The organism is Chryseobacterium sp. 22532, assembly GCF_052044665.1.
In the GTDB taxonomy this organism is placed as follows: Bacteria; Bacteroidota; Bacteroidia; order Flavobacteriales; family Weeksellaceae; genus Chryseobacterium; species Chryseobacterium lathyri.
Genome location: NZ_JBQENJ010000005.1, coordinates 115,343 through 230,685 on the forward strand (window position 1 = coordinate 115,343; position 115,343 = coordinate 230,685).

Genomic DNA, 115,343 nt, shown 5'->3' on the forward strand with positions numbered 1-115,343 from the left:
AGGTCCAAATGCAAAACCTGTTGAAATTTCTTTACCAACACTGAATGGCAAAATTGAAAAATTTGCAGTATACAGCTCCCCGGTTGTTGTACAATCACTAGCTGATAAATATCAACTGGGATCTTATGTGGGAGTTGGAATTAATGATCCTTCTAAATACCTGAGATTCTCTTTATCAAACAATGACTTCCAGTCGATGATTATAAAAGACGGAAATTATGAGTTTATAGAGCCGCAAAATGCAGATAAAACTGTATATGGGGTTCATCCTAAGACAAAACCAACAGCAGGAAAGAGCTTTGTTTGTAGTACTGAAGAGGGCCCAGCTGCTGTAAATCAAATCAACCAGATGTATGAAAATGGTAAAACATTTACCAATCAGCCAACTGATTTCTCAAAAATGTCTGATAAGAAGTACAGAACTATGAGGCTGGTAATGTCAGTGACCGGTGAGTATACTGCTTTTCACGGAGGAACTGTTGCTGGTGCACTTACAGCTATTAATGCAACATTAACGAGAGTGAATGGTGTGTTTGAAAAAGATTTTGCACTACATCTGATTTTACAGGAATTTCCGAATGTAATTTATACTGATGCGGCTACGGACCCTTATTCGGCAGCATCAACTGGAGCCGGTGGGGCCTGGAATTTGGAATTACAGCAAACATTAACAGCAAACGTAGGAAATGCTGCCTATGATATCGGACACTTATTCGGAGCTTCCGGTGGTGGTGGTAATGCAGGTTGTATTGGTTGCGTTTGTGTAAACCCTGCAACAAATACTACTAAAGCTAAAGGTTCAGGATATACGTCACCTGCAGATGGTATTCCTCAAGGTGATAATTTCGATATTGATTATGTAGCTCACGAGATGGGTCATCAATTAGGAGCTAACCATACATTCTCTCATGCTCTTGAAGGGTCTGGGGTAAATGTTGAGCCAGGGTCAGGATCCACCATTATGGGATATGCAGGTATTACAGGGGCAAATACTGATGTTCAGCTACACTCTGATGCCTATTTCCATATTGCAAGTATCAAGCAGGTTCAGGCAAATCTGATCAGTAAAACTTGTGATATAGAAACATCTATTGCGAACAATGCACCGGTAATTGCTGCCCTACCTACATACAACATTCCTAAAGGAACTGCATTCGTATTAACAGCTTCAGCTACAGATGCAGAAAACAATCCTATGACTTATACATGGGAACAAGTTGATAATGCAACTACTACAATTAATAAAACTAATTTGGGAACTACCACTGCTGGGGCTTCATTCAGGTCTTTAGCACCAACAACAAACCCAACAAGATATTTCCCTAAATTATCTTCCGTATTAGCAGGAGTTTTAAATAACTCAAATAATGGATGGGAGTCGGTTTCTATGGTTCCTAGAAATAGTAAATATGCTGTAACGGTAAGAGATAATAATCCTGATCCTGCTCAACAGCAAACTCAGTTTGCTGAACAAACTATTGTTGTAGGTAATGACGGACCGTTTAAAATCAATACTCAATATGCCGCATCTAATGCAGTTACTACAGTTGAATGGGATGTAGCAAATACTACAGCTGCGCCGTACAGTGTAGCAAATGTGAAAATTGATTACACTACAGATCCTAATGGTGCAACGTGGACAACATTATTGGCTACTACTGCTAATGATGGCTCCGAAAGTATAACTTTCCCTTCTTCATTGAACGGACAGACAATTAAATTAAGAATCTCTTCTATCGGGAATGTATTCTATGCCATTAAATCTGTTTTGGTTACTACTTTTGCTGCATGTGACGGCTCTGCTCCAACTGGAGTCGCTGTTAGTAATGTGACGACAAGTAGTGCAAGTGTAAGCTGGGCTCCTATTACTGGAGCAACCTATATTGTCCGTTATAAAAAAGTATCAGAAGCTACTTGGCAACAAATTACTACGCCAAGCAGCAATATAACATTACCGAATCTTACTGATGGTACGGCTTATGAAGTTCAGGTAGCTGCTGTTTGTTCAGGAACTCCTGGAGCTTATTCTGCTTCTTCAAACTTTACAACACCTGGGCTTACTTATTGTACAGTATCTTCTGATGATGACTCTGACGATCATATTGCAAACGTTACCCTGGCAAACTTAAATAATACTTCTTCTGCTAGTTTATACACAGATTATTCTACCAATCCGGCATTACAGGTAAACTTAGTAGCAGGTACTCAATATACTCTGTCAGTTGGAAAAGGATGGTTAAGCGGAACCGGACCATATTCTGGGGCAACTTCAGCCTGGATTGACTTTAACAGAAATGGAAATTTTGAAGATTCAGAAAGAATTCTGACTTCTACAACCACTACTGCAAGTCCTGTTACGGCTACATTTACGGTGCCTGCAACCGCAGTTACAGGTTTAGGCCTTAGAATGCGTGTGGGAATGTTGTATACCACCACTGCTAATCAATATATTGGAAATGCTTGTGGCGCATATGGCACCTATGGAGAGTTTGAAGATTATAATGTTGTAGTTACAGCTGCTTTAGGAACAAAAGACATTGCTAATCCTCAGGACGGAATTCAATTATATCCTAACCCTGCAAGCGACATTCTGAATGTAACTAAAGTTTCAGATAAAGCGGCCTATAAAATTTACAATACTGCCGGTCAGCTGGTAGGAAATGGAAATATTAATGACGGAAAGATCAATGTTTCATCTCTTGTGAAAGGCGGATACATCATCACGATTGATGAAAAAGGAAAAGATCAGTTCAGATCCAAATTTATCAAGAAATAACAGTAATTAATAATAATATAAAATCCTCAGGCTCTCCTGAGGATTTTGTGTTTTAATGTATAGAATGTGTTATTATTGTGAAATTTTTACAAAAAAATATTTGAATGAATACATTAATAGTGAAAAAATTATTAGATTTGTGTAATTATTAAAATATGAGCGTATGAATTAAAAAACTATTTTTTTCAATACAGATTATCTGTAGAATGGATGTTCAAGAATCCATTTGAACACCAACAAATACGAAATACTATACTTATTACTATTGTTATTATAACTAAATTTAAAAAATATGAGTGGATTTTTACTCTGTAAAATGAGCAGGCCCTTTAGGGTGCTCATAACATTGCTTTGTATGGTCTTCGGACTGTTTTCACAGGCACAAACAATTACTATTGGTGCAGGAACAGCTACTCAGAGATATCCTTTGGGAGTTTACTATGGATATCAAAGAGATGCGTCACTTTATACTGCAGCAGAAATCAATCTGCCTGCTGGCGGAAGTGTAATGTCAGTGGCATGGAATGCAACAACAGCTACAAGTGCAGCTACTCCGGTAAAGGTTTATTTGAAATCTGTTCCAGCTGCAACAACTACTCTTACATCACAAGACTGGCCTACAGCAACCGCCGGAGCCAGCTTAGTGTATACCGGAACGATCAATAATATAACTACAGGATGGAATACAATCACCCTGCAAAGCCCTTTTTATTATAACGGGACAGAAAATCTAGTGGTGTTAGTCGAGGTAAGCTATGGTGGTACCGGGACAGGAAGTACAAGTGGAAGTGCTTTTACTTACTCTAATGCTGCATCGAGACATATGTATATCGAAGAAGATAATTCAGCTTCAGCAACAGCTACTGGAACAATTACCTCCAACAGACCCAATGTTCAGTTGACTTTTGGAGCTGCTCCTTCGTGTTTGCCTCCTTCCGGATTAACGTTAGGAACGGTAACACCAACGAGTGCGGCAATCAGCTGGACTGCTCCTTCATCTGTGCCTGCAGGAGGCTATGATGTATATTACAGTACATCTGCTACAGCACCAACATCTGCAACCGTACCTTCACAGACAGTTACTACAGGAACAAGTGTAACACTTTCTCCATTGACGGCCAATACTGCTTATTATGTTTGGGTAAGATCAAAATGCAGTGGAACGAATCAGAGTACATGGATAGGACCTGTGAATGTGTTTACAGGATATTGTACACCTACGGGAGGTTCCAGCTCAACTTCGTATTATCTGAAAACGATAACTACAACAGGAGGAATTACCAATTTAAATTATTCAGCTAATTCCTATACGGCATATGTTAATAATTCAGCCACAGTTTTTTCAGGGTTACCAACCAATACGATAACCATGAATTTGAACAGTGGAACCAGCACTTATAATTATTATGTTTGGGTTGACTGGAATAATAACATGAGTTTTAATGATCCGGGTGAAACCATTCTGGCAACTCCTGGTTATGTTACAAACGGAACAGCAACAATTGTCATCCCTGGAACACAGGCACCTGGTAATTACAGAGTAAGAACATCGACATCCTTTATTGGAGCCAATACTTCATGTGGACCTGCAGCATGGGGTAATTTTGTTGACTTTACATTAAATGTTATCGCTTTACAACCATGTACTACTTCGCCTCCAAGTAATATTGCAGTGTCCAATATTACACCGACTACAGCTCTTGTGAGCTGGATGCCTTCAATAGGTGCTACTTATGTACTGAGATATAAAGCTGTAACTGCACCAACGTGGAATACAGTAAGTATTACCACTCCTCTTGCGAGCAGTTATCCAATAAACAACCTTACGGAGCAAACGCAGTATGAAGTTCAGATTGCTACAATCTGTGGCGGAACACAAGGACCGTTCTCTACAAGCACTACCTTTACGACTCCTGCTATTTCTTATTGTAGTTCCAATTCTACAAGTACCACTATTGATGGTTATATCAGTAAAGTTGTTGTAACTCCGAATGCTGCAATACCAATGACCAGTACTTCAGATTTCAGTAATTATACAGATTATACTACAGATCCTGCAAGACTTATTACTTTAGTAAGAGGTTTAGGAGCTAATACTGTTACTATTGAAAAAACCTGGCCAGGAACACAATGGTCATTCGGAACAGGAGTATGGATTGACTTTAACAGAAACGGGGTTTTTGAAACTTTTGAACAGGTATTGAATTCACCAAGTAATACTACAACTCCTGTTACTGCAACTTTCAGCGTACCGAACGTTACTGGGGGAGTGTATACGGGAAATCTGAATACACGTATGCGTGTAGCATTAAGAGAAAGCGCTACAGCAGCTCCTTGTGGAACTTTCACTTGGGGGGAAGTAGAAGATTATGCAGTGAAACTTATTGATCAGCCTGCTTGTACTACTGCGCCGCCTACAAATATCACCGTTACAAACCTTACAGCTTCTACAGCTACGGTTTATTGGATGGGTGCTGCGAATGCTACTTACACCATTAGATGGAAGTTAGCTACTGCTGGAACATTTACAATCCCACCTGTGACTTTGGCACCGGGAGTAAATAATTATACTATTCCTGGGCTTGCTGAGCAGACTAAATACGATGTACAGGTTTCTACTACATGTGGAGGTTCTACAGGACCATATTCTACAACAGTACAGTTTACAACACCGCCGCTTTCATACTGTCCGATGACAGGTACAGGAACTAACGACCACATTTCAAATGTAACCGTTACATCTTCCAACCCTGGAGTTCCGGTGATGAGCAATACTACTGTACAGAATAACTATACAAGCTATACAACACCTGCAACATTAATCACTCTTGATGCAGGATCTGCAAATAATAAAATCTCTATAGCAAAGGGATGGACAGGTTCAACGAGTAATGATGCAGTATCTGTTTGGATAGACTACAACAGAAACGGAGTTTTTGAAACTTCAGAACAGATCTTAAATACAGCAGCGAATACTGCAACTCCTGTTACTGCAACCTTTGCTGTTCCGGGAGCAGCTTATACAGGTCCGCTTACAACCACAATGAGAGTCGTGCTTAAACGTACCAGTGCTCCAGTATTGTGTCAGAATGCAGTCAATGGAGAGGTTGAAGATTATGCGGTAAGAATCAGACCATGTAGTAATGGTATACCTAACCAGCCTGGAATTACAGCGACTCATAATTCTGCTACACTTACTTTCTCAGGAGTACCGAATACCGTTACTTATCTTGTAAGATATAGAACTCAGGGACCTCCTCCAGGAGCGTGGACAGAAGTATATGCTTCAACATTGCTAAATAATATTCCACTTGTATTGAACGGTTTAACTCCGGCTACAATCTATGAAGTGCAGGTAGCTGCTGTTTGTGGAGATGTTGCAGGTACATTTACACCGATCAAAACATTCGTAACAAGATGTGATCCTACGCCTCCGAATGTTACAGTAAGCAATATTACAACTAACTCCGCACTGATTACTTGGGCACCGCTTGCAGCGAGCTCTACGTATACATTGGAATGGAGAAAAGTAGGAGCTCCTACCTGGAATCAGGTTCCTAACATTGCTCCTCCTACCAATACTTATTTATTAGGAGGTTTAGATCCTTATACAAAATATGAAGTAAGAGTTGCAAATAAATGTGTTGGAGAAAATACTCTTAACCCGTACTCAAATCCGAAAGTATTTACTACGGAAAGAACATGTGAGCTTCCTCCTCCAGGATTAACTATAACTCAGCTTACTCCTACATCGGCTGAAGTTACATGGGAAGGTTTCCCTGGGGCAACTTATGTTCTGAGATATAGAAAAGTAGGTATTCCGAGCTGGACAAATGTTCCTTTAACAACGAATACTTATACTATAACAGGATTACTGGAAGAAACGAAATATGAAATGCAGGTTGTAAACATTTGTAGCGGTACGCCGGGTACATACACACCTCCATACTATTTCACAACACCTACAGTGACGTACTGCCAGATGAGTTCTCAAAATGCTGTTAATGAACATATTTCCAAAGTTACGGTAGTTCCAAATGGAAGACCTAAAATGGAAAATGCTTCAGGACCTTCTAGCTATACAAATTATACAGGAGTACCTGATACATTCATAGAAATGGTTCAGGGATCTACAGGAAATCAGATCACGATTGAGAAAAAATGGAACGGAACAAACCATGATGAAGGAATCGCAGTATGGATAGATTTCAACAGAAACGGATACTTTGATCTTGATGAGAGAGTATTTACATCACCTCCGAACACTACAAGTCCTGTTACAGGAACATTCAACGTGCCTGTAGATGCTTATATAAGCATGACGAATTATAAGTATGTAGTAATGAGAGTGGCAATGATGAGAGACGGAATTCCTGTAAACTGTACTAATTTTGCAAATGGTGAGGTAGAGGATTACTCAGTAAGAATCTCTAAACCGGGAGTGCCAAACTCTCTTAACCAGACCGAGATCATGATTTACCCTAACCCGGTAAGCTCAGTATTGTATGTGAAGAATATCAGCAAAAAAGCTAAATATAAGATCTACAATTCTGCAGGACAGGTTATCGCTGACGGTATTCTGCTTAACAACCAGATCAACGTTGGTAAATTGATCAATGGTATTTATGTAATAGATATCGATGACAATGGCGTAACGGTTCAAAAGAAATTTATTAAAGAATAATATTTAAATTTCAAATACAAATAAGCCCTCAAAAATGAGGGCTTATTTATTGTTGAAGATTTTTTGTTTAGAAAATCTACATTAAAAAACCTCGTTAGAATTTTCTAACGAGGTTTTTTTTATTCAATAGCAAAGATGATCTGTTCGGTCTGTTCCTTAAGATCTTCTAGGTTGGTATTATTATAGATAATGCAGTCTGCAAGTTTTATCTTATCCTTTTCAGGCATTTGCTTTTCCATGACAGATTCTACTTCTCGGTAGGTTTTTCCATCCCTGTCCATTACTCTTTTGGCTCTGATATTATCTTCAGCAGTAACCAGAAGAGATTTATAACATTGTCGGTTCAGCTTTAATTCGAATAATAAGGCCGTCTCTTTAAAGACCAAATACTTTGTCTGTTTTTTAAGCCATTCTTCAAAATCAATACGTACCGCAGGATGAATAATCTCATTTAACTCGTGAAGCAGTTCCTTATTACTGAAAACCTTTTCTGCAACAAATTTTCTGTCATACAGTCCGTTCGCATCATAAGCTTCATTGCCTAGTAAATCTATTATTTTTACCTTTAAATCCTCACTTTCATTCACAATGGCTTTCGCCCTGTCATCGGAATAATAAACAGGAAATCCAAAGTCTTCTATAAAATGAGCTACAGTAGTCTTTCCTGAACCTATACCACCGGTAAGTCCGATCACCTTGGGTGCCGGTTCCGGTTCTGCTTTCTGTGTTTCTGAATGTAAATCTTCCATAATCAAAAATTAATATCCAAAAACATCATTAAAACTGTGAATCTCGTCTAATCTTACCCCTTTTTCAGTCATTTTAAGACTTGCCAGTTCATTGTGGGCATCATGTTCAAAGAACAGAAGATATTCATTGTCTACACACTGTTTCAGGAATTTTCCTTTCTCTTCCAATGTCAGAAGAGGTCTTGTATCATATCCCATTACATAAACCTGGTTAATATGTCCTGCAGTAGGAATAAGATCCGCAGCAAAAACAATCGTCTTTTCCTGATATTGAATCACCGGAAGCATCTGTTTTTCCGTATGCCCGTCTACAAATATCACATCCATTTTCAAGTCTGGAGCAAAACCGTAATTTCCCGTAGTAGGAAGAGGCAAAAAGTTAAGCTGTCCGCTTTCCTGCATTGGAAGGATATTCTCTTTCAGAAAGCTGGCTTTTTCTCTTGCATTAGGTTCTGTAGCCCATTGCCAGTGGTTTTCGTTCGTCCAGAACTGAGCGTTTTTAAAAGCAGGTCTGTATCCCGTTCGGTCATCATTCCATTCAATAGCACCTCCGCAATGATCAAAGTGAAGGTGAGTAAGGAATACATCCGTAATATCCTCTTTTACAAAACCGAATTTCTTTAAATTCTTATCAAGATTATCATCTCCCCAAAGCGAATAATGCCCGAAGAATTTATCATCTTGTTTATTGCCAAGACCGCAGTCTACAAGAATCAGTTTCTTGCCGTCTTCTATAAGCAGGGAACGCGTTCCCAGTTCAATCAGGTTTCTTTCGTCTGCAGGATTGGTTTTTTCCCACAGACTCTTTGGGACGACTCCAAACATGGCACCGCCGTCCAGTTTAAATTTTCCACATTGTATTGGATATAGCTTCATATATATTTTGATTATTATTTCTTTATTAATTTCATTTTCTCAGCAATTTTTCTTCCATTCTCATCCGAATTTTCAAGCTCAGAGATAATGTTCTGATAATCATGATCTTTTCTGTTCTGAGAAAGCTTTTGCTTGATGAATATTTCTGTTGGGATTATTTTCAGCCCGAAAGCACCTTTCATTTCTTTTTCCACAAATTCCCTTCCCATATCTTTTACCATGACAGGACACTTCTGGAAACTTTCATATTTTGAAGTTAATTTATCAAGATGCTGATAAAGTTCGTCATGATTCATAAGCTGTACTTTCCCATACACCTGAACAGCTTCATAATTCCAGGTCGAAACATTAATATGATCATACCAGCTGCTCGAAATATAAGTATGGGCTCCCAGAAAATCGCAAAGGACTTCATCCCCGTCCTTTAATGTTTTTGCCTGAGGATTGGCTCTGGAAATATGAGTTTCCACATAGACATTCTCAGGATCATTATCATTAAGCATCATCATAGAATGCGTAGCTCTTATTTTTTCAACGGAGGAAATAAGCAGGGCAAATGCATTGTCTCTGATGATTTCTTTCATCAGATCAAGATCTTCACTTCTGTATAATTTTGGAATAAACATAGACTGTTAAAATAATTCTCCCGGATTTTTTGGACGGGATATTTTTAAATGCTGGTAAGCTTTGTCGGTAACTTCTCTTCCCCTGGGTGTTCTGATGATAAATCCTTCCTGAATCAGAAAAGGCTCATACACCTCTTCCAGGGTCTCAGGATTTTCAGCAATTGAGGTAGCAAGGGCGGAAATCCCTACCGGTTTTCCTTTGAAGTTTTCAATCATGACCCGCATGATCTTATTATCCATTTCATCCAGGCCAAACTCATCAACATTAAGAGAATTCAATGCATACTTTGTGATATTGATCTCAATTTCTCCGTTTCCTTTGATCTCTGCAAAATCACGTACTCTTCTTAGCAAAGCATTGGCAATCCTTGGTGTTCCGCGGCTTCTTCTGGCAATTTCTATCGCTGCATCTTCATAAATCTTACTTCCCAAAACCCTTGAGCTTCGCTGAATGATCATCGATAAAAGCTCAACCGAATAATATTCAAGCCTGCTTTGAATCCCGAACCTTGCCAGCATTGGCTTTGTAAGCATTCCGCTTCTTGTGGTTGCTCCTACCAGCGTGAAAGGATTCAGACTGATCTGGACACTTCTCGCATTAGGACCGCTTTCCAGCATAATATCTATCTTATAATCCTCCATGGCAGAATACAGATATTCTTCCACAACAGGCGACAGCCGGTGGATCTCATCAATAAAAAGAACATCGTTTTCTTCCAGATTCGTCAGCAGGCCGGCTAAACTTCCCGGCTTATCCAAAACAGGACCAGAAGTAATCTTACAGTTAACACCAAGCTCATTGGCAATAATATTGGCTAAAGTTGTTTTACCCAGACCCGGCGGACCATGCAGAAGAACATGATCAAGAGCACCACCACGTCTTTTGGCAGCACTGACAAAAACTTCCAGGTTTTCCAAAGTTTTTCTCTGTCCGGCAAAATCCTTAAAACTCTGCGGACGGATCTGCTCCTCCTGCATAAGTTCTTCATGTGAGTAGTTTTCCTTATCTGGATGTAAAAAGTCTGGCATTAATTCATTTCATTTACTTCAAAGATAGGAAATTTAGACTAAGGTTGAGGTTTAGATTGAGAAAATTCAGGGATTCAAAAAGGAGAGTTGTAAGGCTGAGGTAAAGGCAAAGATAACTACAATAGCTGAGGTTAAAGCCAATTTGAATTTAGTATATTGAGATATTTTAAGTATTTTTGAGAAGAAAATTTAATTGCAAACAAGCTGTAGCTTTAATCTTAAACAAATGAAATTAATAGGACCTTTCAAGCAGATCATTACGTTGGCAGATCTTCCGTTAAGAGGAAAAATATCTGATGAGCAAATTGATATTATTACAGACGGAGGAATTTTGGTTGATAATGGCTTGATTAAGAAAGTTGGGAACTTTAAGATGCTAAAGACTGAAAATCCGGATACAGAAACGGAATCTATTGAAGGAGAGCAGATTGCTCTTCCCGGATTTGTAGATTCCCATACCCACATCTGTTTCGGTGGAAACCGCGCCAATGACTTTGCCATGCGTAATGCAGGAAAAACCTATCTTGAAATAGCAGAAAGCGGCGGGGGAATCTGGAGTTCCGTACAGCACACGAGAAATGCTTCAGAAGAAGAATTATTAAAAACATTGATAGAAAGGATCAGTTTTTTAGTTTCATTAGGAATTACGACCCTTGAAATAAAAAGTGGCTATGGATTAGATGTGGAAAATGAACTGAAAATGCTCAGAATCATTAAAAAAGCACAGGGACAGACAAAAGCCAGACTGGTTCCTACATGTCTTTCTGCTCATTTGAAGCCCAGAGATTTTGACGGAACCAATCAGGAATATTTAGAATATATTCTTACAGAGATTTTGCCAAAAGTAAAAGAAGAAGAACTAGCACAGCGTGTAGATATATTTATAGAAAAATCCGCATTTCAGCCTGAAGAAAGTAAAGATTTCCTTCTTAAAACTAAAAATTTAGGTTTTGATATAACGGTTCATGCAGACCAGTTTACACCAGGAAGTTCAAGGATCGCAGTGGAAGTAGGAGCAAAATCTGCAGATCACCTGGAAGCCACCATTGACGAAGATATTGAGTTTTTAGCACAGTCGAATACTGTTGCTACTGCATTGCCGGGAGCAAGCTTAGGATTAGGTGAAAAATTTACTCCGGCCAGAAAATTACTGGATGCCGGAGCTATTGTAGCCATTGCCAGCGACTGGAATCCGGGATCTGCACCGATGGGAAACTTAATTACCCAAGCTTCTATTTTGGCTACATTTGAAAAATTAACAACTGCTGAAGTGTTAGCGGGAATAACATTCCGTGCTGCTTATGCATTAGGTCTTGAAGATATAGGAAAACTGGAAACGGGTAAAAAAGCAGATTTTGTAACGTTTAAAACCGATAATTTTCAGAACGTTCTTTACAATCAGGGAAGCCTGAATGCAGAACATGTGTATATCAGCGGAACTCAAATTCAATAGAAAATGGGTATTTTTGATAAGATCTTAGGCAAAAAACAGCCGGAGAAAGAAACCAAAACCTATAAGGACTTTTGGGACTGGTTTTTAATAAAAGAGAAAACTTTTTTTGAAGTTGTAAAAGGCAGAGAACATATTGAAGAACAGTTTTTTGATATTATATCTCCTGAAATTACTAAGATAAATGACGGTTACTATTTCCTCTCAGGAATGTGTGATGAAGATACGGCCGAACTTATCATTACGGTAGAAGGTGATGTAAAAAAAATAATTTTTGCAGAAGAACTTATTGCCGCTGCTCCTAAGATTGATCACTGGAAATTTACAGCCCTCAAACCCGAAACGAATATTGAAAATATTGGATTGAGAATGGGGGACTTAGAATTTACAAAAAACAATATCTATTTTTACTCCAATGAAATACAAGGTTATCCGGATGAGATTGATCTGGCGTTTGTTTATGAAAACTTAAACGAAGAAAACAGAGAATCGGCCACGACGGGAATCTGTATTTTTCTGGATAATTTCCTGGGCGAGTTGAATTTTGCCACCCAAATTGATACTTTCAGCATTATAGGTAAAAGTGAAGCGGAGCAGGAACTTATTCCCATAGAAAAACTAAAAGAATTTCTTCTGTGGAGAGAAAGAGAATTTACAGAAAAGTATAAAGACCGGCAGGTTTTGGAAAGTGAAGATCAGTTTTCTCTTCTTGAAGCCACTCTGGAAAACGGAATGCCGCTTATGGCCACAGTCAATGCTTCTCTGTTAAAATATGATGCAAAAGCCTCTTATCCGTGGATTTCTGCCCTGAAAATTTCTTACGATGGAAAGAACAATAATGGTTTTCCGGAAGAAACGGATTACAATACAATGAATGTCATTGAAGACTATGCAATAGAACTTCTTGGCCAAAAAGATGGTCATTTGTATATCGGCAGGGAAACCGCAGACAATTCCAAAAGCATTTACTTTGCAAGCAAGGACTTCAGGCAGCCTTCTAAAGTTTTTGATCGGATCATAAAAGACAATCCTCAGTATAAAATTTCACTTGAAATTTATAAAGATAAGTACTGGCAGAGCTTTGAACACTACAATGTAAATTAAAGAAAATACATTTTTTTTACAAGGCAAATTAGGCGGAATACAGCCTCAGACTTTTATTTTTTATTTAAGTTTTCTTATATTGTGACCCCATTACTGTTGATTCATTGTATAAAACAGTAATTTTCTATAGTTCTTAAGTACACTCCTTGATAAGGAAAATAACGCAGTCATATTATTCTTTGAGTACTTCTGCCAGGGCTATGCCAGGTGTCTGTCAATATTAATACGAAAAAATAAACTTGATGAAATTTGAAAATCTAAAGTCTACTTTCAACAAAGGTGTTACTATTCCAAGTCTCATTTTTATTATCGGAACATGTTTTCTTTCGGCTCTTTATCCTAAGCCGACGGAAAATATTTTAAACGAGATTAAACAATTTATATTTATTAATCTGAACTGGGTGTATGTATGGGCGGTCACTCTGTTTGTGATTTTTTTAGTTTACCTGCTGTTCAGTAAATATGCGAATATAAAGCTGGGAGCTAACGATAGCAAACCTGAATACTCCTTTTTCTCATGGATCTCAATGCTGTTTGCAGCAGGAATGGGAATCGGGCTGATTTATTTTAGTGTGGCAGAACCTATGCAGCATTATTCTTCCGAAGTTTTTGCCGATAATCATTACGTTAGCAGAGCCAAGCAGGCACAATTGTATACCTTTTTTCACTGGGGAGTTCATGCCTGGGCTATTTACGGAGTGGTAGGACTTTCTTTATCGTACTTTGCTTACCGGTACAGGCTGCCGCTTTCATTACGAAGCTGTTTTTATCCATTGCTGAAAGATAAGATTAATGGTAAATGGGGGAATGCAATTGATGTATTTGCATTATGCTGTACTTTCTTCGGATTGACCACTACTTTAGGATTTGGGGTGGTACAGATCAGTTCAGGATTAAATATACTTCATATCACCGCGGAAAACAGTTTTACCAATCAGGTGATTATTGTGATCAGCCTTATTGCTCTTTCTGTATTTTCAGCGATTAGCGGAGTGGATAAAGGGGTAAAGATTTTAAGCAATATCAATGTAATGGGCGTCATCGTACTCTTACTTTTTGTACTGATATTGGGCCCGACGGTCTATCTGATAGGAAGCTTTACAGATGGATTGGGAAACTATATCAATAATTTTTTCAATCTTACTTTCAATACCCATGTCTACGAAAAAAATGCATTGTCATGGTTCTATGACTGGACTATTTTATACTGGGCGTGGTGGATTTCATGGTCGCCTTATGTAGGATTATTTATCGCCCGGATTTCCAAGGGAAGAACCATCAGAGAATTTACTCTGGCAGTTCTAGTACTTCCTACATTATTCAATTTTATCTGGATGTCCGTGTTTGGAAACAGTGCTATCTGGTTTGATTTAAATATTGCAAATGGAAAATTGAGTCAACTGGCGTCCGATCCTGATGCATTGATGTTCCGGTTTTTAGAATATATGCCCTTATCAACACTGACCGGGTTTTTCGTTATTGCCATCATTATTATTTTCTTTGTGACCTCCGCTGATTCGGGAATATTTGTGATGAACAGTATCGCTACCAAAAATGCTAAAAAATCTCCCAAATGGCAGATTGTATTCTGGGGTATTTTGCTCGCTGTGCTTTCCCTTTTGCTATTAAACGCCGGGGGATTAAAAGCGCTTCAAAGTATGACTTTAATTACAGCATTACCCTTTTCAGTCATCATACTTTTATTTATAGTAAGCTTGATGAAGGGACTTATCATTGATCAGAAATATTATGATACCAATTTTTCTGCTTCAACCGTTCCCTGGTCAGGCGAGTTTTGGAAAGAGCGTTTAAAAAATATTGTTTCCTTTAAAGATAACTCTTCGGTAGATCATTTTATTCAGATCAAAACAAAAGAAGCCTTTACAGATCTACAGCAGGAATTTGCAGCGAACGGAATTGAAGCCAAAATAAATCATTATGAAAATCCTGCCAGAATAGAAATAGAGATTCACCAGGGAATCGTCAATAATTTTATTTATGGAATTGAAAATAGAGTGAAAACTGTTTCGGAATACATGATCAATGAAGAAAACCTTCCCGATCTCGAAGACAAGAAAACCCATTATCCGAGATCCTATTTCGGAGACGGAAGAGAAGGATATGATGTGCAATACTTTACAAAGAATGAACTGATTTCTGATGTACTCAAGCATTATGAACGATTCCTGGAAATTGTTTCAGAAGAACGAAATGAAATGTTCATAAGCAGTAACGCCAATCAGAAAAAAAAATAATTTAAGATCAGCATATTACAGGAATGACGGAAGTCATGGAGCATTTTTGAAATTGAACACAGGAGCGTTTTAATATCTAAACAATATTATTTAGATTTACTGGATAAAACGCAGTAATTAAAATTTAATTTAGATCTATGTTTCAGGACACTTGGCAAGGCAGATTAGACGGAGAAGAACCTCTTTTCCACAGAATATTTCAAAGGGTTAAGGAAGAACATAATTACGACAATATTAAAGCAGATGATTTTGTTCTGCATGGCTTTGCCGTAGATGAAGGAGTCAGAAGAAATAAAGGACGGCAGGGTGCCAAAGATGCTCCTGATGTAATCCGAAAAAATATGTCTAATTTCCCTGTGATCCGTCCGGATTTCTCCCTTCTTGATTTTGGAAATATAACCTGTGAAGACGGCGATCTTGAAAGTGCCCAGAACAGCCTTGCGAAAAATGTTTCAAAAGTTTTGCTGAAAGGAGGAAAGTCACTTGTTTTAGGAGGAGGCCATGAAGTAACCTATGCGCATTATTTAGGCGTGAAAACGGCTTTTCCGGAACAGAAAATTGGGATCATCAATATAGACGCCCATTTTGACAACAGGCAGCCGGAAAAAGGAGTAGGGGCAAGCTCCGGAACAGGGTTCTGGCAAATTGCACAGGAAGGGCAGATCAACTCACTTCATATCGGAATCCAGAGAAACTCAAATACTCTGAAGCTTTTTGATACAGCCCATCAGTACGGGATGAAATATATCCTTGCTGATGAACTCTTTTTTGAAAATCTTCCTTCCATCTACCAGCGTATCGATGAGCTGATGGAAACTGTAGATTTTGCTTATCTTACCATCTGCATGGACGTTTTCAATGCATCCATCGCCCCCGGAGTTTCCGCTTCCGCCTATAATGGGATCTTTGCAGATACCCCTTTTATGCATTTTTACAGACATATTTTAAAAAGTAAAAAACTGATAGCACTTGATGTTGCAGAAGTCAATCCTTCCCTTGATATTCAGGACAGAACAGCCAGGCTGGCCGCATGTCTTGTGAATGAATGGTTTATGGTCTGAGAATAAATTATATTATTTCTATAGAGAAAAATCATTACTTTATTTAGCCTTAAGGAATAGAATTTGTTACTTTCACACTGCTTTTAGAATAAAGGCATTAATAAATTCATTTTGTGAATTTAAAACAGAAATTATATTATGGAACAGTTAATTGAAAATAAGCTTATTCAAGCAGATAAGACATTTTCAGAATGGAGAAAAGTACCGTTTGAAGAAAAGCAGAAGCTGATCGCAAAAGCGGCAGGAATTTTAAAGAACAATTCAGAAAACTTCGGAAGAATCATTACTGCTGAAATGAATAAACCGATTTCAGAGTCGATTGCTGAGGTTGAAAAGTGCGCTTTAATGATGAATTACTATGCAGTTGCTGAAAATATTTTAAAACCTGAAAAAGTTGAATCTGAATTTGCTTATTCTGAAGTTCATTATGTTCCGAAAGGGGTAATTTTAGGAGTAATGCCCTGGAATTTTCCCTTCTGGCAGGTATTGAGGTTTGCTGTTCCAGCCATTTTAGCCGGAAATACAGTAGTTCTGAAACACGCTTCAATTTGTTTTGGAAGTGGAAATGCAATTGTAGAGGTCCTTTTAGAGGCAGGTTTTCCGGAAGGTGTATTTCAGAATCTGGAAGTGGGACATAAAGCCGTAAAAGAAATTCTTGAGCATGATGCTGTAAAAGGAGTAAGTCTTACAGGCAGTGGAAAAGCTGGTGGAGAAGTAGCTTCAATTGCTGGTTTGAATATCAAAAAATCTTTATTGGAATTAGGTGGAAGTGATGCTTTCATTATTTTCGATGATGCAGATTTAGATGATGCAGCAAAAGCAGGAGTAAAATCCAGACTTCAAAATTGCGGACAGACCTGTACTGCCGCTAAAAGATTTATTATTGATGAAAAAATTGAAGATGAATTTTTGCCGAAGTTCATTGAAGAATATAAAACTTATGAAGTTGGAGATCCTTTAAATAAGGAAACTAAATTAGCGGGAATGGCAAGACCGGACCTGGCCGATGAGCTGGAAGCTCAATTCAACAGAGCATTGGAAAATGGGGCTGAAATTATTATTCCTTTGGAAAGAATTTCTGAAAATGAATTTAAACCCGGTTTAATTCGTGTTCAGGAAGGAAACCCTATTTTAAAAGAAGAACTTTTCGGACCTCTTGGGATGATCATGATCGCTAAAAGTGATGAAGAGGCTTTACAAATGGCCAATGATATTCCTTTTGGGCTTTCAAACTCTGTTTGGACTGCAAATAAAGAACGTCAGCTGTTTTTCATCGAAAACCTGGAATCAGGAACGGTAAATATCAACAGAATGACAAGCTCTGACCCGCGTTTTCCATTCGGTGGAAGCAAGGCTTCAGGATATGGAACGGAGTTATCATTATTGGCTTTAAAAGAGTTTGTAACAGCAAGAACAATTGTAGGAAATTGATTTGTATGATGTACAAAGTATAAAGTATAAAGTATAAAGTATAAAGTATAATGTATTTGTGTAAACCTACGTTAACAATATAAAAAATAAAATCCCAGAAACATCTATTTCCGGGATTTTTTATATAGTAGCTAAAGTAATTTTGCTTATTGCTTATTATCTAAACTGTTGTCAGTCTTAATGTATTTGTCTTTCCGCCTTCATAAGATGGCGTAGCATTGATGTTGATCACAAAGTCTCCGCTTTCAATATAACCATGGTTGTGTGTCAGCATATTTACCTGGATAATTGTTTCATCGGTAGATTTTTTCATGTCATAATAAAAGGCATGAACTCCCCAAAGAAGGTTCAGCATTGTGATCACTCTTCGGTTTCCGCTGTATACAATGATATGGGAATTCGGTCTGTGTGCTGCCAGCTGAAATGCTGTATATCCTGAATGCGTCAGGGTAACAATAGCAGAAACATTGGTAGTTTTAGCAATCCTTACTGCTGCAAGACATACCCTGTTGGTAATGAATCTTTCATCAATACAGTTATAGTCTTTTTCGATAGGTTCATTTTTATGCTGATAAAAATGTGTCTTCTCGATGTTCTGTACAATTTTTGACATGTTTTCAACTACCTGAACCGGATATCTTCCTACAGAAGTTTCTCCGGAAAGCATTACTGCATCTGCACCGTCCAATACAGAGTTGGCAACGTCATTTACCTCTGCTCTTGTCGGCGTAAGGCTGTTGATCATTGTTTCCATCATCTGTGTAGCAATAATTACCGGTTTTGAGTAAAATCTTGCTTTCTCTACCAGGTTTTTCTGGATAGCTGGAACTTCTTCCATCGGAACTTCCACCCCAAGGTCACCACGGGCAACCATCAGTCCGTCACATTCCAATAAAATTTCGTCAATATTTTTAACACCTTCAGGCTTTTCGATCTTAGCAATAATCGGAGTTTTGAATTTTCCGTTTGGATGGCTGTCGATCAGTTTTTTCAGGTCAATAATGTCCTGTGCGTGTCGTACGAAAGAAAGGGCAATCCAGTCAACCTCCATGTCAAGCATGAAATTGGCATCCTGAACGTCTTTTTCCGTAAGAGCAGGAAGAGATACATTGGTATTCGGCAGGTTTACTCCCTTTTTAGAGCTCAGAGGTCCCCCTTGAATAGTCTTTGCTTTTACCGTATCTATTTCGTTGGTCTCAATAACCTCCAACATCAGCTTTCCGTCATCAATAAGGATTCTCTCCCCAACTTTTACATCCTGAGGAAACTGCTGATACGTCATGTAAACCTTAGTGGAATCACCTTCTATTTTCTCATTCGTAAAAGTAAGAATATCGCCGGGGTTCAGGTAAGAACCTTCTTTTACGACACCTACTCTCAGTTTCGGTCCCTGAAGGTCTCCAAGGATACCCACAGAAAAACCGTATTCCTGATTAAGCTCTCTGATAATTTCAATATTATTTCGAACTAATTCGTAATCTGCATGTGAAAAATTTATTCTGAAAATATCAACACCTGCTTTCATGAGTCCTAACATTACCTCCTTCGACGATGAAGCAGGCCCTAGTGTTGCAATAATTTTTGTCTTCTTTAAATACTTATTCATAATACTGGATAATTTGATAAAGTTCTTCTTCAGAACCTAGTGTATAGTCTTGTATCGGAAATACAAGATTTTCCGGGAGCAAAATTACGGAAAAATCAGGAATTTGTTCCGAAGTATGCAGAATATATTCTACATCTACCTGATTATTTAATAAAAATTTAATGTTTTCTTCTCCTGTAAAGAGCTCGGTCTGCAGTTTTTTTTGCGTACTTTCCGAGGATTGGTTCGAAATAAATGTAAAACATGTCTTTGTAAACTTATGATAAGCCTCAAATCTCGGGAAATAATAATCATAATAAGCCCCGTGAATAATCACATCTTTCTTTCTGGAAAAGGTAAGGCCGTTGATTTGATTTATTTTGTAGAAAAACTCATGAGCAGGTATATCTTTTGCTAATCTTACCAATCCTATGGCAATATCTTCAAATTCTATATCATCCAGATCATAAAGTTTTTGAATTTCCAAGTATGTTTTCTTTTTTGTTTAAAATATAAAATGCTCTTTGTGCTGCCTTTTCTTCCGCTTTCTTTTTGGAAGTTTCCGTCGCATTGGCGATCTTTTCTTCTCCCAGCCAGACGTGGCACCTGAATACCACCGCTTTATTGGCCTGGACCTCTTCACAGGTCTCGTATTTTATATTTACTTTTTTCTTCTGGCTCCATTCAAGCAGAAGACCTTTATAGCTTACAATTTTATTCTCAAGCTTGTTAATTTCACTAGGAGTCAATAATCTTTCCAAGATGATCCTCTTACAGGCATCATAATGAAAGTCCAGATAAACAGCACCAATAAGTGCCTCAAATAAATTTCCGGAAATGTTTTCTCCCAATGCTGCGGATCCCTGCTTCTGCAAAAGATCGATAAGCTTCAGGTCTTCTCCTAATTTATTAAGATTCTTCCTATTAACAATTTTAGATTTCATCTGTGTCAGATATCCTTCATTAGCCTGAGGATAGGTCTGGAACAGATGACAGGAAATAATTGTACCCAAAACAGAATCTCCCAAAAATTCAAGCCTCTCGTAATTGCAGTCTTGATTTTTAGAAGAACTTTTTAAAGAAAAAGCTTCACGGTAAAGAGCAATATTCTGAACCTCTGCACCCAGCATTTTTTTCAGCTCGGTACTAAGGAAATAGTCTCTCTCCGTTAATTTTCTTTTTCTTTGTTTGAGAAGGAATTTAGAAAAGTATTTCTGTAACTCCATTCATTGAATTTAGATTTTCTTAAATAGAACGCAAGCGTTATGCCCGCCAAATCCAAAAGTATTGCTCATGGCTACTTTCACATCTTTCTTAACAGCGTTGTTGAATGTGAAATTCAGTCTGCTGTCAATATTTTCATCATCAGTAAAATGGTTGATGGTAGGCGGAACAATACCATGAATAATAGTTCCTAATGCAGCGATAGCTTCAATTACTCCGGCAGCTCCCAGAAGGTGTCCGGTCATTGATTTTGTAGAATTAATCTGAATATCAAAAGCGTGCTCGCCCAGTAATTTTGAAATTGCGTTGGATTCTGCAATATCTCCTAATGGAGTAGAGGTACCATGCATGTTGATATGGTCTACTTCATCAGCAGTTAAGCCTGCGTCTTCCAAACAGTTTTTCATTACCAGATAAGCTCCCAGTCCTTCAGGATGCGGGGCAGTCATGTGATGTGCATCTGCACTCATACCACCACCTTGTAATTCTGCATAAATTGTAGCACCACGTTTTACTGCGTGCTCATATTCCTCAAGGATGATACATCCTGCTCCTTCGCCCAACACAAAGCCATCTCTGTCTTTGTCAAAAGGTCTTGAAGCTGTTTTAGGATCGTCATTTCTTGTAGAAAGTGCCATCATCGCATTAAATCCACCGACACCACTTGCTGTTACGGCTGCTTCAGAGCCTCCGCATACAATAACATCTGCTTTTCCAAGCTGGATAATCATCTTGGAATCAATTAAAGCGTTGGCTGAAGATGCACAGGCAGATACCGTAGTATAATTCGGCCCGTGAAAGCCATACTCTATTGAAATATGTCCAGGAGTGATATCCGCGATCATCTTAGGAATAAAGAATGGGTTGAATCTTGGAATTTCCGTGTTCGCCCATCCTAAAACCTCAGTTTCAAAAGTTTCTAAACCTCCGATTCCTGACCCCCAGATTACACCGACTCTGTTTTTATCTACATTGTCTTCCATAATCCTGGAGTGTGCTACCGCTTCTCTTGCAGCTACCAGTCCAAGCTGGGTATTCCGGTCCATTTTTTTAGCTTCCTTCTTATCGAAATGCTGTAATGGATCGAAGCCTTTCACCTCGCAAGCGAATTTAGTTTTAAAGTTTTTGGCATCAAAAAGAGTAATCGGAGCAGCACCGCTCTCACCTTTAAGAAGATTTTCCCAGTATTCTTTTGCATTATTTCCAATCGGTGTTATTGCGCCAAAACCGGTTACAACTACTCTTTTTAATTCCATAAACTTTTAAAATTTTCTTTTTTGTTGAAGAATATTATTTATTTACTACTTCTTCGATGTAAGCGATAGCGTGCCCTACAGTAGTAATTTTTTCAGCCTGGTCATCAGGGATTTGAATATTGAATTCTTTTTCAAATTCCATGATTAACTCAACTGTATCCAATGAGTCAGCTCCTAAATCGTTAGTGAAGCTAGCTTCAGGAGTTACTTCTGTTTCTTCAACGTCAAGCTTATCAGCGATGATAGCTTTTACTCTTGATGCAATGTCTGACATAGTAAATTATTTTTTTAATTGTTAGATGGTGCAAATATATAAAATTCTTCACGATAAAACATTTTTTTAGTCTTTTTTGTGGGTAGACTATACTTATTTTATAGTGAGAAGTTTTAGTGTTTTCGTTTTCAGGTATTTATATCGAAGTTGTTATTTTTGAACTTTATATTTTTTTAGATGAAAAATTAGCTCAGACTTTTTTCAGATGGTTCAGATGGGATTTATCCGGAGCCAAGAACACTAGGAGGTGGTCCGGATGGAGAAGACGGCAAAAAAGGAAATGTATTTAAAGTTACACTTAGTCACTTCTAATTTATATAATAGCTGAGGCTTTTAGTATAATTTGAGATTTATCAAACTAACGCTACTTTTATATTGATTAATATGTGATAAAATAAATAAAATTTAAAAAGTGCTTGTTTTCAATAAATTAAGTGTACATTTGTAAAATAATCAGGCTCCTGCCGACGCTTCTTCTGAAACTTTTGAGTTTACTCTTTCTTCTCAGTCTTCGCTTTTACAGCCGCTAATTTTTGTCATCAATATAACAGATGCAGTACATTTTTTAAACTTGAATTTTTCAGGCTTCTAAAAAAAATAGCAACATCACTTTTTTTGTTCACAAATCGATTTATTATTGCTTTGATAATTATCAATGCAGTAATGGCAAAAGCCAAATAATATAATAATACAATAATTTTTAATACATTACAATGCAACAAGGAACAGTAAAATTCTTTAACGATGCTAAAGGATTTGGTTTTATTACACCATCAAATGGTGGTCAGGATGTTTTCGTACATACATCAGGTTTAATTAATGATATTCGTGAAAACGATGTCGTAACATTCGATTTAGAAAACGGAAAAAAAGGCGTTAACGCAGTTAACGTGCGAGTAGCATAATTTAAAAAAAGGTTAAACTCTTTCTTTAATAAAAAGTAGCAGATAGCATTTATGTTATCTGCTTTTTTCGTTTGAATAATTATTATCATCTGCTAAATTGTATATAAAGCATTTAATATTCATTACAGTTCTAATTTGACTATTTATTCAACTCAAAAAGAAAAAACCGCCTAATATAGACGGTTTTTAGTGGAGTTGGAGGGATTCGAACCCTCGTCCAAACAAGCAATACATAAGATTTCTACATGCTTATTCTACCATTGGTTTTCGACTGGAGGCAGAGGGTAGACACCCAACTTCCAGCTTATCTTCTGAAGTTTTCGAGTTTCAGCCAAAGCATCTGAAACCTTATTCCTGCATTCCTATATCCCAGAATCAAACGCCGCAGAACAGAGCATTTGTGAGATATCTTGCTTCCTTACTATCTTCAGGAAAACGCTTGATCTACTATACTTCGATATTAAGCTGCAAGAGCGAACTCTTCGTTGCCAGTTAAAGTTGTGTAGCAAGGGATTAAAGAGATCGCGCTACGGTTCTCTGCATGCTTACTTACCCATTGATCTTGCTGTCGAAACCAGTCAACCCCATGAATAAAGTAGCTACAAAGATAGGAATTTTTGTTTACATATAGTTCATAATATGACATACTTTTCAGATAATCCCCAGTATGTTTATATTGCTGTTATTAGTAATATAACGGATAATAGAGAGGACTCAAAATTTTAAAAATAGCATACTTGTCCACATTGTTGTATCTGATTGTGGATAACTTATAATGTGTTTTTTAAAGAAAGTGGAGCTAAATTTTGCAGTTTAATAAAAAATGTCTAGTTTTGCAATCCAAAATGAGATGTAAAATATGTTAATAATTCCAGTAAAAGATGGGGAATCCATCGACAGAGCTTTAAAAAAATATAAAAGAAAATTTGATAAAACGGGTACAGTTCGTCAATTGAGATCTAGACAAGCGTTTATTAAGCCTTCTGTAACTTTAAGACAAGCTAGACTAAAGGCCGCTTACAAACAAAGAGGACTTAGCAAGGAAGAGCAGGCTTAAGATTTTTCTTAACCACATACTAAATTCACTTCTTAAATACGTATATTTGAGAGGTGAATTTTTGTTTTTATACCTTATGTAATGTTAGATAAGTATTTAGAATATTTACAGTTCGAAAAGAGGTATTCACCTCACACTATTACAAGTTACCGAAAAGATCTTGAAGACTTTTCCCATTTCTACCTTAAAACAGAAGCTTCTGAAGATATTTCCAAGGCTGATAAAAAAGTAATCAGGAATTTTATCGTCGAATTGAGCGAAAATAATATTTCAAAAAGAAGCATCAATAGAAAATTATCATCCCTCAGAAGTTTTTATTTATTCCTTTTAAAGGTCGGTGAAATTAAAGTCTCTCCCACGGAAAGTATATCTTCCCTTAAGTTTTACGCTGAAAAACAGATTCCTATCTCACAGGAAGAAATGCAGGCGCTCAGTGACAGTGTTCTGATAGATCAACCTGATATTCTGGAAAAATGTATTATAGAGGTATTATACCAGACCGGAATGCGTAAAGCTGAGCTTTGTGGCCTGATGTTTGAACACGTTAACCTAGAAGGAAATGAGCTCAAGGTAATAGGAAAAGGAAATAAAGAACGTTTTATTCCCATTTCCGCAGACCTCTCAAATCTGCTTAGAAGTTACCTGGAAATAAGGAAACCTGATACCGAATATAAAACCTATTTTTTCATTAATAAAAAGGGTAAAAAACTCAATGAAAAATTTGTTTATGTGGTAGTTAATAAGTACCTTAGTCTTGTAACAACGAAAGAAAAAAGAAGTCCTCACATCCTTCGGCATAGCTTTGCTACACACGTTTTGGATAATGGGGCGGAGATCTCCAAAGTAAAAAAAATATTAGGGCATTCCAGTCTTGCAAGTACTCAAGTCTATACGAATGCTAATATTGAACAATTGAAAAAAGTGTTTAATCAGGCTCATCCTCGAGCATCTAAAAAAGAAGAATTATGAAGATCACAGTTCAATCAATTGGTTTAACTCCACACGAACCATTAGAATCACACATTGACAAAAAAGTAAGCAAATTGGAAACCTTTTATGATAAAATTCATGAGTGTAAGGTGTTCTTAAAAGTTGAAAATAACTCTGATAGAAACAACAAAACTGCCGAACTTATTTTAGCCGTCCCAGGCGACGATATCGTTGTAAAAAAGACGTCTGAGACTTTTGAAGAAAGTTTAGACCTATGTGTTGATACTGCTAAAAAGCTATTAATCAAGAAAAAAGAAATGGCGTAGTAAAAAAAGTTTAAAAAAGTTATAGAAAAGTTTGAGAATTCAAAAAATCCGTTCTATATTTGCACTCGCAAAAAGGGAACAGCGATCTTTTGAATTCTTTTTTATATGCCTCCATAGCTCAGTTGGCCAGAGCACGTGATTTGTAATCTCGGGGTCGTGGGTTCGAATCCCTCTGGAGGCTCTTTTTAATATAAACATGAGGGGAGATTCCAGAGTGGCTAAATGGGACTGACTGTAACTCAGTTGCTTCGGCTTCGTAGGTTCGAATCCTGCTCTCCCCACATTTATATTAATAAAAAAAGTTTTGTAGATTTAAAAGGATTTTCCTAGATTTGCACAGCGTTACCAATAGTTTTGGAAACAAAATTGCGGAAGTAGCTCAGTTGGTAGAGCGTCAGCCTTCCAAGCTGAATGTCGCGGGTTCGACCCCCGTCTTCCGCTCAAAATAGATCACTCTGCTAGAGGGTGATTTTTTTTTAACTGCTGAAAAGCATAGAGTAGATTTTCTCTAAAGCCTTCAGTTTACATTTTAAAATTGCCTCCATAGCTCAGTTGGCCAGAGCACGTGATTTGTAATCTCGGGGTCGTGGGTTCGAATCCCTCTGGAGGCTCAATTTTAATATAACATGAGGGGAGATTCCAGAGTGGCTAAATGGGACTGACTGTAACTCAGTTGCTTCGGCTTCGTAGGTTCGAATCCTGCTCTCCCCACATTTATATTAATAAAAAAAGTTTTGTAGATTTAAAAGGATTTTCCTAGATTTGCACAGCGTTACCAATAGTTTTGGAAACAAAATTGCGGAAGTAGCTCAGTTGGTAGAGCGTCAGCCTTCCAAGCTGAATGTCGCGGGTTCGACCCCCGTCTTCCGCTCAAAGAAAATCACGCTAATTAGTGTGATTTTTTTGCTTCAATGCCGACTTAGCTCAGCGGTAGAGTGCTTCCTTGGTAAGGAAGAGGTCACGGGTTCAAGTCCCGTAGTTGGCTCTCTATATTTCCCGAATCTTTTCGGGATTTTTTTTTACCCTAAAATCTAGTTTTAAGTCTGGTTTATAGTATGCCTCCCAGAAATCTTCAGCAACAAAAAAAACAATAATTACTCCTTTTTTTGTAAAAATTTACCTTAAAATTTAATTAAATCTGTCCATCAGCCTTCAATGGATAATACAGGAACATAAAAATTTCGTTAAATTCGTATAAAATAAGATTTTGATGAATATTCTTTTATTGGAAGACGACCTCATTCTTTCGGCGGAGCTTTGCCGGTTTTTAGAATCGAACAGCTTCACCTGTGATAAGATCTATGATGGTGAAACCTTTCTCCGGCAAATCAAGAACAATACGTATGACCTGTATCTGCTCGACATCAATGTTCCCAAGATAAATGGGCTTGACGTTTGCCAGACCATCCGTTCTTTCGATAAAAATACTCCCATCATCATTATCTCGGCTTACGGAGACATTTCTGATAAAAAAGATGCGTTTACCAGACTTGCAGATGATTACCTGGTGAAGCCTTTCCAGTTTGAAGAGCTGCTGCTGAGAATCAATTCGCTGCTAAGGAGAAAGTCCCCGTCCGATGCTGCAGACCAGGATATCATCAGGGTAGACGACCTTATCATCAATAAAACTGAACAGAAAGTCTATAGAGCAGGCAATGAAATAGCTCTTACTCTTAAGGAATTTCAGCTTCTGGTCTATCTTGCAGAGGCGCAAGGAAGAACCGTTTCCAAGCAGCAGATCACGGAACATGTGTGGGAACATAATTTTAATACGAATACTAATACGGTAGAAGTCTACATCAATTTTTTGAGAAAAAAGATCGATAAGGATTTTAAACTTAAACTTATCCACACCCGTTCTGGTTTCGGATATTACCTAAGCCCATTATAAATGTCTTTAAAAAGAAAGATAGCATTAACATTAAGTATCGCTTTTTCCCTGCTTTTTGCAATGGTGATGGCGGTGATCTATCTATCTTTTAATGATTTTAGAAGAGATGAGTTCAAAGAAAGATTCAGACAGCGCCTTGAATTTACTTCACACTTCATTTCAAAGTCCAGGAATTTTGAAGAAGAAGCACCTATTTTTTTTAACGAAAATTCAGACAATATCCTTCTCAATGAAACAATCTTAATTTTCAATGCAGACAAAGAACTGGTCTACAGTACAATCAAAGACCGGAATGTAATCTGGGATAATGCGCTTCTCAAAGAGCTGGATGAAAAGAAGATAATATACAGTGAAAAAACTGTTCCGGAGATCTATGCAGCACTTCGAAACATCAATGGGGAGAATTACTACATTCTTACCAGTGCTTTTGATACCAACGGTAAATCAAAACTCGAATACCTTAAATATCTTCTGATCACGGCTTATGTAATGAGTACCCTTCTCATCGGTTTTTTCAGTTATTATTTCATGGGGCAGTTCCTGCGTCCGTTGGAAGATCTGAATACCGAAATTTCCGAAGTTACTGCTCATAAACTTACCACACAGATCCCGGTCCAGGAGTCTGATGATGAGATTAATGTTTTAGCCAAATCCTTTAATACCATGATTGCAAGGTTGGATGATGTCTTTCAGTCACAGAAAGATTTTACGGCAAGTGCATCACATGAAATCAGGACTCCTATTACAAGAATGGCATTTCAGCTGGAAAACCTGATCAAATTTGAAAAGCACTCTCCTGAAACCCTTGCTTCTTTAAAACAGATTCAACGGGATGTGTATCAGTTGTCGGATCTTACCAATTCCCTTTTATTGCTTACAAAATTCGACAAAGAGAATATTCAGAGCATTTATGAAGAAGTAAGGATTGATGAAGTTATTTTTGAAGCCTTCGAAGCAGTAGAAAAAAGTTATCCCACTTTGAAGCTGGATTTTCTGATCTCTGAAGATACTTCGGAAAACGGACTGCTTACGATTAGTGGCATCCATTCTCTTTTAGTCATTGTCTTTATCAATCTTTTTAAAAACGCAGCCGTATATTCTGATGATGCAGAAGTGGATGTTTTGATAACAGAAACCAATGATCAGCTTACGGTTGATGTTATTTCTCATGGAGATACCATACCTGAAGAAGAGCAGGCAAAACTGTTTGAAGCTTTTATGAGAGGTAATAATTCTCAAAATATTTCCGGTTCGGGTCTTGGTCTTCGAATTGTTAAACGAATCCTGGAGTATCACAACGCAAGAATCAAATATTCTTCTCCGGCTGAAAGTACTAATAAATTCAGCATCATATTTAATAAACAGTCTTAGTTGCGCTTTTTATAATCTATAGTTGTAAACATATACTTATTTCTATTCCCGACCTTAATATGGTTTAAAAGGGTAAATTTTTAAATAAATTTCGTATTCCTAAACCAAATTTAATTTTTTTTTAAGGCTTCTTTAAGGCCCTTTTAATCATGTAAAGGCAATTTTGTATCATAAATAAAGATAGAATGAACAAAATTGCAGGGCTGTTTATTGCCATCTCCTCATTCATGGCAGGACAGCAGCAGATGTCACTTTTGGACTGTGAAGAGGCTTTTCAGAAAAATAATCTTCAGCTTCTTGCAGAACAATATAACATCAATATGGCCGATGCAGATATTCTGCAGGCTAAGATTTGGGAACTGCCACAGCTGAGCGGTCAGATCAATGCCTACAATCCTGAAGGTAAAAAAGCTTTTGATATAGGCCATGCCAAAGGAGCGGAGATCACCCAGCTGATCTATATGGGAGGAAAAAAGAAAAATGAAATTGCTTTTGCAAAATCGAACAAAGAACTTGCCCAGCTTCAGTTTTCGCAGCTTTTAGTGGACCTGAGAGCTCAGCTTCGTGCTGCTTATTTCAATTTATATTATGAGAAACAGAAGCTTGGCAATACCAATAAGCAGCTGGAGTATATGAATGACCTGTTAAATGCTTACCGCCTACAGTCTGCCAAAGGTAACGTTTCCCTTAAAGACGAAGTAAGGCTGCAGAGTCTCGTGATCCAGCTTAATAATGATAAACTGGGAATTAATAAAAACATCCTTGAATTCGAACAAAATTTAAAAGTGCTGACCGGAATTTCCGATGAAATAGAGCCGCAGCTTTCTGACGCTGATGCAAAAGAAATTCTTGCAGCCCAGCCCTTCGGAGACGAAGATGAGCTAAAGAGAAAAGCACTGGAACATAATTCTGATTATCAATATTTCCTGAAATTAATTGACAACAGCAAATTATATGCACAGTGGCAGAAATCTCTGAATGTTCCGGACCTTAATGTAGGAGCAGGATGGGACCAGAATGGAGGGACCTTTAAAAATGAGGTTAATCTTATGATCGGGATTCCACTGCCACTATGGAAATCTAATCAGGGAAATGTGGAAAAAGCCAATTATGCCATTCAACAGAACCAGAAAAATGCAGATTATCAGAAACTGAACCTTGAAACTAAAGTTCAGGCTGCCTACAAAACATGGAAAAATCAGTACGACCAGCTTGCAGAAATTAAAACCACAGACCTTAGCAATATGGAAATTGTGTATGATGGAATGCTGAAAAACTTCAGAAAAGGAAACATCAGCCTTATAGAATTTACAGATTTCATGGACAGTTACAGAGAGACGGCTCTCCAGATCTTCGATATGAAGAATGAAATTATACAATCGGCAGAACAGCTTAATCAACTAGTACAAACGAAAATCTTCTATTAAACATGAAAAAATATATAACCCTAACAATGGTGGTTTTGTCAGTCCTGTCTTGCTCAAAAAAAGAGGAAGAAGCTAAACCACAGGCAAAAAAAGGCTTTGAACTGAGCAACACAATGCTGAAGTCGATTTCTTTAGCAAAAGTTGAGAAAAAAAACATAGAAGACGATTACAGTTTTTACGGGAAAATATCCGCAGATAAAAACAGCTATATCGATGTTTATCCGCTGGTTGGAGGAAATGTTTTAAGTGTAAATGTAGAGTTGGGAGATCATGTGACGAAAGGACAGATTTTGGCGACCATCAGAAGTACGGAGTTGGCGGAAGTTCAGAAAGATGTAAGCGATGCAAAAACGGATTTGGTTGTTGCTCAAAACAATCTTCGTGTTGCCAAGGAAATGTACGAGGGAAAACTGAATACTGAAAGAGATGTACTGGAAGCCAAGAGCCAATTGCAGAAGGCTCAGGACCAAATGCAGAGAGCAAGTGCGGTGAGTACGGTTTATAATGTAAAGAAAGGAAATATTTACAGTGTTGTGGCTCCGATCAGCGGTTATATCGTTCAGAAGAATATCAATAAAGATATGCAGTTGAGAAGTGACAGAAGTGATAATATTTTTGATGTGGCGAATACGACCAATGTTTGGGCGATCATGAATGTTAACGAATCAGACATCGAAAAAATAAGTCTCGGAATGAAAGCCCAGGTTTCCACATTGTCTTATCCGGACAAAGTTTTTGATGGAAAAATTGATAAAATATTTAAAATTATTGATCCGCAAACCAATGCAATGCAGGCAAGAGTTGTTTTAGACAATGCAAACGGATTATTAATTCCTGAAAGTAAGGCAACCATAAAAGTGACAAGCTCAGAAAATAATACGGCCCTCACAGTTCCTTCCAAAGCTGTGATTTTTGATGATAACAGAAGTTTTGTAGTGATTTTTAAATCAAGAACAGATGTTAAGGTTAAAGAAATAAAGATTTTAAAGCAGACCGGAGATATCACTTATGTTTCCGAAGGTTTGTCTGAAGGAGAAGAAGTAATCACTAATAATCAACTTTTAATTTACCGCTCTCTGAATAATTAAAATTGATTTTGAGCCATTAAGAATTATTGATCATGTTGAAGGAAGAAGTTAAGCTGAATTAAGAAAAACATCTGAAGATACTCTTAAGCATTCCTCTTACCCAAATTCGGCTGCGACTGCTTCATAATCTTAAATCCTAAAATAAAAACTTAATGGTTCAAAAGCCTTCAATTTTTTTAATTAACATCTTTAAAATTGTCCCAACAATTAAACATTTAGTTATTAGTCTAATATCTAAAGTCTAACATCTAATTTCTACTATGAATAAATTCATTAAAAATATAATTGCTTTCTCGCTAAAAAATAAAGCCTTTACCTTTATCTGGGTTGCTATTTTGGCCATTGCGGGTTTTATCAGTTTCAAAAATATGCCCATTGAAGCTTTCCCGGATGTTACCAATACCCAGATTGTTATTATAACCCAATGGAATGGGCGGAGCGCAGAAGAAGTGGAACGTTTTGTGACTACGCCCATTGAATTGGCCATGAGCCCGGTGCAGAAGAAAACGAGTGTGAGAAGTACCACGATGTTTGGTCTCTCTATCGTTAAAATTCTTTTCGACGATGGGGTGGATGATACTTTCGCCAGAAATCAGGTGAATAACCAATTAAGAACCGTAAGCCTTCCTGATGAGGTGGATCCGGAAGTTCAGCCACCCTACGGGCCTACCGGGGAAATTTTCAGATATACCCTGGAAAGTAAAACGAAAGATTCCAGAGAACTGCTGACTTTACAGAACTGGGTAGTCGACCGCGCACTGAGAGGCGTTCCGGGAGTTGCAGACATCAATGTTTTCGGAGGCCAGGACAAGGTTTTTGAATTAAGTATTGATCCGAGAGCTTTGGATAAATACAATCTGACGCCGCTTCAGGTGTATGATGCTGTTACCAAAAGTAATTTAAATGTCGGAGGTGATGTTATTGAGAAAAATGGTCAGGCTTATGTGGTAAGAGGAATCGGTTTGGTTAAATCCATTAATGATATAGGGAATATTACCATCCAGAATGACAACGGAAATCCTGTTTTGGTTAAAAATGTTGCCGAAGTTCACGAAAGTTCAATGCCGAGAGTCGGACAAGCCGGATTGAATAATCATGAAGACACCGTTGAAGGAATTGTTGTAATGAGAAAAGGGGAGAACCCAAGGGAAGTTCTGGTTGGAGTGAAAGCCAAAATCAAAGAGCTTAATGAAAAGATTCTTCCGAAAGATGTCAAAATGGTAACCTTCTACGACCGTGACAACCTGATGGACTTCACGACACACACCGTGATGCACAACCTGATCGAGGGAATCATACTGGTTACCGTGATCGTCCTGATCTTTATGGCAGACTGGAGAACCACGCTCATTGTTTCCATTATTATTCCACTGTCCCTGTTGTTCGCATTTTTATGCTTAAAGCTTGCCGGGATGAGTGCCAACCTGCTTTCGCTGGGTGCGGTAGATTTCGGGATTATTATTGACGGAGCTGTCGTCATGGTGGAAGGGCTTTTTGTCATGCTCGATCATAAAGCGCTTAAATATGGAACAGAAAAATTCAATAAACTGTCAAAAGGAGGCTGGATCAAGCAGACTGGAACAGGTTTAGGAAAAGCCATCTTCTTTTCAAAATTAATCATCATTACATCGTTAATCCCTATTTTCTCTTTCCAGAAAGTGGAAGGGAAGATGTTTTCACCATTAGCATTTACCTTAGGATTTGCTTTGATAGGGGCATTGGTATTCACTCTGACATTGGTTCCCGTTCTTTCCCATATCTTATTAAATAAGAATGTAAAAGAAAAAAATAACCCGTTTGTTAATTTCTGGGATAGAATTGTACTCAAAGGATTCAACTATACTTTTCAACATAAAAGAATGAGTTTAATTGTTGCCATATCCTTCATGGTAGTGACGTTATTCTCAGGAAAATTTTTAGGAACAGAATTCCTGCCCCAGCTGAATGAGGGTTCACTTTGGATTACTGCAGAAATGCCGATGAGTTCATCATTAAAAGAATCTCTGAAAACCGCAGACCTTTTAAAGAAAGATATTATGAGCTTTCCTGAAGTTACCGATGTCTTGGCTCAAACCGGACGGAGTAATGACGGAACAGACCCGAACGGATTTGGATTTGTGCAGTTTGCCGTCAATCTTCAGCCTAGAGATGAATGGAAACGCAAGATCAGCTACGAAGAACTGATCGAGGAAATAGATAAAAAGCTCAGAAGCTACCAGGGAATTACCTTTAATTATTCCCAACCCATCTCAGATAATGTGGCAGAAGCCGTAGCTGGTTTCAAAGCGGAGAACGGAATCAAAATTTATGGTGATAATCTGGAAACCCTGGACAAATTGGCGGATGAGGTTTTAAAACAGATCAAAGACGTAGACGGAGTAAAAGATCCCGGGATCATTAAAAATATCGGTCAGCCGGAAGTAAGTGTCGTGCTGGACCGGGATAAAATGGCGGCTTACGGAGTAATGCCCGACGACGCACAGTCTGTACTGGAAATGGCTTTTGGAGGAAAAACGGCATCGGAAATGTTTGACGGCGAAAGAAAATTCCCGATTCGTCTCAGGTATTCCCAGGAATACAGAAAAGATGAAAATGATATTGCTTCCTTAATGGTTCCTACACAGGACGGGGCGAAGATTCCGCTGAAGGAGATCAGTACTATTGTAAAAGATAACGGAGCTGCATTTATTTACAGAGATGATATTAAAAGATACATCGGGGTGAAATTCTCGATTCGTGACCGTGATTTAGGAAGTACCATTGCGGATGCACAGAAAAGAGTGGCCAATATTGATCTTCCGGACGGTTATTCCATTGGCTGGACAGGTCAGTTTGAAAACCAGCAGAGAGCTTCACACAGACTGGCGCAGGTGGTTCCGATCAGCATTCTGGGGATTTTCTTCTTACTGTTCATCCTTTTTGGAAATATGAAAGACTCATTGCTGGTATTGGCGAACGTACCTTTTGCACTGATCGGAGGGATTATTGCCCTGCATCTTACCAGAATGAATTTCGGAATTTCAGCCGGAGTGGGAATGATTGCTTTGCTCGGTATCTGTATCCAAAATGGAGTTATCCTTATTACTGAGTTTCATCAGAATGTCAAGAACGGATTGAGCTTAGACAATGCCATATTAAACGGGGTAAAATCCAGAACCCGCCCTGTTATCATGACAGCTCTGATGGCTTCGATAGGATTGATGCCTGCCGCATTGTCCACAGGTATCGGTTCGGAATCTCAGAAACCTTTAGCCATCGTGATTATCGGAGGGTTGATTACAGCGACTATATTAACATTGTTGATCTTCCCGATTATTTTCTGGATCTTCAACAGGACGAAAAAGTCCCAACAGATTTAATATTTCTTCTATCTATATTATGTGAAGCGCGGAAAACATAGTTTTCCGCGCTTCTTGCATCAAAATAATCATGTGTTTTCTTAAGCCACAATCCTGTTAAAAGTTCCTGGACCATATTTTCGGGTATTATATTATCTTCAAAAATTGTTAGCCCTGAAAAATATTAGAATAATTAACATCTAAAAGAAGGATAAAGATTCTCGTAATATTATTGTATTCTATTATATATACGAGGAAATATTAATGGCGGTTTTTATAGTGTAATTTTATTTGCAAATATTTTTTTACTTCCTATATTATTCAGAATTAGTCACATACTTTATGCTTTCAAATAAAAACGTTTATAATGATTTTTTTCAATCCGGAAATTTGTGTAAATTTGCAGTCTCAATACATTGAAATATAAGGTTTGTGCTTCTTTGATTGAATATTGAAACTTTTTTAAATAAAAAAGATTTTAGTATTTAAAAAATCATTATATTTGCACACCGAAAAATTGAAAAATAATAAAATAAATAATTTTAAATCATGGCAAAGGAAACGTTTAATCGTAACAAACCACACTTGAACATTGGTACTATTGGTCACGTTGACCATGGTAAAACTACTCTTACAGCTGCAATTTCTGCTGTACTAGCTAGCAAAGGTCTTGCTGAGAAAAAAGACTTCTCTGCAATTGACTCTGCTCCAGAAGAAAAAGAAAGAGGTATTACTATCAATACTGCTCACATCGAATACGAAACTGAAAAAAGACACTATGCTCACGTTGACTGTCCAGGTCACGCGGATTACGTAAAGAACATGGTAACTGGTGCTGCTCAAATGGACGGAGCTATCGTAGTATGTGCTGCAACTGACGGTCCAATGCCTCAGACTAGAGAACATATCCTACTTTGCCGTCAGGTAAATGTACCTAGAATCGTTGTTTTCATGAACAAAGTTGACATGGTGGATGATGCTGAGTTGTTAGAGCTTGTTGAAATGGAGCTTAGAGACTTATTATCTACTTACGATTTTGACGGAGATAACTCTCCAGTAATTCAAGGTTCTGCATTAGGTGCTCTTACAGCAGCTACAGCAGCTACTCCTGATACTGAAGATAAGTGGTTCAAGAGCGTTGAAGAATTAATGGATGCTGTTGATAACTGGATCGAGCAGCCACCAAGAGATACTGATAAGCCATTCTTGATGCCAATCGAAGACGTATTCTCTATTACAGGTAGAGGTACTGTTGCAACTGGTAGAATCGAAGCTGGTATTATCAATACAGGTGATCCTGTTGATATCATCGGTATGGGTGAAGAAAAATTAACTTCTACTATTACAGGAGTTGAGATGTTCAGAAAAATCCTTGACAGAGGTGAAGCTGGTGATAACGTAGGTCTATTGTTGAGAGGTATTGAAAAAACTGACATCAAGAGAGGTATGGTAATCGCTAAGAAAGATTCTGTTAAGCCACACAAAAAATTCAAAGCATCAGTTTATATCCTTTCTAAAGAAGAAGGTGGACGTCACACTCCATTCCACAACAAGTACCGTCCTCAGTTCTACGTAAGAACTACTGACGTTACAGGTGAGATCTTCTTACCAGAAGGTGTAGAAATGGTAATGCCTGGTGATAACTTAGAGATCACTGTAGAATTGTTACAGCCAATCGCTCTTAACGTAGGTCTTAGATTTGCGATCAGAGAAGGAGGTAGAACAGTTGGTTCAGGTCAGGTAACTGAAATCTTAGACTAATTATCTTAAAATAAATAAAGCTTCCGAAAGGAAACTCTCGGAAGCTTTTTATCTACGGGCATCGTCCAATGGTAGGATACCGGTCTCCAAAACCGTTGATCAGGGTTCGAATCCTTGTGCCCGTGCAAATATTAATTATGAGTTCATTTGTCGATTTTTTAAAAGGTTCTTATAACGAATTCAGACATAAAGTTGAATGGCCAAAGTGGGCTGATCTTCAGTCTTCTACTATTGTGGTAACTATTGCTACAGTGATTTTGGCATTGTTTACCTTTGGAGTTGATGAATTGTTTTCAAAAGCAATCAGCAACATAATTGGAATGCTAATTAACGTGTTCAACTAAAAAAGTATTTTCCCATAATGAGCGAATTGAAATGGTATGTGCTGAAAGCAATCAGCGGACAGGAAAATAAAGTGAAAAACTATATTGAGACAGAAATCAAACGTTTAGGGTTTGAGCAGTACGTTACTCAAGTGGTTATTCCTATGGAAAAGGTTATTCAGATCAGAAACGGAAAAAAAGTTCCTAAAGAGAAACCTTACTATCCTGGATACTTAATGATCGAAGCTGATCTGATGGGAGAAATTCCTCACGCAATTAAAAACATTCCGGGAGTAATATCTTTCTTAAGCTTAACAAAAGGAGGTGATCCTGTTCCGATGAGAAAATCTGAGGTCAACAGAATGCTGGGAAGAATGGATGAGCTTTCAGAATTTGCAACCGATGTTGAGATTCCGTTTATTGTAGGTGAAAACGTTAAAGTAATTGACGGACCTTTCAATGGATTCAACGGAACTGTTGAAAAAATTCTTGAAGACAAGAAGAAAATTGAAGTTTCTGTACTGATCTTCGGTAGAAAAACTCCAATGGAGCTTAGCTATATGCAAGTAGAAAAGGTATAATTCATACTTTTAAAATATATAAAGACTGCTGTTTCGGCAGTCTTTTTTTTGTGATTATGTTTTTTTTGTTCTTTTATTTTTGTTAAAAGGGCAGTTATGAAAAAGATTGGTGAAACACAGGGGCTTTAAAAGAATTTGATTGGATATGCTTAATATTGGAAGTGAGTTCGTATTGCTTGGTTTCCATATTGTAATAAACTCATTTTAGATTTTAATAAGACAATAAAACACTAAAAATATACCCAAGACTAAAAAAATTCAGTCCCATGGAGCTTTGTCTTTTATAAATGTAAATAAAAAAATATTCATATTCTTTTCTAAAAATCAGCACTTTCCATTTGCTAATTCAAAAATATTTCATAATTTTGCAGTCCGAAAAGTAGATTTACTGTATGTGAGTCGGTAATCTGCTGAATAATAAATGCTTCCAAACTCATTAATTATTCAAACTAAAAAAATTAAAAATGGCTAAGAAAGTCTTTAAAATGGTAAAGCTTCAGGTGAAAGGTGGCGCGGCTAACCCTTCTCCACCAGTAGGTCCAGCATTGGGTTCTGCAGGTGTGAACATCATGGAGTTTTGTAAGCAATTTAACGGGAGAACCCAAGATAAGCCAGGGCAAGTTTTACCTGTAGTAATTACAGTATACGAAGACAAATCTTTTGAATTCGTTATTAAAACTCCACCTGCAGCAATTCAGTTAATGGATGCGGCTAAGATCAAAGGAGGTTCCGGAGAACCAAACAGAAACAAAGTAGGTTCTGTATCTTGGGATCAGGTAAAGAAAATCGCTGAGGATAAAATGACTGACCTTAACTGCTTTACAATGGATTCTGCAGTTTCTATGGTTGCAGGTACTGCTAGATCTATGGGATTAAGAGTAACAGGAACTAAACCAACTTTTAACGCTTAAAACTAATAGAAATGGCAAAATTGACTAAAAAGCAAAAGGAAGCTTTAAGCAAAGTAGAAAAAGGAAGAATCTATAACCTTGAAGAAGGTTCTGCTCTTGTAAAAGAAGTAAACACTACAAAGTTTGATGCTTCTGTAGATATCGCTGTAAGATTGGGTGTAGATCCAAGAAAAGCAAACCAAATGGTAAGAGGTGTTGTATCTCTTCCTCACGGTACTGGTAAAGATGTTAAAGTTTTGGCATTGGTTACACCAGATAAAGAAGCTGAAGCAAAAGAAGCTGGAGCTGATTATGTAGGTCTTGACGAATATTTACAAAAAATAAAAGAAGGTTGGACAGATGTTGACGTTATCGTTACTATGCCAGCTGTTATGGGTAAATTAGGTCCATTAGGTAGAGTATTAGGTCCAAGAGGTCTTATGCCTAACCCTAAATCAGGAACTGTAACTATGGAAATTGGTAAAGCAGTAACTGAAGTAAAAGCAGGTAAAATTGATTTCAAAGTAGACAAGTATGGTATCATCCATGCTGGTATTGGTAAAGTATCTTTCGATGCTGTTAAAATCAAAGAAAATGCTCAGGAATTAATTTCTACATTGATCAAAATGAAACCAACTGCTGCTAAAGGTACTTATGTGAAGAGCATTTATTTGTCTTCTACAATGAGCCCGGGTATTGCAATTGATAGTAAATCTGTTAACTAATAATAATCCTTAAGACAATGACAAAAGACCAAAAAGTTGTAGCAATACAAGAGATCAAAGATTTGCTTCAGGATGCGAAAGTAGTTTATGTAGCAGATTTAGACGGTTTGAACGCTGCTAAATCTTCTGATTTCAGAAGACAGGCTTTCAAGCAGAATATTAAAGTAAAAGTAGTAAAAAATACACTTTTACAGAAAGCAATGGAGCAGATTGACGGAGTAGATTTCTCTGAAATGTTCCAAACATTCAAAGGTAACTCTGCATTAATGGTTGCTGATACAGCTAACGCTCCAGCAAAATTAATTAAAGACTTCAGAAAAAAAGAAGAGAAGCCGGCATTAAAGTCTGCTTTTGTACAGGAAACTTTCTATGTTGGTGACAACAATCTTGATGCCTTAGTAAGCATTAAGTCTAGAGAAGAAATGATCGGTGAAATCATCGGATTGCTTCAGTCTCCAATTCAAAGAGTTGTTTCTGCTCTTCAAAACAAATCTGAAACAGTAGAAACTGCCGCTGAAGAAGCTGCACCTGCTGTAGAAGAAACTCCTGCTGCTGAGGCTCCGGAAGCTCCTGCTGCAGAAAGCACTGACGAAACGCCAGCTGCTGAATAATTACACTCAAAAAATTAAATAAATAATCAACAAAAACATTACAACAATGTCAGATTTAAAAAATTTAGCTGAAACGCTAGTAAACCTAACAGTAAAAGACGTAAACGAATTAGCTACTATCCTTAAGGATGAGTACGGAATTGAGCCAGCTGCTGCTGCTGTAGTAGTTGCTGCAGGTGGTGCAGGTGAAGCTGCTGAAGAAAAAACAGAATTCGATGTAATTCTTAAGTCTGCAGGTGCTTCTAAATTGGCTATCGTTAAATTGGTAAAAGATTTAACTGGTGCTGGTCTTAAAGAAGCTAAAGATATCGTAGACGGAGCTCCTGCTGCTATCAAGCAAGGAATCTCTAAAGACGAAGCTGAAGCTCTTAAGAAGCAATTAGAAGAAGCTGGTGCTGAAGTAGAATTGAAATAATTCAATTTACTATAAAATAAGAAGCCCGGACAGCAATGTCCGGGCTTTTTTTGTTTTTATAACATTCTAAAAATCAATGTATTTTGTTAAAATAATCAGGTATTATTGATATGTATGTTTTGATAATTGATTATTGTTGTGTATATCGTAAAAATTAACATAATTAAATGTTTATTATTTGCTTAAATGTTTGTTTTTTGTTAAAATTTAATATTAAAAAGTTGTTTTAATTGAAAATTTACTATATTTGTACCGAAAAAAACACATACATCATTGAAAATAAATTACTTTATCTTCTATAGCTGTGCTATAGCATATTGTATCAATATGTTGTTTGCATGGCAGATAGAAAATCTCAGCACCACATCTTTAGCAGTACAGAATTCTACTGTATCATGCTCTCTTTATAAAACTGGTGAGTTTACAAAATATTCACAAAAAGATAAGATTCCCGTTCTTAGTAAGGCTTCTATAGAAATGAGTAAGCGGTCATCTGAGCTTCATATGCAGAGACGCAGGAATTGTACAACAGTATAAATGCACTATACATTCTGTTGAAGATCCTAAAATTGAGGCAGGTTTTGACTTTGTCATTAAGTTTCCGGATAAATTATCTTAATCGTACATCTTCCAATTGCTTTAACGAAAACAAATATTAGTAGTAATAGCTTTATCCTTTATGAGTGTCACCCCATAAACGCACAGGTTGGAATTAATACATGTTAAGCTATACAGTATTTGAGTTCAATAGTATAAAAAAAACATAAAACATAAAAAAACAACAAATATCAATTTAATGAAAAACAAATTATTAACACTTGCTGTTTTATCCTTTACAGGATATCTTATAAACGCACAAGTTGGAATTAATACTGGTCTTCCCCAGGCTACATTGGATGTAGTCGGGTTTCCAACAAATATCAATAAGCCTGATGGAATTATTGCGCCAAGGCTTTCATTGAGCCAATTGGCTGCTAAAACGTACGCTGCAGCTCAGACGGGGGCTTTGGTATATGTTACATCTATTAACGCTACTCCTGCTGGTTCGACGATTAATGTAACAACTCCGGGATATTATTATTTTGATGGAACAGTATGGATATTTACTACGTCTTCAGACTGGCGTACTACTGGGAACTCAGGGACAACCGCCGCCGCCGGTGTAGTGGGAAGTACAATTTCTTCCGGAAATTTTTTAGGAACAAAAGATTCTCAGAATTTGGTAATTGCTACGGCTGGTGCAATAAAAGGAATTTTATATACTGATGGTACTTTACGTGGTGGAAATACTACAGCTGCCGGTCCATATGCTTCTCTTGTATGGGGATCAAACAATACAATATCAGATACAACATTATCTTCTAGTGTTGTTCTGGGCAAAGATAATACGGTTTCCGCACAGGGACCTAATTTTCCAGGTGTTGCTATAGGTTCGGGTAATACAACTACTAACGGAGCAAAAGCAATTGGTAATAATAATAATCTGAATGGATCCAATCAATTCGCAATGGGTAATCTCAATGCGGGTGTTGCGGGTAGTACTTCTGGTATTGCCTTGGGGAATAATAATACTTTCGCGGGCTTTGTTTTGGGGTCATCAAATAATGTAACGAGTAGTAATTATGCTTTTGGAAATAGTAATACAGTGACTGCTTCAGGAGGTGCGGCTATGGCGATAGGTATTGGAGCGCAGGCAACAACAGCTAACCAGACTATATATGCTAATACTCAGCATGCTTTTTTCGGGCAATCAACAGCTACTAACACGGTTGTAGGAATAAATATGGCTCCTACAGCGGCATCTTCAACCGGAGCGGCTATTCAGATGAAAGGAATTGCTGCTGCTGCGGGTACATCTTGTACTTCGGCCGAAGAAGGAGCAATTCGATATAATATTACTATACATGCTCATGAAGGCTGCAATGGCACAATTTGGAAGGCATTCTAATTTAAAATAAACACAAAACTTAATAAAAACAAAAACAAAAAAAATGGCAAAAAAATTATTCGAGAAATTTGTAGTCATGCTGATGATATTTATGATGTCAGCGGCAGTATCTGCTCAAAAAGGCTATGAGCCTATCCGAGGGATGGGGGTAGAAGCTAAACCTGTAAATAATTCAGGTATTTGCTTGGCGTGTTATAACGGGAGTATGAATCCTGTAATAGATGCGAATCTGGATAATAGTGTAAGTATGGGGAACTTTGCTTCTTTAGTAAGTGGAAACGGTATATCTGTGAAAAACACAAATACTACTTATTCTGCAGGATACATTACAGGTTTTAATGTGGATTTGGGGACAAGTTTTATCACAGTAGACCTGTTAAGTTCATTAAGAATCAGTACCTACAAAAATGGAGTGCTTCAGGAATCTACTACAAGCAGTACCTTATTGTCTGTTCCTGCGTTCGGAGGAAGCAAAAACAGAATTTTCCTGCATATGAAAACGACAAGAGAATTTGACGAAGTAAGACTATACCAAACCAATGTACTGTCTATATTCAGTGCACTGAATGTATATTATGCCTTTGCATTTGATCCTACTAAAGTTCCTGTTGATAACAATGGAATCTGTGATGATATTATTGCGGGAAGCGGTGTAGATGGAAACGTATCAGGAAGCAGCAGCTTCATTGCTCCGCTTTCTTTTGTTCAAAACAGAGAAAGAATAGGGGACGGAGATAAGAATTCTTACGGATCAATTGTATTGCCGGCTGGACTTCTTGGATCTTACTCAGTAGGAGTATTGGATAAAAATCAGGTTTATCCGGCAGGAAACAAAGCAGGTTTTGTGATCTCTCCTGACGATGAAGGAAAACTTTTAAGTGCAGAGTTCTTAAAAAATATTACAGTAGAAACTTATTTATATGGCCAGCTTCAGGATTCTAGAACATTATCTGATGGTGGTGGTTTAATTAACATTAAAGTTCTGGGCTTTGGTACCGGAAAACAAAAAGTTTCAGTGACAACAACTAAGCCTTTTAACGAAGTGCGTTTGAAAGTTACACAGACCTTAGGTGTTAATCTGGGATCTTTAAAAGTATATTATGCATTTGAGGAGCCTGCATCTTGTGAATGTAATGATAAAATCCAGACAAGTGGTTCTGCAATTCAGGGAAATCTTGTATCAGGAACTAACTGGACTTCCGGTCCTGGACTTTTTGGTCTTATTTTAGCAAAAATGGTAAACCCAGCGGCTATTGTAGATACCAATACATCTAATTATGCTACAGCAACTATTCCCGCTGCTTCATTGTTAAGTATTTTCTCAGCATATGCAACTGTAAGTACCAATAGCTTACTTCCTGCTAATACGTATGCTGGATTTACATTGGAAAAAGCTGCGAATCTAATCGGGGTGAGTGTTCTTGAAAATATTACGGTAACCCTTTACAATAATAATACTCAGACAGACATTTTCACAAGTACAGGAAGCTTAATTAGTGGAAATTTCTTCACTACAGATTCCAATAAATTTTATGTAGGAGGTAAGGCGACCAAACCTTTCAACCGTATTAAAGTGACGTTCTATAGTGGTACGGGGGTACGTATTCCTCAAAACTACTATATCTATAATGCATTTGCAAGCAGAGACGATGATAATGATGGAGTGCCAAACTGCTTCGATCAGTGTCCTAACGGTAATGACAGTATTGATAATAACGGTAACGGTATTCCGGATTGTGCAGAAGGATGTACAGCGGTCAATGACAAATCTCCTACTATTGATACAGATGGTGACGGAATTGTGGATGCATGTGACCTTGATTCTGATAATGATGGAATTCTGGATGCTGTTGAAGATTTGAATCATGATGGCTTATTTGAGAATGATGACGTAGAAGGAGATCTTTTTGTTATTCCTACTTTAGGTGATGGTATTGCTGACTATTTGGATTTAGATTCTGATAATGATGGTATTCTTGATTTATTTGAATCAGGTGTTCCAACATCAGTAATTGATCAGATTGATGCAGATCATAATGGTGTTATAGATTTAGGTGTGGCTGTAGGTGCTAATGGTATTGCTGATATTTTGGAAACTTCTCCGGATTCGGGTGTATTGAAATATGCTACTAAAAATACTGATGGAGATGCTGATCTTGATTTTGTAGATCTTACCTCAAACGGTGCAAGCTTCGATTTATATGCTATTGGTAAAGGTAACCTGGATGACCTTGGTTCAGGATTTATTTCCAGAATCAATGATGTGGATAAAGATGGTATCCAGGCTGTTGTGGATACAGATCTTGTAAAGAGAGGAGCCCCTGATTCTCCATTATCTCCTTACGCTGCTCAGTTAAAGAGTGCTTTGGCGAAGTCAGGTAAAGGAATAGCTGATTCAGATGTTACTTCAACTGCAAGTGATATTAGTGTGTATCCTAACCCGGTTAAATCAGGTGAAAACTTAAACGTTAAATCTGGCGAAGCAGGAACTTATACACTATTCTCTGCTCAAGGGCAATTAATCAAATCAGATAAATTCTCTGGTAATGCTGAAATTAATACAGCTTCACTACCGGCAGGTGTTTATATTGTAAAAATAGAAACTAAATCAACAATGAAATCTTATAAGATCATTGTAAAATAATTTTCACATTTTATAAAATGAAAGGCTGTCCTTCGGGACGGCCTTTTTTATTTGAAAACTTTTAATGCTCTCAAAATGAAGAGGTTTTATTTGTCTATATGAATGTAATTTCGTACCTTTGTCCCTCTTTTGGCGCGAATAATTGTTTGTAAATCTATAAAATATTGAAAATCAACTCTTTCATGGAAAATAATGAAAGGGATTTCTCGTATATAGATACTGCGGCTAGTTCTGCCTCAAAAGTAAATAAAAATATTTTGCATTACGCTGTGAAAAGATATACCAGCGTTGCAGTTAGGATTAGATTGTAAGAATAAAGAACAAAGAATAAAGACGATTTCTAATAGCGCCAAACATTATGAAGTCTTTTATCTTTTCTCTCTTTTTCTTTTTCTTTCCTGATATTTTTTAATGAATCAAAATATTTTTTAACCCTTTCTTAAAAGTTTTATGAGTAAAACAACAGCAACTACAAGGGGGAATCAGAGAATTAACTTCTCATCAGCTAAAGGAAAAATTATCACTCCTGACTTCCTGGACATCCAGTTAGAGTCTTTCAGAGATTTTTTCCAGCTTGATACCCTTCCAGAAGACAGAACAGACGAAGGTTTATACAGAACCTTCCAGGAAAACTTCCCGATCACCGATTCTAGAAATCAGTTCGTATTGGAATTCCTTGATTATCTGGTAGATTCTCCACGTTATTCAATTAACGAGTGTGTGGAAAGAGGATTGACGTATTCAGTTCCTCTTAAAGCAAGACTTAAATTGTATTGTACAGACCCTGAGCACGAGGATTTCCAGACTGTGGTTCAGGATGTGTATTTAGGCCCGGTTCCTTATATGACGCCTAGTGGATCTTTCATCATCAATGGTGCTGAAAGAGTTATTGTTACGCAGCTTCACCGTTCACCTGGTGTATTCTTCGGACAGACTTACCACGCAAACGGAACTAAACTGTACTATTCAAGAATTATCCCTTTCAAAGGATCTTGGATGGAATTTACGACCGATATCAACAGCGTTATGTACGCATATATCGACCGTAAGAAAAAGTTACCATTAACTACCCTGTTAAGAGCGATCGGTTACGAATCTGATAAGGATATCCTTCAGATCTTCGACCTTGCTGAAGAAGTGAAAGTTTCTAAAGCGGCCCTTAAGAAAGTAGAAGGAAGAACATTGGCTGCGAGAGTATTGAACACTTGGTTCGAGGATTTCGTAGACGAAGATACAGGTGAAGTAGTTTCTATTGAAAGAAACGAAATCATCCTGGACAGAGAAACTATTCTTGAAAAAGAACATTTAGATCTTATTCTTGATGCTGGTGTGAAATCTATCCTGATTCACAAAGAAAACAGCAATGAATTCTCTATCATCCAGAATACATTACAGAAAGACCCTACCAACTCTGAAAAAGAAGCGGTAGAGTATATTTACCGTCAGTTAAGAAATGCAGATCCGCCAGATGAGGAAACAGCAAGAGGAATCATTGAAAAATTATTCTTCTCCGAGCAAAGATATTCACTTGGTGAAGTAGGACGTTACAGACTAAACAAAAAGTTAGGTCTTAATATTCCAACTACCACTGAAGTTCTTACAAAAGAAGATATCATTGCTATTGTAAGACACTTGATCGAGCTTGTTAACTCTAAAGCTGAGGTTGATGATATTGACCACTTATCAAACAGAAGAATTAAAACTGTTGGTGAGCAATTGGCAGGACAGTTCGGTGTAGGTCTTTCAAGAATTGCAAGAACGATCAAAGAAAGAATGAACGTTAGAGATAACGAAATCTTTACTCCACTTGATCTTGTAAATGCAAAAACATTAACATCAGTAATTAACTCGTTCTTTGGTACCAACCAGCTTTCTCAGTTCATGGACCAGACCAACCCGCTTTCAGAGATCACGCACAAGCGTAGACTTTCTGCACTAGGGCCTGGTGGTTTATCAAGAGAAAGAGCAGGTTTCGAGGTTCGTGACGTTCACCATACCCACTACGGAAGAATTTGCCCGATTGAAACTCCGGAAGGACCAAACATCGGTTTGATTTCATCTCTAGGAATCTATGCTAAAATCAATACCTTAGGTTTCATCGAAACTCCATACAGAAAAGTAGAGAATAGTAAAGTAGACCTTACTGCAGATCCTATTTATCTGAATGCAGAAGACGAAGAAGATAAAGTAATTGCTCAGGCGAACGTAGAATTGACTGATAACGGTGATTTCTTAACAGACAGGATTATTGCAAGACTAGATGGTGACTACCCGGTAGTTGAGCCATCTCAGGTTAACCTTATCGATGTAGCTCCAAACCAGATCTCTGGTATTTCAGCTTCATTGATTCCGTTCCTGGAGCATGATGATGCGAACCGTGCATTGATGGGATCCAACATGATGCGTCAGGCAGTTCCTCTATTGAAGCCACAAGCTCCAATCGTGGGTACAGGTCTGGAACAGCAGGTTGCCAAAGATTCTAGAATCTTGATCAATGCTGAAGGTACAGGTCTTGTAGAATATGTAGATGCTGATAAGATCACCATCAAATATGAAAGAAGCGCTGACGAAGATTTAGTACAGTTTGAATCTGCTACTAAAACTTACCATCTTACTAAGTTCAGAAAAACCAACCAGAGTACAACAATTACACTGAGACCAAACGTAAGAGTAGGTGAAACAGTGCATAAAGGACAGGTACTTTGCGACGGTTATGCTACTGAAAACGGAGAATTAGCTCTTGGTAGAAACTTAGTGGTAGCCTTCATGCCTTGGAAAGGATATAACTTTGAGGATGCCATCGTAATCAACGAAAAAGTAGTACGTGAAGACTGGTTTACTTCAATCCACGTTGATGAGTATTCACTTGAAGTTCGTGATACCAAATTAGGTATGGAAGAACTGACAGCAGATATTCCTAACGTTTCTGAAGAAGCAACTAAAGATCTTGACGAGAACGGTATGATCAGAATTGGAGCTGAAGTGAAGCCTGGTGATATTATGATCGGTAAGATTACGCCAAAAGGTGAATCTGACCCAACTCCGGAAGAGAAACTTCTTAGAGCCATCTTTGGTGACAAAGCCGGTGATGTAAAAGATGCTTCATTGAAAGCAGATTCTTCATTAAGAGGTGTTGTGATCAATAAAAAATTGTTCTCCAGAAATATTAAAGATAAAAAGAAAAGAACTGAAGAAAAACTTAAGCTTGAAGAAATTGAAAACACTTACAAGGCTAAGTTTGATGAGTTGAGAAACACTTTAATTGAAAAATTAAACACACTGGTAGGCGGTAAAACTTCTCAGGGAGTTACCAATGACCTTGATGAAGAAATCATCGGTAAAGGTGTGAAGTTCACTCATAAATTATTGACTTCAGTTGAAGATTACGTAAACGTAAGCGGTGCAGACTGGACTGTAGATAACGATAAGAATGAATTGGTAAAACAGTTAATTCACAACTATAAAATCAAGTTCAATGATATCCAAGGAGTTAAAAACCGTGAGAAGTTCGCTATTTCTATCGGAGATGAGCTTCCTGCAGGAATCATGAAATTGGCAAAAGTGTATATCGCTAAAAAACGTAAGTTGAATGTAGGGGATAAAATGGCAGGACGTCACGGTAACAAAGGTATCGTTTCAAGAATCGTTCGTGAAGAAGATATGCCATTCCTTGAAGACGGAACACCGGTAGATATCGTATTGAATCCACTTGGGGTACCTTCCCGTATGAACATCGGACAGATTTATGAAACAGTTCTTGGATGGGCTGGTCAGAAACTGGGTCTGAAGTTCGCTACACCAATTTTCGATGGAGCAAGCCTTGATCAGATCACTGAATATACAGAAAAAGCTGGTCTTCCGAAATTCGGTAACACTCACCTTTATGATGGTGGTACAGGAGAAAGATTTACTCAGCCGGCTACAGTAGGTATTATTTATATGCTGAAACTAGGACACATGGTTGATGATAAGATGCACGCACGTTCTATTGGTCCTTACTCATTGATTACTCAGCAGCCGTTAGGAGGTAAAGCTCAATTCGGAGGTCAGAGATTCGGAGAGATGGAGGTTTGGGCTCTTGAAGCATTTGGAGCATCAAATATCCTGAGAGAGATTCTGACTGTGAAGTCGGATGACGTGATTGGTAGAGCAAAAACTTATGAAGCAATTGCAAAAGGTGAATCGATGCCTGAACCAGGTATTCCGGAATCATTCAATGTATTACTTCACGAATTACAAGGACTTGGACTTGATGTAAGACTTGAGGAATAATTTTAAATTTTGAGTGTTGAATTTTGAATCAATTCAGAATTTATAATCCAAAATTTATAATCCAAAATCTAAAATCTAAAAAATGTCAAATAAAAATAAATCAAGTAGATTTAATAAAATAACCATCGGTTTAGCTTCACCGGAATCGATTCTTCAGGAATCAAGAGGGGAAGTTTTAAAACCGGAAACTATTAACTACAGAACACATAAACCTGAAAGAGACGGTTTGTTCTGTGAAAAAATCTTTGGTCCGGTAAAGGATTACGAATGTGCTTGTGGTAAATACAAGAGAATTCGTTACAAAGGGATCGTTTGTGACCGTTGTGGAGTAGAAGTTACTGAGAAAAAAGTAAGAAGAGAGAGAATCGGACACATCAACCTTGTAGTGCCTATTGCGCACATCTGGTATTTCCGTTCATTACCGAACAAAATCGGTTACCTTTTAGGAATTCCTTCTAAGAAATTAGACATGATCATCTACTACGAAAGATATGTAGTGATTCAGCAGGGTATTGCTAAAAAATTAGACGGTTCCGACTTCGATAATATGGAGTTCCTTACAGAAGAAGAGTACCTTGATATCATGGACACTCTTCCTGTGGAAAACCAGTATCTTGATGATTCCGATCCAAACAAATTCATCGCCAGAATGGGTGCTGAAGCTGTTGAAGATCTGTTAAAAAGAATCGATCTTGATGCATTGTCTTTCGATTTAAGACACAAAGCTCACAATGAAGGTTCCAAGCAAAGAAGAACTGAAGCTCTTAAAAGATTGAACGTTGTAGAAGCATTAAGAGGTGCCAATACAAGAATGATCAACAGACCGGAGTGGATGATTATGCGTGTGCTTCCAGTAATACCACCAGAACTAAGACCATTGGTTCCATTGGATGGAGGACGTTTCGCAACTTCTGACTTAAATGACCTTTACAGAAGAGTTATTATCAGAAACAACCGTCTGAAAAGACTATTAGAGATCAAAGCTCCGGAAGTAATCTTGAGAAACGAGAAGCGTATGCTTCAGGAATCAGTAGATTCATTATTCGATAATACAAGAAAATCTTCTGCCGTAAAATCTGAATCAAACAGACCATTGAAATCACTTTCTGATTCATTGAAAGGTAAACAAGGTCGTTTCCGTCAGAACTTACTAGGAAAAAGGGTAGACTACTCTGCGCGTTCCGTAATTGTTGTAGGTCCAAACTTACAGCTTCACGAATGTGGTATTCCTAAAGATATGGCAGCAGAACTTTACAAACCGTTCATCATTAGAAAACTGATCGAGAGAGGTATTGTAAAAACGGTGAAATCTGCAAAGAGAATCATCGACAGAAAAGAGCCTGTAGTATATGATATCCTTGAAAACGTGATGAAAGGTCACCCTGTTCTACTGAACAGAGCACCTACTCTTCACAGACTGGGTATCCAGGCATTCCAGCCTAAGATGATCGAAGGTAAGGCAATTCAGCTTCACCCGTTGGTAACAACAGCATTCAACGCCGATTTCGATGGTGACCAGATGGCGGTACACTTACCGTTAGGTCCTGAAGCGATCCTTGAAGCTCAGTTATTGATGCTGGGTTCTCAGAACATCTTGAACCCTGCAAACGGTTCTCCTATTACTGTACCTTCTCAGGACATGGTTCTTGGTCTTTATTTCATGACCAAAGAATTGAGCTCTACAGAAGATATGAAAGTAAAAGGTGAAGGTCTTGCATTCTATTCTCCGGAAGAAGCGGAAATCGCTTATGCTGAAGGAAGAGTATCATTAAACGCTAAAGTAAGATGTAGACTGCCTGTTAAAGAAAACGGAGAATTAGTAACAAGATTGATCGAAACTTCCGTAGGTAGAATCTTATTCAACCAGATTGTTCCTAAACAATCAGGATATATCAATGAACTTCTGACTAAGAAATCATTAAGAAATGTGATCGGTAAGATCCTTGCTGATACCGACTTCCCTACAACGGTGAAGTTCCTGGATGCAATGAAAGATTTAGGATATTCAAATGCATTTAAAGGAGGTCTTTCCTTCTCACTTGGAGATATTGTAGTTCCTGTTGAGAAGAAAAAAATGATTGCTCAGTCCATTGAAGCAGTAGACGAAATTAGAGCCAACTATAACATGGGTCTGATTACAGATACAGAACGTTATAACCAGGTAATCGACGTTTGGACTAATACCAACGCCGGATTAACTGAAATGATCATGGGTAGAATGAAAACCGATCAAGGTGGATTCAACTCTGTATATATGATGCTTGATTCCGGGGCGAGGGGTTCCAAAGAACAGATCCGTCAGTTATCCGGAATGAGAGGTTTGATGGCAAAACCGCAAAAAGCTGGTTCTACCGGTGCGGAAATTATTGAAAACCCGATCTTGGCAAACTTTAAAGAAGGTCTTTCCATCCTTGAGTACTTTATCTCTACTCACGGTGCCCGTAAAGGTCTTGCAGATACCGCTCTTAAGACAGCCGATGCTGGTTACTTAACAAGAAGATTGGTAGACGTTGCTCAGGACGTTATCGTTACAGAAGACGACTGTGGTACTTTAAGAGGTACTGAAGTGACTGCACTTAAGAAAAATGATGAGATCGTTGAAAAGATCTCCGAAAGAATCTTAGGTAGAGTTTCTCTTCACAACATCTATGATCCTGAAACAGATGAGTTAATCACTGAAGCAGACCAGGTAATTAATGAAGCATTAGCGAAGAGAATTGAAGCAGCAGGTTTAGAATTTGTTGAAGTTCGTTCTCCGCTTACTTGTGAAACTAAGAAAGGTATCTGTGCGAAGTGTTACGGTAGAAACTTAGCAACAGGTAAAATGATCCACATGGGTGAAGCGGTAGGTGTAATTGCAGCTCAATCAATTGGGGAACCAGGTACTCAGCTTACGTTGAGAACCTTCCACCAAGGGGGTGTATCCACGAACGTTTCAGAAAACCCATCTATTGTTGCAAGAAGAGACGGTATCGTAGAATTGGATGAAGTAAGAACAATTACTTCTGAAGATGAAAACGGTAATACTGCGGAAGTAGTAGTTTCCCGTACAACAGAATTCAGATTGGTTACCGATAATGAGCAGAGAACACCATTAATGATTACTAACGTACCTTACGGTTCTCAGTTAGTCGTTAAATCTGGTGATAAAGTGAAGAAAGGTGATCTTATTGCGAAATGGGATCCATATAACGCGGTAATCATTGCTGAAACTGCTGGTAAAGTAGAATACGAGGATATCATCCAGGGTATTTCATTCCAGCTTGAAATTGACGAACAGACAGGATTCGAAGAGAAAGTAATCTCTGAATCCAGAAATAAGAAAGCCGTACCTACTCTGAAAGTGGTAGATTCTAAAGGAGTTGAGCAAAAAGGTTACAACTTACCGGTAGGAGCCCACTTAATGGTAAACGATGGTGAAAAAATTAAGGCTGGTAAAGTCTTGATCAAGATCCCAAGAAAATCTGCAAAAGCAGGGGATATCACCGGAGGTCTTCCGAGAGTTACCGAATTATTCGAAGCAAGAAACCCTTCAAACCCGGCGGTTGTTACTGAAATCGATGGGGTAGTTTCTTACGGAAAAATCAAGAGAGGTAACCGTGAACTTATTGTTGAGGCTAAAACTGGAGAAAGAAAGATTTACCTTGTAAAACTTTCCAACCAGATCCTTGTTCAGGAGAATGACTTCGTAAGAGCTGGTTCGCCACTTTCTGACGGTTCAATTACTCCGGATGACATCTTAAGAATTAAAGGCCCAACTGCAGTTCAGGAATATTTAGTAAACGAAATTCAGGAAGTTTACCGTCTTCAGGGGGTAAAAATTGATGATAAGCACTTCGAAATTATCGTAAGACAGATGATGACGAAAGTATCTATCGTAGACGGAGGTGATACTCAGTTCCTTGAAGGTGCATTAGAGCATAAATTTGATTTCTTGGAAGAAAACAACAGAGTGTTTGGTCTTAAAGTGGTAGTTGAAGCTGGTGATTCTAAAGAATTCAAACCAGGTCAGATGATTACTGCAAGAGAATTAAGAGATGAGAACTCTAAGTTGAAGCGTGAAGATCAAGCTTTAGTTGAAGTTAGAGAAGCACTTCCTGCTACAGCAACGCCTGTATTGCAAGGTATTACAAGAGCAGCTCTTCAGACTAAGTCATTCATGTCTGCAGCATCATTCCAGGAAACCACTAAAGTTCTGAACGAAGCAGCTGTTGCTGGTAAAGTAGACTTCTTAAGTGGTCTTAAAGAAAATGTAATTGTAGGACACAGAATCCCTGCAGGTACAGGTCTTAAAGAATACCAGAATGTAATTGTAGGTTCTAAAAAAGAATTTGAAGACCTTAACTAAAATTAATGATTTGAAATTTGAGGTTTGGATTTATTTTTATATTTTCACAATCTCAAATTTCGAATTTAAAAAACATAATTTATAACAATGGACAACAATCAAAATCCTCAAGATGGAAACATCAACATCGAATTAAACGAAATGGTAGCTGCTGGAGTATATGCTAACTTAGCATTGGTAAACCACTCTCCATCTGAATTCGTTGTAGATTTCATCCAATTAATGCCAGGTGTACAACAGGCTAAAGTAAGATCAAGAATTATTCTTGCTCCGCTTCACGCTAAAAGAGTACTTTCTGCTCTTCAACAAAACATCACTAACTACGAGCAGCAATTTGGAGAAATCAAAGAAGTTGAGCCTTTCGTATTAGGAGGTAACAACGTACAAGCTTAAGATTTTTTTTCAAAATAAATCAGAATGCCTCAAATTTATTTGAGGCATTTTTTTTATGTCTTCATTTAATATAATAATGAATTTTTTATACTTTAAAAGCTGTTATTTTGTGTAATTTGTAATTTTTTATACAAATTAATAAAATCGTTGTTGTATTTGAGTATATTTGTAGGAAATATATAAAAAATGAAAAGATATATTATTTTTGGTGTTATGTTGTGCATATCCGGAGGTCTTTATGCGCAAGATAATACACTTCATGCTAATCAAAAACACCTTCAGGAATTATATTCTAAATATGATAAAAGTGTAAAAAAACAGCATAAATATTCAAAAACAGCAGGAATTCCTCCCGATCTTTATAATGAGGAAGATTATAAAAGAACAATGGATCCGGTTACAGGAGGAACTAATTTTTATAAGCTTGCCAAACTGAATCAGGAGATTGCTCAAGGAAGATATGCTCCTACAAAACCGCTGTCTTTTATCACTACAGATGGATCCGGATCTTCTACAGCAAAAATAGTAAATGAACCATGGGTAGAAAGAGGACCCTACAGTGTAGGAGGGAGAACCCGGACTATAATGTTTGATCCCAATGATCCAACAGGTAAAAGGGTCTTTGCAGGCGGTGTTTCAGGTGGTCTTTGGGTAAACCAGGACCCTTCTGTAAGTACCAATGAATGGACGCCGTTAAGTACATTTTGGGCAAATACTTCCATTGCCTGTATGGCTTCTGATCCAAATGATCCACAAACCTTCTATGTTGGAACTGGAGAATCTTCAACTACTGATGCGGTAGGCTCAGGAATATGGAAATCGACTAATGGAGGAACGACATGGACGCAGATCTTCACCATTCCGGTTACCTATTCCTCTTCAGGAGTAAGAAATGGTAATTTCTATATTAATGATATTAAAGTAAGAAATAATAATGGTGTTTCGGAAGTATATGCCGGAGTAAGTGGTGCTTATGTAGGGATTTCTTTTAATGACGGATGGCAGGGACTAAGCCAGGCCGGATTATACAAGTCTACAGATGGTGGTACAACATTTACCAAAAACAGCAACTTGCTTGCCCTTAATACAACTACCGGTACAACCAGTACAACAGGATACTCTATCCAGCAAATAGAAATAGGAGCGGATAATTCAGTGTGGATTTCTACCAGATCTTCCCGATTCTCAAATATAGATTCAGGAGGGCGAATTTTCAAATCTACAGACGGAAATACTTTTAGCGAAATTTATAATGTGGGAAATACGGGTTCAAGAGTAAATTTCACACTTTCCAGAACCGATGCAAATAAGATTTATGCATTCATGCAGGGAGTAAACAATACTTCGGAGCCAATTCGTATTGCAAGATCTATGGATGGTGGTACAACTTGGCAGGCTACTAACGATGCAGCACCGGTTATTACACTTCCTACAGCCGCAGACACAAGTATTGCTGCAAACGATTTTACAAGAGGACAGTCATTCTATGACCTTGTGATTGCTGCTGATCCTTTAGATGACAATACCGTTTATATCGGAGGAATTGATCTGTTTAAATCTACAAACGGAGGCGTGAGCTGGACACAGATTTCAAAATGGTCGAATAATAACAATATGGCGGCCCTGCAGGTTTCTCAGGTACATGCAGACCAGCATGAAATAGTTTTTAATCCTTTTAATAACTATTCTACCAACCAGATGTTGTTTGGAAATGACGGCGGAATTTATTTTGCTGGTAATAAAAATACAATTGGAACAATAGGAGGTTTTTCTGCTAGAAATACAAGATACAATGTTACACAGTTTTATAGTGCAACGTTGAATCCTATTAAAACTCCTTCTAATGAAGAAATTTTGGCTGGTGCTCAGGATAATGGTTCTTGGTGGTTGTATGGCGTTCCGCAGGCGAACAATTTCTTAACGAGCCAACTTGCAACTTCCGGAGACGGAATGTACACAGAATATGACGATCAGGATAATTATGAAATCGCAAGTTATGTTTATAATAATCATTATTTATTGACAAACAATGCCTATTATCTTATCTCAAGTGCTAACAGGAATGCTTACGGGCACTTTGTAAATGAGATTGCTTTAGACAGGATAAACAATGTTTTCTATTCTTACCGTTCAGGATTAACTTTATTCAGAACAAGTGGATTATCTGCTACAGCAACAACATTTACCAATAACACTGTTACAGTAGGAACGGCACAAACAAACGAGCAAATTTCCTGGCTGAAGGTTTCTCCTTACACAACTGCTTCTACAACCTTGTTTGTTGGGACTAACCTGGGAAGAATCTTTAAAATAACAAATGCTAATACAACTTCATATGTTACAACAGCAATAGCAACACCAGCGGTAGGAACGATTTCTGATATCGAATTTGGAGCCAATGAAAACGAAATTATTGTAACATTATCCAACTATAATCTTACCAGTATCTTCTATTCTGCAGACGGCGGAGTAACATGGCAGAATAAAGAAGGAAATCTTCCTGATATGCCGGTAAGAACGGTTTTAAGAAATCCTGACGATGCCAATGAAATAATCGTAGGAACAGAAATGGGAGTATGGGGAACAACCAATTTCCTTTCTGCATCACCGACTTGGGCTTCCATTAGCGGAAATATTGGGAATATAAGAATTACCAATTTAGATTACCGGCCTGCAACAAGAACAGTTTTGGTTTCTACTTACGGAAGAGGGGCTTGGACTACTCAAAACACAATAGTTGCACTAGCAACAGGAGAGGTAAAATCTAAAAAAGACGAAACAAAAGTATATCCGAATCCTTCAAAAGGAATTTCGCATTTACGATTTGATTCTGCTAAATACAGTTTTGTAGACATCAGTATTTTTGATGCATCGGGAAGAGTGATTTACAGTAAGAAAAATGTAAAATCTGATGAAGAATTTGGTCAAAGATTAACTCCTGGAAATTACGTACTGAAAGCTGAATCCAAAGGTGAAGTTATTTACAGTGGAAACTATTTGGTTTTAGGCAAAGTAACTGATGATGGAGAAGACGATTAAAAATGAATAACCAATTATTTATAATCATATTTTGGATACTGGCGTTTTCCTGTAAAGCGCCGGTTTCCTCATTATATCAGGATCGTGTAATTTTAGTTTCTGCAGAAAAAAAAGACTGGTTTGGAGGAAGACCAGGAGTGAGAGGAACGGTTTATACAGTTATATTAAAATCAAAAAATAACAAAGATAATATCCGTGTTAAATCTTTGAAAGCGGAAGGAAATACCATCAATTTTACTCAAACCAATTCTGGCAATTTAATTACTATAAAAGGTAATTTGCAAAGTACAGATCAGGCAGATAATTTTGAAAATAAACCTTCCGGAACACCTGTAGAAAGTCCTAAAAAATCTCTTATTCCAGATTCAAAAGATAATTGGATAGAGTACACGGCAAACAATTCCAAAAAAATTCACAGAATATATATTTCAGGATTTGTTTCGGCAGAACCTGAGGGAGAATTAATTCCTCAAAGACAATAATTTTCTTCATTTGCATAAAAAACTATTCTTTATATTTTTATTTATTCCTTTAGTAATCGTATTTTTTAATATGATTCATCCTGTCATTTCTTATATTAAAACTGAAGTATACAAAAAAACACAATCTCATATTTTAGAACGTAAATTTAATACGTCTGAAACGATCTGTTTTTCTGAAAAAGATTTAGTAAAAGCCGAATGGAAAGAGGAAAAAGAATTTATCCTCAATGGTTTTTCTTATGATGTGATCAACATTAATTTTATAAACGGGACTAAATATTTTTATTGTTATCTGGATAAAAAAGACATCATTCTTAATTCTATATTGAATTTCTCTGCCTTTTTCGTTACCAAGAAAATAGTTGCATGGCGACATTTCGGTGTGCCTTTACAAGGAAAAAAGATAGTAAAAATTTCCAATTCTTTTATTTTTTTTGAGGGTGGAGAATTGCGGGTTTTCAACATATTTCATTTAAAACAAAGATCAGAATATTTAAAAAGATTAAAAAGTACATCTTGTTTGTCAATTATAATTCCGCCTCCGGAAGATGTTTTTAACCTGTTATATTTAAACGACAAATAATTAATTTTTAATCAATGAAAAAATATATATGCATTGCAGCTTTGCTTAGCTGTGTAATTGCAAATGCCCAACAATCATCAGGAAGTAATATAGAAGAAGTTGCTATCCAGGGAAGAAAAAAAATAAAGCAGGAACGTGCAGAATTTAAAAGACATGCACAATCTGTAGAAACACTTTCGGAAGAAGAATTAAACAGGAACAATCCTGCCGCAATTGAACAGACATTATCTACAATGTCCGGATTACAAGTTGATAAACGGACTAATTTTGGAGGTCAGAGATTAGTTGTTCGTGGGTATGGAAACGATCAGAAGTTTAACAACTGGGGGGTTAAAGCTTATTGGAATAATATGCCATTGACAAATGCTGAAGGAATCACCATTTTGGATGATTTGGATTTTGCGTACGTCAATAATGTTGAGGTTATCAAAGGTCCTGCAGCAACAATGTATGGTGGCGGAGTAGGCGGAGTGGTTCGGTTTTATACACGTCCTGATTTTACAAAAGGCATTACAGTTTCCGAAAATGTTTTGGTAGGTGCTTTTAAAACATTTCAGTCCCGTACTCAGCTGAATGTTGCTGATGAAAACTATTCGGTTAATGCAGCTTACGGTCATCTTGAAACTGATGGTTACAGACCGAACGGAAGTGGGTTAAAAAACTTTTTTAACGTAAACGGAACAGTAAAGCTTGGAAAAAATGATCAGTTAAGTTTCTTTGGAAGCCAGGCCTATTCTTATGAGCACACGTCGGGACAGATTTCTTATGACGATTATTATGCAGGAATCGATAACGGAAACCCTGCCTATATTCGTAAAAATTCAGGAACAAAAATAAAATCTACCAGAGTGGGGCTTAGCAACTCTGTTAATATTCTTCCAAACCTTAGAAATTACACGACGATATTTTACTATAATGGAAATACAGAAAGTATTTCTGCAGGAGCTTACGGAGTATCAAGCGCACCAAATGTAGGATTGCGTTCCACATTTACCCTAAAAAATGAATTCAAAGACTTCGAGAACAGGCTGGATTTTGGGGCAGAAATTCAGAATTCAATGTCTACTGCATCAAGCTACCGTTTTACAGGCTCGATTACAAATCCGCTGGAAACTACGGGAATATCCGGAGCCACTTATTTTAAATACAATAATAATCAGGCCACTTATTTTGCAATAGATTATTTAACATACAAACCTTGGGGCTTAACATTACTTGCAGGAGTAAGTGCGAATAAAACTAATTATGACAGAAAAGATTTGTCTGCGCTTCCCGGATTAATTGCGGGACGAAAAGATCAGTCATTTGGAAAGCAGTATGAGACGGCTTATACTCCGCATTTTGCTTTACAAAAAGAATGGAAACATCAGATTTTTAACCTAAGCTATAGTGAAGGATACAATGCCCCTACTGCAAGTTCATCTTTTATAAATTATACGAATACCGCTAATAATGATCTGCAGGCAGAACGTGCTAAAATGGTAGATTTCAGTGTACACGGACTTTTATTAGACACTAAGCTGGATTATCAGGTTTCTTTGTTCAGAATAGATTATTCTAATAAATTAACTCAGCTGACGATACCTAATTCTAATAACCAGACCTATTGGGCAAACACAGGAAGTCAGAAAAATAGTGGTCTGGAAGTAAGTGTTGGTTACCTGTATAAAAATGATAACTCGTTCCTTAACAGAATCGCTCCCTTTGTAAATCTTTCTTATTACGATGCAAAATATAAAGATTTTAAAACAAGGTTATTGGGCGGTGAACAAACTTACGATCATAAAACTGTTGTCGGGGTTCCTAGAAATAAATATGCTGTCGGTTTGGATTTATATACAAAACCTGGCTTTTATCTCGTAAATACTTATAATTACCTGGGCAATGTATACACAGATTTTGCAAATACCAATCTCGTAAAAGGTTTTGGCTTACTTAATTCTAAATTAGGTTATAAAAAAACTTTTGGAAAATTTGATGTGGATGCTTATATAATGGGAAATAACTTAACCAATCAAATCAATTATACATTCCTGTTCTTAGGAAACAGTATTAATGATTCGGATACAGGTAATGGTTACCCAAAAGGACTCGCCACGGATCTTAATCCTGGTCCAAACAAATCGTATTTCTTTTATGGCTTGAATTTAAAATACAGATTATAGTGACTAGTTCTGAAAAATCCCGATGCAGATCAAATACTTTTTACTTTTTATAGGTGTAATGATTTCTGATGGTCTGTGCATCTGAAGCTAAATAATGATTGTATTGCTATTTCAAAACTCAATATAAATTTTACAAAAGACTGCTTCACTTTTGTGAAGCAGTCTTTTGTAAAATAATCAATTGTTAAAATAATTTTATTCATTCTTATATTTATATTTTTCTAAATTTGTTTTTAGATATGATATAACAGATATGATAAATAATCAATTTATTCTCAATAAATTTGGATTTTTAGGAGATGATTTTTTAAATGAAATGCATGCAAATGCGATTATTACTGAAATAAAATCAAAAACAGAAGTTATCAGGGAAGGGCAAAAAAATAAATATGTTCCTTTTCTCATTAAAGGTTCTATAAAAGTCTTTACCCTCAATGATGGCAGAGAACTGATCTATTACTATATAAGACCCAATGATAGCTGCCTGATGACTTTTTCGTCCATTTTTACAGATTATACCAGCAGGGTATATGCTGTTGCAGAAGAAGAATCTGAAGTTATTCTCATTCCTGTATCTGTTATACACAGTTGGCTGATCCGTTTTCCGGAAATCAACAAGGTATTTTATCATGAATATGATAAACGTTTCTCAGACGTCATGAATATGGTAAATGATGCTGTATTTCACAGACTTGATAAAAGAGTTCTGAACTATATTCGCCAGCAGATTTCAGCCACAGGAAACAGTCCTTTAAAAATTACACACCGTGAAATAGCCAACAATTTAGGTACCTCCAGAGAAGTTATAAGCAGGGTTCTTAAAAAGATTGAAAACGAAGGTGAAATTCTTCAGACTAAGGAAGGAATCAAAATCCTTGTTAATGAAAATGTTAGACCTGTCTAATATATGATATTTTAATTAAATTGTTTTTATTATTGATAAAAACAATTTTTATGGTGACTTTTATCACACACTTTTAGATCGATAACTCAATAAGTTTGTCATATCATAATTTAATTCAAATTGTATATGACAAAAACTCTCTTATTTTTGTCGGTATTGGCCTCAGGTCTTGTCTCAGCACAGGAAGATCTGCTAAAAGATATTGACACTCTCAAAACAACCACATCAACTTCACAGCCAGCTTTTAAAGCCCTGCAGATCGTCACAGGACAATCCACAAAACTCTCTGCCAAAAATGAATGGTACATTGTGGTGGCTCACCGTTTCGGAGACATCAGTACAGGATTTAAAAATTTTTTTGGTCTGGACGATGCTTCCACTAAACTAGGGGTTATTTACGGTGTTACAGACGGTATTTCAGTCAGTCTTTCCAGAGAGACAAACATGAAAACATTCGAAGGCGCTGTAAAATACAAGCTTGTAAAGCAGACTGAAAGTTTTCCGGCAGAGATCGTAGGCTATAATGTAATGGCTTTAAATACAGACCTGGATAAAGACAATTATCCCCATCTCAGATTCAGCGACAGGCTTTCCTATCTTACACAGGCTTTGATCTCAAGAAGATTTAATGATAAATTTTCTTTGCAACTGACTCCGTCATATATTCATAAAAATCTTTATGATCCTGCTATTGAAGATAAAAATCAGTTTCTGGCCGGATTAGGCGGCCGCTATAAAATTTCTAAAAGAATTTCTATTAACGCAGAATATTTTGTGAATTTCGATGATCACAGCTTTTATAAAAATCCTCTCTCATTGGGGATGGACATAGAAACCGGGGGACATGTGTTCCAGCTTTTATTTACCAATTCCCAAATCAATTCAGATATAGGATATCTTTCCAATGCAGTAGGAAAGTGGGGGAAAGGACAGATATTCTTTGGGTTTAACCTTTACAGAGTTTTTTAAGATGAAAAAGATACTATACCTATTATCATCAGCTGCCCTGTTTATTGCTTGTGACAGCAGGACCTATGAGGAGATTTCGGATAATACCCCAATTACAGTGACTGTAAAATATAACTCTGACGTAAAATCAATTGTCGATAATAACTGCATCGGATGCCATTCTGCAGGAAGCTTTAAGCCTTTTACAACCTATACAGACGTAAAAAATAATATTGATGGCATTCTAGACAGGATACAAAGACCCAACGGAGATCCGGGAAAAATGCCGCAGGGCGGATCTTTATCTCAGACTCAGATTAACACCTTTATAAAATGGAAAGCCGACGGGCTTGCTGAAAATTAAAATATCCGATATGAAAAGATTAATAGTAATAACTAGTGTCCTGTTTTTTACAGGTTTTGCTTCAGCCCAGAAGTACAGTTCCAAAACAGGCAGTGTAACCTTTGAGGCATCCGTGCCGCTGTTCGAAGACGTATATGCTAAAGATGATAACAATATTGTTGTCATCAATACAGATAACGGGGAAATAGCTTCAGTTTCTGCCGTGAAAAACTTTCATTTTAAAACCAAACTAATGGAAGAGCATTTTAATGAAAATTATGCTGAAACAGCAAAATATCCTAAGGCAACTTTCAAAGGAAAGATCGTGAATTTTGATAAAACAAAACTTACAGCCTCGCCACAAAAGTATACCGTTCAGGGAACCCTGAATTTTCATGGTGTAGATAAGGCTGTTTCTTCCGCTGCTTCCATTTACAGCAAAGACGGGAAGATCTATATGCAGGGAAGCTTTGTGGCAAAACCTGCTGATCACAAGGTGACTATCCCAAAAGTAGTAACTAAAAAGATCGCTGAAAATGTCAATGTAGAATACAATTATATAATGACAAAATAATGAAAAATATTATCTTCATCATAAGTATTTTCCTGAGCTTTTCTGCACTGTCTGCCCAGGAAAAAGTAAAATCAATATTTGATATTGCCAGAAGCGGAACAGTAGCTGAAGTGAAGGAGCTTATTAAACAGGATCCGGATATCATCAACAAGACCAATGAAAATGGTTTTTCGCCTCTTATCCTCGCCTGCTACAGAGGCAATGCCGAAGTGGCTGATTTTTTGATGGATAAAGTAAAAGATATCAATTATAACTCTTCAATGGGAACTGCACTGATGGCAGTAGTATTTAAAGGTGATTTAAAATTAGCACAGGAACTATTAGATCATAAATCGGATATCAATACAACAGATTCACAAGGAACGACACCGCTTATTTTTGCTTCAAAATTGGGAAATACAGAAATGGTGAAACTTCTTGTTAAATATAAAGCAAATAAAACAGTAAAAGATAAACAGGGAAATACAGCCTTTGAATATGCCGTTTTATCAAAAAATCCAGAACTTATCAACCAGCTAAAAAATTAAAATATGAAAAACATTGTACTTTTTTCTTTCTTATTAATCAGTTTTTTGGGCATTTCGCAGCAAAAAACTACAGGTGATGTACCTTTGTCCCCTAATAATGGGATAACTGCAAATTTTACTCTTGACAATACAACATCTACAGTAACCTTAGTTTTAAAAGGTCCGTCTGACAGATGGTTTGGTTTAGGGATTGGCGTTAGCGCAGGATTTAGTATGTCGGCAGGAGATGCTGTGGTTTATTCTGCGGTTACAACTCCAAAGCTTACGGATAGGAATTTTATAGGAACAACACAGCCACCATTAGACAGTTCACAGGACTGGACAATAGTAAGTGATGTTGTTTCCGGTTCTATAAGAACATTAACTTTGACAAGAGCTTTGACGAATTCAGATCCTAATGACTATCAGATGCCTTATGCCACTACCAATTCTATAAGCTTTGCCGGACCAAGACCTGCCACTGCAACTACTACAGTGGGCCCTCATGGCGGAACAGCCAACGTAGGATATGCTACTGCATCTTTTACTTCCGTATTAGGAGTAAATGATACTGAAATGTTAAACAAAAAAGTTGTTCTTTATCCAAATCCTGCAAAAGAAACCGTAAGTGTCAAAAATGTAGATAAAATAAAATCTATTGATATTTATGAATCAGCAGGAAGAAAAGTAAGATCTGTAAAACCTGAAGGAGAAAGCATTAATGTCAGAGATCTGAAGCCTGGTATTTATTATCTTGAGATCACTCTGAAAGATGGAAACCTTTCTTATGAAAAACTGATTAAAGAATAATTATTTATAAAAATAACTCATCAAAATGCCTCTGATACCGGAGGCATTTTCTATTAACCTGCATTAAAAATTGTATGCCTTATTTCTATATAGAACTGAACGTTTTTATACCTTTGATGGTTTTCGGATAAAAAATAAGCTATGGAGATCAGAAATTTAAAGAATATTGCGACAGATGAGCTTTTATCTGTTTTTAACAGATCCTTTTCAGATTATATTGTTCCCTTTCACCTATCATTGGAACAGCTTGAATTGAAAATTATAGCGGATAAAATTGATATGAATCTGTCTGTAGGAACATTCGAATCAGGAAAGCTGGTAGGATTTATCCTTAATGCTGAAAAAAAGGAAAATGGAAAGCACATAGCATATAATGGAGGAACCGGCATCATCCCTGAATACAGAGGCCAGGGGTTGGTAAGAAAAATGTATGATTATATTATTCCCACACTCAAAGAAATAAAAACCGATGTGCTAACCCTGGAAGTAATCGAAGGTAATAATTCTGCTATCAGAGCGTACGAAAATTTAGGCTTCAAAATCGTACGGAAGCTGTTGTGTTTTAACGGAATTATTAATCTTGAAGAAAAGGATATCAATATTTCGATAAAAGAGATTGAAAACTTACAGTGGGAAAAATTGCAGTCTTTCTGGGATATACAGCCGTCATGGCAAAGCTCAATAAAAGTACTTGAGAATATTCGTCAAAGCTGTACAATTTTAGGAGCGTATAAAGATGAGCAGCTTAAAGGATATGTCATTTACAATCCTGCCGTTAAGAAAGTTTATCAGATTGCTGTTGATCAATATTCAAGAAGACAGGGGATCGGCACAAAGCTTTTGAGCACAATAGAGAAGATGAATGGAGGACAGGCCATCTCTGTAAACAATGTAGATGATACTTCGGAAAATACTTCTGCTTTTCTACATGCAGCCGGACTTAAAAATTGGGTGTCCCAGTTTGAAATGAAGAGGGATATTTAAAATTTTAATCTGTTTTAATATACTTTTAATCTTATAAACTTTTCCGGGAGCAGTATAGGCCGTAACTTTGCCAAAAATTTTAATAATGAAGCGAGGAATACAAATTTTGTTACTGTTTTTTTCTTTAGCTATTTGTGCTCAGGAAACACATATGGATACAGCCCAGGTAGTTATTTCCGGCCGTACCAACAGTGCTGAAGCCCGGACAAAACCTTATGTGATCATGATCTCTGCCGATGGTTTTAGGTATGATTACGCTAAAAAATATAATGCCGAAAATCTTCTGAAGCTAGCCGCTAATGGGGTCCAGGCCGATGCAATGATCCCAAGCTATCCAAGCATTACGTTTCCCAATCACTGGAGCCTGATCACAGGACTTTACCCTTCCCATCATGGGCTGATCGATAATTTCTTTTATGATTACAAAAGAAAAGAGCCCTATGCAATGAGCAATAAGAAGAATGCTGAAGACGGAAGCTGGTATGGAGGAACCCCGCTTTGGGCATTGGCTGAAAAGCAGGGAATGGTTTCTGCATCCCTTATGTGGGTTGGCTCTGCAAGCGATGCAGGAGGAATGAGACCTTCCTATTATTATCCATATCATGAAAAATTTAAGCCTTCCGAAAAAGTAGATAAGGTCGTGAACTGGCTGAAGCTTCCTGAAGAGAAAAGACCACATTTTATATCTCTGTATTTCCCGGAAGTTGACGGAAGCGGCCATCATTACGGACCGGATAGCCAGGAAACAGAAAATGCTGTTCATTTAATTGACGGTGCAATTGGTGAGCTTGTTCAGAAAGTTAATAACCTTGGACTTAATAATGTCAACTTTATTTTTGTTTCCGATCATGGAATGATAAAAGTGGATGGCGGAGCTCCATTGGAAATTCCGGTTATGCTTCTTGATAAAAACAGATTCGATTTTTACAATTCCCAGACCTTACTTAGAGTATATGTCAAAAATCCTGATGAGGTTAAAGTCGTTTATAAAGAACTTAAAGCAAACAAAACAGATGATTATGAAGTATATCTGGACAAAAAACTGCCCAAATATCTTCACTTTTCGACCAAAGATGACAGATATGACAGGATAGGACAGATTCTTCTGATTCCAAAAGCTCCAAAAATATTCTTAGAAAAAGGAAAGAAAACATCCGTAGGAAAGCACGGCTATAATCCGAAAGTTGTCCCTGAAATGAAGGCAACATTCTATGCCTGGGGACCTGAATTTAAAAATAATCTGGTAATCAATGAATTTGCCAATATTAATGTTTATCCTTTAGTCACTGAAATCTTAGGATTGAAAACAGATCAGCCTATTGATGGGAAACTGAAGGTTTTAAAGAAAACTCTGAAGGAGAAGAAATAAGTTGAGCTTTACTATACAAATCATTCAGGATTTGATTTAAAATAACAGTTTCGGCGCACCGCAGGTGCGCCGAAACTGTTTACATATTTTTTTAGTCTCAGAAAAAATCAAACTTAAAATTGATCAGCAAATTCACGGGCAAAATCCTCAAGTTTTACTGAGCCATTAACCGGAGATCCCTGTTTAGTAAAATCTTTCTGAACAACACCGGTTCTCATTCCTTTTCCCATTTCAACATAAAGCTCAGCCATTTCCTGTGGAAGACCTGCCTGCACCATTCCTTCAAAAGACTGCTCATCTGTAAATTCTACCCAGGGTAATTCCGTATTCCCAACAGCGGCTCCTAAAACCTTTGCAAAATCTGCAGGCGGTCGCGAATCGCTTACCACATAACGGATATTTTTGCCTGCTGTATTTTTTACCAGTTCTTCAGCTGCAGCCTTAGCAATATCAGTGGAATGCACCAATGGAATATCTATATTTCCAGGATAATTTCCGCCGATAATCCCTGCATTTTTAATCAATGGAATATCATTGAAGAAATTAATGTAGAAATAACCAGCTCTTAGCAAAGTAACAGAAGTATTTTCCAGCTCATTGTATAGTTTTTCAATATGGTGAAGTCCTTTAATGGGACCATTTTCAACCGGAGAATCAGCTCCCACGCTGCTTAGCATGACAAGTCTTTTTACTCCTGTTCTGGCAATGGCTTCAGCATAGTTTTTTCCTGCATTCACTGTATTTTCGACAATATTCGTCTCTCCTATAATCGGGGGAGTCATTGCAAATACGGCATCAGCACCTTCAAATGCTTTAACCAGAAAATTGACATCAGTAATAGAACCGATGGCAGCTTTCGCTCCTAAAGATTCAATTTTACTTTTCTTCTCCTCACTGCTGCTAATTACAGTAATACCATGACCTTCCGCAATTAATTGCTGTGCTAACGGTTTTGCGGTGTTCCCTAAAGAACCTGTTACAATAATTTTCATATTAAATGTTGTTTATTTCTTTATACAAAGTTATATTTGTACTTACTTTTATACAAGTACTTACCCTAAAGTATGTATCATGACAGCAATTAAAGAAAGTTCTACCATCCAGCAGAACAGGAAAAATATCTTGGAACAGTGCCCTGTAATGTATGTAATGGAAAAGATAGGCGGTTTTTGGAAACCTATTATTCTATTCAATCTTTCAACGGGAGAGAAGAGATACAGCGAATTAAAAAGGGCCATTCCTGAGGTGACAGAAAAAATGCTGATTCAGCATCTGAAGCAATTAGAAGCTGATGGACTGGTTATCAGAACAGCAAAGCCTGTGGTTCCTCCGCATGTCACATATGAACTCAGTAAAGCAGGCCTCAAGCTGGCTCCTGTTATCGATGCAATGGCAGACTGGGCTTTTCAGGATATGAAAAAAGCATATTAAGCATCAATAAAAAGACCCTTCAGCGAAGAGTCTTTTTTTATTTTGAATCTTGAAATTATGACAAAGACTTCATATCAATAACGAAACGGTATTTCACATCACTTTTGATCATTCTTTCATATGCCTGATTGATATCCTGAATTTTGATCAGCTCAATATCTGATACAATATTATGTTTTCCACAGAAATCCAGTAATTCCTGAGTTTCAGCTATACCACCGATTAATGAACCTGCAACAGAACGGCGTTGGAAGATCATAGGTCTTGTACTCACTTCAGTTTCCTGAAATTCACCTACAAATCCTACAAGAACCAAAGTCCCGTTCAGAGTAAGCGTTTGCATATAAGGATTGATATCGTGCTCATAAGGAACCGTATCGATAATCAGATCAAACTTTCCTTTTACTGTATCCATCTGCGAATCATCAGTAGAAATTACAACATGATCAGCTCCCAGCTGCTTGGCATCATCTGTTTTTCCCGGAGTTCTTGAGAATAAAGTCACTTCTGCACCTAATCCTTTTGCTAATTTAATGGCCATATGTCCTAGTCCGCCTAATCCAACAACTGCCACTTTAGAGTTCGGTCCAACATTCCAGTGTCTCAATGGAGACCAGGTGGTAATACCTGCACATAAAAGGGGTGCTACGGCAGCCAGGTCCAAATTTTCAGGTACGCTTAAAACAAAATGTTCGTCTACCACTACTTTCTGAGAATATCCGCCAAAAGTATGGCCCCCCAAATGTTTGTCTTTTCCGTTATAGGTTCCTGTGAATCCATTTAAGCAGTATTGCTCCAGATCTTCTTTACAGCTGTTGCAGTGTCCGCATGAATCTACCATGCATCCCACAGCAGCCAGGTCGCCTACTTTAAATTTAGAAACTTCACTTCCCACATTAGTAATTCTTCCGACAATTTCATGTCCCGGAACTACAGGATACAAAGATCCGCCCCAGTCGTTTCTTGCCGTATGAAGATCAGAATGACAAACCCCGCAGTATAGGATTTCAATCTCTACATCTTTAGGTGTTGTTTCCCTTCTCTCAATAGTCATTTCTTTCAGGTCTGCCGTAGTAGACTCGGCCCCATAGGCTTTTACTGTGATTGTACTCATTGGTTTATTTAATTTATATTAAGTTCAGTTATAAATTATTGTATTCGTTGTCACTTACAGGTTCTAGCCACTCCACAATACCGTTTTGAGTATTGGGATTGATGGCAATATGCGTGAACTCACTGTCTGCAGACGCACCATGCCAGTGGATAATACCAGGAAGAATATTGACTACATCTCCAGGATGTAAAACCTGTGCAGGCTTTCCTTTTTCCTGATAAAAACCTGTTCCTGAAGTTACAATTAAAATCTGGCCGCCACCGTGAGAATGCCAGTTATTTCTGCATCCGGGTTCAAAAATAACATTTCCGATCTGGCAGTTCAGATCATCTGCATTAGGTTTTAAAATCTGGACCCATGCGGTTCCTCCAGAAAAATAAGCTTCCGGCGCTTTTTCTCCTTTCGGGAAGATATTTGTATTAAATGTTTCCATAACAGTACAAAAGTCGACACTTTTAAGTAAACATAACTTATACAGATTACCGGAATACTTACCAATTTTACAGACACCATAAAAAGGTCCGCAGGAAAGTGGTAATTTTGAATAAGCTTAAAAAAGATAGTCAATGGAAGATCAGGAAGTTGAAAAAGTAAACAGTATTTCAGATTACAATAAAATGGTAAATCATGAAACGCTGCATCCGCTGGTAAGTGTGGTAGATTTTGCAAAATCCGATCCTATATGCCAGTACAAAAGAACCTATACTTTTTACACCGTTTTTCTGAAAGATGTAATCTGTGGCGACATGCATTACGGAAAGCACAGCTACGACTATCAGGAAGGTACGCTGGTTTTTATTGCTCCGGGGCAGGTGAGCGGAGTTACAAACGATGGGAAATCTATACAGCCGGGCGGATATGCATTGCTGTTTCACCCGGACCTTATCAAAGGAACCAATCTTGGCAAGAATATCACAGATTATAGCTTCTTTTCCTATGACGTGCACGAAGCTCTGCATCTTTCAGAAAAAGAAAGGGAAATTGTTCTTGAATGTTTTAAAAATATAAAACTTGAGCTCGAACAGTCTATCGATAAGCACAGCAAATCGTTAATCGTTAACAATATTGAGTTGTTTTTAAATTACTGTATGCGGTTCTATGATCGTCAGTTTATCACAAGAGACCATGTCAATCAGGGCGTTATCGGGAAATTTGAAAATCTGGTGGATGATTATTTTAAATCGGATAATCCTAAAAATATTGGCTTCCCGATGGTTAATTACTTTGCAGAAAAGCTGAACCTATCTGCTAATTACTTCGGTGACCTGATCAAAAAAGAATTGGGGGTTTCCGCGCAGGAATTTATCCATAATAAGCTGATCGATGTAGCCAAAGAACAGATACTGAATCCATCAAAATCAATCAGTGAGATTTCTTATGATCTTGGATTTAAATATCCACAGCATTTTACAAGATTATTCAAAGCTAAAGTTGGTGTTTCTCCCAGTGAATACAAAACATTGAACTGATCATTTTAAACGCAAGTAACACTAATACTTCATTACATTTTTTTACTTTGAATTGTTTGTGGAAATTAGTGTTTAAAATTAGTGCCCTTTTTAAATTACTTTATAGATTAACTGTATAAGTCGGCGTTTTTTAACGTTAAAATCAATTGAAAGTTTTCTCATTTCAAAAAACTGAATTAATTTTAATAGGATAAAATTTTTCAAAGTTTTTAAAATGACCGTTGAGCAGACCACAACCCACATTTTTCAGACTTCTTTCGGGAAAGTTATTGCATTAAAGAACAACGGTGTTATCAGAGCCAGAAGCATCCGGTATGCCCGTTCTGAAAGATTTCAAAAACCTGTTGCAGAGCAGCCTTCACCTTCAGAAATTATTTTCCCGGATAAGACTCCCGTTTGTCCGCAGGCCATTAGTCCGTTAGTAGAAAAAATGATTGGCCCTACTCATATTGAGAACTTTGATCCTGATGAATCTACACAGTATCTTTCAGTCTTCCGTCCCGGCAGCATTACAGATAGTGAAAAGCTTCCTGTTGTAGTCTGGATCCATGGAGGTTCCCATGAAATCGGATGTGGTGATCTTCCTACCTCTGACCCCAGTGACTGGGTGCGGGAACAGCAGATTATTGTTGTTACCGTTTCCTACAGACTCGGGCTTTTCGGATTTCTGGGAGGTGATGAAAGGCCGCCTAATTTGGGGCTGTTCGATATCATAGAAGCATTAAAATGGATCAATGCCTACATTTCAGAATTTGGAGGGGATCCTAAAAATATTACTCTTTTAGGTCAATCTTCAGGTGGTGATGCTATTGCCCATCTTATGATTTCCGAAGGGGTAGAGGGCCTGTTTCAAAGAGTGATTATTCAGAGCGCCCCATTGGGATTACGTTATAAAAGACAAAAAATGTCCGCCGAATTTCTAAAGAAAACCGAAGGACTGAAATACGAAACAGATGTTTTTAAAATGATGGATGAATACAAGAAACATGTGCCGTCCGTCATTAAATATGGCTTGAAGGCCGCTATGCCTTTCGGTATTCAGTATGGATTTCCACCCTTATGCAAAGAAGAGGAATCTATAGAGAAATGGAAGGCAAACGCACGGAAGTACGATGTCCTGATTGGTCTGAATAATGATGAAACCGCATTTTACCTTAAAACTTCCGATGCTTTAAATAAATATTTCGGGAAAGGTTTTGGATTGAGGGTTTTGGATAAAGCCGTTGAAAAGACGACTGAACTTATTTATGGGACTCCGGCAAAGGTCTTTGCGAAAAACTATGCAAAGGCAGGGGGGAACATTTATTTATTTAGAATTCATTCCAGACCAGAAAACAGCCCTATCGGGGCTCCGCACTGTATTGATCTTCCGCTGATTTTCGGAAATGAACAGGCTTGGAAATCCTCTGAAATGGTAAAAGATATTCCATGGAAGTACATTGACGAGAATGGCAAAAAACTCAGAGCGCTCTGGGCAGAATTTGCAAGAAGCAGTCATATTTCTGACGATTCGGAAAGGCCGGAAATCTTAAAAATCAGGAAATTAAATTTTAAGTAATTGGAAGGAAAGCGCAATGGAGTATTTAGCTTATGAAATAGATAGTCTTTTGGTGATTCGTATTTGGCATATTATGATGTTTTAAGTATATTAGGCTAACCAAACCAAAAAATCTATTAATTATGAAAACAAAACTTTTTGCTAACGTACGAAAACTTGACAGAAGTGAACTTAAGAATCTAAAAGGAGAAGGGATCATCCGGAACGGTGTATGCTGTACCTCCAACGAGGATGGCTATTGCTGCGAATGGGCCATTAATATACAGAATTGCCGGTATATCTACTGCTAATTATTTTGTCAGTAAAACTTAATAAGGCATACATGACTGTAGGTTATGTATGCCTTTTATATATATTGCAAGGCCTACTCAGAGACCCATACACTTACATTTCCTGCAGGAACCGGGAAATCTCCCCATCCATTTTCATCAATGATTACCGTTTCCTCAGATCTTTTAAGTAAATCTTTAAAACTTTTGCCTGCATATTGTTTTCCCATTTCCATAGGTTTGCTGTAGGCATCTTTATTGCTGAGAACTACGGCACATCCGGAATGTTCACCATCACCTTCACGTGTCCAGCCCAGACAGTTGGTATCTTCAAAATAATCCTTCTGTGTTCCGTACGCATGTTCTTTTCTTGCTATCAGAAGCTCTTCTATACCATCCACTTTCGGCAGGAAAATCTCATGGCTATTACCATCTCTGCCTGTATCAACGTAATGGGCGCCATAAAGATCGGGATAAAAAACACAGGGATATCCATTCTCGCGAAGCAGAATTAACGCATAAGCTATCGGCTTGAACCATGATTGTACCGGAGCTTCAAGATCCTGAAGAGGCTGTGTGTCATGATTATCCACAAGGCTTACAGAGTGCATAGGATCTGCTTCGGTAAGAGTTTGGTCAAAAATCCTGCGGAGATCATAGGAGCTGCCTTCACTAGATGCAGTATGGAAATTATTCTGCAGCGAGCTGTCAAAAAGGCTCATGCATCCTTCCGTTACCTCAATATATTTCTGCAGAAGATTAAGCTGTCCCGGGGCCCAGTATTCTCCGACTGCAAAAATGTTTTTTCCGGAATTGGAGCGGAGCATGGTCAGCCATTCCTTATAAAAATCAAATGAAATATGTTTTAAAGCATCCAGTCTTACTCCGTCAAAATCGGTCAGGTTGAAATACCATTCTGCCCAGCCGTTGAGCTCCTCACGCACAAAAGGATTCCGGTGTTCGATGTCGTTGTACATCAGGTAATCGTAATTCCCTTTCTCATCATCTATCATCTCTTCCCAGTCGTTTCCGTATTCAGACTGTATTTTAAAGATATGGGAATCCATACCTTCGGCATAATCCACACCGCTGAAACAAGTGAAGTTCCATTCAAAATCAGAATATTTTTTATTTCTTCCGGGAAATGTGAATTTAGTGTAAGATTCTATCTCAATAACCTCGGAAATAACCTTTTCTCTGTTGTTTTCGTCTACCTTTACGGCTTTAAATTTTTCCAGTTCATCCCCGCCGGCTTTATGCCCCAGTACAATATCTACAATTACCTCTATATTTTGTTTTTTTAAAGCTTTAATAGCTTTGATATAATCATTCCTGGTGCCATATTTGGTTGGTGTGCTTCCTTTCTGGTCAAACTCTCCGAGGTCATACAGGTCATAAGCATCATATCCTACAGAATAGCCTCCGTTTGTTCCTTTGTAGGCAGGGGGAAACCATACTGAAGTAATTCCTAACTTCGCCAGATATGCGGCCTGCTTTTCTGCTTCTTTCCATAATTTTCCATTCCCTTCCGAGTACCAGTGGAAAAATTGAATCATTGTCGGGTTCATAGGCTGTAATTTGGTTATTACAAGGTAGTGAAATTTTTTTACCTGTTAATTCTCAAATTCTTCAAACGGAATTTTTAGTTGAATAGAAACCTGTTTTTTTTCCTCGGTGTTGAGGTGGGAGAGAGATAACCCCAGCAATCTTACAGGCTTATCAAACGGCCTTAATTCCCAAAGTTTTTTCCCGGTGCTGAAATACTGTTCAGGAGAAGTGAAATACTCTTCTTTTGTAAAGCTTCTTGTAAAAAGCGAGAAATCTTTATACTTGATCTTTAAAGTTAAGGCTCTTCCCAGAATATTATTCTTTTGCAGTCTCTGGTGAAGTTCCTGGCTTAGATGTTCCAGTTTTTCATTAATCGATTGGTCATCAAAAAGATCCTCAAAAAAAGTTCTCTCCACGGCAACACTTTTCTGGATCCGATGTGGCTTTACCTCAGAATGGTGAATGCCACGTACTGCATTGTAATAGTACGTTCCGGATTTTCCAAAAAGCCTTACCAATTCTTCCAGAGTTTTTTTCTTTAAATCTTTTCCTTTGTAAATTCCCAGGCTGAACATTTTGTTGGCAGTTACTTTACCTACACCGTAAAATTTTTCAACCGGAAGTTTCTCAAGAAAATCTTCAATTCTATCGGGATGAATGGTTTTCTGGCCGTTCGGTTTATTGATGTCAGAGGCTACTTTTGCAAGAAATTTATTTACAGAAATTCCTGCAGAAGCTGTCAGTCCCGTTTGCTCAAATATTTTCTGGCGGATCTCTCTGGCAATCTGATTGGCAGATTCTATATCTTTTTTATTTTCAGTGACATCAAGATATGCTTCGTCCAGTGACAAAGGTTCTACCAGATCGGTATATTCATGGAATATTTCGCGGATCTGTCGTGATATTTCTTTGTAACGTGCAAAGCGTGGAGGCACAAAAATAATATGAGGGCATTTTTCTTTAGCTGTTTTGCTGGGCATTGCAGAACGGACTCCGTATTTTCTTGCCTCATAACTTGCTGCTGCAACTACACCCCGGTGCTCTCCTCCTACAGCAATAGGCTTCCCTTTAAGTGAGGGATTGTCATGCTGTTCCACAGAAGCATAAAATGCATCCATATCGACATGAATAATCTTACGGGTGGGAAAAGAAGAATCCATACCGCAAAGATATGGATTCATTTATTTTTGAATTGAGTTCTGATTATATTTTCATCCTCATCGTAGTGAGTAATGACTGGAATCCAGCTTTTTCATAGGCTTTTACAGCGGATTCATTTTGGGAATAAACATCGAGCCTGACCTCTGAAATATCTTTAGACTTTGCCCAACTCATCAGTTCATCAAGAATTAATTTGTTGACTCCTTTTCCTCTGTGTTCGGGTTTTACATACATAAAGCCCAGATAAGCATAGCGGTCGAAATTATAATAATTGGCATCCGGTTTTTTAATCCTTGCATATCCAGATGCTACGATTTCATCATTTTCTTCAGCTACGAGTACAAATGCATCTTCAGCCTGTATCAGTTTAAGCAGATCATAATAATGAATTTCTCCATCAATAAGAGTACTGTTGAATGGCCTTTCTGCGGTAACGATTCCCTGTTCAAATTCAAAAAGGACTTTCAGATCCTGTTCTGTGGCTTCTCTTGTGATCATTATTGTAAAAGACGGTTAATGGTTTCCTGTATTTCCGGATCTTCAGGCGAAATAGCGTAATATTTCGCGATAGACGATTTCTGGTCTATGACCATATATCTAGGGATCCAGTTCAGATCAATATAATTGTTAAAATCATTTTTCCAGCCTGAAGCAAACCAGTAATTATCCTTATCTTTCATATTGAACCTGTCGAGGCTTTTGTCAAAACCTTCTTTTGATCTTTCCAGGGAAAGGAATACGAAATCTACATTCGGATTGTTTTTTTCAAGCTCTTCAGCTTTTGGAAGTGCTTTTAAACAATCTCTGCACCATCCGGCCCAGAAATCAATCACTAAAATTTTTCCTTTATGTTCATCAAGGATCTGCTGAATAGTAATATTTTTTCCTTCCTCATCTTCCAGCTTCTGTATTAAAGCTTCTTTGGAGAAAGAGGTTTTAAGTACTTTCGGTTGCTGCTGTGCATAGCTTAACCCGAAAACACCGATCATAAAAATGAATGTTAACTTTTTCATTCTTTCAATTTCATTTATACAAATCTAAGCAATGAAACGTAATTGGAGATTGATTTCTTATGAATTAGGAAAAATTTATGAGATTGAAAATTTCTATAAAGATCTATTGATAGTCTTTGATCACGCCTTTTACCACAGCGATCACATTCGGCATGGCTTTATTGGCGGCATTCAGAACTTCTTCGTGAGAAACGGCAAAGGCAATATCCGGTCCGCCAAGGTCTGTAATTACGGAAATGCAGAAAACATCCATTCCCATATGTCTGGCAACAATTACTTCCGGAACAGTGCTCATTCCTACCATATCACCACCGATGGCTTTGATCATGCCATATTCTGCAGGAGTTTCAAAAGTTGGTCCCTGTAGTGCTACGTATACTCCCTGGTGGATTTTAATATTGTTTTCGGCGGCAGCTTTTTCGGCAGCTTCAATCATTTTTTTGTTATAAGGTTCGCTCATATCCACGAAACGCGGTCCGAACGATTCAATATTTTTACCACGAAGCGGATGTTCAGGCATCATATTGATATGGTCTTTTAAAATAACGATATCGGCAACTTTGTAAGCGGGATTTACACCACCACAGGCATTGGAAAGAATGAGGTTTTTAACACCTAACAGATGGAAAACCCTTATCGGGAAAGTTACTGTTTCCATGGAGTGGCCTTCATAATAATGAAAACGGCCGCTCATCATCAGAACCTTTTTGCCATTAAGAATTCCGTAAATTAATTTTCCTCCGTGCCCAACTACAGTGGTCTGAGGAAAATTGGGAATCTCAGGATATTCCAAAATATGGAGGGCTTCCACTTCATCCTGCAGTTTTCCCAGTCCGGATCCCAAAACAATAGCAAAATCGGGGATTTCTTTGATTGTACTTTTGATAAAATCGGCGGTCTGCTTAATTTTTTCTAACATAATCTAAGATGATTTGGTTGAATTCTTCCTTTTTATCAATGATAACATTAATAGGCCAGTAGTAAACAATGTCTCTAAGATAGTCAAAAGTTTTCAGACGTACATAATCTTTCTCCGTGGTCAGGATCAGCTTGTATTCGCCTAATTTTTTATATTCTGCAGTGATATTTTTGATGTCGTCATCCGTAAAATTATGATGGTCTCTGAATTTTAAATGTTTAACCCGCTGCGAAAATTTAGCCAGATGCTCCAGAAGCGGCTTGGGGTTAGCAATTCCTGTAATCAGAAGGATGTCATAATAGTTCAGGTTATTGTCCGGAAGCATTTTATCTTTTCCGTACACATTTTCGTCATAACCAATGGATGAAAAGAATACCTTTTGGTTATAAGAAGGTCTGATCCTTGAAATATAATAGCGTTTGGTTTCTTCAGTAAGTTCATCAGGACATTTGCTGACCATGATGATGTCTGCTCTTTTGGCTCCGTTTCTGGATTCTCTTAAATCTCCGGCCGGAAGCAGATGGTCTTTAAAGTAAGGATCGTTAAAATCTGTCATCAGGATATTGAATCCTGCTTTGATGGCTCTATGCTGCATGGCATCGTCCAGAACAAGAACGTCGAGATCCATATCTCCAATTACCTTTTTGGCTCCGGGAACTCGTTCTTCTGAAACAGCAATGACGAATCGGTTTTTGAAACGTTCAAAAAGCTGCATGGCTTCATCACCTACAATTTTATAGTTGCTTTCATAATTCGTCACTTCATAACCTTTCGTCAGTCTGCCATAACCGCGTGAAAGAACCCCTGTTCTGTAGTGTTTGGACAGGTATTGGGCAAGATACATCACCATAGGCGATTTTCCGCTTCCGCCCACAGAAAGATTACCGACATTGATTATCGGAGTTTTGAATTTTGTCGCCTTAAAAACGCCCAGATCATACATTGTGTTTCGGATACCCGTTACCAAATGATAACCGAGGGAAAAAGGATAAAGGTACCATCTTTTCATACGTCTGCAAAAATAGGAATTTTCATAAGGATTTTAAGTAATATTCTCAAAGACTTTTCAACAAATATTTCATTAAATTAAAGTATTTTTGTTGAGTTATTATACTACATTGAGATACTTTATTGAATTTTCTTACAACGGAAAAAATTATTTCGGTTATCAGATACAACCGGATGCCGTTTCTGTACAGGAGGAACTGGAAAAAGCACTTTCCACGATATTAAGAGAAGAAGTCAAAACGACGGGTGCCGGAAGGACAGATACAGGTGTTCATGCTAAAAAAATATTTGCCCATTTTGATACGGAACAACCTGTGGATGAAATGAATCTTCCTTATAAATTAAACAGTTTCTTACCTCCCGATATTTCTATAAAGCGGATTTTTAAGGTTAAAGATGATTTTCATGCCCGTTTTGATGCTACGTACAGAACCTACGAATATTATATTTCCCTGGCGAAAAATCCTTTTACCCAGGAATCGGCATGGCAGCACTGGAAAAGGCAGCTTGATATCCATAAAATGAATGAAGCCTGTAAAATTTTATTTGAATATGAGGATTTTACAAGCTTTGCCAAATTAAAAACCGATAATAAAACCAATATCTGCAAAATCTATAAGGCAGAATGGGAACAGGAAGGAACTGAACTTAAGTTTACGGTTTCAGCTAATCGTTTTCTCAGAAATATGGTCCGTGCCATTGTGGGAACTATGGTAGAAATTGGAAGTGGTAAAATAAAACCCGAAGACCTGCGTAAAATTATTGAAGATAAAAACCGTAATGCTGCCGGAACTTCAGCTCCGGGCCATGGATTATTCCTTGTAGATGTAGGATACGAATTTTAATCCAGTGACAAAATTTCAGTGATTTTACGGATGTTCTTTTGTTTTACAGTATTGAAAAAAAAGTTATTTTAGCAATCAGTAACTATTCTGTGGAAATTATTGCATTATTTTCATAAAATAGGGTATTCTGAATGTTAAATATATAAAACACAAATTATGTTATCAATTTTTATTCTTATCGGAGCTTACAGGTATTATGCACAGCTTGCTGAAAAGTTCGGGAAAACAAAATGGCATTATGGCCTTTTAGCCATTGGAGTGTATTTTGGAACCCAGCTGCTCTTTGGTTTTTCTTATGGGGTTTATAAAGGACTTACAGACCCTGACGCTGTAGATAATATGAACTATACAGGTTTCTCCCTGATCAATATGATTAGCTGGATCATTTCAATTGCAGTCGTATATGGGGTTTATCAGCTTCTCGAAAGGAAATTTGTGAAAGAGCATGTGAATAAACCTTCTCTGGAAATTGAAAAGATTGGGGATAAGAATTTATAATGGGTTTATTAAAGTATTTCAGAAGTACTTAAGATAAGATCCGGCTTAATATATTTATATTGTAAATAACCTTTATCTGAAATTTTCTATGACGATTTGATCAACTTCTAAAGGCTGTCAAATTTTAAAGTCTTATTTTTGCATAGAATTTTAAATTCTTTCTTCAACTCGTACAATGAAAAAACAAGATACCTGGGGAATTGTTAAGAGGCTGTTCTTTATAGGAATGAAATTCCGGTCCTGGTTCATCCTTACTTTAATTATTTCTGTATTACTGTCCGTAGTTTCTACCTACAGACCTTATCTTACCATGGAGGTGGTCGATAATGATATCACTAAACTGAAGGATAATGCCTTGATGATGAAGCATATCTATATTCTGGTAGGTTTGGTCTTTGCAGAAACTATTTTAAACTTTTTCTTAGTTTACTTTTCAAATTTTATTTCGCAGAATGTTATCCGTGATATTCGCGAAAGGCTTTATGCAAAGCTGATCTATTTCAGGACATCATTTTTTGATAAAACGCCTATCGGTCAGCTTGTAACCCGTGCTGTAGGTGATGTAGAGACTATTGCTACAGTGTATACGGACGGTTTTCTTATGGTTTTCGGGGATATTCTCAGAATTGCATTTGTCCTGATCATGATGTTCAATACCAATGTGCATCTGAGCTATATCACATTGGCAATCCTGCCTTTAATGGTTATGATTACCAGATTTTTCCAGAAAAGACTGAAAAAAGCATTTGGGGATGAAAGAACGTGGACGGCCAATCAGAATTCTTTTGTTCAGGAAAGACTGGCTGGAATGTCAATTATTCAGGTCTTCAACAGACAGGATGCAGAATTTAAAAAATTCGATGATATTAATATTACCCTGAAAAGTGCCTTACTGAGAACAGTATTCATCTTCTCATTATTTTTTCCGGTTGTAGAGCTTATATCTTCTTTATTTATCGGATTTATCCTGTTTTATGGTGGTTATATCACAATCAGTGCAGGAGTTGTTATTGCATTTATCCAGTATATTTCCATGCTGATCCGCCCGTTGAGGCAGATTGCAGACCGTTTCAATAATATCCAAAGAGGTATTGTAGGGGCAGAAAGGGTATTGGGTGTCATGGATGAAGATTATGCCATGCCGAATACAGGAACCGTAAAGAAGGATCATTTTGACGGCAAAATTGAATTTGAGAATGTACATTTTGCTTATGATGAGAAACAGGAAGTATTGAAAGGAATTGATTTTAAAGTAAATCCGGGAGAGACCGTTGCTATTGTAGGGGCGACCGGTGCTGGAAAATCTACCATTATCAGTCTTATCACAAGGCTTTATGATATTAATTCCGGGAAGATTATAATTGATGATGTGGATGTAAAAGACTATGAGCTTTATAACTTGAGAAGTCATATCGGAGTTGTTCTTCAGGATGTATTTCTTTTTCACGGGAGCATTTTCGAAAACCTTGCGTTTGGAGATGAAAGCATTACTTTAGAAAAAATAAAAGCCGGAGCAAAAGAAATTGAAGTAGATCAGTTTATCGAGCAGCTTCCTGGCGGATATGATTTTGTGGTAAGTGAAAGAGGTTCTTCTATTTCCTTAGGTCAGAGGCAGCTCTTATCCTTCCTGAGGGCTTATTTATCAGACCCTAAAATCCTTATTCTGGATGAAGCCACTTCTTCCATAGACCATGAAAGTGAAAAGCTGATCCAGAGAGCAACAGAAAAAATTACCAGGAACAGAACTTCTATCATTATTGCCCACAGGCTTTCTACCATTGAAAAGGCCGACAAAATTATTGTCATGGAGCATGGTAAAATTGTAGAAGAAGGAAAGCATCTGGAACTTCTTGACCGTAACGGATATTACTCAACACTTTACAAAGCCCAATTGAGACATGAAGTAGAACTGGAAGAAGAAAAGCAAAAATCATAGATTAACCTTATTTTATAAAACTTAAAAAGAGAGCTCTGGGCTCTCTTTTTTATATTTGAAATGTGTCTTTAAAATTTTAATTTCTTATTGATTACTTTCCCGTTTTCCAAAACTGTTGTTACCGTGATGACGGTATTTTTTACATTGACAGGAAATCTGAATTCAGAGGATTTTATGTCTGTTCTGCTGGTCAAAAGTCTTCCGGAAGCATCATAGATATGAACGGTGGAAATTTTAAGATCACTTTTTACCTGTACAAAACCCTCATCCTTGATAATTTGTGTCATGCTTGATTTGTTTACACTTTCAGCAGCCAATAAATTCTGAGGTGTAATGATCACGGAATAATCCTCTACCTGCCCATATTTTGGAGTGTAGCAGGCCGTAACGGCTGTTCCGTTAAATTCACCGATAATTCTCATTCTTAATGGCGTATTAGTGACCGCACCTGCAGGAGGAATTACTGATGCAGTGGCAACAGAACCGCTGCTTATTGCACTTTGATTAAGCACAAGTTCTGTGGTCTCATTAAATTGTCCGTCATTATTGTAATCTATATAAGCTTTAATAATATGCGGATTACTGGTTCCCGGTGTAACCGTAAGTACCGTTGCGGTATTCGACGGAATTGTAGTTTTTGAAATCCCAGAGCAGTAATTTCCAGTAAAGTTTTCATAGAAATTATTGGAAGCCTGTTTGTAGTTGGCAGAGTAGTTATTGATGTTTCCGAATTTTACAGAAGTAACTCCGATATTAAAGTTTCCGGGATTCGTCATAGAGGTTGGAGTGCATGCTGTGGTTAAAACAGAACTGTTGTTAGGTGTAGTTGAAGAGGCTACCGGAGAATTGATCAGCGATTGTCTGTACTGCAGAAGCTGTGCAGTAGCCCTATCAGACTGTCCCTGGGTAAATAAATTCCTGAAACAGAATGTGTAAGCCATAACATTTCTTTCACCGCCCGCATATATCTGGCTGGTACACGGATTAATCTGTCCTGTCTGGCAGGTATAAGGAACAGACGAATGATAAAGGCTTTTCATGGGTTCAGTATCACATACCAGGTCTCCCTGAAGAGTACAGTCTGTATTCGTAGGGCAGGCTCCGGTAGATTCACTGTAACCTTCATGTGTGTGGCGAAGGCCAAGCGCGTGTCCAAATTCATGGGCCAACGTCTGTGCATTCACTGCCGAGGCACTTGTAGACATAAAAGAATAATCATTGCTGCCTCCGGGATAATAGGCAAATCCGTTCAAAGTCCCTGCATTGGATGCCAGTTTCTTAACAACGTATATATTGTAATATTTACTGGTATCCCACATTCCCAGAGCAGTAATCTCAGAAGCGGTTACAGCATTCGTTGTATTATCATTATTTACCCCTCCGCTCACATACTTTGGAAGATGAGACGCATTGATTCTATTGATCCCGTTGGTAGGATTACAGCTTGGATTGACCTTGGCAAAAACAAATTTTACAGGCAATATAGCACTGGTACCTGACATTCCGCTGGTTGTACTTCCGGAAAATACTCCGTTCGTATAATTCACCCATGCTATAATATCAGCATCAGATTTGTTATTGGCTGTCCCAACGGCACTTCCGTCACCTACCACATGAACAACAACAGGGATTTCATAGACCTGGTTTTTGTTTAATGTGCTGGATAATTTTCCGCTTTTGATCAGCTTGGATAATTCCAGGTTAAAAGCATCATCCTGAGCTTTCTCTTCCGGATGTCTTTCATAATGTTTTCGCATCAATTCATCAGTCCCGCATTCCTGGAATTCTAACTTCTGTGAATAAAAATTTGAACAGGCTAAGCCCGAAACAATGATTAATAGTAGTTTTTTCATATATTATATTATTAAATTGTGGCGTAATAAAAATAATAAAATAAATAACAAAAAACTATATTTTCTATTATATTTGGCTAAATATTGTTAATTCTCATTGAGGAAAACAGTAAAATAGAATAATTAATATAAATATAAAAATAGATCAGGCTTACAAGTACGTCTGTTTATAATAAAATTTTAAAAGAGAAATCATTTTACTGAATGACTCTTTAAAATCAACATCCTAAGTTTTTTTAAAACTGCAGAAAACAAAATTCTGTACTGTACCAAAAGGTGTTATATGATTTTCTGTAAGGCATTTTATTTTTTCAAAATCTGCTTCAAACTTTGCAGGCAACGATTCGGAATCGTATTGCTGAATATCCAGTCCGCTGCATTTTGCAGGACCTTCTTTCGAAAAAGTCCCTAAAATTATAAACCCGGTTACACATTTACCTGCTGTTTTAATATATTGGGAAACCTGCTGTGGAGTCGTTAAAAAATGGAAAGCAGCCCTGTCATGCCAGATATCATAAGTTTCCCGGGGCTCAAATGCTGTAATGTCTGAAGTGATCCAGGTTATTTTATCACCTTTTTCTCCTAACCTTTTTCTGGCCCTTTCCAGAGCTTTTGCGGAAATATCAAGGACGGTAATATTTTCATAGCCTTCCTCGAGAAGATAATCAACAAGATTACTGTCTCCACCTCCTATATCAATGATGCTGGCGTTTTTTCCCAAACCGAAAGAATGAATAAAATCAAGGGATGTTTGTGGTTTTTTCTGGGTCCAGCTTACCTGATCCGGGTTTTTAGTCGCATATACGTTTTCCCAGTGTTCCTTGTTGATATCATTCATTTTAATATGTTTTTTGATCGTTACCCTTTTAGTAGCTTCTTTCTTTCCTCGAATTTATAAATTAATCCATTAACTTTTGTCTCGTTTGCTTGTGATTTTGAATTTGGAGTAAAACCGTACACGTATATATCAGTCAAATGACAAATTGGTAATTTTTCCTGAATTGATAGGCTTTTCAAATGTGTTTTCTGGAAAATTTTAAAAAGCTGAAATTATTTCACAATCATGGAAAAATGTAAAATCCATATAAAATCATTAATTTAAGTAAAAAAGTAGAGGTTGACTGATGATTATATTGAAAAATTCACTATTTTTATTACAAATTTATAGCCTGCCCCAGATAATTGAAGGGTGTTAAGGATAAAATTAATTTTTAATTAAAAACCCAAAAATATAAATGAGCAATATACAAGATGAATTTAAAGTCTTTAAAGACGAGCTGAAAAAACTGAATATCGACGTACAGAAAGTAGTGAAGGTAGGAAACGGAAGTATGGATTTCCATGAGGTTTTTTATAAATCACCAAGATACCAGGAAGTGAAGAGTGTGTATGTCCAACGTCATAATCTGGACAGTATGGTGGAGAAATTTAAAAAGGCTTACCATTAAAATATAGATCGGGCGCCGCAGAGAATCTGCGGCGCCCGTTTTTTATGACTGATTATTAATCTTTATCCAATGTCGAGGTTTTTTTGGTGTCCTTCATTCCGGCGTAAACGATCAGCGAGAATAATATACATCCGGTAATATACCAGTAGAAATATTCTTCCGTTCCGGCTTTTTTAAACCACAGGGCTATATATTCTGCAGTCCCTCCAAAAATAGCTACCGTAAGGGCATAAGGAAGTCCCACTCCCAGAGCTCTGATCTCAGAAGGGAAAAGCTCTGCTTTTACAACGGCATTGATTGAAGTATAACCGCTGACAATGATTAGGGCGGCCATAATAAGGAAGAATGCAGTCCACATCGAGGTGGTTGTGCTTAAGGCTGTAAGAAGTGGAACTGTAAACAACGTACCCAGAATTCCAAAACCTAAAAGAAGCGGTCTTCTTCCGATCCTGTCCGATATTGCTCCGAAAACAGGCTGCAGGCAGGCAAATATAAATAATGACATAAAAGAAATAAGGGTAGACTGCTCTTTGGTAAGATGTACCGTATTCACCAAAAATTTCTGCATATAAGTGGTATAGGTGTAAAAAGCCAGGGTTCCGCCTAAAGTAAGTCCTATAACGGTAAGCAAAGCTTTGGGATGTTTGAGCAGCTCGGTAACTGTTCCTTTTTTCTTTTCACTGATTTCTTTCTTGTTTTCAAATGCTTCAGTTTCATGAAGATTAGCTCTTAAATATAAAGCAATAACAGAAAGTAAGGCTCCGATTACGAATGGAATTCTCCAGCCCCATTCTTCAAGTTGGGTCTCCGTTAGAAGAAGTTTCTGAAGAATCAACTGAATGCCTAATGCAATCAGCTGTCCGCCTATAAGCGTTACATACTGAAAGCTTGAATAAAAGCCTCTCCGGTTTTCTGATGCCATTTCACTGAGGTAGGTTGCAGAAACACCATATTCTCCGCCAACGCTTAATCCCTGCAGTAATCTTGCAAGCAGCAACAGTGCAGGTGCCAGAATCCCAATCGTTTTATAGGTTGGGGTAAGGGCAATAAGAAGCGATCCGAAAGACATCAACAAGACAGAAAAGGTCATCGCTTTTTTTCTTCCAATCTTATCGGCAATACTTCCGAATATCCAGCCTCCGATCGGTCTCATTAAAAATCCTACGGCAAAGATTCCCGCTGTATTCATTAATTGTGCATTAAGATCCGAATCCGGAAAAAATGAATGAGAAAAATAAATGGCAAAAGCAGCATAGGCATACCAGTCGTACCATTCGACAAGGTTTCCGATAGATCCGCCCACAATAGCTTTGATTCTTTGGGCAGTAGTTATGGATGATGAATTCATAGATGTATTTGTAGATAATAAAGAAGTATAAAGAAAAGCAAGATACAAATTTTGCAAAAAAAAATAAACCGCTCTTTTAAGAACGGTTTAATAACGTAAATATCATTTTTAAAACCTATATCCAATCGATAATCCACTTCTGAAGCCTGCCCACGGTCCGTCCACTTTTATTTTTGCTCCATTGGCATTCGTTTCTACAGTATAATCTACAAAAGGGATATCAAGATTTTCAATTTCCTGTTTAAGCTGTGCCTGCATTTCAGGAGTCAGCACATAATTGCTGGTCATGGTGAAGTCACCTTTTCCGCTTCCATAATGGGCGCCTGCAATCCAGAAATCAAGAACCAGGTTTTGGCTTCTGGTAAGGAAGAACTGTACGCCAACCATCAGACCACCGCTGTTTCCGCTGGTGCTTCCCTGGCCTTTGAGAGGAATCTGGTAGGTATTTCCGTCGATAGCATCATAATCGTAATAGAAGTCAAAGCTATTGGACGAAACATCTGAATACCGGTAATAAGGTGCAAAGTAAAATCCTCTGCCATAGCCTTTCCCAATGTAAAATCTGGGTTCGATGGTGAAGTTGGTTGCCTTGACTCTTAGATTTTGGAACCTTTTTTCGTCCTCGTCTTTTAAAAATGCATTAATGAAAGGTACTTTTCCCTGCGTCATTGTTCCAAAACCTATATTGAGAGAGAACCACTGGTTGATGGCCCTTTCATAAGACAGGTTGATATTTCTGAATGCATAAGCTGTAACATTGGTCTTAATAATGTTCATTTTCTCCGTGGGAACAGCCTGTAGTTCCTGTGCGCCTACTTCTGAAAGCAGCAAAAAAGGGATTAAGATGAGGAGCTTTTTCATGACTTTATATTTTGTGGTGTAAAAAGGTAGCAGCAAAAAACGGGCAAAAAATCAATAATAATTCAATATGGTTTTGTTTTTAATTTTGAATGAGTGATTTAATTGTTATTCGTGCTGTTTATTTCCGTGGATGATGAAGGAGCAGGCAAGTCTTTGCAACTTAACCGGTTGTCTTTATTTCCTGCAGAAACTTGACTACATGTAACAAATGCTGGATATTGACTGTCTTATTTTCATCAATACAATTTTATTTCTGAATATGAAAAAAACGATATATTCTGTACTTTTTCTTTGTGGGATTTTAGTGTTCTCGCAGGAGAGCACGAAAAATGATACGATAGAACAGTCGGGTACAAAGGAAATCCAGGAAGTGATCTTAAAGGCTCAACGTAAAAAACAGTTTGCAGATAAATCCGTTTATACCTTTGATAAAGAAGCTCTGGAGAAAGCAAGGTATGCAAAAGACTTACTTCAGACACTGCCTGAGCTGCAGCTGGATCCCGTTTCCAATACCATCACAAGTACGAAAGGAGGAACTACACTATTTCTTATCAACGGGATTGAAGCTACAGATATGCAGATACGAAGTGTTGCACCCAGTGAGGTTGTGAAAGTTGAGTATTATGATATTCCGCCGGCAAGATGGGCAACAAGGGCAGATACTGTAGTTAATATTCTGACGAGATCCACAGAAACAGGATATGTGTTCGGGGCTGATGTTTCTACAGCTTTGAATACAGGATTTGTGAATGGTTCTGCTTACGCTAATTATACAAAAGGGAAAAATAATTTCGGACTTGAATATTCTCTAAACCTCAGAGATTATGATGACAGAAGAGTAAACAGCATCTATGATTACCAGCTGAATGGGAAGCATTACCGTTCTGATGAAAACAGGAAAGATCATTTTGGATATACTTTCCAGAATGTTGCTTTACGTTATACAAGACTTGTTCCCGATAATTATGCCTTTCAGGTCAAACTGAATATGGATATTTTCAGCAGATTTTCAAAAGGAGTAGGGCAAAGTATCTTTAGTGAAGATCATCTGAAGGAAGAACATGCGATGTTTAAAAATAATGGTTCGGATTATATGATTCCTAAGCTGGATCTTTATTACTCCAAAAAGATTGGTGAAAAAGATGAACTAAGCATTAATGTAGTAGGTTCTCATTATACTACCCATACTTCAGAAACTGCCAGGGAATGGATTGTAGGCTCAGGACTTTCGGTATATGATAATGATATGGTTTTAAAGGCAAAGCAAACGAGCCTGGTAGGAGAGCTTGCCCATACTCATGATTTTAAAGCAGGAAAACTATCATCCGGATATCGTATTTCAAGGTCTTCTATTTCCAATGATCTGAATAACCTTGCCGGATATTCTCAATACAGTGTCAATTATCTGGAACAGTATTTTTATACCGAATTTGCTGGAAAGGTAAATCAATTCAGTTACCGCATCGGAGCTGGTCTTACAAATATTCACAACAAAAGTGCAGAGAATACTTTTGATGAATGGACTTTTACTCCGAAGGTTATTTTAGCCTATCAACTTAAAAATAATCACAACCTTCGTTTTACAGCAAGCTATAACCCGGTAAGCCCATGGAGTAATGCCTTGAGTAGTAACGTGCTGCAGTTGGCGCCTAATATTGTCCAAAGAGGAAATCCCTTTTTAGAATCTCAGCAGGTATTTTCTAACAACCTGACTTATTCTTTTAATAACAAATATTTTGATTTTAATGCAGGTTTGTTTTACCGATATACCAACAGGGTAATCAATCAATACTATGTTCAGGATGATGTATTGGGAGGTTATGCACTGACTTATGAAAACGGGAAAAACGGACAACGTTACGGAGTACAACTTACAGGATCTTATAAACCTTTCGGAAATAGCCTGTTTGTAATAAAAGCTGTGATTACACCTACTTCTGAAACAGTAAAAACCAGTACCGGCGCTTTGATTAAGAATGATTATTTAGGAAATTATTTTTCGCTTTCCTCAGAATATAAATCTTTCTCACTTCAGTATCAGTTCAATATTCCGGTGTATAGTCTTAGTGGTGCTTTCATGAACACGAACGAAAATCAGAATAATGTTTTTGTAAGCTATAAATACAAGAACTGGACGTTTTCCACGGGCATGTACTGGATAGGAATGCCTTCAGAGTACAAAACAAAAAGTTTACCGGAAAGCTTAGTTGATTATAAAGTTCATACTCAGATTATGAATAATAAGTCAATGTTTGTATTAGGACTGAGTTATGATTTCTCCAAAGGAAAAAAGACAGAAATTCAGCGAAAGCTTAACAACGAAACAGCTCCTGCAGCTACTTTTTAATCATAAAATAGGATGGAAGCAGGGAGCTGGAAGATGGGAGCTTACGCTGTGTAAACTATTACACCAGATTTTTGGCTAAAAAATAGAATAAAATTGAACTGTATTTGTTCTTAGGCTGAAATAGCTTCCATCCTCCAACATCCAGCTTCTTTCTAAAAAAAATCCCGCTCAATTGAGCGGGGATTTTTTATTATTTCTTGATAAATTTTGTATTCTTTGTATCTGTAGCATTTTTTCCACTGATCTCTATGAAATAAGACGCTGGTGGAAGATCTGAGATTTGAATATTTCCGGATTTTACATCTGATGTTTTAACCAGTTTCCCATCCAGACTGTAAATATTTGCTTTGGAGTAATTATCCGTATTTCCTTTGAAACCGATAAAGTCCTGTGCAGGGTTAGGATAAACCACTAAGTTTTCTTTTTTCACTGTATTGCTGGTTGCCAGAAATGCTTCGTTTAAAGCTAATGCAGTGCCTACTGTCTGGTTGATACTCAACAATGGAACACTGACATTTCCGCTTGTAGAACTTAGCAGAGCATATCTGTGAGAAGCATCGTAATAAGCATAGGATGTATTGGTAGCTGTTCCGATAGGGTTGGCATAAATAACATCAAAAGATGCATATAGATTAAGGTTCTGTGTATATTTTACTCTAAGAACATTACTGTATGTTTGATTGCCTATAATCAGAGTTCCGTATGCATCAGCCTGGGCAGTCATTGTACCACTGAATAATCCGTTGGCAGCAGATGACGAGAAAGTCCCTTTAGCCGTATCATTTTGTGCCGGTCCATAAGTGGTAGGATAATTATTATAAGTACCATTATCTACACTGAAATTTAAGGTAAGCTGTGGATTTACAATTCCTGTAATTTCCAGTTTAGTTGTAGAAGCTTTATAATAAATGGTTGTTGCTCCGTCTATCATTTTAATGGTAGAACCCGGAAATGTTGTTATTTCAGCAGAAGTAGGAGTAGAATAAGTCGTTACTGACGAAATTCCCATTGTAAGACCTCCGTTTGAAAACACAGTGTTAGCTCCTGTTGCGGAGTTGTTTACGGCTCCGGTTACATGATTGTAATTGATAACGTTTCCGGAAATAGGGTCATTGGCTGCTTTTGTAAGCGTGATCTGCGCAGAAAACATTGCAGAAGCTCCTAATAAGAGGAGTAAAGATTTTTTCATGGTTAAGATTTTTTTTTGTTAAAAATAATCAAAAAATAGTATTGAAATGATAATTTTATTTGTTTTTAGTTAACTTTTTAATAAAAACGCCTGCTGATAGCATCAGCAGGCGACTTTGTGCGTTAAAAATGTTTACGTTTAATTGCTCATTACCATTTTACGGTAAGCATAAATGTCTTCGATGGTCACGACGCTCATCTCTTTTTCGATAGCAAAGTTCACAATTTCAGGAAGTCTTGCCATAGAACCGTCTTCATTCGTCAGTTCACAAAGTACGGCATCGTCACCCAGATTGGCCATTTTTACAAGATCTACACTGCCTTCGGTATGACCGCGTCTTGCAAATACACCATCTTTTCTGGCAATCAGAGGGAAAACATGACCGGGACTTGCAATATGCTCTGCCTGGGCATCTGCTGCCACAGCAGTTCTGATCGTTGTTACACGATCTCTTGCAGAAACACCGGATTCCACACCTTCTCTGGCTTCAATGGAAATGGTAAATGCGGTTTGATTTTTTGAATTGTTATTTTCCACCATCGGACGAAGGTTGAGGTGGCGGCTTTTTTCCTCAGAAATGCATAAGCAGACGATACCGCTGCATTCGCGGATCAGAAGTGCCATATCCTGTTCTGTAATAGTGGAGGCGGGAAAGATGATATCCCCTTCGTTTTCACGGTTTTCATCATCTACCAAAAGAATACCTTTTCCCTTTTGTAGTGTTTGAAGTGCCTTTTCTACACGTTCTTTGGAGCTTGCTCCGAATTGTTCTAATAATTTTTCCATGTTATTTTACTTTTAAAAGTTAAAATAGTCTTCGGTACATGGAAATGAAATACAACGCAACAAGAGTCCATAAGGAATCTTATTGGTCATCTCATTTTCTTCTCCCATCCAGACTTTAACTGTCGGTTCCGGAATTTCACCAGATCAGTCCCTTCATAAGAAAGGAGTCGCGGACTGTAACCGCCGGTAGGGAATTTCACCCTGCCCCGAAGAAAACTTATACTAAGTTTTACTGTATGTTCTGATTTAAAATTTTTATTTCATTGATTATATTTAACGCACAGATTACAAATTTCGGAAAGTTTTTTGAATCCGGAAAGGGATTTTGCTCGTATTTGTTACATTAAAAACTAATTTCCATTACATCTCACAAATCATGATTCCCTTAATATTTTCTCCATCTTCTTTCCCTTTGCCAGCTCATCAATCAGTTTATCCAGATAACGGATATTTCGCATCAGCTCATCTTCAATGTCTTCCACGCGGTATCCACAAATAACCCCTTTGATCAGTGAAACATTGGGATTGATCTGTGGGGCCTCTGCAAAGAATGTTTTAAAATCTGTTCTGTTCTCTAAAATCTCCTGTAAGCTTTTTTCATCATATCCTGTAAGCCAAAATATAATTTCATGAACTTCGGATTTTGTACGTCCTTTCTTTTCTGCTTTTTGAATATAATGAGGATAAACGCTGGCAAAAGCGGTAGTATAAATTCTGGTGTTCTGCATGACTTTTTAATTAATATTCACTTAGTACTATTGACGTTCCTCATTGACTTCTTTCAGAATATCATCAAGAATACGGTTAAATTCTTTTGGATTTTCCAGCATAGGATAGTGGCCTATCCCAGCTATTTCAGTATAATTATAATCTTTCAAATACTTCCGGTTATGCTCTATGTTGGTCGGGAAGTTATCGGAATTGATAGCCCTTACCGGAACCTGAACTTGTGACGCCTCTTCTCTGAAATCTTTCTTGTACAAAGGTCTGAGCAGATCAATAGCTTTTTCTGAAGTATTTTGAAGAAACTCATCCTGAAGACTACGTTTCACTTCGGATGGCGTTTTTTCCGCAAAAAGATATTGAGGAAGAATATTTTCAACGGCATTTTTAAAATCATTGCGGTAATGCACGAATAAATACTCTTCAGCCTTTTCTTCTGTGATCGCTTCGTCAAGATCTTTTACGGTGTCGATCAGGATAAGTGCTTTTACCTGGGGAATTTTTAAAGAAGCTTCAAGGACATAGGCTCCTGACATAGAATGTCCTACCAGGATGATTTCTGAAGAATCTATCTGGTCAGCTACCGCTTTGATATCATCTGCATACAATGTACTCGTCCATTCGTTTCTGGAAGCATCAGATTTTCCGTGCCCGGCAAGATCCATCTGTACGATATGATATCTGTCCTTGAAATACTCCTGCTGGCTGTTCCACCATTCTGCATTGCCGAGCCACCCATGTACAAATAGGAGAGAGGGGCTTCCCTGTCCGCTTTCTTTATAATGAATATTTTGTCCGTCCGAAGACTGTGCATATTTTTCCATGATTAATATATTTTCTGAGGTTTAATTTATTGGTTTTTTGGCTCGTAGATAAGCTGTATCACTCCTGACCTGAAAACGTTTGTAGTGATCAGTTTCAGCTCCAGCCTTTCTTTCAGGTTTTCAAACAAAGGTTTTCCGCTTCCCAGAGCAACGGGGTGAACGGAAATTCTGTATACATCAATAAGATCTGAATTAATAAAGGTGTTGATAAGACCCGCTCCGCCATACAGCCAGATATCTTTTCCATCCTGTTGCTTAATTTCAGCTACTTTTTCGGCAATATCGGAGCTGATAAAAATGGCTCCCGGATCTTTTCTGTCCTGTCTTGAAAAAACATACTTATTTTTAGAATGTATAGATCTCCAAAACTCTTTTTCTTCAGGATCAGCAGTTTCTTCCGGCTGATAGGTTCCCCAGGAATCATAACTTACCCGGCCATAAAAAATAGTATCGATACTGTTCAGAAATCCGTCAAAATTCATATCATCATCCATGATGCACCAATCTGTTTCGCCATTGGGACCTTCAATGAATCCATCTAAAGTGACAGCCAGGTCCAGAATTATTTTTCTCATATGATAGTATGGGTTTATCGTTGAATCCCTGTAAAAATAAAGAAAAACGTTCTGAAGACCGAACGTTTTACGTTATAAATGACAAAGAATATTAAGGCTGTAGTAATTTAAGATCTTCCAGCTTTTAACAGTTAAATTTACAACAGAACCTGCACTTATTTGCGTCTATTGTTTATTTGATGAGTTCTTTTGAATAATGATACACCGATTTATTATACCTCGGCAAATGTGCGGATAGTGATTCCAGAACTAAAGACAATGCTTCCTTATCATTATTGACCGAGGAAAGCGACAGCGCCAAAAATGCATTGACAGCATCATCCAGCTCATCGGAATAGTTTTCCTTTTCCTCTCTCAGTATTTCTATGCTTTCATGGAATTTTCCATTATTCCTTAAAGTACTTGCCAGCTGAATTCTTGCCCTTCTTCTCCGCAATCCTGCAAGACCCAATTTTAAAGCAGATCTGTAAAGGGGTTCTGCATGTTTTTCAAAGCCTGTAGAATCGTAGGCACACGCTCTTTCAAAATCTGCAATGGCAGGATGATCATCAGAGATCTTATCCGTATGCTGTATTATTTTTTTAATAAAATCAGCATTGGATATTTTTCCCAGCTGATTCCATATTGTTGTTAATTCTTCCTCCCAGAGTTCAGGATCTGTCATGTTTTAGTAGGTATTTTATAATTTAACAATTACAGATATTAGGTTATTTAGCTATGCTTCGGATGTTGCTTCTGAATTTTTATAGACATTCCAGAAGTTGTAATCTGTCATTGGAGCATCTGTTATTCCAACATTCCGTCCCATAGTAACGATCTGTCCCCGGTGATAAGTCCCGTGAATGATCACGTGCTGGATATATTCAAATTTTGAAAAGTCACACTGGAACCATTGGGATTCAATTTTTACGTTTTTTTCCAGGTCTTCTTCGGATAAGGTTTCCACGTAATCCATCAACTTTTGGGAGTTGTTTTTTATACCATTGAAAATCTCTTCTTTAGTCACTGCAGCTGAAATTTCAGCAAAATCAAAATCGCCGTTTTCGGCAATATAAGCCCACCAGTATTGCTGGGTCTGCCAGATGTGATGCAGGGTTGCTAAGATCGTCGGAAAACTTGAAATAACCTCCTGGTTAAGCTGCTCATCAGACTTTGTGGAAAGCCAGTCGATGTATTTATTGACTACCCAATTGTTGTACTGAACACTGTGCGTGATTAATGTTTTTAAATTCATGATGATTAATATTTTGTTTGGTGATTTAGTGTTATAAAAATAAGTAAAATATTAACCGGATTTTATGAGAACAGAAAATTCCTAAACGATCTTTCTTTATGTTTTAATATAAAGGTTCTCCATTTAAGTCCGTAGTCAGCACCTCACTCATATAATCAAAAAAAGGACGCATGGCCAGTAAGGTGAAAACCGCTTCTTTCTGAAAGCTGTCCGATAAAACTTCCTTATCTGTAAATTTCCTCATTACAACAAATTGTTTTTTCCTGATTAGATCTATGGCTGGGTGATTTTTATCAAAACCTCTCGGAGCTGTTTTTACAGCATCGCCTTTAATTTCTCCAAAGTATTGTTTGAAAACTTCATCAGAAGTGATCTTTTCAATTTCTGTGGTATTGAGCTCGAATTCTTTACGGATACGGAGCAGGTCTTTAGCCTCAGGTCCCCAGAAACCGCCACCTACAAAACTGTTACCGGGCTCCAGCTGAATATAATATCCTCCTCTCAGCATTGGCTTTGAACGGGAATAGCCAACCCCGAAATTGGTTTTATACGGAGTAGGGTCCTTGGAAAAGCGTACGTCCCGGTAAATCCTGAAAATATGAATTCCTTTTAAATTATCGTGTTCCTGAAGTTCAGTATAGACCTGATTAAAAAAAACTTTGTTTTCTTTTACCACTGAATCATATTCCGCTTTGTGCTGAGTAAACCATTCACGGTTGTTGTTTTTTTCTAAGTGTTTTAGGAATTCAAAGGTTTTTTTCATGGTGTCTTTCATACAGTTTTGTTTTTTCCAGTCCGTGATTATTGATTCTAATAGTTGGAGAATTTAATTGCCAATCTGGGAGATGATTATACATTTCATTGGTTAACTTTTTGATTCCGGGTGTAGACCTACTGAATTCATAACTATTTTTGTAGGTAATTACTTCCAGGCCTGTTTCTCTTTTATGTTTTGAAACTGGAATACTAAATGAATATACTGAAATAATTTCATCCCACTTTATAAGCTCTACCGGTTTTTTCTGTTTATTGTAAAATCCGTCATTTGTATATTGGAAATCACCATCATATTTCTCTAATTGATCGGCTTCTTTTTCAACAGAGTCATAATTTTCAGCCCTGGGAGAATATATTTTTGCCCCCGAAAAACAAATAGCAACAAAGCAGGTAAAAATAATAAGATAAGATATTCCTTCGCTGTCAAAAACAGGATAATTAAGAAAAATCAATACTAAAATGATACAGCTTATCGCAATTATTTTTTTCAAAATTCAACTTAATTATTATCGTTAAAATCAAAGTAGTTTAAGGAATTCAAAGGTCTTTTTGTTTTATGGATTGTTTTTTTGAGGAAGACTATATTTCTCGTTTTTCAGAATGGCTGTAATGGCATCGGAAATTTCAAATAATCTTCCGTTGTAGTTGTTTCCCAATAGAATAATTGTAAATTTTTGATCCAGATCAGAAACTAAAAGGGCTTCATATCTTCCGGCTCTTCCATCGTGTACATGCTCAATTAATTTTCTATTTCTGTATTTTGCCTGTCCCAAAGCTGATTGGGTATCCGGCAGATCAAAATGCTGCCCCAGCTCAAACACTGAGTTGGCACTGATTATTTTATTGGAATGAAGGCAATCTTCCCATTTCAGCAAATCTTTAGTGGTTAAATAGGTTCCGCCTGTTATTGGTAATTCTTCTTTGTCTGCCACCAAATTATTATCAAATGCTTTGGCTATGTTTTTTTCATTTTCAAAAAGGGTCATCACGGAAGAAGTCATTTTACAGGGTTTGAAAATGAATTTTTCCACATACGTTTTAAAACCCACTCCGGTTAATCGCTCAATAATGAATTGGCGTAAAAACAGGTTATTGATGGTGTAATCGTAATGGGTACCGGGTTTGAAATCCAGTGAATCCACTAGTTTTAAGCCATCAAAAAGATCCTTATCATTCTTAATCTTTTTCCAGTTTACATCTGGAATGCCGCTTGTGTATTGTAATAGGTTTTTTATAGTGACTTCATTGGCCCATTTTGGTAACTCCGGAATGTATTTGGAAACATGATCTTCTATGTTCAATTTGCCCTGCTCCTGTAACTGCATCAATGCCACGGCACTAAATTCTTTGGTAATGGAACCGATATGGAACCTGTAATCAGGCGTTAGTTTTTTCGTTTTTGTGGCGTCTGTAAAGCCAAAAGAAGCGTTGTAAATGATTTTATTATTTTTTGATACCAAAACGTTTCCATTAAATACTCCAATCTGATTTGACCATTTCATCAGGGAATCTATCTGGCTGATTTTGTTTGTCTGGGCGAATGAATTATTTATGGGAAGTAGAAGAAGAATGAAAAATAGGAATAGTTGTTTATAATTTGGCATGATTAGTTTTTGTTATTTTCTTTTAGCATTTGTTCAATAATTTTATCATATTCTTTTTGTACTTCCGGTATAGTCCCGTGATCAGTTTCTGCATCATATTTTTCTTGAAAACTTAAGCATTCATCTTCAATTAGCTTGCTTAAGCTCAAAAATTTTGAACTGAAATCTTCTGATTTTTTTATTTCCTTATTAATCAGATTCTGCAATTTGTATGCGAAAACCTGAGCGATGTCAAAATGCTTTTGTTCGTGATTCAATAAATTATCAGAATAAAAGGATTCATTTAACCAGGATTTTGATTGATCGAATATGGCATAAGTCCTGATCTTCATTCTTCCTGTCCATATAGAATTCGAGACAATTTCATAGCCGATATTAAAGGCCGTTCCTGCATGATCAATTGTATTATTGTCAGGGATTTTTCCCTGAAAGTCACTTTGTTGTAATTTAAAATCAGGTCTCCATTCTATGGTTTGCGAATAAGATAAAAAACTGATAAAAAATATAATCACGGCTAGTTTATACTTCATTCTGAAATTATTTGCAATAATAATGATTGCTAATTTAAGTTTTTAATCTTTAGAAATTGCAGCATCCTTGTGAACGTTGGTTTCCACTGCACAAAATCTGCGAAAGTTCAAACATATATGTTTTTCACTAAAGTAATTTGTTTTTGTTAAAAATATTTTGTTGAAGGTCTTACGCAACTTGCGGGAAACAAAATACAACTGTGTTTTGTTTCCCGCAATAGTGTTTGTAATGAAATGCTATCCATTAGGCCCCTACTGATGGCGAAACAGTTAACTTAAGGTGGGGTTATCTTTATTTTTTCTTTCAATAATAAGGTACGCTGCATCCAGCATTTTGGTAAGATGAATGTATGGACTTATCATATTCCTTTCCGGTAGATTGTTGTAGATTCCCAGTGAGAAATAGGCCATTCCGGAAATAAAATAATCAAATTCCTTGATGCTGTATTCTTTGAAGGCTTTTCTAAATACCAACAGCGGATTTTGGTATTCCTTCTCGGATAGCAAGCCAAAAACCAACGGAGAAACATCTTCCAACGGAGCATTGACGGTCCTTTTCTTTTCCTGTAGTGCAATGGAGTAGCCTGCATGGATGAATGACCGCATAGCCTGCTGAAAATGAAGGATAACGGACGGATGTTCTTTTATCCAGCTATTTCTTTTTACCGCATAACTTATAATGTCGTTTAGCAGCTCTTTGGATGCTGTCAGGTCATTGAGTTTAAAATAGTTTTCCATTAGCTGTATGCCGCAATGTTTCTTCCGGCCTTTCCCAAGCCGAGATTGAAAGTCTGTTCTGTTTTTTTTCATGAGTTTGTATTTTTATACTGTACGATTTTACTGGCCGTAAAGGAGGAAGCCCGCCTGAACTTCCTGCCCATACAAGCCCAATGAATATGGTAGAATTTGTGTTTTTCTAAAAGCCCTAAAGCCGCAATGGATTGTACACCCCATTGTACCGTATCATGATACTTTATGATGTAAAGCAGGCTTAGAAAAGGATGATTGTAGAAAAGAGAACTGCATGAAAAATAAAAACGGCATGAGACTCTACAATATCCGACTTGAGGTACTGGTATACCGTGCAACAGATAAGAGAGCCCACGCCTAGGTCGTGAGCTTCTTGCTTATCTTCTCGTTGCTTTTAAATTACCAGTTTTCAAGTCGAGATTCTAAGCAATAGCTTCTATATTTCTTTGAAGTATCGCAAAATTACTCTAATGAGTAATCTTTTCCAAATATAATAAAAATATTCAATATTACCGAATTCGGTAATGGTAATTTATACTAATAATTACAATTTGCACTAAACAGTGCGATTATGAACGAGTTTAAGACTGATGAAATCAAAAGAATGGTCTCAGAAAAAATAAAAGAAATAAAAGGAGACACTCCTTATTCTAAGGTTTCTGAAAGATGTAATGTTACAGCTGCAAGAATTAGTGATGTTGCTAATAACAAGATTGATTGTCAACTTAGTACTTTTATTGAAATTGCAACAGGACTAAGAATACATCCTAAGGAATTATTTGATATTGTTTTTGATTTTGAAGGATATTATTCTGAATTAGATAAATAAAAACAAGCTCCTAAGCCTTCAGACTTCGGAGCTTGTTTTTATTTATCTAGGCCAAGGCCAAGGGACTTTAAGCAAAAAGGCATTCCGAAAATTTATATATTTCTATTTATCCCATTTATTCCTTCAAGTATATATATACTGTTACCAGTACTTAAGTATCTATTGAATGCATGTACAGGTACAGTTCTTCCACTTGATATATAATTAATAATTGTATGTAATAAGAATTGAAAATTTTCTTTTTCTTGTTGTAAAAAATAAAAAGAATTAGCATCTTTTTTTAGATAAACAATTTTATTTTCTTCTTTATTTCTGTAAAAGATTAACCCATTATTTAATATTGAAATTAAATTAACCTCCTCATTATTATTACATAATTTAAGATTTTCCTCAAATTTATTGACAAAAGTTTCAGGATTTAACTCTAGATTACCACACAAAGAAAAGAAAAAGATTTGGTCAAGAAATTTATTTTTTTGATCATAGTTTTCATCTCTAGAGCCTTCGAATGACGTTTTTGAATTATATTTTCTAAAAGAATAATACATTTTATCATTTCCAGGGAATCCGCTTTTTTTTAGTTCCGAATGGCGTATAAGTTTTTTGACTGATTTGGATTTTTCGAAGATATTTTCTAGTTCTCTAGATGTTAAAGAGCTTTTTACTTCACCTACTGCAATAACTCCTTCACATGGATAATATGTAGTTTCTGGAGATTCATTAATACAAAATACAGGACAGAATTCTTTTTCATATATTATTATATCTATCTGTTTACTACAATTGCCGTAACTGTCAATTATACAACCAGAACCGATACCCACTGAATTAGGTAATAACATTTCTAATTTTCTAATAACTTCTTTTTCTTTTGCACTTCCAATTAAAACCGGTGTTGTTGCATTACTAGCATAATCAAAATTCCTGATTAATTCTTCTGCTAGATGGTTTATATATTTTTTAAAATCAAATGACATATTGTTGTATTAAAATTGCAAGTAACGAACTGCGGATTGGCGATAGTGGTGGATTAGAAAGTCAAGACTTTTAATCTTGCACTAAGTTAATTTATATTTTTGCCTTTATCTTGTTTAAAATTTTAATGTATTCTTCATACTCTTGTTTTAACTTGCTTTCCTCGTCGCTTCCTAAATCATATAATTCAGCTCTATTTACGGACATTATATCTTTTGGTTTTTGTGGGCGAAAAGATAGATATGCTGTATACAGCTCGTTAATTTCTGTATTTTGTTTTGTTAGCTGTTGAATTTTTGAAATCTCTTTCGTAAAATTAGAAAAATTTTCCGCAATTATATTTTCTGTTTGTATAGCTTTATTTCCTGATTCAATGTGATAATTATAGAACTTAATTACATCATTTTCGTTAGGTTTCTCTAGATTTTCTTCATATTGATATTGTGCATACCAATAGTGCTTATGTGCTTTATGCATTGCAAGTTCATCGTAATTGTGTTTTATTAGAAAAATTAATTTTTCTAACTCAGATTTAGACTCAAGAATTTGATTTGTTTTTTCTTTTTTTTCTTTTCTAAAATCAAAAAATACTTGGGTTCCTAAAGTCAAAAAAGCACCAATTAATAATGGAATCAAGGTTTCCCAAATTGAATTTTCAGATTCTTTTTTATTAGACAAATTATTAAAATATTTTTCTAATGCTTCATTTTTGATTTCAATTTTTTGTACTCCATTTTTATGATTAACAATACTATTATTTACATTTGAAGTGTCTTTTTTCTGTGAAAATAATACAAGATGACTTAAGAAAAAGAAGGTCAGAAAAAGTTGTTTCATTTTAACGGAAATTTTTATAAAATTACAGCTAACATCCAGATTTACGAATTGCATTAATATATAATATATAAAATTGCGCTGATGTTATTTTGGCTTTAGCTATCTATTTGTTAATCATTAAATATAAAATATAAATATACTATTTCCTTACGGAAAACCATAATCCAAACAAAAAAACCGCCCTACAAAAAGTAGAACGGTTAGTATATTAATTTGCCTCGGTCGCTGACCGTTACATCATTCCCGGCATTCCGCCACCCATTGGCATAGCTGGTTCGTCTTTTTTCACTTCAGTGATTACACATTCAGTGGTTAAAAGCATTCCGGAAACAGAAGCTGCATTTTCAAGGGCAACTCTTGTTACTTTCGTAGGGTCAATGATTCCTGCTTCAAGCATGTTTACATACTCGTCAGTTTTAGCATTGTATCCGAAGTCTCCTGTACCTTCCGCAACTTTCGCTACGATTACAGAACCTTCACCACCTGCGTTGGCAACGATTTGTCTTAATGGCTCCTCGATTGCTCTTTTCACGATTCTGATCCCTGTAGTTTCGTCAGCATTGATCCCTGTAAGGTTTTCTAAAGCAGAGATTGCTCTTACTAAAGCAACACCACCTCCTGCAACGATACCTTCTTCAACGGCTGCTCTTGTAGCGTGAAGGGCATCATCTACTCTGTCTTTTTTCTCCTTCATTTCAACTTCAGAAGCTGCACCTACATAAAGTACGGCAACACCACCAGCTAATTTAGCCAATCTCTCCTGTAGTTTTTCTCTGTCGTAGTCAGAAGTAGTAGTTTCCATCTGAGCTTTGATCTGAGCTACTCTTCCTTTGATTTTAGCTTCATCACCACCACCGTTTACGATAGTTGTGTTATCTTTATCGATCGTTACTTTCTCAGCAGTTCCAAGCATATCCAGAGAAATGTTTTCCATAGTGAAACCTTGCTCTTCAGAAATCACCTGTCCGCCAGTTAAGATCGCGATATCTTCCAACATTGCTTTTCTTCTGTCTCCGAATCCAGGAGCTTTTACAGCAGCAATTTTAAGAGAACCTCTTAATTTGTTTACCACTAAAGTTGCTAAAGCTTCACCTTCCACTTCTTCAGAAATAATTAAAAGAGATTTTCCACCCTGTGCAATCGGCTCAAGAACCGGAAGCAATTCTTTCATGGAAGAGATTTTCTTCTCTACCAAAAGGATATAAGGGTTTTCTACTTCAGCTACCATTTTCTCAGGGTTAGTCACAAAGTAAGGAGACTGGTATCCTCTGTCGAACTGCATACCTTCCACAACGTCTACTGTTGTATCGATACCTTTAGCTTCTTCTACAGTGATTACCCCTTCTTTACCTACTTTTCCGAAAGCCTCAGCGATCAGAGATCCGATAGTTTCGTCGTTGTTTGCAGAAACTGAAGCTACCTGCTTCACCATTTCTGTAGAATCTCCAACTGTTTTAGACTGAGATTTAAGGTTTTCAACAACTGCAGTTACTGCCTTGTCGATCCCTCTTTTCAGATCCATTGGGTTAGCACCTGCAGCTACATTCTTAAGACCTTCTCTTACGATAGCCTGTGCCAATACAGTAGCGGTAGTAGTACCGTCTCCTGCGATATCATTGGTTTTGGAAGCCACTTCTTTTACCATCTGCGCCCCCATATTTTCTACTCTGTCTTCAAGTTCGATTTCTTTCGCTACAGAAACACCATCCTTAGTTACGTGAGGTGCACCGAAAGATTTCTCGATCACTACGTTTCTACCTTTTGGTCCTAACGTTACTTTTACTGCATTAGCCAATGCATCAACCCCTCTTTTTAAAGCGTCTCTTGATTCAATATCGAATTTTATTTCTTTTGCCATTTTTTGCTGTATTATTGTATTATTATGTACAATGTAAAATGTACTTTTTTATTTTTAAATAATTTGATTAAACGTTGTTAAAATACGTTGTACTCTGTACATCGTACTTTTTACAAATCTTACCCGATTACACCAAGTAAATCACCTTCCTTAACGATTAAGAAATCTTTTCCGTCTAATTTTAATTCAGAACCTGAATATTTTCCATAAAGAACTTTGTCACCTACCTGAACAGTTGTAGGCTCATCTTTTTTCCCTGGACCTACTGCTACTACTGTACCTTCCTGTGGTTTTTCTTTTGCGGTGTCCGGAATAATAATACCTGAAGCTGTTTTAGTTTCTGCAGCGATCGGCTCGATCAAAACTCTGTCTGCTAATGGTTTAAAGTTTACTGACATAATATATTTATTTTTAATTAATTCTCCGTTATAATTCTCTAAATGTATGCCATGAGAGATCTGTGGATGAAATGGCAGAATTTTATTTCCCAGTGTGAAAATTTGGCAGAAAAATGAAAAAAAATAAAGCCGGAAACTTCCGGCTTTTGTATTTAACTCTAATAATTCTGTGAATTAAGGGCAGTGCTGTCCCGGCCCGATCCAAAGGATGCATTTTCCCTGATCGTTCCATTCGCAGCAAACAACTCCGGCTGCGCCTCCAACGATGGATTTTTGAGCCTCTCTGCTTAATGATTTAGCGTTTTTCATAGATAATATTTTGTTTATTGTACATGCCTGAACATTTAATGTCAATCAGGATTTTGACGATTTGATGTGATAGTGTATGTCAAAGATAAAAAAAAATATGATCAGATTATACACTGTTTGTAGATTTATTTATGGAGTTTGTATTTTGATTTTCAATGTTTTAATGGTTGCTTTGTAGAAGGCTCCTGATATAGGCTTCTTAGCAGTACTCAAGATTAAAAAGAAAAAGTTTACCATTACGGTAAACTTTGTAGATCCATTATTTAATGGTTTCCAATGTCATTTTTCTACCGCCGAGGTCTATATCCTGTTTCAGGATCTTCCGGGTTTCGGTATCTATGTAATAAGTAACAATCGTTGTCTTATCTTTAATATCATCGGTTGTTTTTACAGCCCATACTTTTTTTCCGTTGTAATCTGTTTTCTTTACGTCCAGTATATAGGCTTTAATAAGTCCTTTCTTAGCATCCGGGTTATAATCGAAAATAGAGAGGTCAGCAGTATAATTTTCTTTCAGGGGAGAAAACCTGATCAGCATAGGGTAGCTGCTGCTGTCAAAATAATCTGCAGCATCCATTTCGATAGGGTCTTTTTTTTTGGATTTTTTATCCAGATAATATCCTGTTACCTTAGCCTTCCCTGATTTCAGAACCATATCTCTCATCATATTAAAAGACGAATGATAGACCGGTTCAAAGTTCGCTGTTTTTACAATGGTGGAATCTGTCCATTTAGCATCAGGTGCCTTTTTCAGCTTTACAGTAGTTTTGATGAGGAGATCCGTTTTGTTTAATTTTTTGAGTTCTGTAATTATGCTCCCGATTTCCATTTTTGTTCCTGCATTTTCAGCATACCAGACCGCTTCTGATGTTTCATCTTTGATCAGCTTAGGATCAATAGCGCTGTTGGCTGGTGTGAGCAGTTTTTGTGAAAATAAATTAACACTGCTTATTAATAACAATACAAGAAATGTTCTCATGATTTTTTATTAATAAGTGTTACTCATTTTCAAAAAGTTACAGCCTTATTTTCCTTGTCAGTAAAGTAGTATGCAGTAACTCAAATAGAGTGGGTTTTATTTTTCTGATTCTGATTTATTTTTGAAATCACAGCCCCGGAAACCGCAATGCTGATAAAGTTGGTAACAGATCTCGCCTCATTCATAAAACGGTCCACACTGTAAAGAAGAGCAATATCCGTTAACGGAATTTTTCCAAACCTGTTTAAAGTGAAAATAAGGGCCAGAAATCCTGAGCCCGGAACACCTGATGCTGTTTTCGAGGTTACGGAAATAATGACGAAAAGCCACAGATAATCGGTGACAGTCAAAGAAATGTTGTAAAACTGAATAAGAAAGCAGCAGGTCACGGCAATATAAATACAGGCTCCTGAAAGATTAAAATTATATCCCAAAGGAATGACAAACCTTAAAATTTTTCTGCTGTAGCCTTCAGATTCCATTTTTTCAAAGATGAGTGGAAATGCTGTTTTGGAAGATGATGTGGTAACTACAAGGATGATTTCTTCTTTTAAATCAAGTAAAAACTTCCAAAGCCGGATTTTGAACAGGTAAGAGACAATGCCTAAAATCCCAAAAATAAAGACAATATCAGCCAGATATACTGTTGCAACAACTTTACTGAGCGGTAGAAGCGTATTGATGCCATATACAGAAACTCCGTATGCAATGTTGCAGAATATGATAACGGGCAGAATAAGGTAGAGATACTTGATCACCGTATAAAAAACCTTGAGACCACGGTCCAATAGATTCAGGAATTTTTCTCTTGCACTGGAAAGATTCATGAAAATCCCGGCGACAATGGACACGATAAGAAAAATACCGTGTCTGTTGAGGTACAGGATACCGGATATACTTGTATTGTCAATTTCAAATGTTCTGGGAAGTGATTTACTGATCCTCGCAGGATCAATTCCCGTATCGGCTCCGGGTTTTACGGCAAAACCGAAAATAAATCCTAAAACAATGGCTACAGAGCTTATGATCAGAAAATACAGAATAGTTTTCCATACAATGCTGCTCGCATTTTTGATTCCTGACAGCTGGCAGATACCATACATGATCGCCATGAAAATAATGGGAAGGATGAGCATTTCCAGAATCATGAAAAAATACCGGCTTACCATTCCCAGCTGAATGCTTGCCTCAGGCGCATAATATCCTGTAAGCACTCCACCGAGAATTGCGGCAAATACATATAAGGTGAGATTTTTTAAATATCTTCCTGTGAATGTTTTTTTTGTTTCAAAAAGTTTCATCTGAATATGCTTATGCTTTCCGTACAAAGATCTGTTGTTTTTTTTACATCTGAAATATAATAGTAAGGGTAGGGAAGCGTGAGGCTGAAAGAACGAAGTTACTGAAGTTGGAAATAAAAGCTTCCAGCCGGTTTCTATTAATCTTTAAAATCTGCCCATTAATTTTATAACAGCGTCCAATATTAACTTCCATCCCCCTTCTTCCGGCTTCCAATCTTTAATGATCAGATAACTCCAAGAATCAGTGCTGCCAGCAGCATCACAATGGAGGATCCTAATGCCCATTTTAAAGTATATTTCAAATGATCAGAAAATTCTACACCTGCCAATGATACTAACAGATAAGTAGATGGAACCAGCGGGCTTAAAAGATGTGAACCTTGACCAATGAGACTCGCTCTTCCAAGAATTTCCGGTGAAATTCCCAGCTGATGCCCGGTAGCCACAATAATAGGCAATATTCCAAAATAATAGGCATCATTGGAAAGGAAAAAAGTAAGCGGAATACTGAAGAGTGCCGTTACAATATTCAGATAGCCCCCCCAGCTTTTAGGAACTATTTCTATCATGCTGTTTCCCATTGCCTGCATAATACCTGAACCATTCAGAATTCCGGTAAAAATTCCGGCTCCAAAGATCATTCCTGCCACAGATAAAGCATTTCCTGCATGTTTGGAGATTATTTTCTGCTGGTCTTTCAGTTTAGGGTAATTGATAATGGAAGCGATACAGAACGCGATCATAAAAGCAATGCCCAAAGGAACAATATCCAGGATCATGACCACTAAAAGTGTGATGGTAAGGGCAAGATTGATCAGGATCAGTTTCGGACGACGGAGCTTCGGATCTGCCTCGCCAATGATATCATTGCTGTTGTAATTGGTAAATTTCCCATGCTTTTCAATCCTTATTTTTTCTCTTCTTCCCAGAATGTAAGCCACAAAAATCACCCATAGAATGCCTATCGCCATAATGGGGATCATAGGGACAAAAATTTCTGTGTGCCCAAGCTTCAGTGAGCTCATTACCCTTGCCGTAGGTCCTCCCCATGGAAGAATATTCATGATTTGCCCGGCAAGCATAATGATGCAGGTCAGGATTAACGGGTTCATACCCTGTCTTTTGTAAAGCGGAAGCATGGCGGCCACCACAATCAGATAAGTGGAAGAACCGTCACCGTCCAGTGATACCAAGGCCGTAAGAATGGCGGTTCCTATCGTGGTTTTAATAGGATTATCCCCAACAGCTTTTAAGATTATATTTACTAAGGGCTCAAAAAGTCCCGTGTCGATCATTAAGCTGAAATATAAGATGGCAAAGATCAACATCACCCCTGTAAGTGCGATCTCTTTTACACCGTTTTTCATCATATCTCCCAGCTCAGGACCGAAACCCGCAAAAAGGGCTATGGTTACGGGTACGATGACCAAGGCTGTGAGCGGAGTCATTTTTTTGTTCATGATCAGGACCATAAAGATCAGGATCATGAGAAATCCAAGGAAAGTAAGCATAGATGATTTGATTTATAGTTATTTATTTTTGTTTTTTCTCCAGTCGAAGCTGTTTCTGTAGCCGATATAGCCGTAGTTGCTTGTAGATCCGGTCTCCAGCTGGTTGATAAAAGCTACTTCAATAGCAGAGTTTTTCCCCACTTTAACTCCGATGCCGGCCGTTAGACGGTTACTGTCAAACGGTTCATCCTTCACTACATTCATTCTTATTTCATTTTTCAGAATACCGTATAGTTTTTCTTTTTCTCCTGCTCTGTTAAAAGGAATTCTCAGTGAAATCAGATAACGCAGCCTGACGATGAATTCATCAGGATTGCTTATGAATCTTTCTTCTACACGGAAACGGTGTGAAACCGAAGTTCTCCCGATATTACTTCCCAGTGTCACCTGCTGGAAAGGCCTTTTTTCATACCTTTCTTTCTTTGTATTGTCAGATTTATAGGAATCCAGTACCAGAAACATAAATCCGGCAGCGGGCTTCACTTCATGGGCTACTTCGTAATCTACATAGGCAGATACCAGAAAAAGCCTGGTGTCATAAGCGAAATCAAAAGAACGGTATTGGGATAGAGCGGTCAAGGTGCTTTTATCCGTTAGTCTTGCCGACATGAGATACTGGAACCACATATTGTAGTTGTCCCGGCTTTGTGCATCTGCCAGGCGGATCATTCCAAACAGTAGAATAATGATTAATTTGAATTTAATTTTCATGTAATATTGAGTTAACATCCTGATGTCTCAAATATATTTATAAGAACCAGCCGCGGATTTATTTTTCAATCAATGACAGTTTTTATCAGTGAACTGCAGGATGGGCAGAAAAAGATGGTATATTTGAAAGATTGAAAATTGGGGTTTTTAGATGTTTTTAATTATCAATATTGTATTTATATTGTTGGTTTTCAGGATTTTGTTTAATGCAAAAGTTTTGAAAAGACTGATGGAATATCATTGGGGGTTTTTACTGAAGTTTCAGCATATTTTTTTCCTTTTGATCTTCGTTATCATCACTTTTTTTACCGAAAACTACTTTTTGGATGTTCCGGAACTTATCTGGAGTGTTTTATCTGTGATTATTTTTAATGTCGGAATTTACAGTCTTGTCTATTTTTATCTGGTCCCGGAATTTTATCTTTCCAATAAATATCCTGAGTTCATTCTCTTTGCGCTGATCACTTTTCTTGTCTCCAGCCTTTTCAGAATTCTGCTGGAACCGGCGGTTTTTAATATGAATTTTAATGAAAGCCTGTCCAATACCAAATTTTTATATAATGTCTATACGGCGCAGGGAATTGTCATACTTGTTGCCTCATTCCTGGGGATTACAAAAGATAAATTCCTCATTGAACAGGATTTTAAAGATCTTGGTGAAGAAAAAGACCAGCTGTATCTTGATCTTTTAAAATCTAAAATGAATCCCCACTTTTTGCTGAACACCCTCAATAATATTTATTCCAAAAGTTTCCAGCCCTCAGAAAATACCTCAGAATCTATATTACAGCTCAGTAAACTGCTTCAGTATATAATTTATGACACCAGTAAAGAGAAAATTTCCATGGCTCAGGAACTTTCATCGATCCGTTCTCTTGCAGGCTTGTATCAGCTAAAATATAATAATGTATTGAATATTGCTTTTACGATTGAAGATGAAGAAACCATTGAATTGATTGATGTTCCGCCTTCCGTATGCCTTACTCTATTTGAGAATGCCCTGAAACATTCAGCGGTGGGAATAGAAGAAGATAGCCATATTCATGTAAGCTATAAAATAAGGAATCAGGAACTTTTATTTGAGATCATAAATTCTATATCCAGGAAGAAGAATCTTGTCGGGAATATGAATGACAGCGGTTTGGGAAACGAAGCCGTTATCAATATTCTTGAAAAAAACTATGCAGGAAGATTTACTTTTATCTCCGAACCTGCGGAAAGCAACAACTATCAGACTATTTTAAAAATAAAATTGTAATGGCTAATCTGACGATCGTAAGTGTAGATGATGAATATCCGGCGCTTCAGCTTATTCAAAAGTATTGCGGACAAATGGAAGATGTAGATCTGCTGAAGTTTTTTCAGGATCCGGAAGAAGCATTGGAATATCTTAAGCAGAACAGGGTAGACCTGGTGATTCTGGATATCAATATGCCCTACATCAACGGAATTGAGCTTTTACATCAGTTACCTTATAAACCATTATGCATATTTCTCACTCTGGAAACGCAGTATGCCGTTAAAGCTTTTGAACTGGATGTTGTACATTATCTTGTAAAGCCTGTGGACTTTGAAACATTCCGGAAAGCGATTAACAAGGCAAAGGATTTCCTTCAGTTTAAAAACTCTGCGGAACAGCAGAAGAAGGAAGACTTTATCATGTTCAAATCCAATTACGTGATGCATAAAGTCCTTTTGGATGATGTACGGTGGGTACAGGGATTTGGAGAATATATCATCCTGATGACCCATCTTAAAAAGTATATGATCCTTGAGCGGATGTCGAATTTTGAAGAGAAATTTCAAAACCTGGGATTCATCAGAATTCACAAGTCATATATTGTCCTGTCTTCCCATATCAGTTCGTATGATACCGCTCATGTGTATCTAAAGGACGGAGAGAAGCTTCCGCTTGGAAGGACCTATAAAAATTCTTTGAAAGCTTACCTGAACTAATTTTAACAACAGCTTCATCAATCAATTTAAAAAAATGATTCACCCTTTGCAAACTTGAATTGTCGGAATATAGATGAAACTTTGCGTTTAAAAAAGCTCACAGATTAAGCTGGTTGAGCAGAACTTTTTCTTTTTCGGAATTATATAATTCAATAGGAGCGGGCTTTAGCCCGCTTAACAATTTTGCGGAAAAATGGCTTTAGCCAAAATGATTAACCCGCTAAATTTAATAAAAAAGGTTGCCTCAAATATGGACAACCTTTTATGTTTTATGTTATGATTTTTTCCCGGCCTGCATAGGATTTACCTTTCCGCTGGCACCACCTCTTACCGGGCCTTCTCCCTGTTTCTGTTTAAACAGCTGGAATTTTGAAACCTGAGTATCTGTACCGTTACTGCTCCATACATTATTGGAAGTGTCAATATCCGCTGTTTCTCTCATCGGGTCAAGCTGTATCGACTTGATTTTTTTGTCAAAATAATAAGTCTTGGAAACCTTCTGTTCATTCTGTCTCCAGATCTGTGCAGATGATTTATCATACAGTTTTGTTCCGTCTTCAAAAGTGAATTCAAGGATAATTGGCATTACGAGTCCACCTTTATTGACAAAGTCGATCTGGTAGCCGGTAAGATTTTTGAACTTCTCTTTATCCTTAGCATCCAGAGGAATACCTGCTTCTGTTTTTACGGTGTATTCTTTTTCAGTATCTAATTTTTCCTGACCTCTGTCATATCGGTAATAGAAATCCTGCAGCTCTTTATCTTTATCTACGTAGAACGTAATGTTTTTATCCTCTTTATTTCTGATTTTAGAAATATCTTCAAAAGTATTCTGAAGAGGTTTTTCCACCTTATATTTTGTTTCTTTAGCTTCCTTTGGAGGAGTATTAAGGTCCGGAACTGCTACAGTTACTTTATCAATAGCGATATCTACAGGATCCGTTCCGTAGAACCATCCTCTCCAGAACCAGTCGAGATCCTCACCGCTGGCATCTTCCATGGTACGGAAGAAGTCTGCAGGTTCAGGGTGTTTGAATGCCCATCTTTTTGCATAGGTTTTAAAAGCTTTATCGAATAATTCTCTTCCCATGATTGTCTCACGAAGAATATTTAATCCGGTAGCCGGTTTTGAGTATGCATTCGGGCCAAACTGAATAATATTTTCAGAATTACTCATAATCGGTTCCAGTTGATCTTTAGGAAGCTTCATATAATCGGTAATTGTCCAGGCCGGGCCTCTTTTGGATGGGAATTTATTGTCCCATTTTTCTTCAGTAAGGTATTCCGTGAAGGTGTTCAATCCCTCATCCATCCAGCTCCACTGTCTTTCATCAGAATTGATGATCATGGGGAAAAAATTGTGACCAACTTCGTGAATCACAACTCCGATCATTCCATTTTTGGTCCCTTCGGAATAGGTCCCGTCTTTTTCCGTTCTGCCAAAATTGAAGCAGATCATAGGATATTCCATTCCGTTGGCTGCCTCTACAGACTGCGCTACAGGATATGGATAAGGAATCGTGAATTCTGAATAGGTTTTGATGGTATGGGCAACTGCTTTTGTTGAATATTTTCTGTAAAGTCCATAAGCTTCTTTTGGATAGAAACTCATCGCCATTACTTTGTTGTTGTTTTCTGGAATGGTAACGCGCATTCCGTCCCAGACAAATTTTCTGGATGAGGTCCATGCGAAATCTCTTACATCACTGGCTTCAAAGCTCCATGTTTTTCTCTGTTTAGAATGATTTTTTTCAGCTTTTTTCGCCTCGTCCAATGTTACGATTTCTATAGGTTCAGCAGCATTTTCAGCCTTTCGGTATCTTGCCATCTGATCCGAAGTTAAAACCTGCTCATAATTTTTACATTCTCCGGTTCCGCCCACAATATGGTCTGCAGGTACATTCATTGAAACTTTAAAATTTCCGAATACCAATGCAAATTCACCACGCCCTGTGAATTGGTGGTTCTGCCATCCGTGAAAATCACTGTATACGCACATTCTCGGATACCATTGTGTCATGGTGTACAGATCATTTCCGTCTTCGGCAAAGTTTTCATAGCCACCGCGGCCGCCCATTTTGATTCTGTTCGGGATATTATAATTCCAGTCTATTTTGAAGACCAGCTTTTCTCCTTTTTTCAATACTTTTGGCAAATCAATGCGCATCATCGTCTTATTCACCGTATATTTCAGGGGATTTCCTGAGGCATCCGTCACCTTCTCAAGGTTCACGCCATAGCCGTTGTCCTTTTCAGGCAGATCGGTGACTTTCAGCTGCTGATCGTTAGAAGAAGCCGGAAGGGTAGAAGGGAAAGCAAAACCGGCATTTTTTACAGTGGACTGTTCGTTTTCATCCAGCTGAAGCCAGATATAATCCAGATCATCCGGGGAATTGTTATAATAAGTAATAGTTTCTGAACCTTTCAGATTTCTTTTATCTTCATCAAGGTAGGCTGTAATATCATAGTCTGCCCTGTTCTGCCAGTATCCCTGGCCGGGAGCCCCGGAAGCCGTTCTGTAAATATTAGGAGTGGGAAGAATAGTCCCGAGCTGCTCGAATCTGTTTCCGTGGTTACTTCCAGGATTATTCTGAATGTTTTGTGCGGTGAAGCCTGTATATGCGAATACAGAAAATGAAAGTAGGGCTGCTTTTAATTTCATTACCGGATTGATTTAATAGTTATCAAAGATAATAATAAGTCGTTGAAAAATTAAAAATGTTTCAAAGTTAAAAAGGAATTCTTTCTAAAGTCATTTTTAAAGCCAATGCGAATACTCCGGAAGATACGAACAGGACCCAGTCTTTTTTGTTAACCTTAAAAATGCTCAGCAAAATAAATAAAAGGATAAGAATCCCTAAAACAATAACGATCTGACCCAATTCCAGCCCGATATTAAAGCCTAATAACGGTATGGCGATACTCTGGCTTTTGGCGATCATCACTCTTGCCGTATTCGCAAACCCCATTCCATGGATAAGCCCAAAGATGGTTGCCAGATAATAATTGGTCCGCATCAGGGTCTGCTTTTTGTTTTTCATCAGAATATTATCCAGAGAGGTAAGGACAATCGTGAGCGGAATTAAGAATTCTACCCAGGCAGAGGGAACTCTGAAAATATCGAGAATACTCAATGCCAATGTGATAGAATGTCCTATTGTAAAAGCAGTCACAAGGATCAGTATTTTTTTCCAGTCACTGTAAGAATATACGGCAATCAGAGCGAGGACAAATAATTGATGGTCCAACGCATCCAGAGAAATAATATGCTCCCAGCCAAGGTTTAAATAGAAGAGAAAATCCTGCATCATAACGTAAAAATATAATGCGTACGAAAATAATGATTAATTTCGAACAAATTTTAAAGGTCAGGGCATATGAAGAATTTATGGCTGTTTTTATTACCGGTATTTTTTTTATTCTCTTTTTCAAAGGTGAAGCATCCTTATCATGTAGGTTCTGTTGAAATTAATTATAATTCCAAATCCAAATCTTTTGAGATCACAGGCCGTTTTTTTCTTGATGATCTGGAAAATGCATTAGGCAAAAAATATGGAAACTCTTTCCATTTTAATGACGAAAAATACAAAGCCAGGCTCAATGAAGCTCTGGAAAAATATTGTGCAGAATATTTCAAATTAAAAGCTGACGGAAAGTTTTTAAGAATAAATTACGTAGGATATGAAGAAGATAGTGAATCTGTGAATGTTTTTCTTGAGTCGGAAACCCTTAATACGCCTAAAAAAGTGGAGGCGGCGGTCAGTTTTCTGTACAATCTTTTTGATGATCAGATCAATATTGTTCACATGATTGTGAATGGTGAGAGAAAAAGTGAAAAGCTTACCTATCCCAACCGATATTTATACAGGCAGTTTTAATTGGCAACTTTTCCTTTGTCTATTATAAATTTAAACAAGTATTAAATCACTAATTATTGATTAATAGTCTTGATTGGTCTCTATGTTTAAATTATTTGTAATGACTATTTTTCAATAAATTTAATATTTAGTTATTAATTATTTAAAATTAGGTATTATTTATTAATTAATGCCTATTATATTTTGTTTTTTGCTTTAAAAAAATTATATTTGTGTGTAGTTGTTTTTTTAATTAATCATTTCTTAAAAAGAAATTTTCACTGAAATCATCATTTGTAAATGAAATAAAAAGCCATAAGCTGATTAGAAATAAGTGGAAACCTTAATAATGAAACAGATGCTCTAATTTGTACCCTAAGAAGTCTTTGTTGATCAGTTAGGGATTAATAAAAGCGAAAGTCAAAAAATGAAGGTGCTAAATAACAGTTTTTATACTACGATTAATGCAATGTGAAAATTTCCCATTATCACATTAAGGCAGCAGATTCTAACAACACAAATTGTTAAAAAAAGCACTTACGTTCCCTGTAAGTGTTTTTTATTTATGATCCATTTGAATCATTGCATTGATTCCTTTAACGTGATCAAGAAGATCAGGAAAAAAATTGTTATAACATTCCTGAAGAAAAGGTTTATTTTCCAGGAATGCTTCGAAAACGGGAATGTCAGGATTCAGGTATTTTGCTTTATTGAGAACATTACGCATGCTGAACTTAATGCCCCAATCTTCACGGTAATTATACAGCCAGTCATCTTTTTCCATTTTAGCCAACATGAGTTTGAAGTTTTCGGGAAGCCATTCTTCATGTTCATTAAGAACTCTATATACCCGTAAGGAATGTGCCTTCCATTCAGCTAAAGAATTCAGGGAAAGATCAGTGGCTACAAAATAATCCATGGCAACATCTACAAAAGCACCTGCATACAATCTGACCAAAGGAGAGAAAACCTTTTTAGCTTCATGAATAGCGGGATGGGAATCTGTAAATGTATCTACAGCCCTGTGTATCGTAATTCCATCCTGAATGTCCTTTGGAAAGGAATAGCGGTCTTTGTTCCGGATAAAATCTTCAAGAAACTGTCCTACAATCTGTCCGTCAGAAAAGGTGAGAAAGGAATGAGCAAGATAATTCATAGATTAAAGATAGAGATTAAATATGAATGGTGAATAATTAATCCGCTTTGCTATATCAGTTAATGAACCTACAATATTTTAAAAGATTCTCTCGTGGAAATCTTCAATTTTGCTCACTTCCTCAATTTTAATTCCAAATTTTCTTTTCGGTATTTTATTAAGATTCGATACAAATATTTTTTCGTAACCTAATTTTTCAGCTTCTGTAATTCTCTGTTCCACCTGTGCTATTGGCCGGATCTCACCACTTAATCCGATCTCGCCTGCAAAACAGTAATGCTCGGAAATGGCAATATCTTCGTTGGACGACAGGATGGAGGCTACCACGGCAAGATCTAATGCCGGATCATCTGTTTTTATGCCTCCGGTAATATTTAAAAAGACATCCTTAGCCCCAAGCTGGAATCCTGCACGTTTTTCCAGAACAGCCAGAAGCATATTCAGCCTTTTTGCGTCAAATCCGGTAGAGCTTCTCTGTGGGGTCCCGTAAACAGCAGTACTCACTAATGCCTGGATCTCCAGAAGCATAGGCCGGTTTCCTTCCAGAGTGACTGCCACGGAATTGCCGGAAAGCTCTTCAAATTTCTTGGTAATAAGGATCTCAGAAGGATTTCTGATTTCTTTTAAACCCTGTGAAACCATTTCATAGATACCAATTTCAGAAGTAGACCCAAAACGGTTTTTATTGGCCCTGAGCAGTCTGAAAAGATGGTTTCT

100 protein-coding genes, 8 tRNA genes, 1 other RNA gene and 1 riboswitch (2 of these 110 running past the window's edge) are annotated in these 115,343 nt (G+C 37.3%); of the genes, 61 read left to right on the forward strand and 48 right to left on the reverse strand.

Annotated features, from left to right (window positions below; translation table 11 throughout):
• Both ACTJIV_RS14665 and ACTJIV_RS14670 read left to right on the forward strand, forming a co-directional pair.
• Nucleotides 1-2,776 carry the 3' portion of a reprolysin-like metallopeptidase gene (locus ACTJIV_RS14665; protein ID WP_440628337.1) on the forward strand. It extends 170 nt beyond the left edge of the window, so 2,776 of the gene's 2,946 nt are visible here — the last part of the coding sequence; its start codon lies off the left edge, out of view; it ends in the stop codon at nucleotides 2,774-2,776.
• Between the two features lie 355 nt (nucleotides 2,777-3,131).
• Nucleotides 3,132-7,460 carry a GEVED domain-containing protein gene (locus ACTJIV_RS14670; protein ID WP_440628339.1) on the forward strand — a complete coding sequence of 1,443 codons (4,329 nt, stop codon included), beginning with the start codon at nucleotides 3,132-3,134 and terminating at the stop codon, nucleotides 7,458-7,460.
• Nucleotides 7,461-7,579: 119 nt separating this feature from the next.
• On the opposite strand, the gene coaE is transcribed toward ACTJIV_RS14670, so the two are convergent.
• From coaE to ruvB, 4 genes are read right to left on the reverse strand one after another with little or no spacing between them, the layout of a single operon-like run.
• Complete coding sequence (coaE, locus tag ACTJIV_RS14675) at nucleotides 7,580-8,209, reverse strand: dephospho-CoA kinase (protein WP_111955438.1); 630 nt, start codon at nucleotides 8,207-8,209, stop codon at nucleotides 7,580-7,582.
• A gap of 9 nt (nucleotides 8,210-8,218) precedes the next feature.
• Nucleotides 8,219-9,085 carry an MBL fold metallo-hydrolase gene (locus ACTJIV_RS14680; RefSeq protein ID WP_223560327.1) on the reverse strand — a complete coding sequence of 289 codons (867 nt, stop codon included), beginning with the start codon at nucleotides 9,083-9,085 and terminating at the stop codon, nucleotides 8,219-8,221.
• A 14-nt stretch (nucleotides 9,086-9,099) separates the two neighbouring features.
• The gene (locus ACTJIV_RS14685; RefSeq protein WP_440628341.1) at nucleotides 9,100-9,711 is read right to left on the reverse strand and encodes an FMN-binding negative transcriptional regulator; all 612 of its coding nucleotides are present in this window, start codon (nucleotides 9,709-9,711) and stop codon (nucleotides 9,100-9,102) included.
• Between the two features lie 6 nt (nucleotides 9,712-9,717).
• Nucleotides 9,718-10,740, reverse strand: coding sequence for a Holliday junction branch migration DNA helicase RuvB (ruvB, locus tag ACTJIV_RS14690; protein WP_111955432.1), 1,023 nt, complete (start codon nucleotides 10,738-10,740; stop codon nucleotides 9,718-9,720).
• 226 nt (nucleotides 10,741-10,966) lie between these two features.
• Between ruvB and hutI the strand changes: the two genes are divergently transcribed.
• The 5 genes from hutI (at nucleotide 10,967) to ACTJIV_RS14715 (ending at nucleotide 18,041) form a co-directional block, all read left to right on the forward strand.
• The gene (gene hutI / locus ACTJIV_RS14695) at nucleotides 10,967-12,193 is read left to right on the forward strand and encodes an imidazolonepropionase (protein ID WP_440628343.1); all 1,227 of its coding nucleotides are present in this window, start codon (nucleotides 10,967-10,969) and stop codon (nucleotides 12,191-12,193) included.
• Nucleotides 12,194-12,196: 3 nt separating this feature from the next.
• Nucleotides 12,197-13,294, forward strand: coding sequence for a DUF695 domain-containing protein (locus ACTJIV_RS14700; RefSeq protein WP_440628345.1), 1,098 nt, complete (start codon nucleotides 12,197-12,199; stop codon nucleotides 13,292-13,294).
• Between the two features lie 242 nt (nucleotides 13,295-13,536).
• Nucleotides 13,537-15,549, forward strand: a complete 2,013-nt coding sequence (locus tag ACTJIV_RS14705) for a BCCT family transporter (RefSeq protein WP_440628347.1) — start codon at nucleotides 13,537-13,539, stop codon at nucleotides 15,547-15,549.
• Between the two features lie 137 nt (nucleotides 15,550-15,686).
• Nucleotides 15,687-16,610 (forward strand): formimidoylglutamase, encoded by a 924-nt coding sequence (gene hutG, locus ACTJIV_RS14710; RefSeq protein ID WP_440628349.1) that lies wholly within the window; start codon nucleotides 15,687-15,689, stop codon nucleotides 16,608-16,610.
• A 138-nt stretch (nucleotides 16,611-16,748) separates the two neighbouring features.
• Nucleotides 16,749-18,041 (forward strand): aldehyde dehydrogenase family protein, encoded by a 1,293-nt coding sequence (locus ACTJIV_RS14715; RefSeq protein ID WP_440628351.1) that lies wholly within the window; start codon nucleotides 16,749-16,751, stop codon nucleotides 18,039-18,041.
• 160 nt (nucleotides 18,042-18,201) lie between these two features.
• On the opposite strand, the gene pyk is transcribed toward ACTJIV_RS14715, so the two are convergent.
• Genes pyk through ACTJIV_RS14740 form a run of 5 tightly spaced genes read right to left on the reverse strand, consistent with a single transcriptional unit; the run spans nucleotide 18,202 to nucleotide 22,380 of the window.
• Nucleotides 18,202-19,647, reverse strand: coding sequence for a pyruvate kinase (pyk, locus tag ACTJIV_RS14720; protein ID WP_111955420.1), 1,446 nt, complete (start codon nucleotides 19,645-19,647; stop codon nucleotides 18,202-18,204).
• Nucleotides 19,640-20,113: an IPExxxVDY family protein gene (locus ACTJIV_RS14725; RefSeq protein ID WP_440628353.1), complete on the reverse strand. Its 474-nt coding sequence runs from the start codon at nucleotides 20,111-20,113 to the stop codon at nucleotides 19,640-19,642. Before ACTJIV_RS14725 ends, pyk begins: the two co-directional genes overlap by 8 nt.
• The gene (rnc, locus tag ACTJIV_RS14730) at nucleotides 20,091-20,852 is read right to left on the reverse strand and encodes a ribonuclease III (protein WP_111955416.1); all 762 of its coding nucleotides are present in this window, start codon (nucleotides 20,850-20,852) and stop codon (nucleotides 20,091-20,093) included. Before rnc ends, ACTJIV_RS14725 begins: the two co-directional genes overlap by 23 nt.
• A 9-nt stretch (nucleotides 20,853-20,861) precedes the next feature.
• On the reverse strand, nucleotides 20,862-22,106 hold the full coding sequence (fabF, locus tag ACTJIV_RS14735; protein WP_111955414.1) for a beta-ketoacyl-ACP synthase II: 1,245 nt from the start codon (nucleotides 22,104-22,106) through the stop codon (nucleotides 20,862-20,864).
• A gap of 34 nt (nucleotides 22,107-22,140) precedes the next feature.
• Nucleotides 22,141-22,380: an acyl carrier protein gene (locus tag ACTJIV_RS14740; protein ID WP_002976354.1), complete on the reverse strand. Its 240-nt coding sequence runs from the start codon at nucleotides 22,378-22,380 to the stop codon at nucleotides 22,141-22,143.
• Nucleotides 22,381-23,093: 713 nt separating this feature from the next.
• Between ACTJIV_RS14740 and ACTJIV_RS14745 the strand changes: the two genes are divergently transcribed.
• Nucleotides 23,094-23,285 (forward strand): cold-shock protein, encoded by a 192-nt coding sequence (locus ACTJIV_RS14745; RefSeq protein ID WP_048502705.1) that lies wholly within the window; start codon nucleotides 23,094-23,096, stop codon nucleotides 23,283-23,285.
• Between the two features lie 187 nt (nucleotides 23,286-23,472).
• Here the strand turns inward: ACTJIV_RS14745 and ssrA are convergent.
• Nucleotides 23,473-23,871: a transfer-messenger RNA gene (gene ssrA / locus ACTJIV_RS14750) on the reverse strand.
• 273 nt (nucleotides 23,872-24,144) lie between these two features.
• Between ssrA and rpsU the strand changes: the two genes are divergently transcribed.
• The 40 genes from rpsU to ACTJIV_RS14950 all read left to right on the forward strand — a co-directional run bounded on the left by rpsU (nucleotide 24,145) and on the right by ACTJIV_RS14950 (nucleotide 66,331).
• Nucleotides 24,145-24,342, forward strand: a complete 198-nt coding sequence (rpsU, locus tag ACTJIV_RS14755) for a 30S ribosomal protein S21 (protein ID WP_034702010.1) — start codon at nucleotides 24,145-24,147, stop codon at nucleotides 24,340-24,342.
• 81 nt (nucleotides 24,343-24,423) lie between these two features.
• Nucleotides 24,424-25,311, forward strand: coding sequence for a tyrosine-type recombinase/integrase (locus tag ACTJIV_RS14760; RefSeq protein WP_440628360.1), 888 nt, complete (start codon nucleotides 24,424-24,426; stop codon nucleotides 25,309-25,311).
• On the forward strand, nucleotides 25,308-25,598 hold the full coding sequence (locus ACTJIV_RS14765) for an HPF/RaiA family ribosome-associated protein (RefSeq protein ID WP_111955378.1): 291 nt from the start codon (nucleotides 25,308-25,310) through the stop codon (nucleotides 25,596-25,598). The genes ACTJIV_RS14760 and ACTJIV_RS14765 overlap by 4 nt, the downstream gene beginning before the upstream one ends.
• Before the next feature lie 107 nt (nucleotides 25,599-25,705).
• Nucleotides 25,706-25,779 (forward strand) — tRNA-Thr (locus ACTJIV_RS14770).
• Nucleotides 25,780-25,798: 19 nt separating this feature from the next.
• Nucleotides 25,799-25,879: transfer RNA gene (locus ACTJIV_RS14775), tRNA-Tyr, on the forward strand.
• Between the two features lie 87 nt (nucleotides 25,880-25,966).
• Nucleotides 25,967-26,039, forward strand: a tRNA-Gly gene (locus ACTJIV_RS14780).
• A gap of 96 nt (nucleotides 26,040-26,135) precedes the next feature.
• Nucleotides 26,136-26,209 (forward strand) — tRNA-Thr (locus ACTJIV_RS14785).
• 19 nt (nucleotides 26,210-26,228) lie between these two features.
• Nucleotides 26,229-26,309, forward strand: a tRNA-Tyr gene (locus tag ACTJIV_RS14790).
• Nucleotides 26,310-26,396: 87 nt separating this feature from the next.
• A tRNA-Gly gene (locus ACTJIV_RS14795) sits at nucleotides 26,397-26,469 on the forward strand.
• 42 nt (nucleotides 26,470-26,511) lie between these two features.
• A tRNA-Thr gene (locus ACTJIV_RS14800) sits at nucleotides 26,512-26,583 on the forward strand.
• 225 nt (nucleotides 26,584-26,808) lie between these two features.
• On the forward strand, nucleotides 26,809-27,489 hold the full coding sequence (locus ACTJIV_RS14805; RefSeq protein WP_111955376.1) for a response regulator transcription factor: 681 nt from the start codon (nucleotides 26,809-26,811) through the stop codon (nucleotides 27,487-27,489).
• On the forward strand, nucleotides 27,490-28,860 hold the full coding sequence (locus tag ACTJIV_RS14810; RefSeq protein ID WP_440628363.1) for an ATP-binding protein: 1,371 nt from the start codon (nucleotides 27,490-27,492) through the stop codon (nucleotides 28,858-28,860). It abuts the gene before it with no gap.
• A gap of 185 nt (nucleotides 28,861-29,045) precedes the next feature.
• A complete protein-coding gene (locus ACTJIV_RS14815) occupies nucleotides 29,046-30,287 on the forward strand; it encodes a TolC family protein (RefSeq protein ID WP_111955373.1) in 1,242 nt (413 codons plus the stop codon).
• A gap of 2 nt (nucleotides 30,288-30,289) precedes the next feature.
• Nucleotides 30,290-31,375, forward strand: a complete 1,086-nt coding sequence (locus tag ACTJIV_RS14820; protein ID WP_440628365.1) for an efflux RND transporter periplasmic adaptor subunit — start codon at nucleotides 30,290-30,292, stop codon at nucleotides 31,373-31,375.
• 260 nt (nucleotides 31,376-31,635) lie between these two features.
• Entirely contained in the window at nucleotides 31,636-34,734 is a 3,099-nt protein-coding gene (locus tag ACTJIV_RS14825; RefSeq protein ID WP_440628367.1) for an efflux RND transporter permease subunit, read from the forward strand.
• Between the two features lie 528 nt (nucleotides 34,735-35,262).
• Nucleotides 35,263-36,474 carry an elongation factor Tu gene (gene tuf, locus ACTJIV_RS14830; RefSeq protein ID WP_034749673.1) on the forward strand — a complete coding sequence of 404 codons (1,212 nt, stop codon included), beginning with the start codon at nucleotides 35,263-35,265 and terminating at the stop codon, nucleotides 36,472-36,474.
• Between the two features lie 54 nt (nucleotides 36,475-36,528).
• Nucleotides 36,529-36,599 (forward strand) — tRNA-Trp (locus ACTJIV_RS14835).
• A gap of 12 nt (nucleotides 36,600-36,611) precedes the next feature.
• Complete coding sequence (secE, locus tag ACTJIV_RS14840) at nucleotides 36,612-36,818, forward strand: preprotein translocase subunit SecE (RefSeq protein ID WP_034702507.1); 207 nt, start codon at nucleotides 36,612-36,614, stop codon at nucleotides 36,816-36,818.
• A gap of 17 nt (nucleotides 36,819-36,835) precedes the next feature.
• Complete coding sequence (gene nusG / locus ACTJIV_RS14845; protein WP_111955370.1) at nucleotides 36,836-37,378, forward strand: transcription termination/antitermination protein NusG; 543 nt, start codon at nucleotides 36,836-36,838, stop codon at nucleotides 37,376-37,378.
• 464 nt (nucleotides 37,379-37,842) lie between these two features.
• Nucleotides 37,843-38,289: a 50S ribosomal protein L11 gene (gene rplK, locus ACTJIV_RS14850; protein ID WP_034702033.1), complete on the forward strand. Its 447-nt coding sequence runs from the start codon at nucleotides 37,843-37,845 to the stop codon at nucleotides 38,287-38,289.
• An 11-nt stretch (nucleotides 38,290-38,300) separates the two neighbouring features.
• Nucleotides 38,301-38,993, forward strand: coding sequence for a 50S ribosomal protein L1 (gene rplA, locus ACTJIV_RS14855; RefSeq protein WP_111955369.1), 693 nt, complete (start codon nucleotides 38,301-38,303; stop codon nucleotides 38,991-38,993).
• A 17-nt stretch (nucleotides 38,994-39,010) separates the two neighbouring features.
• Nucleotides 39,011-39,604 carry a 50S ribosomal protein L10 gene (rplJ, locus tag ACTJIV_RS14860; protein WP_111955368.1) on the forward strand — a complete coding sequence of 198 codons (594 nt, stop codon included), beginning with the start codon at nucleotides 39,011-39,013 and terminating at the stop codon, nucleotides 39,602-39,604.
• Between the two features lie 46 nt (nucleotides 39,605-39,650).
• Nucleotides 39,651-40,019, forward strand: coding sequence for a 50S ribosomal protein L7/L12 (gene rplL, locus ACTJIV_RS14865; protein WP_034723387.1), 369 nt, complete (start codon nucleotides 39,651-39,653; stop codon nucleotides 40,017-40,019).
• Nucleotides 40,020-40,815: 796 nt separating this feature from the next.
• On the forward strand, nucleotides 40,816-41,967 hold the full coding sequence (locus ACTJIV_RS14870; RefSeq protein WP_440628372.1) for a hypothetical protein: 1,152 nt from the start codon (nucleotides 40,816-40,818) through the stop codon (nucleotides 41,965-41,967).
• Nucleotides 41,968-42,010: 43 nt separating this feature from the next.
• Complete coding sequence (locus ACTJIV_RS14875; protein ID WP_440628374.1) at nucleotides 42,011-44,611, forward strand: T9SS type A sorting domain-containing protein; 2,601 nt, start codon at nucleotides 42,011-42,013, stop codon at nucleotides 44,609-44,611.
• 450 nt (nucleotides 44,612-45,061) lie between these two features.
• Complete coding sequence (gene rpoB, locus ACTJIV_RS14880) at nucleotides 45,062-48,883, forward strand: DNA-directed RNA polymerase subunit beta (RefSeq protein WP_111955361.1); 3,822 nt, start codon at nucleotides 45,062-45,064, stop codon at nucleotides 48,881-48,883.
• Between the two features lie 82 nt (nucleotides 48,884-48,965).
• Complete coding sequence (gene rpoC, locus ACTJIV_RS14885; protein WP_111955359.1) at nucleotides 48,966-53,231, forward strand: DNA-directed RNA polymerase subunit beta'; 4,266 nt, start codon at nucleotides 48,966-48,968, stop codon at nucleotides 53,229-53,231.
• 87 nt (nucleotides 53,232-53,318) lie between these two features.
• The gene (locus ACTJIV_RS14890; RefSeq protein ID WP_034702050.1) at nucleotides 53,319-53,624 is read left to right on the forward strand and encodes a DUF3467 domain-containing protein; all 306 of its coding nucleotides are present in this window, start codon (nucleotides 53,319-53,321) and stop codon (nucleotides 53,622-53,624) included.
• A gap of 186 nt (nucleotides 53,625-53,810) precedes the next feature.
• Nucleotides 53,811-56,663, forward strand: a complete 2,853-nt coding sequence (locus tag ACTJIV_RS14895; protein WP_440628378.1) for a T9SS type A sorting domain-containing protein — start codon at nucleotides 53,811-53,813, stop codon at nucleotides 56,661-56,663.
• Between the two features lie 2 nt (nucleotides 56,664-56,665).
• Nucleotides 56,666-57,145 carry a hypothetical protein gene (locus tag ACTJIV_RS14900; protein WP_111955357.1) on the forward strand — a complete coding sequence of 160 codons (480 nt, stop codon included), beginning with the start codon at nucleotides 56,666-56,668 and terminating at the stop codon, nucleotides 57,143-57,145.
• A gap of 10 nt (nucleotides 57,146-57,155) precedes the next feature.
• Nucleotides 57,156-57,728, forward strand: coding sequence for a hypothetical protein (locus ACTJIV_RS14905; protein ID WP_440628380.1), 573 nt, complete (start codon nucleotides 57,156-57,158; stop codon nucleotides 57,726-57,728).
• A gap of 14 nt (nucleotides 57,729-57,742) precedes the next feature.
• Complete coding sequence (locus ACTJIV_RS14910; RefSeq protein WP_440628382.1) at nucleotides 57,743-59,893, forward strand: TonB-dependent receptor; 2,151 nt, start codon at nucleotides 57,743-57,745, stop codon at nucleotides 59,891-59,893.
• Between the two features lie 253 nt (nucleotides 59,894-60,146).
• A complete protein-coding gene (locus ACTJIV_RS14915) occupies nucleotides 60,147-60,797 on the forward strand; it encodes a Crp/Fnr family transcriptional regulator (RefSeq protein WP_111955351.1) in 651 nt (216 codons plus the stop codon).
• Nucleotides 60,798-60,923: 126 nt separating this feature from the next.
• The gene (locus tag ACTJIV_RS14920; protein WP_223560311.1) at nucleotides 60,924-61,766 is read left to right on the forward strand and encodes a DUF5777 family beta-barrel protein; all 843 of its coding nucleotides are present in this window, start codon (nucleotides 60,924-60,926) and stop codon (nucleotides 61,764-61,766) included.
• Nucleotide 61,767: 1 nt separating this feature from the next.
• A complete protein-coding gene (locus ACTJIV_RS14925; protein WP_167409407.1) occupies nucleotides 61,768-62,109 on the forward strand; it encodes a c-type cytochrome in 342 nt (113 codons plus the stop codon).
• Nucleotides 62,110-62,119: 10 nt separating this feature from the next.
• A complete protein-coding gene (locus ACTJIV_RS14930; protein ID WP_440628385.1) occupies nucleotides 62,120-62,662 on the forward strand; it encodes a YceI family protein in 543 nt (180 codons plus the stop codon).
• Nucleotides 62,662-63,189 carry an ankyrin repeat domain-containing protein gene (locus ACTJIV_RS14935; protein WP_440628387.1) on the forward strand — a complete coding sequence of 176 codons (528 nt, stop codon included), beginning with the start codon at nucleotides 62,662-62,664 and terminating at the stop codon, nucleotides 63,187-63,189. The genes ACTJIV_RS14930 and ACTJIV_RS14935 overlap by 1 nt, the downstream gene beginning before the upstream one ends.
• A gap of 3 nt (nucleotides 63,190-63,192) precedes the next feature.
• Complete coding sequence (locus ACTJIV_RS14940; RefSeq protein ID WP_440628389.1) at nucleotides 63,193-63,978, forward strand: T9SS type A sorting domain-containing protein; 786 nt, start codon at nucleotides 63,193-63,195, stop codon at nucleotides 63,976-63,978.
• Nucleotides 63,979-64,119: 141 nt separating this feature from the next.
• Nucleotides 64,120-64,962, forward strand: a complete 843-nt coding sequence (locus ACTJIV_RS14945; protein WP_440628391.1) for a GNAT family N-acetyltransferase — start codon at nucleotides 64,120-64,122, stop codon at nucleotides 64,960-64,962.
• Nucleotides 64,963-65,047: 85 nt separating this feature from the next.
• Nucleotides 65,048-66,331, forward strand: coding sequence for an alkaline phosphatase family protein (locus tag ACTJIV_RS14950; protein ID WP_336379030.1), 1,284 nt, complete (start codon nucleotides 65,048-65,050; stop codon nucleotides 66,329-66,331).
• Nucleotides 66,332-66,444: 113 nt separating this feature from the next.
• On the opposite strand, the gene ACTJIV_RS14955 is transcribed toward ACTJIV_RS14950, so the two are convergent.
• Nucleotides 66,445-67,323, reverse strand: a complete 879-nt coding sequence (locus ACTJIV_RS14955) for an NAD(P)H-binding protein (RefSeq protein ID WP_440628393.1) — start codon at nucleotides 67,321-67,323, stop codon at nucleotides 66,445-66,447.
• Nucleotides 67,324-67,402: 79 nt separating this feature from the next.
• Between ACTJIV_RS14955 and ACTJIV_RS14960 the strand changes: the two genes are divergently transcribed.
• Nucleotides 67,403-67,762 (forward strand): winged helix-turn-helix transcriptional regulator, encoded by a 360-nt coding sequence (locus ACTJIV_RS14960; protein WP_336379029.1) that lies wholly within the window; start codon nucleotides 67,403-67,405, stop codon nucleotides 67,760-67,762.
• Nucleotides 67,763-67,817: 55 nt separating this feature from the next.
• Here the strand turns inward: ACTJIV_RS14960 and ACTJIV_RS14965 are convergent, their stop codons facing one another.
• Both ACTJIV_RS14965 and ACTJIV_RS14970 read right to left on the reverse strand, forming a co-directional pair.
• Complete coding sequence (locus ACTJIV_RS14965; RefSeq protein ID WP_223560303.1) at nucleotides 67,818-68,876, reverse strand: NAD(P)-dependent alcohol dehydrogenase; 1,059 nt, start codon at nucleotides 68,874-68,876, stop codon at nucleotides 67,818-67,820.
• A 28-nt stretch (nucleotides 68,877-68,904) separates the two neighbouring features.
• Nucleotides 68,905-69,309 carry a cupin domain-containing protein gene (locus ACTJIV_RS14970; RefSeq protein ID WP_440628396.1) on the reverse strand — a complete coding sequence of 135 codons (405 nt, stop codon included), beginning with the start codon at nucleotides 69,307-69,309 and terminating at the stop codon, nucleotides 68,905-68,907.
• A 133-nt stretch (nucleotides 69,310-69,442) separates the two neighbouring features.
• Here ACTJIV_RS14970 and ACTJIV_RS14975 point away from each other — a divergent pair, with 133 nt between their 5' ends.
• From ACTJIV_RS14975 to ACTJIV_RS14985, 3 genes are all read left to right on the forward strand, one after another.
• Entirely contained in the window at nucleotides 69,443-70,345 is a 903-nt protein-coding gene (locus ACTJIV_RS14975) for a helix-turn-helix domain-containing protein (RefSeq protein WP_111955329.1), read from the forward strand.
• A gap of 214 nt (nucleotides 70,346-70,559) precedes the next feature.
• Nucleotides 70,560-71,903, forward strand: coding sequence for a carboxylesterase family protein (locus ACTJIV_RS14980; RefSeq protein ID WP_440628398.1), 1,344 nt, complete (start codon nucleotides 70,560-70,562; stop codon nucleotides 71,901-71,903).
• Between the two features lie 122 nt (nucleotides 71,904-72,025).
• Nucleotides 72,026-72,193: a hypothetical protein gene (locus ACTJIV_RS14985; protein ID WP_223560299.1), complete on the forward strand. Its 168-nt coding sequence runs from the start codon at nucleotides 72,026-72,028 to the stop codon at nucleotides 72,191-72,193.
• 74 nt (nucleotides 72,194-72,267) lie between these two features.
• Here the strand turns inward: ACTJIV_RS14985 and ACTJIV_RS14990 are convergent, their stop codons facing one another.
• From ACTJIV_RS14990 to lpxK, 6 genes are all read right to left on the reverse strand, one after another.
• Entirely contained in the window at nucleotides 72,268-73,740 is a 1,473-nt protein-coding gene (locus ACTJIV_RS14990; RefSeq protein ID WP_223560298.1) for an alpha-amylase, read from the reverse strand.
• 45 nt (nucleotides 73,741-73,785) lie between these two features.
• Nucleotides 73,786-74,880, reverse strand: coding sequence for a DNA polymerase IV (dinB, locus tag ACTJIV_RS14995; protein ID WP_111955323.1), 1,095 nt, complete (start codon nucleotides 74,878-74,880; stop codon nucleotides 73,786-73,788).
• Between the two features lie 43 nt (nucleotides 74,881-74,923).
• Nucleotides 74,924-75,379 (reverse strand): GNAT family N-acetyltransferase, encoded by a 456-nt coding sequence (locus ACTJIV_RS15000; protein WP_111955321.1) that lies wholly within the window; start codon nucleotides 75,377-75,379, stop codon nucleotides 74,924-74,926.
• Nucleotides 75,379-75,894 (reverse strand): TlpA family protein disulfide reductase, encoded by a 516-nt coding sequence (locus tag ACTJIV_RS15005; RefSeq protein WP_440628400.1) that lies wholly within the window; start codon nucleotides 75,892-75,894, stop codon nucleotides 75,379-75,381. Before ACTJIV_RS15005 ends, ACTJIV_RS15000 begins: the two co-directional genes overlap by 1 nt.
• A 103-nt stretch (nucleotides 75,895-75,997) precedes the next feature.
• Entirely contained in the window at nucleotides 75,998-76,813 is an 816-nt protein-coding gene (locus tag ACTJIV_RS15010) for a purine-nucleoside phosphorylase (protein ID WP_223560296.1), read from the reverse strand.
• Complete coding sequence (lpxK, locus tag ACTJIV_RS15015) at nucleotides 76,797-77,822, reverse strand: tetraacyldisaccharide 4'-kinase (RefSeq protein ID WP_223560295.1); 1,026 nt, start codon at nucleotides 77,820-77,822, stop codon at nucleotides 76,797-76,799. Before lpxK ends, ACTJIV_RS15010 begins: the two co-directional genes overlap by 17 nt.
• Before the next feature lie 88 nt (nucleotides 77,823-77,910).
• On the opposite strand from lpxK, the gene truA reads away from it, so the two are divergent.
• The 3 genes from truA to ACTJIV_RS15030 all read left to right on the forward strand — a co-directional run bounded on the left by truA (nucleotide 77,911) and on the right by ACTJIV_RS15030 (nucleotide 81,100).
• Nucleotides 77,911-78,666 carry a tRNA pseudouridine(38-40) synthase TruA gene (truA, locus tag ACTJIV_RS15020; protein ID WP_223560294.1) on the forward strand — a complete coding sequence of 252 codons (756 nt, stop codon included), beginning with the start codon at nucleotides 77,911-77,913 and terminating at the stop codon, nucleotides 78,664-78,666.
• A gap of 156 nt (nucleotides 78,667-78,822) precedes the next feature.
• Nucleotides 78,823-79,164: a hypothetical protein gene (locus tag ACTJIV_RS15025; RefSeq protein WP_111955309.1), complete on the forward strand. Its 342-nt coding sequence runs from the start codon at nucleotides 78,823-78,825 to the stop codon at nucleotides 79,162-79,164.
• A 175-nt stretch (nucleotides 79,165-79,339) separates the two neighbouring features.
• Nucleotides 79,340-81,100 (forward strand): ABC transporter ATP-binding protein, encoded by a 1,761-nt coding sequence (locus ACTJIV_RS15030; RefSeq protein WP_336379024.1) that lies wholly within the window; start codon nucleotides 79,340-79,342, stop codon nucleotides 81,098-81,100.
• Between the two features lie 68 nt (nucleotides 81,101-81,168).
• Here the strand turns inward: ACTJIV_RS15030 and ACTJIV_RS15035 are convergent, their stop codons facing one another.
• Nucleotides 81,169-82,953, reverse strand: a complete 1,785-nt coding sequence (locus ACTJIV_RS15035) for a M43 family zinc metalloprotease (protein WP_440628404.1) — start codon at nucleotides 82,951-82,953, stop codon at nucleotides 81,169-81,171.
• Nucleotides 82,954-83,179: 226 nt separating this feature from the next.
• The gene (locus tag ACTJIV_RS15040) at nucleotides 83,180-83,791 is read right to left on the reverse strand and encodes a class I SAM-dependent methyltransferase (protein ID WP_440628406.1); all 612 of its coding nucleotides are present in this window, start codon (nucleotides 83,789-83,791) and stop codon (nucleotides 83,180-83,182) included.
• A 397-nt stretch (nucleotides 83,792-84,188) separates the two neighbouring features.
• On the opposite strand from ACTJIV_RS15040, the gene ACTJIV_RS15045 reads away from it, so the two are divergent.
• Nucleotides 84,189-84,401 carry a hypothetical protein gene (locus ACTJIV_RS15045; protein ID WP_034702111.1) on the forward strand — a complete coding sequence of 71 codons (213 nt, stop codon included), beginning with the start codon at nucleotides 84,189-84,191 and terminating at the stop codon, nucleotides 84,399-84,401.
• A 55-nt stretch (nucleotides 84,402-84,456) separates the two neighbouring features.
• On the opposite strand, the gene ACTJIV_RS15050 is transcribed toward ACTJIV_RS15045, so the two are convergent.
• Nucleotides 84,457-85,749 carry an MFS transporter gene (locus ACTJIV_RS15050; RefSeq protein ID WP_440628408.1) on the reverse strand — a complete coding sequence of 431 codons (1,293 nt, stop codon included), beginning with the start codon at nucleotides 85,747-85,749 and terminating at the stop codon, nucleotides 84,457-84,459.
• A gap of 108 nt (nucleotides 85,750-85,857) precedes the next feature.
• Nucleotides 85,858-86,610: a DUF3575 domain-containing protein gene (locus ACTJIV_RS15055; RefSeq protein WP_440628410.1), complete on the reverse strand. Its 753-nt coding sequence runs from the start codon at nucleotides 86,608-86,610 to the stop codon at nucleotides 85,858-85,860.
• Between the two features lie 259 nt (nucleotides 86,611-86,869).
• Between ACTJIV_RS15055 and ACTJIV_RS15060 the strand changes: the two genes are divergently transcribed.
• The gene (locus ACTJIV_RS15060) at nucleotides 86,870-88,957 is read left to right on the forward strand and encodes a TonB-dependent receptor domain-containing protein (protein ID WP_440628412.1); all 2,088 of its coding nucleotides are present in this window, start codon (nucleotides 86,870-86,872) and stop codon (nucleotides 88,955-88,957) included.
• Nucleotides 88,958-89,147: 190 nt separating this feature from the next.
• Here ACTJIV_RS15060 and ACTJIV_RS15065 read toward each other — a convergent pair whose 3' ends face one another.
• From ACTJIV_RS15065 to ACTJIV_RS15120, 12 genes are all read right to left on the reverse strand, one after another.
• On the reverse strand, nucleotides 89,148-90,146 hold the full coding sequence (locus tag ACTJIV_RS15065) for a T9SS type A sorting domain-containing protein (protein ID WP_111955299.1): 999 nt from the start codon (nucleotides 90,144-90,146) through the stop codon (nucleotides 89,148-89,150).
• 138 nt (nucleotides 90,147-90,284) lie between these two features.
• Nucleotides 90,285-90,932: a 3,4-dihydroxy-2-butanone-4-phosphate synthase gene (gene ribB, locus ACTJIV_RS15070; RefSeq protein WP_440628414.1), complete on the reverse strand. Its 648-nt coding sequence runs from the start codon at nucleotides 90,930-90,932 to the stop codon at nucleotides 90,285-90,287.
• A 92-nt stretch (nucleotides 90,933-91,024) separates the two neighbouring features.
• Nucleotides 91,025-91,150, reverse strand: a riboswitch (FMN riboswitch).
• 156 nt (nucleotides 91,151-91,306) lie between these two features.
• Entirely contained in the window at nucleotides 91,307-91,660 is a 354-nt protein-coding gene (locus ACTJIV_RS15075) for a DUF2200 domain-containing protein (RefSeq protein ID WP_223560286.1), read from the reverse strand.
• Nucleotides 91,661-91,687: 27 nt separating this feature from the next.
• Nucleotides 91,688-92,479: an alpha/beta fold hydrolase gene (locus tag ACTJIV_RS15080; protein ID WP_440628416.1), complete on the reverse strand. Its 792-nt coding sequence runs from the start codon at nucleotides 92,477-92,479 to the stop codon at nucleotides 91,688-91,690.
• Nucleotides 92,480-92,505: 26 nt separating this feature from the next.
• Nucleotides 92,506-93,054 carry a dihydrofolate reductase family protein gene (locus tag ACTJIV_RS15085; protein WP_440628418.1) on the reverse strand — a complete coding sequence of 183 codons (549 nt, stop codon included), beginning with the start codon at nucleotides 93,052-93,054 and terminating at the stop codon, nucleotides 92,506-92,508.
• 172 nt (nucleotides 93,055-93,226) lie between these two features.
• The gene (locus ACTJIV_RS15090; RefSeq protein WP_440628420.1) at nucleotides 93,227-93,718 is read right to left on the reverse strand and encodes a tetratricopeptide repeat protein; all 492 of its coding nucleotides are present in this window, start codon (nucleotides 93,716-93,718) and stop codon (nucleotides 93,227-93,229) included.
• Between the two features lie 51 nt (nucleotides 93,719-93,769).
• Nucleotides 93,770-94,288 carry a DinB family protein gene (locus ACTJIV_RS15095; protein ID WP_440628422.1) on the reverse strand — a complete coding sequence of 173 codons (519 nt, stop codon included), beginning with the start codon at nucleotides 94,286-94,288 and terminating at the stop codon, nucleotides 93,770-93,772.
• 103 nt (nucleotides 94,289-94,391) lie between these two features.
• A complete protein-coding gene (locus ACTJIV_RS15100; protein ID WP_440628424.1) occupies nucleotides 94,392-95,051 on the reverse strand; it encodes a DUF2461 domain-containing protein in 660 nt (219 codons plus the stop codon).
• On the reverse strand, nucleotides 95,035-95,556 hold the full coding sequence (locus ACTJIV_RS15105; RefSeq protein WP_440628426.1) for a hypothetical protein: 522 nt from the start codon (nucleotides 95,554-95,556) through the stop codon (nucleotides 95,035-95,037). The genes ACTJIV_RS15100 and ACTJIV_RS15105 overlap by 17 nt, the downstream gene beginning before the upstream one ends.
• Before the next feature lie 63 nt (nucleotides 95,557-95,619).
• A complete protein-coding gene (locus ACTJIV_RS15110; RefSeq protein WP_440628428.1) occupies nucleotides 95,620-96,669 on the reverse strand; it encodes a serine hydrolase domain-containing protein in 1,050 nt (349 codons plus the stop codon).
• 2 nt (nucleotides 96,670-96,671) lie between these two features.
• On the reverse strand, nucleotides 96,672-97,199 hold the full coding sequence (locus tag ACTJIV_RS15115) for a hypothetical protein (protein WP_223560279.1): 528 nt from the start codon (nucleotides 97,197-97,199) through the stop codon (nucleotides 96,672-96,674).
• A 270-nt stretch (nucleotides 97,200-97,469) separates the two neighbouring features.
• Nucleotides 97,470-98,009 (reverse strand): hypothetical protein, encoded by a 540-nt coding sequence (locus tag ACTJIV_RS15120; RefSeq protein ID WP_440628430.1) that lies wholly within the window; start codon nucleotides 98,007-98,009, stop codon nucleotides 97,470-97,472.
• Nucleotides 98,010-98,520: 511 nt separating this feature from the next.
• Between ACTJIV_RS15120 and ACTJIV_RS15125 the strand changes: the two genes are divergently transcribed.
• On the forward strand, nucleotides 98,521-98,778 hold the full coding sequence (locus ACTJIV_RS15125; protein ID WP_111955277.1) for a helix-turn-helix transcriptional regulator: 258 nt from the start codon (nucleotides 98,521-98,523) through the stop codon (nucleotides 98,776-98,778).
• A gap of 92 nt (nucleotides 98,779-98,870) precedes the next feature.
• On the opposite strand, the gene ACTJIV_RS15130 is transcribed toward ACTJIV_RS15125, so the two are convergent.
• The 9 genes from ACTJIV_RS15130 to ACTJIV_RS15170 form a co-directional block, all read right to left on the reverse strand.
• On the reverse strand, nucleotides 98,871-99,755 hold the full coding sequence (locus tag ACTJIV_RS15130) for a DUF6602 domain-containing protein (RefSeq protein ID WP_440628432.1): 885 nt from the start codon (nucleotides 99,753-99,755) through the stop codon (nucleotides 98,871-98,873).
• A gap of 91 nt (nucleotides 99,756-99,846) precedes the next feature.
• Entirely contained in the window at nucleotides 99,847-100,590 is a 744-nt protein-coding gene (locus ACTJIV_RS15135) for a hypothetical protein (RefSeq protein ID WP_146897141.1), read from the reverse strand.
• A 232-nt stretch (nucleotides 100,591-100,822) separates the two neighbouring features.
• Nucleotides 100,823-102,448, reverse strand: a complete 1,626-nt coding sequence (gene groL, locus ACTJIV_RS15140) for a chaperonin GroEL (protein ID WP_111955271.1) — start codon at nucleotides 102,446-102,448, stop codon at nucleotides 100,823-100,825.
• 119 nt (nucleotides 102,449-102,567) lie between these two features.
• Nucleotides 102,568-102,846: a co-chaperone GroES gene (locus tag ACTJIV_RS15145; RefSeq protein ID WP_034723531.1), complete on the reverse strand. Its 279-nt coding sequence runs from the start codon at nucleotides 102,844-102,846 to the stop codon at nucleotides 102,568-102,570.
• 174 nt (nucleotides 102,847-103,020) lie between these two features.
• Nucleotides 103,021-103,155, reverse strand: a complete 135-nt coding sequence (locus ACTJIV_RS15150) for a hypothetical protein (RefSeq protein ID WP_440628435.1) — start codon at nucleotides 103,153-103,155, stop codon at nucleotides 103,021-103,023.
• Nucleotides 103,156-103,414: 259 nt separating this feature from the next.
• Nucleotides 103,415-104,134: a DUF3108 domain-containing protein gene (locus ACTJIV_RS15155; protein ID WP_440628437.1), complete on the reverse strand. Its 720-nt coding sequence runs from the start codon at nucleotides 104,132-104,134 to the stop codon at nucleotides 103,415-103,417.
• 80 nt (nucleotides 104,135-104,214) lie between these two features.
• Complete coding sequence (locus tag ACTJIV_RS15160; protein ID WP_440628439.1) at nucleotides 104,215-105,435, reverse strand: dicarboxylate/amino acid:cation symporter; 1,221 nt, start codon at nucleotides 105,433-105,435, stop codon at nucleotides 104,215-104,217.
• A gap of 224 nt (nucleotides 105,436-105,659) precedes the next feature.
• On the reverse strand, nucleotides 105,660-106,946 hold the full coding sequence (locus tag ACTJIV_RS15165; protein ID WP_111955263.1) for a CitMHS family transporter: 1,287 nt from the start codon (nucleotides 106,944-106,946) through the stop codon (nucleotides 105,660-105,662).
• 18 nt (nucleotides 106,947-106,964) lie between these two features.
• Entirely contained in the window at nucleotides 106,965-107,657 is a 693-nt protein-coding gene (locus tag ACTJIV_RS15170; protein ID WP_111955261.1) for a DUF2490 domain-containing protein, read from the reverse strand.
• A 151-nt stretch (nucleotides 107,658-107,808) separates the two neighbouring features.
• On the opposite strand from ACTJIV_RS15170, the gene ACTJIV_RS15175 reads away from it, so the two are divergent.
• Complete coding sequence (locus tag ACTJIV_RS15175; protein ID WP_440628442.1) at nucleotides 107,809-108,915, forward strand: sensor histidine kinase; 1,107 nt, start codon at nucleotides 107,809-107,811, stop codon at nucleotides 108,913-108,915.
• Complete coding sequence (locus ACTJIV_RS15180) at nucleotides 108,915-109,613, forward strand: LytR/AlgR family response regulator transcription factor (RefSeq protein WP_440628444.1); 699 nt, start codon at nucleotides 108,915-108,917, stop codon at nucleotides 109,611-109,613. The genes ACTJIV_RS15175 and ACTJIV_RS15180 overlap by 1 nt, the downstream gene beginning before the upstream one ends.
• 274 nt (nucleotides 109,614-109,887) lie before the next feature.
• Here ACTJIV_RS15180 and ACTJIV_RS15185 read toward each other — a convergent pair whose 3' ends face one another.
• Complete coding sequence (locus ACTJIV_RS15185) at nucleotides 109,888-112,275, reverse strand: M1 family metallopeptidase (RefSeq protein ID WP_440628446.1); 2,388 nt, start codon at nucleotides 112,273-112,275, stop codon at nucleotides 109,888-109,890.
• A gap of 67 nt (nucleotides 112,276-112,342) precedes the next feature.
• Complete coding sequence (locus ACTJIV_RS15190) at nucleotides 112,343-112,921, reverse strand: HupE/UreJ family protein (protein WP_440628647.1); 579 nt, start codon at nucleotides 112,919-112,921, stop codon at nucleotides 112,343-112,345.
• Nucleotides 112,922-112,990: 69 nt separating this feature from the next.
• Between ACTJIV_RS15190 and ACTJIV_RS15195 the strand changes: the two genes are divergently transcribed.
• The gene (locus ACTJIV_RS15195; protein ID WP_223560267.1) at nucleotides 112,991-113,491 is read left to right on the forward strand and encodes a DUF6702 family protein; all 501 of its coding nucleotides are present in this window, start codon (nucleotides 112,991-112,993) and stop codon (nucleotides 113,489-113,491) included.
• Between the two features lie 538 nt (nucleotides 113,492-114,029).
• Here ACTJIV_RS15195 and ACTJIV_RS15200 read toward each other — a convergent pair.
• On the reverse strand, nucleotides 114,030-114,626 hold the full coding sequence (locus ACTJIV_RS15200; protein ID WP_440628448.1) for an ACP phosphodiesterase: 597 nt from the start codon (nucleotides 114,624-114,626) through the stop codon (nucleotides 114,030-114,032).
• A gap of 78 nt (nucleotides 114,627-114,704) precedes the next feature.
• Nucleotides 114,705-115,343, reverse strand: partial view of a DNA repair protein RadA gene (gene radA / locus ACTJIV_RS15205; protein ID WP_111955249.1) — the 3' portion only. The gene runs 711 nt beyond the window's last position; 639 of the gene's 1,350 nt are visible here — the last part of the coding sequence; its start codon lies beyond the right edge, outside the window; it ends in the stop codon at nucleotides 114,705-114,707.

Coding starts and splice junctions, on each gene's coding strand:
- ACTJIV_RS15110 (WP_440628428.1), bottom strand. CDS start 96,669: ATGCCAAATTATAAACAACTATTCCTATTTTTCATTCTTCTTCTACTT.
- ACTJIV_RS14760 (WP_440628360.1), top strand. CDS start 24,424: ATGTTAGATAAGTATTTAGAATATTTACAGTTCGAAAAGAGGTATTCA.
- ACTJIV_RS14985 (WP_223560299.1), top strand. CDS start 72,026: ATGAAAACAAAACTTTTTGCTAACGTACGAAAACTTGACAGAAGTGAA.
- ACTJIV_RS14805 (WP_111955376.1), top strand. CDS start 26,809: ATGAATATTCTTTTATTGGAAGACGACCTCATTCTTTCGGCGGAGCTT.
- ACTJIV_RS14965 (WP_223560303.1), bottom strand. CDS start 68,876: ATGAGTACAATCACAGTAAAAGCCTATGGGGCCGAGTCTACTACGGCA.
- rpsU (WP_034702010.1), top strand. CDS start 24,145: ATGTTAATAATTCCAGTAAAAGATGGGGAATCCATCGACAGAGCTTTA.
- ACTJIV_RS15145 (WP_034723531.1), bottom strand. CDS start 102,846: ATGTCAGTAAACTTTAAACCATTAGCAGACAGAGTTTTGATCGAGCCG.
- ACTJIV_RS14950 (WP_336379030.1), top strand. CDS start 65,048: ATGAAGCGAGGAATACAAATTTTGTTACTGTTTTTTTCTTTAGCTATT.
- ACTJIV_RS14955 (WP_440628393.1), bottom strand. CDS start 67,323: ATGAAAATTATTGTAACAGGTTCTTTAGGGAACACCGCAAAACCGTTA.
- ACTJIV_RS15135 (WP_146897141.1), bottom strand. CDS start 100,590: ATGAAACAACTTTTTCTGACCTTCTTTTTCTTAAGTCATCTTGTATTA.
- ACTJIV_RS15190 (WP_440628647.1), bottom strand. CDS start 112,921: ATGCAGGATTTTCTCTTCTATTTAAACCTTGGCTGGGAGCATATTATT.
- dinB (WP_111955323.1), bottom strand. CDS start 74,880: ATGGATTCTTCTTTTCCCACCCGTAAGATTATTCATGTCGATATGGAT.
- ACTJIV_RS14820 (WP_440628365.1), top strand. CDS start 30,290: ATGAAAAAATATATAACCCTAACAATGGTGGTTTTGTCAGTCCTGTCT.
- rplA (WP_111955369.1), top strand. CDS start 38,301: ATGGCAAAATTGACTAAAAAGCAAAAGGAAGCTTTAAGCAAAGTAGAA.
- rplK (WP_034702033.1), top strand. CDS start 37,843: ATGGCTAAGAAAGTCTTTAAAATGGTAAAGCTTCAGGTGAAAGGTGGC.
- ACTJIV_RS14815 (WP_111955373.1), top strand. CDS start 29,046: ATGAACAAAATTGCAGGGCTGTTTATTGCCATCTCCTCATTCATGGCA.
- ACTJIV_RS15200 (WP_440628448.1), bottom strand. CDS start 114,626: ATGAATTATCTTGCTCATTCCTTTCTCACCTTTTCTGACGGACAGATT.
- ribB (WP_440628414.1), bottom strand. CDS start 90,932: ATGGAAAAATTATTAGAACAATTCGGAGCAAGCTCCAAAGAACGTGTA.
- ACTJIV_RS15080 (WP_440628416.1), bottom strand. CDS start 92,479: ATGGAAAAATATGCACAGTCTTCGGACGGACAAAATATTCATTATAAA.
- ACTJIV_RS15170 (WP_111955261.1), bottom strand. CDS start 107,657: ATGAAAATTAAATTCAAATTAATCATTATTCTACTGTTTGGAATGATC.
- ACTJIV_RS15185 (WP_440628446.1), bottom strand. CDS start 112,275: ATGAAATTAAAAGCAGCCCTACTTTCATTTTCTGTATTCGCATATACA.
- ACTJIV_RS14935 (WP_440628387.1), top strand. CDS start 62,662: ATGAAAAATATTATCTTCATCATAAGTATTTTCCTGAGCTTTTCTGCA.
- ACTJIV_RS14975 (WP_111955329.1), top strand. CDS start 69,443: ATGGAAGATCAGGAAGTTGAAAAAGTAAACAGTATTTCAGATTACAAT.
- ACTJIV_RS14910 (WP_440628382.1), top strand. CDS start 57,743: ATGAAAAAATATATATGCATTGCAGCTTTGCTTAGCTGTGTAATTGCA.
- ACTJIV_RS14670 (WP_440628339.1), top strand. CDS start 3,132: ATGGTCTTCGGACTGTTTTCACAGGCACAAACAATTACTATTGGTGCA.
- ACTJIV_RS14925 (WP_167409407.1), top strand. CDS start 61,768: ATGAAAAAGATACTATACCTATTATCATCAGCTGCCCTGTTTATTGCT.
- ACTJIV_RS14895 (WP_440628378.1), top strand. CDS start 53,811: ATGAAAAGATATATTATTTTTGGTGTTATGTTGTGCATATCCGGAGGT.
- ACTJIV_RS15010 (WP_223560296.1), bottom strand. CDS start 76,813: ATGTTAGAAAAAATTAAGCAGACCGCCGATTTTATCAAAAGTACAATC.
- pyk (WP_111955420.1), bottom strand. CDS start 19,647: ATGAATAAGTATTTAAAGAAGACAAAAATTATTGCAACACTAGGGCCT.
- ACTJIV_RS14680 (WP_223560327.1), bottom strand. CDS start 9,085: ATGAAGCTATATCCAATACAATGTGGAAAATTTAAACTGGACGGCGGT.
- rpoB (WP_111955361.1), top strand. CDS start 45,062: ATGAGTAAAACAACAGCAACTACAAGGGGGAATCAGAGAATTAACTTC.
- ACTJIV_RS14945 (WP_440628391.1), top strand. CDS start 64,120: ATGGAGATCAGAAATTTAAAGAATATTGCGACAGATGAGCTTTTATCT.
- ACTJIV_RS14980 (WP_440628398.1), top strand. CDS start 70,560: ATGACCGTTGAGCAGACCACAACCCACATTTTTCAGACTTCTTTCGGG.
- ACTJIV_RS15175 (WP_440628442.1), top strand. CDS start 107,809: ATGTTTTTAATTATCAATATTGTATTTATATTGTTGGTTTTCAGGATT.
- ACTJIV_RS15150 (WP_440628435.1), bottom strand. CDS start 103,155: ATGAAAAACGCTAAATCATTAAGCAGAGAGGCTCAAAAATCCATCGTT.
- ACTJIV_RS15085 (WP_440628418.1), bottom strand. CDS start 93,054: ATGAGAAAAATAATTCTGGACCTGGCTGTCACTTTAGATGGATTCATT.
- ACTJIV_RS15055 (WP_440628410.1), bottom strand. CDS start 86,610: ATGAAAAAGCTCCTCATCTTAATCCCTTTTTTGCTGCTTTCAGAAGTA.
- ACTJIV_RS14825 (WP_440628367.1), top strand. CDS start 31,636: ATGAATAAATTCATTAAAAATATAATTGCTTTCTCGCTAAAAAATAAA.
- ACTJIV_RS14705 (WP_440628347.1), top strand. CDS start 13,537: ATGAAATTTGAAAATCTAAAGTCTACTTTCAACAAAGGTGTTACTATT.
- ACTJIV_RS15180 (WP_440628444.1), top strand. CDS start 108,915: ATGGCTAATCTGACGATCGTAAGTGTAGATGATGAATATCCGGCGCTT.
- ACTJIV_RS15120 (WP_440628430.1), bottom strand. CDS start 98,009: ATGAAAAAAAACAGAACAGACTTTCAATCTCGGCTTGGGAAAGGCCGG.
- ruvB (WP_111955432.1), bottom strand. CDS start 10,740: ATGCCAGACTTTTTACATCCAGATAAGGAAAACTACTCACATGAAGAA.
- ACTJIV_RS15050 (WP_440628408.1), bottom strand. CDS start 85,749: ATGAATTCATCATCCATAACTACTGCCCAAAGAATCAAAGCTATTGTG.
- ACTJIV_RS15065 (WP_111955299.1), bottom strand. CDS start 90,146: ATGAAAAAATCTTTACTCCTCTTATTAGGAGCTTCTGCAATGTTTTCT.
- ACTJIV_RS15040 (WP_440628406.1), bottom strand. CDS start 83,791: ATGAATGATATCAACAAGGAACACTGGGAAAACGTATATGCGACTAAA.
- fabF (WP_111955414.1), bottom strand. CDS start 22,106: ATGGAATTAAAAAGAGTAGTTGTAACCGGTTTTGGCGCAATAACACCG.
- ACTJIV_RS15130 (WP_440628432.1), bottom strand. CDS start 99,755: ATGTCATTTGATTTTAAAAAATATATAAACCATCTAGCAGAAGAATTA.
- secE (WP_034702507.1), top strand. CDS start 36,612: ATGAGTTCATTTGTCGATTTTTTAAAAGGTTCTTATAACGAATTCAGA.
- ACTJIV_RS15095 (WP_440628422.1), bottom strand. CDS start 94,288: ATGAATTTAAAAACATTAATCACGCACAGTGTTCAGTACAACAATTGG.
- ACTJIV_RS14990 (WP_223560298.1), bottom strand. CDS start 73,740: ATGAACCCGACAATGATTCAATTTTTCCACTGGTACTCGGAAGGGAAT.
- ACTJIV_RS14745 (WP_048502705.1), top strand. CDS start 23,094: ATGCAACAAGGAACAGTAAAATTCTTTAACGATGCTAAAGGATTTGGT.
- ACTJIV_RS14970 (WP_440628396.1), bottom strand. CDS start 69,309: ATGGAAACATTTAATACAAATATCTTCCCGAAAGGAGAAAAAGCGCCG.
- ACTJIV_RS14890 (WP_034702050.1), top strand. CDS start 53,319: ATGGACAACAATCAAAATCCTCAAGATGGAAACATCAACATCGAATTA.
- ACTJIV_RS14960 (WP_336379029.1), top strand. CDS start 67,403: ATGACAGCAATTAAAGAAAGTTCTACCATCCAGCAGAACAGGAAAAAT.
- ACTJIV_RS15075 (WP_223560286.1), bottom strand. CDS start 91,660: ATGCAGAACACCAGAATTTATACTACCGCTTTTGCCAGCGTTTATCCT.
- ACTJIV_RS14715 (WP_440628351.1), top strand. CDS start 16,749: ATGGAACAGTTAATTGAAAATAAGCTTATTCAAGCAGATAAGACATTT.
- ACTJIV_RS15025 (WP_111955309.1), top strand. CDS start 78,823: ATGTTATCAATTTTTATTCTTATCGGAGCTTACAGGTATTATGCACAG.
- ACTJIV_RS15165 (WP_111955263.1), bottom strand. CDS start 106,946: ATGCTTACTTTCCTTGGATTTCTCATGATCCTGATCTTTATGGTCCTG.
- ACTJIV_RS14915 (WP_111955351.1), top strand. CDS start 60,147: ATGATAAATAATCAATTTATTCTCAATAAATTTGGATTTTTAGGAGAT.
- ACTJIV_RS14920 (WP_223560311.1), top strand. CDS start 60,924: ATGACAAAAACTCTCTTATTTTTGTCGGTATTGGCCTCAGGTCTTGTC.
- ACTJIV_RS15005 (WP_440628400.1), bottom strand. CDS start 75,894: ATGAAAAAGTTAACATTCATTTTTATGATCGGTGTTTTCGGGTTAAGC.
- ACTJIV_RS15090 (WP_440628420.1), bottom strand. CDS start 93,718: ATGACAGATCCTGAACTCTGGGAGGAAGAATTAACAACAATATGGAAT.
- rplJ (WP_111955368.1), top strand. CDS start 39,011: ATGACAAAAGACCAAAAAGTTGTAGCAATACAAGAGATCAAAGATTTG.
- ACTJIV_RS14765 (WP_111955378.1), top strand. CDS start 25,308: ATGAAGATCACAGTTCAATCAATTGGTTTAACTCCACACGAACCATTA.
- ACTJIV_RS14940 (WP_440628389.1), top strand. CDS start 63,193: ATGAAAAACATTGTACTTTTTTCTTTCTTATTAATCAGTTTTTTGGGC.
- lpxK (WP_223560295.1), bottom strand. CDS start 77,822: ATGAAAAGATGGTACCTTTATCCTTTTTCCCTCGGTTATCATTTGGTA.
- ACTJIV_RS14700 (WP_440628345.1), top strand. CDS start 12,197: ATGGGTATTTTTGATAAGATCTTAGGCAAAAAACAGCCGGAGAAAGAA.
- ACTJIV_RS15035 (WP_440628404.1), bottom strand. CDS start 82,953: ATGAAAAAACTACTATTAATCATTGTTTCGGGCTTAGCCTGTTCAAAT.
- hutG (WP_440628349.1), top strand. CDS start 15,687: ATGTTTCAGGACACTTGGCAAGGCAGATTAGACGGAGAAGAACCTCTT.
- ACTJIV_RS14930 (WP_440628385.1), top strand. CDS start 62,120: ATGAAAAGATTAATAGTAATAACTAGTGTCCTGTTTTTTACAGGTTTT.
- groL (WP_111955271.1), bottom strand. CDS start 102,448: ATGGCAAAAGAAATAAAATTCGATATTGAATCAAGAGACGCTTTAAAA.
- ACTJIV_RS15155 (WP_440628437.1), bottom strand. CDS start 104,134: ATGAGAACATTTCTTGTATTGTTATTAATAAGCAGTGTTAATTTATTT.
- ACTJIV_RS14740 (WP_002976354.1), bottom strand. CDS start 22,380: ATGTCAGACATTGCATCAAGAGTAAAAGCTATCATCGCTGATAAGCTT.
- rplL (WP_034723387.1), top strand. CDS start 39,651: ATGTCAGATTTAAAAAATTTAGCTGAAACGCTAGTAAACCTAACAGTA.
- ACTJIV_RS15045 (WP_034702111.1), top strand. CDS start 84,189: ATGAGCAATATACAAGATGAATTTAAAGTCTTTAAAGACGAGCTGAAA.
- nusG (WP_111955370.1), top strand. CDS start 36,836: ATGAGCGAATTGAAATGGTATGTGCTGAAAGCAATCAGCGGACAGGAA.
- ACTJIV_RS15000 (WP_111955321.1), bottom strand. CDS start 75,379: ATGATCACAAGAGAAGCCACAGAACAGGATCTGAAAGTCCTTTTTGAA.
- rnc (WP_111955416.1), bottom strand. CDS start 20,852: ATGGAGTTACAGAAATACTTTTCTAAATTCCTTCTCAAACAAAGAAAA.
- ACTJIV_RS14875 (WP_440628374.1), top strand. CDS start 42,011: ATGGCAAAAAAATTATTCGAGAAATTTGTAGTCATGCTGATGATATTT.
- ACTJIV_RS14900 (WP_111955357.1), top strand. CDS start 56,666: ATGAATAACCAATTATTTATAATCATATTTTGGATACTGGCGTTTTCC.
- ACTJIV_RS15195 (WP_223560267.1), top strand. CDS start 112,991: ATGAAGAATTTATGGCTGTTTTTATTACCGGTATTTTTTTTATTCTCT.
- ACTJIV_RS15160 (WP_440628439.1), bottom strand. CDS start 105,435: ATGAAACTTTTTGAAACAAAAAAAACATTCACAGGAAGATATTTAAAA.
- rpoC (WP_111955359.1), top strand. CDS start 48,966: ATGTCAAATAAAAATAAATCAAGTAGATTTAATAAAATAACCATCGGT.
- ACTJIV_RS15100 (WP_440628424.1), bottom strand. CDS start 95,051: ATGAAAAAAACCTTTGAATTCCTAAAACACTTAGAAAAAAACAACAAC.
- ACTJIV_RS15060 (WP_440628412.1), top strand. CDS start 86,870: ATGAAAAAAACGATATATTCTGTACTTTTTCTTTGTGGGATTTTAGTG.
- ACTJIV_RS14870 (WP_440628372.1), top strand. CDS start 40,816: ATGAAAAACAAATTATTAACACTTGCTGTTTTATCCTTTACAGGATAT.
- ACTJIV_RS14685 (WP_440628341.1), bottom strand. CDS start 9,711: ATGTTTATTCCAAAATTATACAGAAGTGAAGATCTTGATCTGATGAAA.
- hutI (WP_440628343.1), top strand. CDS start 10,967: ATGAAATTAATAGGACCTTTCAAGCAGATCATTACGTTGGCAGATCTT.
- ACTJIV_RS14810 (WP_440628363.1), top strand. CDS start 27,490: ATGTCTTTAAAAAGAAAGATAGCATTAACATTAAGTATCGCTTTTTCC.
- tuf (WP_034749673.1), top strand. CDS start 35,263: ATGGCAAAGGAAACGTTTAATCGTAACAAACCACACTTGAACATTGGT.
- ACTJIV_RS15115 (WP_223560279.1), bottom strand. CDS start 97,199: ATGAAGTATAAACTAGCCGTGATTATATTTTTTATCAGTTTTTTATCT.
- coaE (WP_111955438.1), bottom strand. CDS start 8,209: ATGGAAGATTTACATTCAGAAACACAGAAAGCAGAACCGGAACCGGCA.
- ACTJIV_RS15125 (WP_111955277.1), top strand. CDS start 98,521: ATGAACGAGTTTAAGACTGATGAAATCAAAAGAATGGTCTCAGAAAAA.
- ACTJIV_RS15030 (WP_336379024.1), top strand. CDS start 79,340: ATGAAAAAACAAGATACCTGGGGAATTGTTAAGAGGCTGTTCTTTATA.